Origin of the sequence: Streptomyces sp. NPDC001714, assembly GCF_042892755.1 — a bacterium.
GTDB lineage: Bacteria > Actinomycetota > Actinomycetes > Streptomycetales > Streptomycetaceae > Streptomyces.
Map to the genome: position 1 here is coordinate 1 of NZ_JBIAUL010000007.1, position 115343 is coordinate 115343.

Annotated in this window: 90 protein-coding genes, 1 tRNA gene, 1 rRNA gene and 3 pseudogenes; 58 read left to right on the forward strand and 37 right to left on the reverse strand. The window is 71.8% G+C overall.

Annotated elements, in window-relative coordinates; genetic code table 11:
* The 3 genes from rrf to ACFY0P_RS19415 all read left to right on the forward strand — a co-directional run.
* Positions 1–93, forward strand: a 5S ribosomal RNA gene (rrf, locus tag ACFY0P_RS19405); the annotation flags it as partial.
* A gap of 113 nt (positions 94–206) precedes the next feature.
* Positions 207–869 (forward strand): DegT/DnrJ/EryC1/StrS family aminotransferase, encoded by a 663-nt coding sequence (locus ACFY0P_RS19410; protein WP_388915350.1) that lies wholly within the window; start codon positions 207–209, stop codon positions 867–869.
* Positions 870–945: 76 nt separating this feature from the next.
* Positions 946–1021, forward strand: a tRNA-Thr gene (locus tag ACFY0P_RS19415).
* 72 nt (positions 1022–1093) lie between these two features.
* On the opposite strand, the gene ACFY0P_RS19420 is transcribed toward ACFY0P_RS19415, so the two are convergent.
* The gene (locus tag ACFY0P_RS19420; protein WP_388914175.1) at positions 1094–3847 is read right to left on the reverse strand and encodes a SpoIIE family protein phosphatase; all 2754 of its coding nucleotides are present in this window, start codon (positions 3845–3847) and stop codon (positions 1094–1096) included.
* A 398-nt stretch (positions 3848–4245) separates the two neighbouring features.
* On the opposite strand from ACFY0P_RS19420, the gene ACFY0P_RS19425 reads away from it, so the two are divergent.
* The 9 genes from ACFY0P_RS19425 (at position 4246) to ACFY0P_RS19465 (ending at position 18696) form a co-directional block, all read left to right on the forward strand.
* Positions 4246–9702, forward strand: a complete 5457-nt coding sequence (locus tag ACFY0P_RS19425) for a HAMP domain-containing protein (RefSeq protein WP_388914178.1) — start codon at positions 4246–4248, stop codon at positions 9700–9702.
* 274 nt (positions 9703–9976) lie between these two features.
* Positions 9977–10657: a two-component system response regulator gene (locus tag ACFY0P_RS19430; protein WP_388914181.1), complete on the forward strand. Its 681-nt coding sequence runs from the start codon at positions 9977–9979 to the stop codon at positions 10655–10657.
* Between the two features lie 124 nt (positions 10658–10781).
* The gene (locus tag ACFY0P_RS19435; RefSeq protein WP_388914184.1) at positions 10782–13529 is read left to right on the forward strand and encodes a DNA translocase FtsK; all 2748 of its coding nucleotides are present in this window, start codon (positions 10782–10784) and stop codon (positions 13527–13529) included.
* Positions 13530–13819: 290 nt separating this feature from the next.
* The gene (locus tag ACFY0P_RS19440; protein ID WP_388914187.1) at positions 13820–14662 is read left to right on the forward strand and encodes a RodZ domain-containing protein; all 843 of its coding nucleotides are present in this window, start codon (positions 13820–13822) and stop codon (positions 14660–14662) included.
* Positions 14663–14754: 92 nt separating this feature from the next.
* Positions 14755–16227 (forward strand): 30S ribosomal protein S12 methylthiotransferase RimO, encoded by a 1473-nt coding sequence (rimO, locus tag ACFY0P_RS19445; RefSeq protein ID WP_388914190.1) that lies wholly within the window; start codon positions 14755–14757, stop codon positions 16225–16227.
* Positions 16224–16994, forward strand: a complete 771-nt coding sequence (gene pgsA / locus ACFY0P_RS19450) for a CDP-diacylglycerol--glycerol-3-phosphate 3-phosphatidyltransferase (protein WP_388914193.1) — start codon at positions 16224–16226, stop codon at positions 16992–16994. Before rimO ends, pgsA begins: the two co-directional genes overlap by 4 nt.
* Positions 16991–17536, forward strand: coding sequence for a CinA family protein (locus ACFY0P_RS19455; RefSeq protein WP_388914196.1), 546 nt, complete (start codon positions 16991–16993; stop codon positions 17534–17536). The genes pgsA and ACFY0P_RS19455 overlap by 4 nt, the downstream gene beginning before the upstream one ends.
* Before the next feature lie 109 nt (positions 17537–17645).
* Positions 17646–18020, forward strand: coding sequence for a helix-turn-helix transcriptional regulator (locus ACFY0P_RS19460; RefSeq protein ID WP_351484950.1), 375 nt, complete (start codon positions 17646–17648; stop codon positions 18018–18020).
* A 205-nt stretch (positions 18021–18225) separates the two neighbouring features.
* Entirely contained in the window at positions 18226–18696 is a 471-nt protein-coding gene (locus ACFY0P_RS19465; protein ID WP_388914199.1) for a Dps family protein, read from the forward strand.
* A 327-nt stretch (positions 18697–19023) separates the two neighbouring features.
* Here ACFY0P_RS19465 and ACFY0P_RS19470 read toward each other — a convergent pair whose 3' ends face one another.
* The 3 genes from ACFY0P_RS19470 to ACFY0P_RS19480 are packed head-to-tail and all read right to left on the reverse strand — an operon-like array spanning position 19024 to position 25682.
* Complete coding sequence (locus ACFY0P_RS19470; protein ID WP_388914202.1) at positions 19024–19788, reverse strand: SDR family NAD(P)-dependent oxidoreductase; 765 nt, start codon at positions 19786–19788, stop codon at positions 19024–19026.
* 32 nt (positions 19789–19820) lie between these two features.
* Entirely contained in the window at positions 19821–20663 is an 843-nt protein-coding gene (locus tag ACFY0P_RS19475; protein WP_388914205.1) for an Fpg/Nei family DNA glycosylase, read from the reverse strand.
* 48 nt (positions 20664–20711) lie between these two features.
* Complete coding sequence (locus ACFY0P_RS19480; protein WP_388914208.1) at positions 20712–25682, reverse strand: ATP-dependent helicase; 4971 nt, start codon at positions 25680–25682, stop codon at positions 20712–20714.
* A 569-nt stretch (positions 25683–26251) separates the two neighbouring features.
* Here ACFY0P_RS19480 and ACFY0P_RS19485 point away from each other — a divergent pair.
* From ACFY0P_RS19485 to ACFY0P_RS19495, 3 genes are read left to right on the forward strand one after another with little or no spacing between them, the layout of a single operon-like run.
* Positions 26252–27103, forward strand: coding sequence for an AraC family transcriptional regulator (locus ACFY0P_RS19485; RefSeq protein ID WP_388914211.1), 852 nt, complete (start codon positions 26252–26254; stop codon positions 27101–27103).
* Positions 27104–27113: 10 nt separating this feature from the next.
* On the forward strand, positions 27114–27866 hold the full coding sequence (locus ACFY0P_RS19490; protein WP_388914214.1) for an AzlC family ABC transporter permease: 753 nt from the start codon (positions 27114–27116) through the stop codon (positions 27864–27866).
* On the forward strand, positions 27863–28171 hold the full coding sequence (locus ACFY0P_RS19495; protein ID WP_351484940.1) for an AzlD domain-containing protein: 309 nt from the start codon (positions 27863–27865) through the stop codon (positions 28169–28171). The genes ACFY0P_RS19490 and ACFY0P_RS19495 overlap by 4 nt, the downstream gene beginning before the upstream one ends.
* A gap of 94 nt (positions 28172–28265) precedes the next feature.
* On the opposite strand, the gene ACFY0P_RS19500 is transcribed toward ACFY0P_RS19495, so the two are convergent.
* Positions 28266–29210 (reverse strand): hypothetical protein, encoded by a 945-nt coding sequence (locus tag ACFY0P_RS19500; protein WP_388914218.1) that lies wholly within the window; start codon positions 29208–29210, stop codon positions 28266–28268.
* Positions 29211–29290: 80 nt separating this feature from the next.
* Between ACFY0P_RS19500 and ACFY0P_RS19505 the strand changes: the two genes are divergently transcribed.
* Both ACFY0P_RS19505 and ACFY0P_RS19510 read left to right on the forward strand, forming a co-directional pair.
* Complete coding sequence (locus tag ACFY0P_RS19505) at positions 29291–29485, forward strand: DUF3046 domain-containing protein (protein WP_351715548.1); 195 nt, start codon at positions 29291–29293, stop codon at positions 29483–29485.
* 60 nt (positions 29486–29545) lie between these two features.
* Positions 29546–30817, forward strand: coding sequence for an AI-2E family transporter (locus tag ACFY0P_RS19510; protein ID WP_388914221.1), 1272 nt, complete (start codon positions 29546–29548; stop codon positions 30815–30817).
* 30 nt (positions 30818–30847) lie between these two features.
* Here the strand turns inward: ACFY0P_RS19510 and ACFY0P_RS19515 are convergent, their stop codons facing one another.
* The 4 genes from ACFY0P_RS19515 to ACFY0P_RS19530 all read right to left on the reverse strand — a co-directional run bounded on the left by ACFY0P_RS19515 (position 30848) and on the right by ACFY0P_RS19530 (position 34286).
* On the reverse strand, positions 30848–31651 hold the full coding sequence (locus ACFY0P_RS19515) for a hypothetical protein (RefSeq protein WP_388914223.1): 804 nt from the start codon (positions 31649–31651) through the stop codon (positions 30848–30850).
* Between the two features lie 106 nt (positions 31652–31757).
* Positions 31758–32918 (reverse strand): oxygenase MpaB family protein, encoded by a 1161-nt coding sequence (locus tag ACFY0P_RS19520; RefSeq protein WP_388914225.1) that lies wholly within the window; start codon positions 32916–32918, stop codon positions 31758–31760.
* A 47-nt stretch (positions 32919–32965) separates the two neighbouring features.
* The gene (locus tag ACFY0P_RS19525) at positions 32966–34018 is read right to left on the reverse strand and encodes a polyprenyl synthetase family protein (RefSeq protein ID WP_388914227.1); all 1053 of its coding nucleotides are present in this window, start codon (positions 34016–34018) and stop codon (positions 32966–32968) included.
* The gene (locus ACFY0P_RS19530; RefSeq protein WP_388914229.1) at positions 34011–34286 is read right to left on the reverse strand and encodes a polyprenyl synthetase; all 276 of its coding nucleotides are present in this window, start codon (positions 34284–34286) and stop codon (positions 34011–34013) included. The genes ACFY0P_RS19525 and ACFY0P_RS19530 overlap by 8 nt, the downstream gene beginning before the upstream one ends.
* A 477-nt stretch (positions 34287–34763) precedes the next feature.
* On the opposite strand from ACFY0P_RS19530, the gene recA reads away from it, so the two are divergent.
* The 4 genes from recA (at position 34764) to ACFY0P_RS19550 (ending at position 39916) form a co-directional block, all read left to right on the forward strand.
* A complete protein-coding gene (gene recA / locus ACFY0P_RS19535) occupies positions 34764–35897 on the forward strand; it encodes a recombinase RecA (RefSeq protein ID WP_352364803.1) in 1134 nt (377 codons plus the stop codon).
* A 4-nt stretch (positions 35898–35901) separates the two neighbouring features.
* On the forward strand, positions 35902–36744 hold the full coding sequence (recX, locus tag ACFY0P_RS19540) for a recombination regulator RecX (protein WP_388914231.1): 843 nt from the start codon (positions 35902–35904) through the stop codon (positions 36742–36744).
* A 96-nt stretch (positions 36745–36840) separates the two neighbouring features.
* A complete protein-coding gene (locus ACFY0P_RS19545) occupies positions 36841–39369 on the forward strand; it encodes an ABC transporter permease (protein WP_388914234.1) in 2529 nt (842 codons plus the stop codon).
* A 409-nt stretch (positions 39370–39778) separates the two neighbouring features.
* Positions 39779–39916: a hypothetical protein gene (locus ACFY0P_RS19550; protein WP_388914237.1), complete on the forward strand. Its 138-nt coding sequence runs from the start codon at positions 39779–39781 to the stop codon at positions 39914–39916.
* On the opposite strand, the gene ACFY0P_RS19555 is transcribed toward ACFY0P_RS19550, so the two are convergent.
* From ACFY0P_RS19555 to ACFY0P_RS19590, 8 genes are all read right to left on the reverse strand, one after another.
* Positions 39913–40347, reverse strand: a complete 435-nt coding sequence (locus ACFY0P_RS19555; protein WP_388914240.1) for a rhodanese-like domain-containing protein — start codon at positions 40345–40347, stop codon at positions 39913–39915. The genes ACFY0P_RS19550 and ACFY0P_RS19555 overlap by 4 nt on opposite strands.
* Positions 40344–40892, reverse strand: coding sequence for a cysteine dioxygenase (locus ACFY0P_RS19560; protein ID WP_388914243.1), 549 nt, complete (start codon positions 40890–40892; stop codon positions 40344–40346). Before ACFY0P_RS19560 ends, ACFY0P_RS19555 begins: the two co-directional genes overlap by 4 nt.
* Positions 40893–40964: 72 nt before the next feature.
* Complete coding sequence (locus ACFY0P_RS19565) at positions 40965–41051, reverse strand: putative leader peptide (protein WP_350779852.1); 87 nt, start codon at positions 41049–41051, stop codon at positions 40965–40967.
* Between the two features lie 63 nt (positions 41052–41114).
* Positions 41115–42746: an FAD-dependent monooxygenase gene (locus ACFY0P_RS19570; RefSeq protein ID WP_388915353.1), complete on the reverse strand. Its 1632-nt coding sequence runs from the start codon at positions 42744–42746 to the stop codon at positions 41115–41117.
* A gap of 340 nt (positions 42747–43086) precedes the next feature.
* Positions 43087–43998 (reverse strand): amino acid ABC transporter permease, encoded by a 912-nt coding sequence (locus ACFY0P_RS19575; RefSeq protein WP_388914246.1) that lies wholly within the window; start codon positions 43996–43998, stop codon positions 43087–43089.
* Entirely contained in the window at positions 43995–44660 is a 666-nt protein-coding gene (locus ACFY0P_RS19580) for an amino acid ABC transporter permease (RefSeq protein ID WP_388914249.1), read from the reverse strand. Before ACFY0P_RS19580 ends, ACFY0P_RS19575 begins: the two co-directional genes overlap by 4 nt.
* A gap of 166 nt (positions 44661–44826) precedes the next feature.
* Positions 44827–45663 (reverse strand): glutamate ABC transporter substrate-binding protein, encoded by an 837-nt coding sequence (locus tag ACFY0P_RS19585; RefSeq protein ID WP_388914252.1) that lies wholly within the window; start codon positions 45661–45663, stop codon positions 44827–44829.
* Positions 45664–45782: 119 nt separating this feature from the next.
* Positions 45783–46559, reverse strand: a complete 777-nt coding sequence (locus ACFY0P_RS19590) for an amino acid ABC transporter ATP-binding protein (protein WP_388914255.1) — start codon at positions 46557–46559, stop codon at positions 45783–45785.
* 317 nt (positions 46560–46876) lie between these two features.
* On the opposite strand from ACFY0P_RS19590, the gene ACFY0P_RS19595 reads away from it, so the two are divergent.
* Together ACFY0P_RS19595 and ACFY0P_RS19600 are read left to right on the forward strand one after the other, a co-directional pair.
* Complete coding sequence (locus ACFY0P_RS19595; RefSeq protein WP_388914258.1) at positions 46877–47569, forward strand: response regulator transcription factor; 693 nt, start codon at positions 46877–46879, stop codon at positions 47567–47569.
* A 9-nt stretch (positions 47570–47578) separates the two neighbouring features.
* The gene (locus ACFY0P_RS19600) at positions 47579–48976 is read left to right on the forward strand and encodes an ATP-binding protein (RefSeq protein ID WP_388914261.1); all 1398 of its coding nucleotides are present in this window, start codon (positions 47579–47581) and stop codon (positions 48974–48976) included.
* A 120-nt stretch (positions 48977–49096) separates the two neighbouring features.
* On the opposite strand, the gene ACFY0P_RS19605 is transcribed toward ACFY0P_RS19600, so the two are convergent.
* Positions 49097–50095 carry a TAXI family TRAP transporter solute-binding subunit gene (locus ACFY0P_RS19605; RefSeq protein WP_388914264.1) on the reverse strand — a complete coding sequence of 333 codons (999 nt, stop codon included), beginning with the start codon at positions 50093–50095 and terminating at the stop codon, positions 49097–49099.
* A 94-nt stretch (positions 50096–50189) separates the two neighbouring features.
* Here ACFY0P_RS19605 and ACFY0P_RS19610 point away from each other — a divergent pair, with 94 nt between their 5' ends.
* Positions 50190–50624: a MazG nucleotide pyrophosphohydrolase domain-containing protein gene (locus tag ACFY0P_RS19610; RefSeq protein ID WP_388914267.1), complete on the forward strand. Its 435-nt coding sequence runs from the start codon at positions 50190–50192 to the stop codon at positions 50622–50624.
* 7 nt (positions 50625–50631) lie between these two features.
* Here the strand turns inward: ACFY0P_RS19610 and ACFY0P_RS19615 are convergent, their stop codons facing one another.
* The 3 genes from ACFY0P_RS19615 to ACFY0P_RS19625 form a co-directional block, all read right to left on the reverse strand.
* The gene (locus ACFY0P_RS19615; protein ID WP_388915356.1) at positions 50632–52185 is read right to left on the reverse strand and encodes a hypothetical protein; all 1554 of its coding nucleotides are present in this window, start codon (positions 52183–52185) and stop codon (positions 50632–50634) included.
* 226 nt (positions 52186–52411) lie between these two features.
* Positions 52412–52771 (reverse strand): DUF6204 family protein, encoded by a 360-nt coding sequence (locus tag ACFY0P_RS19620; RefSeq protein ID WP_388914270.1) that lies wholly within the window; start codon positions 52769–52771, stop codon positions 52412–52414.
* Between the two features lie 80 nt (positions 52772–52851).
* Complete coding sequence (locus tag ACFY0P_RS19625) at positions 52852–53403, reverse strand: histidine phosphatase family protein (protein ID WP_388914272.1); 552 nt, start codon at positions 53401–53403, stop codon at positions 52852–52854.
* A gap of 118 nt (positions 53404–53521) precedes the next feature.
* On the opposite strand from ACFY0P_RS19625, the pseudogene ACFY0P_RS19630 reads away from it, so the two are divergent.
* The 3 genes and pseudogenes from ACFY0P_RS19630 to ACFY0P_RS19640 form a co-directional block, all read left to right on the forward strand.
* Positions 53522–53647: pseudogene (locus ACFY0P_RS19630) on the forward strand (4-hydroxy-2-oxovalerate aldolase); the annotation flags it as partial.
* A 30-nt stretch (positions 53648–53677) separates the two neighbouring features.
* Positions 53678–54511 carry an isocitrate lyase/phosphoenolpyruvate mutase family protein gene (locus tag ACFY0P_RS19635; protein WP_388914275.1) on the forward strand — a complete coding sequence of 278 codons (834 nt, stop codon included), beginning with the start codon at positions 53678–53680 and terminating at the stop codon, positions 54509–54511.
* Positions 54512–54718: 207 nt separating this feature from the next.
* Positions 54719–54910, forward strand: a pseudogene (locus tag ACFY0P_RS19640) (TetR family transcriptional regulator); the annotation flags it as partial.
* Between the two features lie 241 nt (positions 54911–55151).
* Here the strand turns inward: ACFY0P_RS19640 and ACFY0P_RS19645 are convergent.
* Positions 55152–56648, reverse strand: coding sequence for a dihydrolipoyl dehydrogenase family protein (locus ACFY0P_RS19645; RefSeq protein WP_388914278.1), 1497 nt, complete (start codon positions 56646–56648; stop codon positions 55152–55154).
* Positions 56649–57013: 365 nt separating this feature from the next.
* On the opposite strand from ACFY0P_RS19645, the gene ACFY0P_RS19650 reads away from it, so the two are divergent.
* On the forward strand, positions 57014–57766 hold the full coding sequence (locus tag ACFY0P_RS19650) for an SDR family NAD(P)-dependent oxidoreductase (protein ID WP_388914281.1): 753 nt from the start codon (positions 57014–57016) through the stop codon (positions 57764–57766).
* An 89-nt stretch (positions 57767–57855) separates the two neighbouring features.
* Here the strand turns inward: ACFY0P_RS19650 and ACFY0P_RS19655 are convergent, their stop codons facing one another.
* Positions 57856–58755 (reverse strand): LysR family transcriptional regulator, encoded by a 900-nt coding sequence (locus ACFY0P_RS19655; protein WP_388914284.1) that lies wholly within the window; start codon positions 58753–58755, stop codon positions 57856–57858.
* Between the two features lie 216 nt (positions 58756–58971).
* On the reverse strand, positions 58972–59109 hold the full coding sequence (locus tag ACFY0P_RS19660) for a hypothetical protein (protein WP_388914287.1): 138 nt from the start codon (positions 59107–59109) through the stop codon (positions 58972–58974).
* Here ACFY0P_RS19660 and ACFY0P_RS19665 point away from each other — a divergent pair.
* Together ACFY0P_RS19665 and ACFY0P_RS19670 are read left to right on the forward strand one after the other, a co-directional pair.
* Positions 59108–59806: an RNA polymerase sigma factor gene (locus ACFY0P_RS19665; protein WP_388914290.1), complete on the forward strand. Its 699-nt coding sequence runs from the start codon at positions 59108–59110 to the stop codon at positions 59804–59806. The genes ACFY0P_RS19660 and ACFY0P_RS19665 overlap by 2 nt on opposite strands.
* Positions 59803–60036: a hypothetical protein gene (locus ACFY0P_RS19670; RefSeq protein WP_388914293.1), complete on the forward strand. Its 234-nt coding sequence runs from the start codon at positions 59803–59805 to the stop codon at positions 60034–60036. The genes ACFY0P_RS19665 and ACFY0P_RS19670 overlap by 4 nt, the downstream gene beginning before the upstream one ends.
* A 35-nt stretch (positions 60037–60071) precedes the next feature.
* Here the strand turns inward: ACFY0P_RS19670 and ACFY0P_RS19675 are convergent, their stop codons facing one another.
* Positions 60072–61208, reverse strand: coding sequence for a lactonase family protein (locus ACFY0P_RS19675; RefSeq protein ID WP_388914296.1), 1137 nt, complete (start codon positions 61206–61208; stop codon positions 60072–60074).
* A 233-nt stretch (positions 61209–61441) separates the two neighbouring features.
* On the opposite strand from ACFY0P_RS19675, the gene ACFY0P_RS19680 reads away from it, so the two are divergent.
* Positions 61442–62959 (forward strand): amidohydrolase, encoded by a 1518-nt coding sequence (locus tag ACFY0P_RS19680; RefSeq protein ID WP_388914299.1) that lies wholly within the window; start codon positions 61442–61444, stop codon positions 62957–62959.
* 108 nt (positions 62960–63067) lie between these two features.
* Here the strand turns inward: ACFY0P_RS19680 and ACFY0P_RS19685 are convergent.
* Positions 63068–64386 (reverse strand): annotated as a pseudogene (locus tag ACFY0P_RS19685) (lysine N(6)-hydroxylase/L-ornithine N(5)-oxygenase family protein).
* A 307-nt stretch (positions 64387–64693) separates the two neighbouring features.
* Between ACFY0P_RS19685 and ACFY0P_RS19690 the strand changes: the two are divergent.
* Together ACFY0P_RS19690 and ACFY0P_RS19695 are read left to right on the forward strand one after the other, a co-directional pair.
* Positions 64694–67774: an NACHT domain-containing protein gene (locus ACFY0P_RS19690; protein ID WP_388914302.1), complete on the forward strand. Its 3081-nt coding sequence runs from the start codon at positions 64694–64696 to the stop codon at positions 67772–67774.
* A gap of 37 nt (positions 67775–67811) precedes the next feature.
* Complete coding sequence (locus tag ACFY0P_RS19695) at positions 67812–69119, forward strand: MFS transporter (protein WP_388914305.1); 1308 nt, start codon at positions 67812–67814, stop codon at positions 69117–69119.
* A gap of 66 nt (positions 69120–69185) precedes the next feature.
* On the opposite strand, the gene ACFY0P_RS19700 is transcribed toward ACFY0P_RS19695, so the two are convergent.
* The 3 genes from ACFY0P_RS19700 to ACFY0P_RS19710 all read right to left on the reverse strand — a co-directional run bounded on the left by ACFY0P_RS19700 (position 69186) and on the right by ACFY0P_RS19710 (position 72087).
* Positions 69186–69884 (reverse strand): histidine phosphatase family protein, encoded by a 699-nt coding sequence (locus ACFY0P_RS19700; RefSeq protein WP_388914307.1) that lies wholly within the window; start codon positions 69882–69884, stop codon positions 69186–69188.
* 425 nt (positions 69885–70309) lie between these two features.
* On the reverse strand, positions 70310–71422 hold the full coding sequence (locus ACFY0P_RS19705; protein ID WP_388914310.1) for a sensor histidine kinase: 1113 nt from the start codon (positions 71420–71422) through the stop codon (positions 70310–70312).
* Positions 71419–72087 (reverse strand): response regulator, encoded by a 669-nt coding sequence (locus ACFY0P_RS19710; RefSeq protein WP_388914313.1) that lies wholly within the window; start codon positions 72085–72087, stop codon positions 71419–71421. The genes ACFY0P_RS19705 and ACFY0P_RS19710 overlap by 4 nt, the downstream gene beginning before the upstream one ends.
* Positions 72088–72352: 265 nt before the next feature.
* On the opposite strand from ACFY0P_RS19710, the gene ACFY0P_RS19715 reads away from it, so the two are divergent.
* From ACFY0P_RS19715 to ACFY0P_RS19730, 4 genes are all read left to right on the forward strand, one after another.
* Positions 72353–73405, forward strand: coding sequence for a serine hydrolase domain-containing protein (locus ACFY0P_RS19715; RefSeq protein ID WP_388914316.1), 1053 nt, complete (start codon positions 72353–72355; stop codon positions 73403–73405).
* A 61-nt stretch (positions 73406–73466) separates the two neighbouring features.
* A complete protein-coding gene (miaB, locus tag ACFY0P_RS19720; protein ID WP_388914319.1) occupies positions 73467–74993 on the forward strand; it encodes a tRNA (N6-isopentenyl adenosine(37)-C2)-methylthiotransferase MiaB in 1527 nt (508 codons plus the stop codon).
* Between the two features lie 46 nt (positions 74994–75039).
* Complete coding sequence (locus ACFY0P_RS19725) at positions 75040–75330, forward strand: hypothetical protein (protein WP_388914322.1); 291 nt, start codon at positions 75040–75042, stop codon at positions 75328–75330.
* A gap of 10 nt (positions 75331–75340) precedes the next feature.
* On the forward strand, positions 75341–76066 hold the full coding sequence (locus tag ACFY0P_RS19730; protein WP_388914325.1) for a class III extradiol dioxygenase subunit B-like domain-containing protein: 726 nt from the start codon (positions 75341–75343) through the stop codon (positions 76064–76066).
* A gap of 110 nt (positions 76067–76176) precedes the next feature.
* On the opposite strand, the gene ACFY0P_RS19735 is transcribed toward ACFY0P_RS19730, so the two are convergent.
* Positions 76177–76464 (reverse strand): antitoxin, encoded by a 288-nt coding sequence (locus tag ACFY0P_RS19735; protein ID WP_388914328.1) that lies wholly within the window; start codon positions 76462–76464, stop codon positions 76177–76179.
* 33 nt (positions 76465–76497) lie between these two features.
* A complete protein-coding gene (locus ACFY0P_RS19740; RefSeq protein ID WP_388914331.1) occupies positions 76498–76806 on the reverse strand; it encodes a hypothetical protein in 309 nt (102 codons plus the stop codon).
* Positions 76807–76989: 183 nt separating this feature from the next.
* Between ACFY0P_RS19740 and miaA the strand changes: the two genes are divergently transcribed.
* The 6 genes from miaA to hflX all read left to right on the forward strand — a co-directional run bounded on the left by miaA (position 76990) and on the right by hflX (position 85388).
* Positions 76990–77928: a tRNA (adenosine(37)-N6)-dimethylallyltransferase MiaA gene (gene miaA, locus ACFY0P_RS19745; RefSeq protein ID WP_388914334.1), complete on the forward strand. Its 939-nt coding sequence runs from the start codon at positions 76990–76992 to the stop codon at positions 77926–77928.
* A 107-nt stretch (positions 77929–78035) separates the two neighbouring features.
* Positions 78036–78542 (forward strand): hypothetical protein, encoded by a 507-nt coding sequence (locus ACFY0P_RS19750; RefSeq protein ID WP_388915359.1) that lies wholly within the window; start codon positions 78036–78038, stop codon positions 78540–78542.
* Positions 78543–78735: 193 nt separating this feature from the next.
* A complete protein-coding gene (dapF, locus tag ACFY0P_RS19755) occupies positions 78736–79599 on the forward strand; it encodes a diaminopimelate epimerase (RefSeq protein ID WP_388914337.1) in 864 nt (287 codons plus the stop codon).
* 295 nt (positions 79600–79894) lie between these two features.
* Complete coding sequence (locus ACFY0P_RS19760; RefSeq protein WP_388914339.1) at positions 79895–82036, forward strand: RelA/SpoT family protein; 2142 nt, start codon at positions 79895–79897, stop codon at positions 82034–82036.
* Positions 82037–82105: 69 nt separating this feature from the next.
* Positions 82106–83686, forward strand: coding sequence for a M1 family aminopeptidase (locus tag ACFY0P_RS19765; RefSeq protein WP_388914342.1), 1581 nt, complete (start codon positions 82106–82108; stop codon positions 83684–83686).
* A gap of 208 nt (positions 83687–83894) precedes the next feature.
* Complete coding sequence (gene hflX / locus ACFY0P_RS19770; protein WP_388914345.1) at positions 83895–85388, forward strand: GTPase HflX; 1494 nt, start codon at positions 83895–83897, stop codon at positions 85386–85388.
* 171 nt (positions 85389–85559) lie between these two features.
* Here hflX and ACFY0P_RS19775 read toward each other — a convergent pair whose 3' ends face one another.
* Positions 85560–86783 (reverse strand): trypsin-like serine peptidase, encoded by a 1224-nt coding sequence (locus ACFY0P_RS19775; RefSeq protein WP_388914348.1) that lies wholly within the window; start codon positions 86781–86783, stop codon positions 85560–85562.
* 526 nt (positions 86784–87309) lie between these two features.
* Here ACFY0P_RS19775 and ACFY0P_RS19780 point away from each other — a divergent pair.
* The 4 genes from ACFY0P_RS19780 to ACFY0P_RS19795 all read left to right on the forward strand — a co-directional run bounded on the left by ACFY0P_RS19780 (position 87310) and on the right by ACFY0P_RS19795 (position 94365).
* Entirely contained in the window at positions 87310–88806 is a 1497-nt protein-coding gene (locus ACFY0P_RS19780) for a diaminobutyrate--2-oxoglutarate transaminase family protein (protein ID WP_388914351.1), read from the forward strand.
* Between the two features lie 349 nt (positions 88807–89155).
* Positions 89156–91213 (forward strand): IucA/IucC family protein, encoded by a 2058-nt coding sequence (locus ACFY0P_RS19785; protein ID WP_388914354.1) that lies wholly within the window; start codon positions 89156–89158, stop codon positions 91211–91213.
* 139 nt (positions 91214–91352) lie between these two features.
* Positions 91353–92186 (forward strand): GNAT family N-acetyltransferase, encoded by an 834-nt coding sequence (locus ACFY0P_RS19790; RefSeq protein ID WP_388914357.1) that lies wholly within the window; start codon positions 91353–91355, stop codon positions 92184–92186.
* Between the two features lie 202 nt (positions 92187–92388).
* Positions 92389–94365 (forward strand): ATP-dependent DNA helicase, encoded by a 1977-nt coding sequence (locus tag ACFY0P_RS19795; RefSeq protein ID WP_388914359.1) that lies wholly within the window; start codon positions 92389–92391, stop codon positions 94363–94365.
* Positions 94366–94508: 143 nt separating this feature from the next.
* Here ACFY0P_RS19795 and lexA read toward each other — a convergent pair whose 3' ends face one another.
* Positions 94509–95288 (reverse strand): transcriptional repressor LexA, encoded by a 780-nt coding sequence (gene lexA / locus ACFY0P_RS19800; protein WP_133028126.1) that lies wholly within the window; start codon positions 95286–95288, stop codon positions 94509–94511.
* Between the two features lie 503 nt (positions 95289–95791).
* Here lexA and nrdR point away from each other — a divergent pair.
* Complete coding sequence (nrdR, locus tag ACFY0P_RS19805) at positions 95792–96343, forward strand: transcriptional regulator NrdR (RefSeq protein WP_388914363.1); 552 nt, start codon at positions 95792–95794, stop codon at positions 96341–96343.
* A gap of 164 nt (positions 96344–96507) precedes the next feature.
* A complete protein-coding gene (locus ACFY0P_RS19810) occupies positions 96508–99402 on the forward strand; it encodes a vitamin B12-dependent ribonucleotide reductase (RefSeq protein ID WP_388914366.1) in 2895 nt (964 codons plus the stop codon).
* 83 nt (positions 99403–99485) lie between these two features.
* Here the strand turns inward: ACFY0P_RS19810 and ACFY0P_RS19815 are convergent, their stop codons facing one another.
* Entirely contained in the window at positions 99486–100019 is a 534-nt protein-coding gene (locus ACFY0P_RS19815; protein WP_388914369.1) for a TerD family protein, read from the reverse strand.
* Positions 100020–100169: 150 nt separating this feature from the next.
* Between ACFY0P_RS19815 and ACFY0P_RS19820 the strand changes: the two genes are divergently transcribed.
* The 3 genes from ACFY0P_RS19820 to ACFY0P_RS19830 all read left to right on the forward strand — a co-directional run bounded on the left by ACFY0P_RS19820 (position 100170) and on the right by ACFY0P_RS19830 (position 102461).
* On the forward strand, positions 100170–100775 hold the full coding sequence (locus ACFY0P_RS19820; RefSeq protein WP_388914372.1) for a YdbC family protein: 606 nt from the start codon (positions 100170–100172) through the stop codon (positions 100773–100775).
* A gap of 86 nt (positions 100776–100861) precedes the next feature.
* On the forward strand, positions 100862–101521 hold the full coding sequence (locus ACFY0P_RS19825) for a histidine phosphatase family protein (RefSeq protein WP_388914374.1): 660 nt from the start codon (positions 100862–100864) through the stop codon (positions 101519–101521).
* Positions 101522–101531: 10 nt separating this feature from the next.
* Positions 101532–102461 carry an ADP-ribosylglycohydrolase family protein gene (locus ACFY0P_RS19830; RefSeq protein WP_388914377.1) on the forward strand — a complete coding sequence of 310 codons (930 nt, stop codon included), beginning with the start codon at positions 101532–101534 and terminating at the stop codon, positions 102459–102461.
* 531 nt (positions 102462–102992) lie between these two features.
* Here ACFY0P_RS19830 and ACFY0P_RS19835 read toward each other — a convergent pair.
* Positions 102993–104540, reverse strand: coding sequence for an MFS transporter (locus tag ACFY0P_RS19835; protein WP_388914380.1), 1548 nt, complete (start codon positions 104538–104540; stop codon positions 102993–102995).
* 187 nt (positions 104541–104727) lie between these two features.
* Here ACFY0P_RS19835 and ACFY0P_RS19840 point away from each other — a divergent pair, with 187 nt between their 5' ends.
* The 3 genes from ACFY0P_RS19840 (at position 104728) to ACFY0P_RS19850 (ending at position 106830) form a co-directional block, all read left to right on the forward strand.
* A complete protein-coding gene (locus ACFY0P_RS19840; RefSeq protein ID WP_388914383.1) occupies positions 104728–105351 on the forward strand; it encodes a TetR/AcrR family transcriptional regulator in 624 nt (207 codons plus the stop codon).
* An 82-nt stretch (positions 105352–105433) separates the two neighbouring features.
* A complete protein-coding gene (locus ACFY0P_RS19845) occupies positions 105434–106135 on the forward strand; it encodes a ribonuclease HII (RefSeq protein WP_388914386.1) in 702 nt (233 codons plus the stop codon).
* 68 nt (positions 106136–106203) lie between these two features.
* The gene (locus ACFY0P_RS19850; protein ID WP_388914390.1) at positions 106204–106830 is read left to right on the forward strand and encodes a hypothetical protein; all 627 of its coding nucleotides are present in this window, start codon (positions 106204–106206) and stop codon (positions 106828–106830) included.
* A 310-nt stretch (positions 106831–107140) separates the two neighbouring features.
* Here ACFY0P_RS19850 and ACFY0P_RS19855 read toward each other — a convergent pair whose 3' ends face one another.
* The gene (locus ACFY0P_RS19855; RefSeq protein WP_388914392.1) at positions 107141–107761 is read right to left on the reverse strand and encodes a hypothetical protein; all 621 of its coding nucleotides are present in this window, start codon (positions 107759–107761) and stop codon (positions 107141–107143) included.
* Between the two features lie 286 nt (positions 107762–108047).
* Complete coding sequence (locus ACFY0P_RS19860) at positions 108048–110213, reverse strand: RecQ family ATP-dependent DNA helicase (RefSeq protein ID WP_388914395.1); 2166 nt, start codon at positions 110211–110213, stop codon at positions 108048–108050.
* Between the two features lie 131 nt (positions 110214–110344).
* Between ACFY0P_RS19860 and ACFY0P_RS19865 the strand changes: the two genes are divergently transcribed.
* The 3 genes from ACFY0P_RS19865 to ACFY0P_RS19875 all read left to right on the forward strand — a co-directional run bounded on the left by ACFY0P_RS19865 (position 110345) and on the right by ACFY0P_RS19875 (position 115342).
* A complete protein-coding gene (locus ACFY0P_RS19865) occupies positions 110345–111925 on the forward strand; it encodes a DUF4192 family protein (RefSeq protein WP_388914397.1) in 1581 nt (526 codons plus the stop codon).
* A 369-nt stretch (positions 111926–112294) separates the two neighbouring features.
* Positions 112295–114406 (forward strand): glycogen debranching N-terminal domain-containing protein, encoded by a 2112-nt coding sequence (locus ACFY0P_RS19870; RefSeq protein ID WP_388914400.1) that lies wholly within the window; start codon positions 112295–112297, stop codon positions 114404–114406.
* A 177-nt stretch (positions 114407–114583) separates the two neighbouring features.
* Positions 114584–115342, forward strand: a complete 759-nt coding sequence (locus ACFY0P_RS19875) for an NUDIX domain-containing protein (protein ID WP_093498678.1) — start codon at positions 114584–114586, stop codon at positions 115340–115342.
* The last annotated feature ends 1 nt before the right edge of the window (position 115343 follow it).

Genomic DNA, 115343 nt, shown 5'->3' on the forward strand with positions numbered 1-115343 from the left:
ACGCCCGGTTACATTCCGAACCCGGAAGCTAAGCCTCACAGCGCCGATGGTACTGCAGGGGGGACCCTGTGGGAGAGTAGGACACCGCCGAACAATCTTTGAAAGGGTTGGATCTGGAACTTCGGTTCCGGGTCCAACCCTTTTTTGGTTTGCGTAACGTGTCGTTCACGTTCCGCGCCGAGCATCGCGGCATGGGTACTGCTGCAATGCTCAGGGCCGCCGGTGTCGGAGTCGGCGACGAGGTCATCGTGCCGGCCTTCGGGAACGTCGAAGTCGCCGAGGCCGTGACACTGGCCGGTGCGCTTCCGGTGTTCGCCGACATAGATCCGCTGACCTACTGCCTAGACGTGACGGCGGTGGAAGCGGCCGTAACTGCCCGTTCCGCAGCGGTGGTTGTCGTCCACCGGTTCGGACGGTGGGCCGACATCCGGCGGTTGCGTGAGCTGGGGCAGCGGCACGGGCTGCTGGTGCTGGAGCAGGGCGAGTCCGAGGCTCCGTACGACGAGATCGCGCAGCGTCGGCAGCGGGCCTCCTATCTCGATGCGAAGCTGCGCGGTGTGCGGACCCCGGACGGCGGTGACGGGCACACCTACCAGCAGTACGTCGTGCGGGTGCCGGGGAACGGCCGGCCCGACCGGGACGCCTTCGCTCGGGCCCTGCGGGGCAAGGGAGTTGACTGCCGGGTGCCGGTGAAGACGCCGGTACACCGGCTGCCGGAATTCCGGCGCTGTGTCTCGCTGCCGGAGACCGAGGTGGCCGCTGACGAGACGCTGGCGCTGCCCGTGGACGCCTCGCTGACGAAGCGGGAGATGCAGCGGATCGTGTCCGCCTGCAATGCCCTCGGCGGACTGCTTCAGCCCGCCTTCTGAACGAGTTTGGGACTCGGGTCCGTTCGGGGTATGATCTATTCCGTTGCCGCCGGGGGAAACCTCGAAAAGGCAACAGGCCCCTATAGCTCAGTCGGCAGAGCGTCTCCATGGTAAGGAGAAGGTCAACGGTTCGATTCCGTTTGGGGGCTCCAGCAGGAAAAGTCCCGCCCGAAAGGGCGGGACTTTTTTGTGTTCCCCTCTGCCGGCCCCCGCCGGCCCCGCTCTCAGTCCTTCTGGAGACCGGGGACCCGCATCGCCAGAATGGCCATGTCGTCGGACGGGGCATCGGACGCGAAGCGCTCCACCGCGCGCATGATGCGTGCGGCGACCGCGCCCGCCGTGAGGCCCGTACAGGTCGTCAGGACGTCCGCGAGGCCGTCGTCGCCGAGCATGCGCGTGCCCTCCCGGCGTTCCGTCACGCCGTCCGTGACGCAGAGGAGGACGTCGCCCGGGTCGAGGGTGACCGTCTGCTCGTACAGCTCCAGGTCCTCGATGACACCGAGGAGGGGCTGCGGCTCGGCGGCCGCCTCCACGGTGCCGTCCTGCCGCAGGCGCAGCGGCAGCGGGTGGCCGGCGCAGACCACCTTCATCTCCGCGCTGCCGTCCTCCTGGAGGCGCATCTCGCCGTACAGGAGGGTCAGGAAGCGGCTGCGGGCCCCCTCGTCCAGGATGGCCGAGTTGAGGCGCTCCAGGACCGCGGGACCGCTGAGGCCCTCCCGGGCGAGCAGGCGCAGTGCGTGCCGGGCGAGGCCGGTCACCGCAGCCGCGTTGGGGCCCGTGCCGCAGACGTCGCCGATGGCGAAGCCGTACGCGTTGTCGGCGATCGGGAAGACGTCGTAGAAGTCGCCGCCGACCTCGTTGCCCTCGCCGGCCGCGCGGTAGATGACCTCGACCTCCATGCCCTCGATGTGCGGGGTGCCCGGAGGCAGGAGGCTGCGCTGGAGGGCCTGGCTGATGGCCGTGCGCTCGGAGTACAGGCGGGCGTTGTCGAGGGCCAGGGCGGCCCGGCGGGACAGGTCCTCGGCCAGTTCCAGGATCTCCTGGCGGAAGTGTTCGTCGGTGGGCTTGCCGAGGGTGAGCATGCCGATGACGCGGTTGCGGGCGACCAGCGGGAGGACCACCGTCTCGCCGCCCACCGCGGAGGCGGTGGCGAGCGTCGGGCCGATGCCGGAGGAGACCTGGCGGGTGGGGCCACCGGTCAGGCCGAGGCTGCGCATCGAGCTGCGCAGGGCGGCCTGGTGGGCGTGCTCGCCGGGGGCGCTCCAGACCCGGGCGCCGGGCGTGGGTACCGGATCCGGCGGGGGCACCTTGGAGAGCAACGACTTGATGCCGTCGATGAGTTCCTCGTCCTCGTGCAGGACGTACGACAGGTACGGCTCGGAGGCCTGGTCGGCGATGGTGTAGACGGCGCACCAGGTGGCGAGCGTCGGGACCGTCATCTGGGCCATCAGGGCGAGGGTCTGGTCGCGGTCCAGGGTGCCGGCGAGCAGGTCGGAGGCCTCGACGAGGAAGCTGAGCGAGCCGCGGCGCAGCCGCTCCAGCTCGCCGAGGCGGGCCGACTCGACGGCCAGGGCGATGCGGTCGGCGGCGAACTGGAGGCGCAGCGCCTCCTCGTTGGAGTATCTGCCCGGTGCCTCGGCCGCGACGCCCAGGGAGCCGGTGAGGCGGCCCTCGACCTTCAGCGGGACCGTGACGACCGAGCGCATGCCGGTGCCTGCCAGGAGGGGGACCGCGCCGGGAACGGCCGCCAGATCGTCGTGTACGGCCGGCATCCGGGCCGAGCCGTAGCGGCCGGGGCCGGCTTCCACCGGCACGCGTGCGAAGCGCTGACGGGCCGACGGGAGCCCGGTGGAGGCGCGGACCTCCAACTCGGTCTCGTCGTCGGTGGCGAGGAGCAGGAACGCGGAGTCGCCGTCGAGCATGTCGCGGGAGCGTTCGACGGTGCGCTGGAGGAGGCCGTCGAGGTCGTCCGGGGCCGGGGAGCCGATGAACACCTCGAAGGGGTCGCTGCTCTGGCCGTCGGAGGCGCCGCCGGCGTCGGAGGCGGGGACGCGCAACGGGGTCTGGAGGACGGCTCGTTCGTGGTCGCGTACGAGGAGGCAGACCGTGGAGGGCTCGCCGCCGGTGTCACGGACTCTCAGGTGCGAGGCGTAGACGGGGGTCACGCGGCCGTCGGCGCCGCGGATGCCGTAGCTGCCCTCCCAGCGGGAGAGCTGGAGGGCCTCGGCGACGCCGGTGCCGGTGCCGGGGGTGTGCGGCCAGGCGGCGAGGTCGGCGAGCGGTTTGCCGGTGACCTCGGCGGCGGTGTGGCCGAAGATCTCCTCGGCGTCCTCGTTCCAGGCCGAGATGGAGCCCTTGCGGTCGATCTGGACGACCGCGACCCGGACCCGGCCGTCGGCGAGGGGCAGCAGGTCGGCGGGGAGGGACGGTCCGGCCGCACGGGTGCCCACCGGGCGTTCGGGGAGATCGAGCTGGAACCAGACATTTTTGTGCGTGGACGTGTATTCGACACCCCAGCGGGTGGCGAGGGCCGCGCAGAGCTGCAGTCCGCGGCCGCCCTCGCGGTCGGGGCTGCCCATGTTGACGGCGGAGCCCTGGAGCGGGACCTCGCGTTCCGGGTAGCGGTCGGCGACTTCGATGCGTACCCCGTCGTCCGTGCGCAGGCACAGGACGTCGGCGTGGGTGCCGGCGTGCACCACGGCGTTGGTCACGAGTTCGCTGGTGAGGACTACCGCGTCGTCGACGATGTCCGCGAAGCCCCAGCCCTGGAGCGTGTCGCGGACGAAGGAGCGGGCGGTCGCGACCGATCGCCCGACGGGCTCGAAGGTGGCGGCCGCGCGCGCGGTGATCACAGAACTCCTCGACCGTGTCTCGACATGCGGGCTTGCCTGGCCGGGCTGGTGCCGCTGGTGCGGCATGCGCTCGCCCGTGGGCCGTGGCTCCGGGTTGTGTCCCCCGGGGATCACTCCGGTGGTCATGGTCTGCGGCCGCCCCTCCGAATGCCCGCTCGTTCTCGTGCCACCGCCCAGGCCGGACGGACCGGTGCGGCTGGACAGCCGCATGCAAGGTTACTTACCTTCGCCGTCCGAGCGGATGCCGGTCGCCAGTGTTTACGCCCCCAGGGTGTGCGGACGATGTGCGAAGCTGCCGAACTGTTATGGCCTGGTTCGGGGAGGGTGAAACACTGGGCAAGCTTGTGATGAAGGTCCGGTCAGCCCGAATGCGTTGCGTGTACGGCGGGCAGCAGCCCCTGGTGTGGCCGGATCTCGTCTGGCAGAAATACGCAGCAGTAACTGGTACGCCGAAGTAAGCGGTACGCCGAGTATGGCGGTGTCCGAGCACAGCAGTAACGGTCGACCCCTGCGGGAGGGACACAGTGGAGTCTGGCGCAGCGGCGCGGAGCACTAAGGCGCGCGCGAAGGGCGGACCGTCCCTGAGCAGGCAGCGGGGCGGTGACGGGACGACCGCGGTGGACACGGCTTCACTGAACCGGTTGCTGGTGGCGCTCGTGGCGATGCGGGAAGGCAACTTCCGCAAGCGGCTCACGGTGTCCGGGGACGGCGTGATGTCGGAGATCGCGGCGGTCTTCAACGAGGTGGCCGACCGCAATCTCCACCTCACGGGTGAGCTGTCGCGGGTACGGCGTGTCGTCGGACGTGAGGGAAAGCTCACGGAGCGGCTGGAGACGGGCGCCTGCGAGGGCTCCTGGGCGGCTGCCATCGACAACTCCAACGCCCTCGTCGACGACCTGGTACGGCCGGTCTCCGAGGTGGGGCGGGTCCTGACGGCGGTGGCCGAGGGCGACCTGTCGCCGCGCATGGAGTTGCGGTCGCCGTCGCCGGACGGGGCCGGACATCCGCTGCGCGGTGAGTTCCTGAAGGTCGGCCGGACCGTCAACAACCTGGTCGACCAGTTGTCGACGTTCACCGACGAGGTCACGCGGGTGGCCAGCGAGGTGGGCACCGAGGGCAAGCTGGGCGGTCAGGCCCGGGTGCGCGGTATGTCCGGTTCGTGGCGGGACCTCACGGACTCGGTGAACACGATGGCGTACCGGTTGACGGCACAGGTGCGGGACATCGCGCTGGTGACGACGGCGGTCGCCAAGGGTGACCTGTCGCGGAAGGTCACGGTCCAGGTCGCCGGCGAGATGCTGGAGCTGAAGGAAACCGTCAACACGATGGTGGACCAGCTGTCGGCGTTCTCCTCCGAGGTGACCCGGGTCGCCCGTGAGGTGGGCACGGACGGCATCCTGGGCGGTCAGGCGCACGTGCCGGGGGTCGCGGGGACGTGGAAGGAGCTCACGGACTCCGTCAACACCATGGCCGGCAACCTGACGGCCCAGGTGCGCGGGATCTCGGAGGTGACCACCGCGGTCGCCAACGGTGACCTGTCACGGAAGGTGACCGTCCCGGCGCGCGGTGAGGTCGCGCAGCTCGCCGAGACGATCAACCAGATGACCGAGACGCTGCGGATCTTCGCGGACGAGGTCACGCGGGTGGCCAACGAGGTCGGCGGCGAGGGGCGGCTCGGCGGGCAGGCGAACGTGCCGGGGGCGGCGGGCACCTGGAAGGACCTGACCGACTCCGTCAACACGGTGTTCCGGAACCTGACCACCCAGGTGCGCGACATCGCCGCCGTGACGACGGCGGTGGCCAACGGTGATCTGTCGCAGAAGGTCACGGTCGACGTGGCCGGCGAGATGCTGGAGCTGAAGAACACCGTCAACGGCATGGTTGATCAACTGTCGTCGTTCGGTGCCGAGGTCACCCGCGTGGCCCGGGAGATCGGTGTCGAGGGTGAGCTGGGCGGCCAGGCACAGGTGCCGGGGGCCGCCGGTACCTGGAAGGATCTGACCGACTCCGTCAACACCGCGTTCCGCAACCTCACCGGCCAGGTCCGCAACATCGCCCAGGTGACGACGGCGGTGGCCAACGGTGATCTGTCGCAGAAGGTCACGGTCGACGTCTCCGGCGAGATGCTGAAGCTGAAGAACACCGTGAACACGATGGTGGACCAGCTCTCCAGCTTCGCCGACCAGGTGACGCGGATGGCCCGGGACGTGGGCACCGAGGGCCGCCTCGGCGGCCAGGCCCGGGTGGACGGCGTCTCGGGCACCTGGAAGGAGCTGACGGATTCCGTCAACTTCATGGCCGGCAACCTGACTTCACAGGTGCGGCAGATCGCCCAGGTGACGACGGCGGTGGCGCGGGGCGACCTGTCCCAGAAGATCGACGTCGACGCGCGCGGCGAGATCCTCGAGCTGAAGAACACGATCAACACGATGGTCGATCAGCTGTCCGCCTTCGCCGACCAGGTCACCAAGGTGGCCCGTGAGGTGGGTACGGAGGGACGGCTGGGCGGTCAGGCGCAGGTGCCCGGCGTGGCCGGTGTGTGGCGGGACCTGACGGATTCCGTGAACGGCATGGCCGGCAACCTGACGGCCCAGGTGCGCAACATCGCCCAGGTCGCCACCGCGGTGGCCCGCGGCGACCTCTCCCAGAAGATCACCGTGGACGCGCGCGGTGAGATCCAGGAGCTGAAGAACACCCTGAACACGATGGTCGACCAGCTGTCGTCGTTCGCCCAGGAGGTCACGCGCGTGGCGCGCGAGGTGGGCACCGAGGGCATCCTGGGCGGCCAGGCCGAGGTGCAGGGGGTCGCGGGCACCTGGAAGGACCTCACCCAGTCCGTGAACTTCATGGCGAACAACCTGACCATCCAGGTGCGCAACATCGCCGAGGTCACGACGGCGGTCGCCAAGGGCGACCTGTCGAAGAAGATCACCGTTGACGCGAAGGGCGAGATCCTCGAGCTCGTCACGACGGTCAACACCATGGTCGACCAGCTGTCGAGTTTCGCGGAGCAGGTGACCCGGGTGGCCCGTGAGGTGGGCACCGAGGGCATCCTGGGCGGCCAGGCGCGGGTTCCGGGTGTCACGGGCATCTGGAAGGACCTCAGCAACAACGTGAACCAGATGGCCAACAACCTGACCATGCAGGTGCGGAACATCTCCCAGGTCTCGGCGGCGGTCGCCAACGGAGACCTGACCCGGCAGGTCACCATCGAGGCGAGCGGCGAGGTGGCCCAGCTCGCCGACACCATCAACCAGATGGTGAAGACGCTGAGTTCGTTCGCCGACCAGGTCACCAAGGTGGCCCGTGAGGTGGGCACGGACGGCATCCTGGGCGGTCAGGCGCACGTGCCGGGTGTGGCGGGTACGTGGAAGGACCTCACCGAGTCGGTGAACCAGATGGCGTCCAACCTGACCGGCCAGGTGCGGAACATCGCGATGGTCACCACGGCCATCGCCAAGGGTGACCTGACCAAGAAGATCGACATCGACGCGCGCGGCGAGATCCTCGAGCTCAAGACGACGATCAACACGATGGTCGATCAGCTGTCGAGTTTCGCGGAGGAGGTCACCCGGGTCGCCCGCGAGGTGGGCACCGAGGGGGCGCTCGGGGGGCAGGCACGCGTGCGTGACGTGGACGGCACCTGGCGGGACCTCACCGAGTCCGTGAACGAGATGGCCGGGAACCTGACCCGGCAGGTGCGTGCCATCGCGCGCGTGGCGACCGCGGTGACCCGCGGCGACCTGAACCTGAAGATCGACGTGGACGCGTCCGGCGAGATCCAGGAACTCCAGGACTACATCAACAAGATGATCGCCAACCTGCGCGACACCACGGTGGCCAACCAGGAGCAGGACTGGCTCAAGGGCAACCTCGCGCGGATCTCCGCGCTGATGCAGGGCCGCCGCGACCTGGAGGACGTGGCCTCCCTGATCATGAGCGAGCTGACGCCGGTGGTGACCGCGCAGCACGGCGCGTTCTTCCTGGCGATGCCGCTGGTCGACGGCAAGGACATGAACGCCGAGAACGAGGACGCGTACGAACTGCGGATGCTCGGGTCGTACGGCTACTCGATGGGCTCCATGCCGACGTCGTTCCGGCCCGGTGAGGCGCTGATCGGGACCGCCGCCCAGGAGAAGCGCACGATCCTGGTGGAGAAGGCGCCCACGGGCTACCTGAAGATCTCCTCCGGGCTCGGTGAGGCTCCGCCGGCGCAGGTGATCGTGCTTCCGGTGCTGTTCGAGGGCAAGGTGCTCGGCGTGATCGAGCTGGCCTCCTTCACGCCGTTCACGCAGATCCAGAAGGACTTCCTCAACCAGATCGCCGAGATGATCGCGACCAGCGTCAACACCATCTCCGTCAACACCAAGACCGAGGTGCTGCTGAAGCAGTCGCAGGAGCTGACCGAGCAGCTCCAGGAGCGGTCGGCCGAGCTGGAGAACCGGCAGAAGGCCCTCCAGGCGTCCAACGCCGAACTGGAGGAGAAGGCCGAGCTGCTGGCCCAGCAGAACCGGGACATCGAGGTGAAGAACACCGAGATCGAGGAGGCCCGGCAGGTGCTGGAGGAGCGTGCCGAGCAACTCGCCGTCTCCATGCGCTACAAGAGCGAGTTCCTCGCCAACATGTCGCACGAGCTGCGCACCCCGCTCAACTCGCTGCTGATCCTGGCCAAGCTGCTCGCCGACAACGCCGAGGGCAATCTGTCGCCGAAGCAGGTGGAGTTCGCCGAGACCATCCACGGCGCGGGATCCGACCTGCTCCAGCTGATCAACGACATCCTGGACCTGTCGAAGGTCGAGGCGGGCAAGATGGACGTCTCCCCGACGCGTATCGCGCTGGTTCAGCTGGTGGACTACGTGGAGGCCACCTTCCGGCCGCTGACCGCGGAGAAGGGCCTCGACCTGTCGGTGCGGGTCTCCCCGGAGCTGCCCGCCACCCTGCACACCGACGAGCAGCGGCTCCTGCAGGTGCTGCGCAACCTGCTGTCCAACGCGGTGAAGTTCACCGACTCCGGCTCGGTGGAGCTGGTGATCCGGCCGGCGAGCGGCGACGTCCCGGTGGGGATCAGGGAGCAGCTCCTGGAGGCCGGTTCGCTCAGCGATCCGGACGCGCCGCTGATCGCGTTCTCGGTGACCGACACCGGTATCGGGATCGCGGCCAGCAAGATGCGGGTGATCTTCGAGGCGTTCAAGCAGGCCGACGGCACGACCAGCCGCAAGTACGGCGGTACGGGCCTCGGGCTGTCGATCTCGCGGGAGATCGCGCAGCTGCTGGGCGGTGAGATCTACGCACAGAGCGAGCCGGGCCGCGGCTCCACGTTCACGCTCTACTTGCCGCTGCACCCCAGCGAGCTGCCGCCGCAGGGCTACCAGCAGTCCGTGCCCCAGCTGGAGGCCGGGGACCTGGTCGCCTCGCAGCACCTCGCGCTGGAGCTGTCCGGCGTGGAGATCGAGACGCCGGCCGAGGTGAAGTCGTACCAGGAGACCCAGAACGGCGCCGCCGCGCTCTTCCGGCGCCGCCGCCGGGGGGCTCCGGTGGCCGAGGCGTGGCCGGTGCTCGCCGAGCAGGAGGCGACGTCCCCGCAGCCGCGCCGGGGCATGCGGTTCGGCGGCGAGAAGGTGCTGATCGTCGACGACGACATCCGCAACGTCTTCGCACTCACCAGCGTCCTGGAGCAGCACGGCCTGTCGGTGCTGTACGCCGAGAACGGCCGGGAGGGCATCGAGGTCCTCGAACAGCACGACGATGTCGCGGTCGTCCTGATGGACATCATGATGCCCGAGATGGATGGCTATGCCACGACCAACGCCATCCGTCGGATGCCGCAGTTCGCCGGGCTGCCTATCATCGCGCTCACCGCGAAGGCCATGAAGGGCGACCGGGAGAAGGCCATCGAGTCGGGCGCCTCCGACTACGTCACCAAGCCGGTCGATCCCGATCACCTGCTGGCGGTGATGGAGCAGTGGATGCGCGCGGAGTGACCGGAACGGTCAGGTGTGATGTGAATGTTGAGGGAACCTTCCGTGTGCACGGGGAGTTGCTGACTCACGGTGGCGGAACCCGTGTAGAAGTGCGGGATTGGGGGAACCTTCTGGTCCCCGGCTGCGTTTCTGCTACGTGCACAGTGACATCGCGGTGACAGGGTGTGGCGACAGGCGGGGTGCGGCTACCATGACCGGCACAAGGACGGGCGGCGAAAGGGAGTCGTCCCCTGGGGCGGCGCCCGGTGCACATCCGGGGCGAGGAGGGCGGGCCATGGTGCAGAAGGCCAAGATCCTCCTGGTCGATGACCGGCCGGAGAATCTGCTGGCGCTGGAGGCCATCCTCTCTGCGCTCGATCAGACACTGGTGCGGGCATCGTCCGGGGAGGAAGCGCTCAAGGCACTGCTCACGGACGACTTCGCGGTCATTCTGCTGGACGTCCAGATGCCGGGCATGGACGGTTTCGAGACCGCGGCGCACATCAAGCGGCGGGAGCGGACCCGGGACATCCCGATCATCTTCCTGACGGCCATCAACCACGGTCCGCACCACACCTTCCGGGGCTACGCCGCGGGCGCGGTCGACTACATCTCCAAGCCCTTCGACCCGTGGGTGCTGCGCGCCAAGGTCTCGGTGTTCGTCGAGCTGTACATGAAGAACTGCCAGCTGCGCGAGCAGGCGGCGCTGCTGCGGCTCCAGTTGGAGGGCGGCGGCAAGGGCGCGGTCGCCGGCAAGGAGTCCGCGGGACTGCTCGCCGAGCTGTCCGCCCGGCTCGCGGCCGTGGAGGAGCAGGCCGAGGCGCTGTCCAAGCAGCTGGACGACGAGTCCGCGGACGCGGCCGCGGTGGCCACGGCGGCCCACCTGGAGCGCAAACTCACCGGCCTGCGCCGGGCGCTCGACGCCCTCGAGCCGGGCACGGGCGGCAGCACCGCACCGCTCCCTGCGCAGAACTGACCGCGACCCCGGACGCAGTTGCCCATGAGCGTGCGTCAGTTCTGCGCCTCGGAAAGGGCGACACGAACGGGTGAAGCTGTGGGCACACGTGTCCCCTGTCGCATCCCCCGGTAACCTCACACCCATGGCCTCACGTCCCTCGGCAGCCAAGAAGCAGCCCGCGAAGAAGGCCGCTCCCTCGAAGGCTCCGGCGAAGAAGGCCGCCGCGAAGAAAGCCCCGGCCAAGAAGGCGCCCGCCAAGAGGACCGCGGCGAAGAAGTCCGCGCCGGCACCCAAGCCGGCGCCCAGCCCCACCGGGGGCGTGTACCGCCTGGTGCGCGCCCTCTGGCTCGGCGTCGCGCACGCCGTCGGTGCGGTCTTCCGCGGCATAGGACAGGGAGCCAAGAACCTGGACCCGGCCCACCGCAAGGACGGCATCGCCCTGCTCCTGCTCGGCATCGCCCTGATCGTCGCCGCCGGCACCTGGGCCGACCTGCGCGGCCCGGTCGGCGACCTGGTCGAGATCCTCGTCACCGGCGCCTTCGGCCGCCTCGACCTGCTGGTGCCGATACTGCTCGCGATGATCGCCGTGCGGTTCATGCGCCATCCCGAGCAGCAGGAGGCCAACGGGCGGATCGTGATCGGCCTGTCGGCACTGGTCATCGGCGTGCTCGGTCAGGTGCACATCGCCTGCGGCTCGCCCGCCCGCAGCGACGGCATGCAGGGCATAAGGGACGCCGGCGGCCTCATCGGCTGGGCGGCGGCGACCCCGCTGACGTACACCATGACCGAGGTCCTGGCCGTACCCCTGCTGGTGCTGCTCACGATCTTCGGGTTGCTCGTGGTCACCGCGACCCCGGTGAACGCCATCCCGCAGCGGCTGCGGACGCTCGGCGCCCGCCTCGGGCTGCTGCACGACCCCGAGCCCGACGACGCGTACCCGGAGTACAGCGAGGACGACGAGCGCTACGACGAGCAGTGGCGCCAGGCACTGCCCGCGCGCCCCCGCAGGCGCTCCGGCGCCCCCCAGGAGTACGACCCCGACAGCGCCGAGCAGGAGGCCCTCGCCAAGCGCCGGGGCCGCCCGCGGCGCTCTGCCGTGCCGCAGCCCGAGCTGGGGCGGCAGATGGACGCCGTGGACGTCGCGGCGGCCGCCGCGGCCGCGCTCGACGGCGCCGTCCTGCACGGCATGCCGCCCTCGCCGCTCGTCGCCGACCTCACTCAGGGCGTCAGCGTCGGCGACCGCGAGGACACCACGCCCACGCCCGTGCCGGCCCCGAGCCCGAGTCCGGTACCGGCCGCCCGCCCCAAGCAGGAGAGGCTCAAGGTCGAGCAGGTCGTCGCGGACCTCACCAAACCGGCCCCCGAGGAGCCCCGCGACCTGCCCCCGCGCGCCGAGCAGCTCCAGCTCTCCGGCGACATCACCTACTCGCTGCCCTCGCTCGACCTCCTCACCCGCGGCGGCCCCGGCAAGGCGCGCAGCGAGGCCAACGACCGGGTGGTCGCCTCGCTCACCAACGTCTTCTCGGAGTTCAAGGTCGACGCGGCCGTCACCGGCTTCACCCGCGGGCCGACGGTCACCCGCTACGAGGTCGAACTCGGCCCCGCCGTGAAGGTCGAGCGGATCACCGCGCTCACCAAGAACATCGCGTACGCCGTGGCCAGCCCGGACGTGCGGATCATCAGCCCGATCCCCGGCAAGTCCGCGGTCGGCATCGAGATCCCCAACACCGACCGCGAGATGGTCAACCTCGGAGACGTGCTGCGGCTCGCCGAGTCCGCCGAGGACGACGACCCGATGCTGGTCGCCTTCGGCAAGGACGTCGAGGGCGGCTACGTCATGCACTCGCTGGCGAAGATGCCGCACATGCTCGTCGCCGGCGCCACCGGCTCCGGCAAGTCGTCCTGCATCAACTGCCTGATCACCTCGGTCATGATGCGGGCGACCCCGGAGGACGTGCGGATGGTCCTCGTCGACCCCAAGCGCGTCGAGCTGACCGCGTACGAGGGCATCCCGCACCTGATCACGCCGATCATCACCAACCCGAAGCGGGCCGCCGAGGCGCTCCAGTGGGTCGTGCGCGAGATGGACCTGCGCTACGACGACCTGGCCGCGTTCGGGTTCCGGCACATCGACGACTTCAACAAGGCGATCCGCGAGGGCAAGGTCAAGCTCCCCGAGGGCAGCGAGCGGGAGCTGCAGCCGTACCCGTACCTGCTGGTGATCGTCGACGAGCTGGCCGACCTGATGATGGTCGCCCCGCGCGACGTCGAGGACGCGATCGTTCGGATCACGCAGCTCGCGCGCGCGGCCGGCATCCACCTGGTGCTCGCCACCCAGCGCCCGTCGGTCGACGTGGTCACCGGTCTCATCAAGGCGAACGTGCCCTCCCGGCTCGCCTTCGCCACCTCCTCGCTCGCCGACAGCCGCGTCATCCTCGACCAGCCCGGTGCCGAGAAACTCATCGGCAAGGGCGACGGCCTCTTCCTGCCGATGGGGGCGAACAAGCCGACCCGTATGCAGGGCGCGTTCGTCACCGAGGAGGAGGTCGCCGTCGTCGTCCAGCACTGCAAGGACCAGATGGCGCCGGTCTTCCGGGACGACGTCACCGTGGGCTCCAAGCAGAAGAAGGAGATCGACGAGGACATCGGCGACGACCTCGACCTGCTCTGCCAGGCCGCTGAACTGGTCGTCTCGACGCAGTTCGGCTCCACGTCGATGCTCCAGCGCAAGCTGCGCGTCGGCTTCGCCAAGGCCGGCCGGCTCATGGACCTCATGGAGTCGCGCGGTGTGGTCGGGCCGAGCGAGGGGTCCAAGGCGCGTGACGTTCTGGTGAAACCCGATGAGCTGGACGGGGTGCTTGCTGTGATCCGCGGGGAGTCCGAGGGGTAGATCTGAAGGGGAGACCTGTCTGAGGGCTACGGGCGCCCGCGGTCCGGGTGGCGTCATCACCGTGATCCACCCGTTAGGGACCGTCGGGCAACCGTTTCCCTTTGACGTACGTCAAGTTGAGCGAGAGGAAAGGTGTGCACCCCATGCTGGGGCGCACACCTGACCCGTCATCGGGATGTCGGGCCATACCGATGGCGTACAAAGTCGTACCGCCCGGTTGCCTCACCCTTTCGCACCCCCCATAGACTGAACCTCCAGCACAGGTGGCTACACGCTCGAAAGGCGCCCCCGTGTCCATCGGCAGCAACTCCCCTGAAGACGAGCGTCCGTTCCCAGACGTGTCCGAGGAAAACCGCCCCTCCGTAGGCCGAGCCCTCAAGCAGGCCCGCATCGCCGCCGGGCTGACCGTCGACGACATCAGCGGGAGCACCCGGGTCCGTATCGCCATCGTGCACGCCATCGAGGCCGACGACTTCGCCCCCTGCGGCGGCGACGTCTACGCCCGCGGGCACATCCGGACCCTGGCCAAGGCCGTCGGTATCGACCCCGAGCCGCTGCTCGCGCAGTTCGCGGCGGAGCACGGTGGTGGGCGGCCCGCGCCGACGCCCGCCGCGCCGCTGTTCGAGGCGGAACGTATCCGCCCCGAGCGGCGCGGACCCAACTGGACGGCGGCCATGGTCGCGGCGATCGTCGTCGTGATCGGTTTCGTCGGCTTCACCGCCTTCAAGGGCGGCAACGGCGACGACGCCAAGCAGTCGGTCGCCGAGGGCCCCGCCCCGACGACCAGCAAGCCGGTCTCGCCGACCCCGAAGGAAAGCAAGCCCGGCAAGACCCCCGAGCCCTCCGACAGTGCGATCGCCGCCGCGCCCCAGGACAAGGTCACCGTCCAGGTCAGCGCGGTCAACGGACGCAGCTGGATCTCGGCCAAGGACCACAACGGCCGGATGCTCTTCGACGGGCTCCTGAAGAAGGGCGAGTCCAAGACCTTCCAGGACAGCTCCAAGATCAACCTGATCCTCGGCGACGCCGGAGCCATCCAGCTCTACGTCAACGGCAAGAAGATCGAGGACCAGTTCCGGCCCGGCGCGGTGGAGCGTCTGACGTACACCAAGGGCGACCCGGAAGTCGGATAATCGTTCGGGTTATGCACGTACACAAGGGGTTGGCCATGATCGGCCAGCCCCTTCGACGTGGGCTGTCAGTCAGACAAAGTAGTCTTGAGCCCATGCCTGAACGCCGTACCGTCGCACTCGTCACTCTCGGCTGCGCCCGTAACGAGGTGGACTCGGAGGAGCTCGCAGGCCGTTTGGAGGCGGACGGCTGGCAGCTCGTCGAGGACGCATCGGACGCGGACGTCGCCGTCGTCAACACCTGTGGATTCGTCGAGGCCGCCAAGAAGGACTCGGTCGACGCCCTCCTGGAGGCCAACGACCTCAAGGGCCACGGCAGAACCCAGGCCGTCGTGGCGGTGGGCTGCATGGCCGAGCGGTACGGCAAGGAACTCGCCGAGGCGCTGCCCGAGGCGGACGGCGTGCTGGGCTTCGACGACTACTCCGACATCTCCGACCGCCTGCAGACCATCCTCAACGGCGGCATCCACGCCTCGCACACCCCGCGCGACCGGCGCAAGCTGCTGCCCATCAGCCCCGCCGAGCGGCAGGACTCGGCCGCCGCGGTAGCGCTCCCGGGGCACGGCCCTGCCGACCTCCCCGATGGCGTCGCGCCCGCCTCCGGCCCGCGTGCGCCCCTGCGCCGCCGCCTGGACGGTGCCCCCGTCGCCTCGGTCAAGCTCGCTTCCGGCTGCGACCGGCGCTGCTCCTTCTGCGCCATCCCGTCCTTCCGCGGCTCCTTCATCTCACGCCGGCCCAGCGACGTGCTGAACGAGACCCGGTGGCTGGCCGAACAGGGCGTGAAGGAGATCATGCTGGTCTCCGAGAACAACACCTCCTACGGCAAGGACCTGGGTGACATCCGTCTCCTGGAGTCCCTGCTGCCTGAGCTCGCCGAGGTGGACGGCGTCGAGCGGGTGCGCGTCAGCTACCTCCAGCCCGCCGAGATGCGCCCCGGCCTGATCGACGTGCTGACCTCCACCCCGAAGGTCGTCCCGTACTTCGACCTGTCCTTCCAGCACTCCGCCCCGGGGGTGCTGCGGGCCATGCGACGCTTCGGCGACACCGACCGCTTCCTGGAGCTCCTCGACACCATCCGGAGCAAGGCTCCGCAGGCGGGTGTCCGCTCCAACTTCATCGTCGGCTTCCCCGGTGAGTCCGAGTCCGACCTCGGCGAGCTGGAGCGCTTCCTGAACGGCGCGCGTCTGGACGCCATCGGTGTCTTCGGGTACTCCGACGAGGAGGGCACCGAGGCGGCCACGTACGAGAACAAGCTCGCCGAGGAGGTCGTCGCCGAGCGCCTCGCGCACATCTCCCGGCTCGCCGAGGAGCTCGTCTCGCAGCGGGCCGAGGAGCGCCTCGGCGAGACCGTGCACGTCCTCGTGGAGTCCGTGGACGACGAGGACGGTGTCCACGGCCGGGCGGCCCACCAGGCGCCCGAGACGGACGGACAGGTACTGCTCACCAGCGGCGCGGGACTGCGCGTCGGCCGTATGGTCGAGGCGAAGGTGGTCGGTACGGAGGGTGTCGACCTGGTGGCCGAGCCGTTGCAGGGCTCGCCCGCATGGAGTGAGGAGGCCGGCAGATGACCGGAGTCCCGGCGTCCGCCGCGGGCGGCTCCTCCGGCGCGCACGGCGCCCCGGGCTCCGCCGCCACCTCCGGTGCCGCCCCGGATTCCGGTTCCCGTGACCCCGGTTCCCACGACTCCGGTCCGCACGGCGGCGAGCGGCCCGCGCGCGGTGGGAAGATCGCCGCTGCCGCCGTCAACCAGGCCAGCCTGTGGAACGTCGCCAATCTGCTGACCATGCTCCGGCTGGTCCTGGTGCCCGGCTTCGTCGCCCTGATGCTGGCCGGCGGCGGATACGACCCGGCGTGGCGCTCGCTCGCCTGGGCCGCCTTCGCCATCGCCATGATCACCGACCTGTTCGACGGGCATCTGGCCCGCACCTACAACCTCGTCACCGACTTCGGGAAGATCGCCGACCCCATCGCCGACAAGGCGATCATGGGGGCGGCGCTGATCTGTCTGTCCGGGCTGGGCGACCTGCCCTGGTGGGTGACGATCGTGATCCTCGCCCGGGAACTCGGCATCACGCTGATGCGTTTCGTGGTCATCCGCTACGGCGTCATCCCGGCCAGCCGCGGCGGCAAGCTCAAGACGCTCACCCAGGGCGTGGCCGTGGGGATGTACGTGCTGGCACTGACGGGGTGGCTGGCGACCCTGAGGTTCTGGGTGATGGCCGCGGCCGTCGTCCTGACCGTCGTCACCGGCCTCGACTATGTGAGACAGGCCATTGTGCTGCGGCGGCAGGGAATCGCCGAGCGCGCAGCAGCGTTGGAGGAGACGGAAGCGTGAATTCCACGGCCGCCGAACTGGTGCGACTACTGACGGTGAGAGGACAGACCCTCGCTGTCGCAGAGTCGCTGACCGGCGGCCTGGTGGCGGCGGAGATCACAACGGTCCCGGGGGCGTCCAAGGCGTTCCGGGGCTCCGTCACCGCCTACGCCACCGAACTGAAGCACGGGCTGCTGGGTGTCGACGCCACCCTGCTGGCCCGGCAGGGAGCCGTGGATCCGCAGGTGGCGGCCCAGATGGCCGCCGGAGTGCGCAAGGCGCTGGGCGCCGACTGGGGCCTCGCGACCACCGGGGTCGCCGGACCGGAACCGCAGGACGGCCGGCCGGTCGGGACGGTCTTCGTGGCCGTGGACGGGCCGTTCGGCCCTGGTTCCGGTTCTGCCGCTGGCGGAAAAGTGGAGGCCCTGCGGTTGAACGGCGACCGCGCGGAAATTCGTAGAGAGAGTGTACGGAGCGTACTCGCACTGCTTCTGAGGGAGCTTGCGAGCGAACAGACCGGGAATGAGCGGGCACAGGATACGGAACAGAACGGGGGGTTTTGATGTTTGCAGCCCTGAGTGAACACGACATCGCTCCCCGCACGGCCGCGGCGCAAGGCGGTACGGTGGGGCGTGAAGGATGCGGCTACGCGGTCCGAGGAGGGAGCCACCGATGATTCTGCTCCGTCGCCTGCTGGGTGACGTGCTGCGTCGGCAGCGCCAGCGCCAGGGCCGTACTCTGCGCGAAGTCTCCTCGTCCGCCCGAGTCTCACTCGGCTATCTCTCCGAGGTGGAGCGGGGGCAGAAGGAGGCTTCCTCCGAGCTGCTCTCCGCCATCTGCGACGCGTTGGACGTACGGATGTCCGAGCTCATGCGAGAAGTGAGCGACGAGCTCGCCCTCGCGGAGCTGGCCCAGTCCGCCCAGGCCACCGAGCCCGTGCCCACGCCGGTTCGCCCGATGCTGGGTACCGTCTCGGTGACCGGCGTGCCACCGGAACGGGTGACCATCAAGGCGCCCGCCGAGGCGGTGGACGTGGTCGCCGCGTGACGCCTGCGCGGATGTAGACCGACGCGGCGCCGATCCGGCGTCGAAGAAGTGCGCGAGGCCCCGGCCGGGGCCCTCCAGGGAAGACCTGGGGAGGTGCGGCCGGGGCTTTCGTGCGTCCGTGCACGGTGTGCGTCCATTTGCCGGTATCCGCCGATCCAGTCATGGTGGAGGGACGTGACAGGGGGCCGACGACCGGAGACAACGCATGTACGTCGTGAAGAGCCCGCTGTCCGACTCGGACCTGAAGACCGTGGCCGAGGCGCTGCAGGCCGCCCTCGTCGACCTGGTGGACCTGGCGCTGATCGCCAAGCAGGTCCACTGGAACGTGGTCGGCCCCCGCTTCCGTACCGTCCACCTCCAGCTCGACGAGGTCGTGGACACGGCCCGGGCCCACTCCGACACGGTCGCGGAGCGGGCGTCGGCGCTGGGCGTCTCACCAGACGGGCGCGCGGCGACCGTGGCAGCCGGCAGCGGCATCGGGCCGATCGCCGGAGGCTGGGTCAAGGACTCGGACGCGGTGGCGGCCCTGGTCGACGCGCTCGCCGCGGTGATCACCCGGATGCGGGAGTGGGTGACGGCGACCGCGGAGGCCGATCCGGTCTCCCAGGACATCTTCATCGGGATCACGGCTGATCTGGAGAAGCATCACTGGATGTTCCAGGCGGAGAACGCGTAGCAGAGGCCGGTGCCGGTCCACGGCCGTTGCATCGATGAGCCCTCGGTGCGCCTCCCCGGTGGGCCGGGCGGCGTTCTAGCGTCCGGCTGGAGGTGACGGCCATGGTGGGGCGGATAGTGCGCTGGGGGGTTGCGCTGGGGTTCGCGGCGGTGTGGTGGTGGGCCGTGCTGCGGATCACCTTCGCCGACGGCGCCGGGGCGCTGGAAGGGACCGTGGCCGCCGGTGGGTGGGGGCTGAGCCTGCTGCCGGTGAACTGCGTGCCGAGGGCCAAGGCGGCCGGGGCCCTGGGGCCGGCGCGCTGGCGGACGGCCTGGCGGCCGCAGGGGGCTACCAGGGCATTGCCACCCCTCCGTTCGGGCGCAGGATCTGGCCCGTCGTGAACGAGGAGGCGTCGGACGCCAGATAGAGCACGGCGTGCGCGACGTCCGCCGCCTCTCCGACCCGGCCCAGCGGCGACATCCGGGCCATCCGGGCCTCCGTCCGCTGCTGCTCCGCGCTGTCGTCGCGGTCGGTCATCGGGGTGCGGGTCCAGCCGGGGGCGACCGCGTTGACGCGGATGCCCTGCCGGCCGACCTCGTTGGCGAGCGTCTTGGTCAGCTGGACCACGGCCGCCTTGGCCGCGCCGTAGCAGAGCAGACCGGGGCCGCCGGTGTCGATCGCCCCGGAAGCCATGGTGATGATGCTGCCCCCGCTCCGCCCGGCCAGCATCAGCCGCGCCGCCTCCTGGCAGGCGTACAGCACGCCCTTGAAGTTGACGCCCAGCACCCGGTCGAGATCCTCGTCCCTGGTCTCCAGGACCGCGCTGCGGTGCATGATCCCGGCGATCGCCGCCATCACGTCCAGTTGCCCGCAGGACCGCACGGCCTCCCCGAGCCGCGCCCGGTCGGTGACGTCGAGGGTGTGGGTGCGGGCGGTGCCGCCCCGGTCCTTGATCAGCGTCGCCGTCTCGTGCAGGCCGTCCGCGTCCCGGTCGGCACAGTGCACGGTCGCGCCCGCCTCCGCGAGCAGCACGGCCGACGCCCGGCCAATGCCGCCGGCGGCGCCGGTGACGAATGCGGTGCGTCCGCTGAGGTCGTACGCCTTGAGGGGCATGAAGGGACGGTACGAGCGTTTCTGACGGGTCGTCAATTGGTCGTACGGGGGCGGGTGCCCTGGGTGCGCCGGGAACCCGGGGCGGGGGCCGGACCGGTCTGGCAGGCGGGGCACCAGTAGGTGGGGCGCTCGCGGGAGCCGTCGCCCTGGTCGGCGAGCCGGACCGGGGTGTGGCAGCGCAGGCAGGGGCGGGGCGCGCGGCCGTAGACGTAGAGGTCGTGGTCGCGCAGGCCGGTGGTCCGGCGGACCACGCGGTCGCGGTTGGCCTCGAGGAGGCGCTGGGCGAGGCCGGGGAGGATCGCGGCGCGGTCGGCGGGGAGCGCGCCGACCGGGAGCCAGGGGGTCGCGCCGATCAGGAAGCAGAGCTCGCTCTTGTAGATGTTGCCGATCCCGGCGAGGTTGCGCTGGTCCAGCAGGGCCTCGCCGAGCGGCCGGGTCGGGTCCGCGAGGAGGTTGCCGAGGGCGCGGTCGGGGTCCCAGTCGGGGCCCAGCAGGTCGGGGCCGAGGTGGCCCACGGCGCGCTCCTCCTCGCCGGTGCGCAGGAGCTCCAGGACCTGGAGGCGGTACCCGACGGCCGTGCGGTCGGCGGAGGAGAGGATCGCCCGGATCTGGTGCGTGGGACCGCCCCTCCAGCGCTCGCCGGTGCCGTAGACCTTCCAGGCGCCCTCCATCCGCAGGTGCGTGTGCAGGGTCAGGTCGCCCTCGAAACGGGTGAGCAGGTGCTTGCCGCGCGCCGTGGTGCCGAGGACCGTACGGCCGCTGAGGTCGACCGTGGCGTACCTGGGCACCCGGAAGTCGCTGCGGGTCAGCACCTGGCCGGCGAGCGCGTCGTGCAGGCGCCTCGCGGCCTGCCAGACCGTGTCACCTTCGGGCATGGGTCAAGGGTGGCACGAGGTGGCGGAAGGTGAGGTGCGCACCGTGCCTCACGCCCGGAGGCGCAGGCCGCGCGGGGTCGCGATGAATCCCGCTCCCTCCAGGAGGGTACCCAGCGGGGAGGTCAGGGCCGAGGCGCCGTTGACGCGCTGTACCGTCACCGTGCCGAGGGTGCCCGCGCGGGCGGCGGCCGCCAGGGCCTCCGCCGCCGTGCGGAGCCGGGTGTCGTCGGTGATGGCCGTGTCCGGGGCGGCGGGCCAGGCCAGCAGGGTCTTGCCGCCGCGCTCCATGTAGAGCGTCAGCTCGCCGTCGACCAGGACCACCAGCGAGCCGGCCTTGCGGCCCGGTTTGTGTCCGGCGCCGGTTGGAGGCTCGGGCCAGCCGAGGGCGGCGCCGTAGGCGTTCGCCGGGTCGGCCGCGGCGAGCACCACGGCTCTGGGGTCGGGGGCGGCGGGGGTGCGGTTGTGGCGGTTGCCGTAGGTGTACGGGTTCGGGTTGTAGGGGTTCGCGGGACTGCCGCCTCGCGGGCCGCCGTAGCCGGGGGCGGCGAAGGGGTCGGCGGGGGCGAGGTCCTTGGGGGAGACGTAGTCGCCCGGGGCGGTGGGCGGCTCGGGCGGCCAGGTGAAGTCGCCGTCCAGGTCGGGCAGGCCGGACGCGTCGAAGGGGCCGAGGGGGTCGAGGGGGTCCGTGGGAGCGCTGTGGCCGCCGTTCGGGCCGGTGAACGCGGCGGCGCCGGTGGCTCCGGTGCCCCCGAAGCCGCCGCCCGGCAGGCCCTCGCCTCGCTCCCGGGCGTTGGACACCGCGCGCAGCCGGTCGACCGCGCCGTCCATCGCGAACTGGGCCGCGCCCAGGCCCTCCACGACGTAACCCCGGCGCGCCTGACCGCTCTCCTCGAACGCCGACAGGATCCGGTACACCGCAGAGAAGCCGCCCTCGACGCCCTCCGCCGCGACCGCCCCCCGGGTCACCACACCGTGCCGGTCGAGGAGAGTGCGGGCCAGCGCATGGGCGCGCACGGTGGTGTCCGGCTCGCGCTGCGGAAGCAGGGACCAGCGCCCGGCCACGGTCGGCGGGCCGGTCCGGGAGGCGGGCCGGGCGGCGGCCGTCAGGGAGCCGTAGCGGCCGCGCGGTACGGCGCGCTTGGCGCGGTGGGCGGTGGAGCCCGCGGTCCGGCCCGAGCCCAGCAGGGAGCGCATCGGGGCCAGCGTGTCGTTGGTGAGCCGCCCGGACCAGGCCAGGTCCCAGACGGCGTCGGCCAGTTGGGGTTCGGTGGCGTCGGGGTGGGTGGTCGCGCGGACCTGGTCGGCGATCTGACGGAAGAACAGGCCGTAGCCCCCGGAGAGGGCGTCGAGGACGGACCGGTGGAGGGCGGTGAGCTCCAGCGGGTGCGGCGGCGGGAGGAGCACGGGGGCCGCGTCCGCCAGATACAGGGAGACCCAGCCGTCCTTGCCGGGCAGGGCGCCCGCGCCGGCCCACACGATCTCGCCGGCCGCGGTGAGTTCGTCGAGCATCGCCGGCGAGTAGTTCGCCACGCGGGACGGCAGGACCAGCTTCTCCAGAGCCGACGCCGGTACGGAAGCACCCTGCAACTGCTCCACGGCGCGCACCAGTCCGTCGACGCCGCGCAGCCCGTGCCCCTTGCCGATGTGCTGCCACTGCGGCAGGAACTGGGCGAGCGCGGCCGGGGCCACCGGCTCCAGCTCGTGCCGGAGCGCGGCCAGCGAACGGCGGCGCAGCCTGCGCAACACCGCCGCGTCGCACCACTCCTGGCCGATGCCCGCCGGATGGAACTCGCCCTGCACCACCCGCCCGCTCCCGGCGAGCCGCTGCAACGCGCCCTCGGTGACCGCCACCCCGAGCCCGAAGCGGGCGGCCGCGGTGGTCGACGTGAACGGGCCGTGGGTGCGCGCGTACCGCGCGAGGAGGTCGCCGAGCGGGTCCTTCACGGGCTCGGTGAAGGCCTCGGGGACGCCGACGGGCAGGGCGGTGCCGAGGGCGTCGCGCAGCCGGCCCGCGTCCTCGACCGCCGCCCAGTGCTCGGCGCCGGCGATCCGGACCTTGATGGCACGCCGGGAGCCCGCCAGCTCCGACGCCCACTGCGGCTCGGCGCCGCGCTCCGCCAACTCGGCGTCCGTGAGCGGCCCGAGCAGCCGCAGGACGTCGGCGACGCCCTCCGGGTCCTTGATCCGGCGGTCCTCGGCCAGCCACTGGAGCTCGCGCTCCAGCTCGGTCAGCACCTCCGCGTCGAGCAGCTCGCGCAGCTCCGCCTGGCCCAGCAGCTCGGCCAGCAGCCGGGAGTCCAGGGAGAGCGCGGCCGCGCGGCGCTCGGCGAGCGGGGAGTCACCCTCGTACAGGAACTGGGCGACGTAGCCGAAGAGGAGGGAGCGGGCGAACGGGGACGGCTCCGGGGTGGTGACCTCGACGAGGCGGACCTTGCGGGATTCGAGGTCGCCCATCAGCTCGACCAGGCCCGGGACGTCGAAGACGTCCTGGAGGCACTCGCGGACCGCCTCCAGGACGATCGGGAACGAGCCGAACTCGCTCGCCACCTGGAGCAGTTGGGCGGCGCGCTGGCGCTGCTGCCACAGCGGCGTGCGCTTGCCGGGGTTGCGGCGCGGCAGCAGGAGCGCGCGGGCGGCGCATTCGCGGAAACGAGAGGCGAACAGGGCCGAGCCGCCGACCTGGTCGGTGACGATCTGGTCGACCTCGCCCTTGTCGAAGGCGACGTCCGCCGCGCCGACCGGCGCCTGCTCGGAGTCGTACTCCGTACCGGCCTTCGTCGGGGACTGGTCGAGCAGGTCGAGGCCCATCAGGTCGGCGTCCGGCAGCCGCAGCACGATGCCGTCGTCGGCGTGCATGACCTGGGCGTCCATGCCGTACCGCTCGGCCAGCCGGGCGCCGAGGGCGAGCGCCCAGGGGGCGTGGACCTGGGCGCCGAAGGGGGAGTGGACGACGACCCGCCAGTCGCCCAGCTCGTCGCGGAAGCGCTCGACCACGATCGTGCGGTCGTCGGGGACGTGGCCGCAGGCCTCGCGCTGTTCGTCCAGGTACGACAGGACGTTGTCCGCCGCCCACGCGTCCAGGCCCGCCGCGAGGAGGCGCAGCCGGGCTTCGTCCTTGGGGAGGGCGCCGACCTCGCGCAGGAACGCGCCGACCGCGCGGCCCAGTTCGAGCGGGCGGCCCAGCTGGTCGCCCTTCCAGAACGGCAGCCGGCCCGGCACCCCGGGAGCGGGGGAGACCAGGACACGGTCGCGCGTGATGTCCTCGATGCGCCAGGAGCTGGTGCCCAGGGTGAAGACATCGCCCACCCGGGACTCGTACACCATCTCCTCGTCCAGCTCGCCGACCCGTCCGCCGCCCTTCTTGGGGTCGGCGCCGGCCAGGAAGACGCCGAAGAGGCCGCGGTCGGGGATCGTGCCGCCGGAGGTGACGGCGAGCCGCTGGGCGCCCGGGCGGCCGGTGACCGTCCCCGCGACCCGGTCCCAGACCACGCGCGGGCGCAGCTCCGCGAACGCGTCCGACGGGTAGCGGCCCGCGAGCATGTCGAGGACCGCGGTGAACGCCGACTCCGGGAGCGAGGCGAAGGGGGCCGCGCGGCGGACGGTGGCGAGCAGGTCGTCGACCTGCCAGGTGTCCAGCGAGGTCATCGCGACCAGCTGCTGGGCCAGTACGTCGAGAGGGTTGGCCGGGACCTTCAGGGACTCGATGGAGCCGGTGCGCATCCGCTCGGTGACCACGGCCGCCTGCACCAGGTCGCCCCGGTACTTGGGGAAGACCACGCCGGTGGAGACCGCGCCGACCTGGTGCCCCGCGCGGCCGACGCGCTGGAGGCCGGAGGCGACCGACGGCGGGGACTCGACCTGGACGACCAGGTCCACCGCGCCCATGTCGATGCCCAGTTCCAGACTGGAGGTGGCCACCACCGCGGGCAGCCGGCCGGCCTTGAGGTCCTCCTCGACCAGGGCGCGCTGCTCCTTGGAGACCGAGCCGTGGTGCGCGCGGGCGAGGACCGGCGGGGCGCCCTGGGCCGCGCCCGAGCCGCCCATCAGCTCGGCCGGTGAGTGGTGCTCGTCCAGGGGCTCCCCGGTCACGCGCTCGTAGGCGATCTCGTTGAGACGGTTGCACAGCCGCTCCGCCAGCCGACGGGAGTTCGCGAACACGATCGTCGAGCGGTGGGCCTGCACCAGGTCGGCGATCCGCTCCTCCACATGCGGCCAGATCGACGGCTTCTCCGCGCCCTCACTGCCGTTGGTGGCCGGGGAGCCGCCCAGCTCTCCCATGTCCTCCACCGGGACGACGACCGAGAGGTCGAACTCCTTGCCGGACTTCGGCTGGACGATCTCCACCTTGCGGCGCGGCGAGAGATAGCGGGCCACCTCGTCGACCGGGCGGACGGTCGCCGAGAGGCCGATCCGGCGGGCCGGTTTCGGCAGCAGCTCGTCCAGCCGCTCCAGGGAGAGCGCGAGGTGCGCGCCGCGCTTGGTGCCGGCGACCGCGTGCACCTCGTCCAGGATCACCGTCTCGATGCCGGTCAGCGCGTCGCGCGTGGCCGACGTCAGCATCAGGAACAGGGACTCCGGGGTGGTGATCAGGATGTCCGGCGGGCGGGTGGACAGGGCGCGGCGCTCGGCGGCCGGGGTGTCGCCGGAGCGGATGCCGACCTTGACCTCAGGCTCGGGCAGGCCGAGACGGACGGATTCCTGGCGGATGCCGGTCAGCGGGCTGCGCAGGTTCCGCTCGACGTCGACCGCGAGGGCCTTGAGCGGTGACACGTACAGCACGCGGCAGCGCTTCTTCGGGTCGGCCGGGGGCGGGGTGGAGGCCAGCTGGTCCAGGGCGGCGAGGAAGGCGGCCAGCGTCTTGCCGGAGCCGGTCGGGGCGACCACCAGCACGTCCGAGCCCGCGCCGATGGCCTGCCACGCGCCCGCCTGGGCCGCGGTGGGCGCGGAAAACGCCCCCGTGAACCAGCCGCGGGTCGCGGGGGAGAAGCCGTCGAGGGCCCGGTGCGCGGATTTCGCCATGCGTCCATCCTGCACCCGGCCACTGACAACCGGGTCTGACCTGCGGAGACGTGGACGGGCCCCGGCTTCGCCTGCGGCCATTGCGTTCCCACCCGCACCACTCGTGACGGTTTCGTCGTCGGGTGCGGGTGGCCCCTGTGGGGCGGGAGCGCCGCCGGCGGCTGCGCGCAGGGGGGCGGACGGGGGCATCGGCTCAGGAGAGCCGGATGGGGGCAGCGACTCAGGAGAGCCCGATGGGGGCAGCGATCAGGAGGGTCGGGCGGGGGCAGCGGTTCAGGGGGCGGGCGGAGGTGGGGGCCGTGTCGGGCGGTCGGTGGGGTGGGGGCCGTGCCGGGCGGTCGGACGGGAAGCGGAAGGGGGCAGCTGCGGAGGGCGGGTGGGTGGGACGCGGGAACGGCGGGACGTGGAGGAAGGCAGCCGGGGGGGGAGCGGGGAGTGGGGCAGTGGCTGAGGGCGGTCGGGTGGGAGGCGGGGAGCGGGGCAGTGGCTGAGGGCGGTCGGGTGGGAGGCGGGGAGCGGGGCAGCGGTTGAGGGCGGGTGGGTGGGGTGGGGCGGTCGACAATGGGTGTATGACGGGATCGGACGAGCGGGCGCGGCACTGGCGGTACGAGGCGTTGCCCGGTGTCGATCTGCTGCGTGCCCGGTACGTCCGCAAGACGTTCGTGCGGCACACCCATGAGAACTTCGTGATCGCCGCCATCGCGGACGGCGTGGAGGTCTTCCACCACCGGGGCTCCGACGTGTCCGCGGGGGCTGGGGCGCTCGCGCTGGTCAACCCGGACACCCCGCACACCGGCCGGGCCGGGGTGCCCGAGGGCTGGCGGTACGGGGCGGTCTACCCGGCGCCGGACCTCGTGGCGGGGATCGCCGCCGAGACCACCGGGATCCGGGGCACCCCCGGCTTCGTCAGTCCCGTGCTCGACGACCCGTACAGCGTCGCCCTCGTCCACCGGGTGCTGCGCGCCGCCGACGAGGGCAACGCGCTCGCCGCCGACACCCTGCTGCGGGTGGTGGTGACCAGGGTGCTCCGGTTGAACGGCGGCCCGTTGCCGCACCGGCCGGTCCGTACCGCCGGCGCCCGGCTCGCCGCACGCGCGCGTGCCGTGCTCGAGGAGCGGATGGCCGAGCCGCCGACCCTGGAGCGGCTCGCCACCGACCTCGGTACCAGCCCGTTCGCCCTGTTGCGGGCGTTCCGCCACGCCTACGGGATGCCCCCGCACACCTGGCTGACCGACGCCCGGGTGCGCCGCGCCCGGCGGCTGCTGGACGCCGGCACGGCTCCCGCCGAGACGGCCGTCGCGGTGGGCTTCACCGACCAGCCCCACCTCAACCGGCACTTCGCCCGGATCGTCGGCGTCCCGCCGGGCGCCTACCAGCGCGAGCGCAAGAACGTACAAGACGCCCGGGACGGCCGGCCGTAGCGTCCCGGGCGTGGCACGACAGACAGCACTCGCAGACATACGCGGCGAAGGCGGACCGAAGCCGGACTCCGCCGTCGTCCGGGACGCCCTCGGGGTCGGGGTCGCCGTGGGCCTCTCCGGGTTCGCCTTCGGGGTGACCTCGGCGGGCAGCGGGCTCGGCCTGCTCCAGACCTGCACGCTCAGCCTCCTGGTGTTCACCGGCGCCTCCCAGTTCGCCCTGGTGGGCGCGCTCGCGGCCGGTGGCAACCCGCTCACCGCGGCGGCCGGCGCCTTCTTCCTGGGGGTGCGCAACGCGTTCTACGGGCTGCGCCTCTCGCAGGTGCTGGCCCTGCCGCGCGCGGTGCGGCCGTTCGCCGCCCAGTGGGTGATCGACGAGACCACCGCGGTCACCCTGGCCCAGCCGACGCGGCGCGCCGCCCGGATCGGCTTCACCGTCACCGGGCTCAGCCTGTACGTGCTGTGGAACCTCACCACCCTGCTCGGCGCGCTCGGCGCCAAGGCTGTCGGGGACACCGGCGCCTGGGGCCTGGACGCGGCCGGACCCGCCGTCTTCCTGGCCCTGCTCGCCCCCATGCTGAAGACCACGACCGACCGCGCGGTCGCCGCCCTCGCGGTGCTGCTGGGACTCGGCCTGCTGCCCGTGCTGCCGGCCGGGGTGCCGGTCCTGGTGGCCGCGCTGGCGGCACCGGTCGCCCTGTTCGTCTCCGGCAGCCGGTCCGGCCGAGACCGTACCCGCGACGAGGCACCCGAGGAGACCCGGTGAACTTCTGGATCGCGATCGGGGCGACCGCCCTCGGCTGCTACGCCGTCAAGCTCGCCGGCCTGCTGGTTCCCGCGGGGGTGCTGGAACGGCCGGTGGTGCGACGGCTGGCCGCCCTGCTGCCCGTGGCCCTGCTCGCCGCCCTCACGGCCCAGCAGACGTTCGCCGACGGGCACGCGCTCGTGCTGGACGCCCGGGCGGCGGGGCTCGGGGCGGCCGCCGTGGCACTGGTGCTGCGCGCGCCCTTCCTGGTCGTCGTCGGCGTCGCCGTGGTGGTCACGGCGGGGCTGCGCGCCGTCACCGGCTGAGACTGCCGTCACCGGCTGAGACTGCCGTCACCCGACTGCCGTCACTCGACTTCCGTCACCCGACTTCCCTCACCCCACGAACACCCGACTTCGCTCACCCCACGAAGCGGCCGTACGCCCTGAGCGTGTGCAGGGCCTCCATCGTCACCATGGGACGGGCTTCCAGGGCGGCGGCCGGTGCCCACCGGTGCCGGCGGATCGGCCAGCCGCCGTCCGCCTCCTGCCCGGCGATGAGGAAGTCGAGCGAGCGGGTCATCTCCTCGTCGGTGAACCACGCGCGCGCGAGCGAGTCCGGAGACTTGGCGAAGTCGTGCGGGAAGTGGTGCTCGCGCGGGGCGTAGCCAGGTGCGACCGGGTACGCGTCGAGGCGCTCCGGGTCCAGCGCGGCCAGGCGCTGCTCGCGCACCAGGCGGCCCAACCGGTCGGCGGCCGCCTCCGCGCGCGAGCGGTCGGGCACCGTGTCCAGGAAGGCGACCGCCGCCTCGATCTCGTAGGGGTGCGACTTCTCCAGGTACTCGATCGCCTGCCAGCAGAAGTCGGTGGCCCGGAACAGCCACGCGTGCCAGACCTCGTTGCGGTGCAGCAGGCCCACCACCGGACCGGTGGCCAGGAGCTCGCTGGGCGGGTCGTCGACGACCGGGACGAACGGTGCCACCGGATAGCCGCGCTGGCTGGGACGGACCGCCGGCAGCGCTCCGTCCGCCGTGGAGACGGACGTCAGATAGCGGCACACGCGCTCCACCCGCTGCCCGCCGCACCGCTCGACGGCGTCCAGGACCCGCAGCGCGTGTCCGGTGTGCAGCGGCTGGCTCACCGGGCCGCGCAGATCGGGCACCAGCCCGTGTCCGTACCCGCCGTCCTCGTTGCGGTACGCGTCCAGCGCGGTCTCCACCGGATCGGGGTCGCCGTTCAGGAAGTGGTAGGAGAAGAGACGCTGCTCCAGCACGCGCGCGGTGAGCCACATGAACTGCTCGGCGCGGAAGAGCGGGGAGTGCGCCGGGGGCGTAGGGGGGAGTGGGGAAGCTCCGGTTTCGGCCATGCGCAAGACCGTAGGACGGAAAGCGGTCTCGGCAAGCGCTCCCGGGCAGGGCCCACTCTCAGGGGCGGGATACTGGTTTCATGCGGTTGACGGTTTTCTGGCAGCGGATGGCGGAACACTTCGGTTCCGGGTACGCCGACACCTTCGCGCGCGATCATGTGATGACGGAGCTCGGCGGGCTGACGGTGCACGAGGCGCTGGACGCCGGCTGGGCGGCCAAGGACGTGTGGCGCGTGGTCTGCACGGTCATGAACGTTCCGGGGGAGAGGCGCTGACCGTGCACGAAGATCGGATACGGGCCACGCGTTGTCAGTGGCGTGGGCGAGACTTGCACCGTGGCAACCACTGACGAGGACGGGCGGACCGCCCAGGACGCATCCCCGGTCGACACGACGCCGCGCGCCGGATCCCCGGCCGCCGGCGCCGCGGCACCGGCCGCCCGCATGCCCCGCTGGCTGCCGCGCGCCATGGTGCTGGCGCTCGCCCTCGTCGCCGCCTTCCAGCTGGGCAGCTGGGCCTTCCACCAGCTCACCGGCCTGCTGATCAACATCCTCATCGCGTTCTTCCTGGCGCTGGCCATCGAGCCCGCCGTGAGCTGGATGGCCTCGCGCGGCATGCGCCGCGGGTTCGCGACCTTCCTGGTCTTCCTCGGCCTGGCGATCGCCGTCGCGGGGTTCATCACCCTGCTCGGCTCGATGCTGGCCGGACAGATCATCAAGATCGTCGAAGACTTCCCCGACTACCTGGACTCGGTCATCAACTGGGTCAACCACACCTTCCACACCGAACTGAAGCGGGTCGACGTCCAGGAGGGCCTGCTGCACTCCGACTGGCTGCGCAAGTACGCGCAAAACAGCGCGGCGGGTGCGCTCGACGTGTCCGGGCAGGTGCTCGGCGGCCTCTTCCAGCTGCTGACGATCACGCTGTTCGCCTTCTACTTCGCCGCCGACGGCCCCCGGCTGCGCCGCACCCTGTGCTCCGTGCTGCCGCCCGCCCGCCAGGCCGAGGTGCTGCGGGCCTGGGAGATCGCCGTCGACAAGACCGGCGGCTATCTGTACTCGCGCGGTGTGATGGCGCTGATCTCCGGGATCGCGCACTACATCCTGCTGGAGGCCCTAGGCGTGCCGTACGCGCCCGTGCTGGGCGTCTGGGTGGGGCTGGTCTCGCAGTTCATCCCCACCATCGGCACCTATCTCGCGGGTGCCCTGCCGATGCTGATCGCGTTCACCGTCAACCCTCTGTACGCGGTGTGGGTGCTGGTGTTCGTCGTGATCTACCAGCAGTTCGAGAACTACATGCTCCAGCCCAAGCTGACCTCCAAGTCGGTCGACATCCACCCGGCGGTCGCCTTCGGCTCGGTCATCGCGGGCACGGCGCTCCTCGGCGCGGTCGGCGCACTGATCGCCATCCCGGCGGTCGCCACGCTCCAGGCGTTCCTGAGCGCCTATGTGAAGCGGTACGACGTCACGGACGACCCCCGGGTGCACGGGCACCGTCGGCGCGGCACGGGCGGCCCCGGACTGCCCACGCGCACGCGGCGCCTGATGCAGCGCCTGATATGGCAGCGGCCGGCCGAGGAGCCGGAGTCCGAGGGGGGCTCGGCCTGACGGCCGCGGCGATCCGCAGGTGAGTCGCGATCAGTAGGTGAGTACGGCCCACACCCCGGCAGCGGCCACGGCCGCCGCGTAGCAGCCCACCGCCGCGGCCACGACCCGCCACCGGGTCTGCTCGCTCCACGCGGTGCGGGACAGCAGCCAGGCCAGGGCCGGCAGGACCAGCACCGCGTGCAGGCTGACCCCGTGCAGCGGTTTGAGCGGGGCCGTCGAGGCGTACGCCGCCTGCTGATGCCCGGTCCGGACGAGCACCACCCCGCGCGCGATCATCGCGGCTCCCGAGGCCAGCGCCACCAGCAGCACCGCGAACCCGGAGCGCACCGCGAGTGCCATGCCCACGGGACCGGCCGGCCGACGCCGGAAGGAGAACACCGCGAAGACGGTGAGCAGCGCCACCAGGACGCCGCCGCCCACCGCGAGCGTCATGGACACCGCCGTGTCGAAGGGCGTCTCCATGTCGAGGTGGGAGGGCACCCGGCGCCACGCCTGCAGGGTGATCCCGCCGACCTCCACCACACAGTCGGCGGCGAACACGAGCAGCAGGACGGTCCGCAGCCGCTCCCCGACCCGCAGGTAGGAGGTGACCCAGGTGACCGCCATCAGCGTCAGCCCGAAGGAGAGCCCGAACGTGACGGGCTTGCGCCAGGAGACCGGCCCGTACCAGGGGCCGCCGTCGACCGCGAACACCACCAGATGCGCCAGACCGGAGAGGACGAGGAGCAGGCCGGTCGCGTGACAGAGCCGCTCGGCCGGATGCGCCCGGGTCAGGACCCCGGTCAGCGGGTTCGCCGGTGGCTTCCGGGGCGGACTCTTCAGGGAGGAGGGCATGCGCCCAGCCTCCCGGCGCCCTTCCGCGCGGTCGTCGTCCGGCCGAAGACACCCGCCGTACGCCTTGAGGAGTAGGGGAGCGGGGGAGAGAAGGACGCGCGGGGGATCAGGAGACCGTGGCGGCCGGCGGGATCCACCGGCGGGTGCGGGGTACGGCGCCGTGGACGCCGTAGTCCTTCTTGAGGTGTTCGGGGATGGCGTAGTGCATGACGCGGCCACGGGTGAGCGAGGACAGTTCGAGGACGGTGGTGAGGTGGCCGAGGCGGTCCAGGGCCCAGGCGCCCAGCGGGGAGCGGTCCTCGATGGTCTCCAGGACGCCGAGGAGATGCGGTACGGCCTTGACGACGGTGTCCCACGGGGTGCGCGGCACCTCCAGCCAGTCGGCGCAGGTGTCGCCGACGAGGTGGCGGATCAGGGCCGAGACGACCGGATCGAAGAAGGTGCCGGGGACGACCTCCTCGTACAGGTCGATGAGCTGCCGGGTCAGGACCGCGCCCTCCTCGGAGGGGCCCATGTGGCGGACCATGTACAGGTCGAGGAAGGCGCGTGCTTCTTCGAGGGTCTTCGGGACGGCCTCCTGGTCGACGCCGAGCATGGCGCCCACCACCCGCCACGCGTAGTAGTACGCCTCCGCGCCCTCCGTGGACAGGTGGATGCCCAGCCGGTGCAGGCTGTCGAGGACCAGCATGGAGAAGAACATCTGCCCGCCGATCATGTCCTCCTGGCAGATCGGCGTGCCGAGCGCCTCGGTGTCCCAGCGGTTCTCGCGCCTGAGGTGGTGCCGGATGGAGGCGTGCAGCAGGCGCACCTTCTGGGCGGCCGGGACGAAGCGGCCACCGGCCTCGAAGGCGTCGGGCCGCATGAGGTAGAAGGTGAACTGACCGGTCTCCGCCATGCGCTTGGACGGGTACCTCAGCCCGTGGGTGGCCGACAGCAGCTTCGCCACGCGCGGGACGACGTAACAGGCGGGCATGGCAGCGAAGGACAGCGCGGTCGAGATGTGCACGTTGTTGTCGATGAAGAACAGCCGGGCCTTCTCCATCTCGCACCAGTCCACCCAGGACGGCGGCACCCGGGTGGCCTCCAGGTACTCCCGCACGACGTCGGGCAGCCCGTCCGGCAGGGGTGCGCCGGCGGTGGAGACGTAGCGCATCAGGGTGTTGAAGGTGCCCACCTCCCCGCGCTCGAAGAGTGCGGCGACCGTGGCGTCGGCGAGTTCGTCACCGGCGTGCCGCAGGGTGTCCAGCGAGGCCTCGGTGTGGATCACGGCAGGGCTCCTTGTCGTCGCGGGTGTCGTCCGGGTCATCCGTGGGGTCAGGACGGGCGGACCGCGGCCGCGTGGGCCAGCGAGGTCAGGGCGCCGGCGGCGGGGGCCGGCACGTTCAGTCCGTGGAGGGCGTCGAGTGCTTCCGCGACCCGTGCGCCGATCATGTGCTCGATCCGGTCGGGTGCCCCGAGCCGGCACATCACCTCGCGGACCGCGTCCAGGCCGTCCGCGTCCAGGTCACGGCTGCCGAGCAGCGCGCCCAGTCGCTCCCGGTCGTCGGCACGGGCGAGGCGCCAGGTCTCCGCGAGCAGGGCGGTGGGCCGGTGACCGCGTACGTCGTCGGCGTTGGCCTTGCCGGTGTGCTCCGGTGTCCCGAACAGGCCGAGCAGATCGTCGCGGAGCTGGAAGGCCTCGCCCAGCGGCAGCCCGTACGCGGAGTACCCCGCGCGCAGCCGCTCGCCGGCCCCGGCCAGGGCGCCGCCGATCAACAGGGGCTGCTCGACGGTGTACTTCGCCGTCTTGTAGCGGATCACCTTCAGCGAGGCCGTGGTGTCCGGCCCGGATCCGGTGCGCAGGATCTCCAGGCACTCGCCCGCGATCAGCTCCCGGGCCAGTACCGACCACAGGGGGCGGGCCCGGGCGAGGTAGGCGGCGGGCAGCCCGCAGGTCGCGAACAGCTGCCCGGCCAGTGACATCAGCAGGTCGCCGACGAGCATCGCCAGCGACCGCGCGGTGTCGTCGGCGCGCGGCCGGTCCCGTACGGCCGCGCGCAGGGCGATGTGCGGGGTGGGGCGCCCGTGCCGCAGCGGGCTGTCGTCGATGAGGTCGTCGTGTACGACAGCGGCGGCGTGGACCAGTTCCATGGAGGCCGCCGCCCGCACCAGCGCGTCGCTGTCCGGCTGGCCAGCCGCACGCCAGCCCCAGTAGCAGAACGCCGCCCGCAGCCGTTTGCCGTCCGCGACCGCCGCCTCCAGCTGCTCGGCCACCGGGTCCAGGAGCGGGTCGACCGCCGCGAACAGGCCGGCCTCCTCGGCGACGAACCGGCGCAGTACCTCGTCCACGCGGTTCTTGAAGGCGCCCGGATCCCACCGGTCAGTCATCGCCGGCTGCCCGCCGGACGAGGGCGTGCCGGGCGAGGATCTCCAGATGGGCCGGGGGCACGGCCGCGTACCGGTCCAGGACCAGGCGTCCCCGCGCGGTGAGGTCGTGCTCGGCCTCCGCCGCCAGCGCGCCGGCGTCCGAGCGGCGCAGCAGCCCCCGTAGCGTCCCGAAGGCGGTGCCCACCGTGCTCACCGCCAGATCGGCCAGCCCCGCCGCCAGCAGCACGGCCTGCTCGTCCAGACCGCGTCGTCCCGTCTCATGTGTCATGCGCTCTCCCACCCACGGCACCCAGGGGCGGCGCCGTCCCGGCCGCCTCTTCGAGCATCGCGGCACGACGGGCGCGGCATGCGGAAACTCACGATCGGGTGAACGCCTCGCCGGGTGGTGCGGATCGCCGCGCCGCGGTCGCGCTTCCGGCTGCCGCCCCCGGCGCGCCGCGCGCTCCCGCTCGCGTGCCGCGTACGCCCGGAGCCCTGGGGGAGCGGCGAGTGAGCGGTGGGTGAGCACCCTGCGGGGAAGTGGCGGGAGTACCGCGTGGTGCGCTTGACACGAAAATCGAACATCCATTCTTATGGAGGCTCCGGCACGGCTCGCGGCGGGGATCCCAGCGGCAGTTCGACACGGTTTGGGCGGAGACGTCCCCGAGTTATCCACAGGTCGAACCGGCGTCGGGGCGCATTGTCAGTGGCAGGCGTTAGCGTCTTTGACGTGAAGCGATCGACTCAAGCAAACCGGGTGGAACCCATGGCAGGAACCGACCGCGAGAAGGCGCTCGACGCCGCGCTCGCACAGATTGAACGGCAATTCGGCAAGGGCGCGGTCATGCGCATGGGCGAGCGGGCCAAGGAGCCCATCGAGGTCATCTCGACCGGCTCGACCGCGCTCGACGTCGCCCTCGGTGTCGGTGGCCTGCCGCGCGGCCGTGTGGTGGAGATCTACGGACCGGAGTCCTCCGGCAAGACCACCCTGACCCTGCACGCCGTGGCCAACGCCCAGAAGGCCGGCGGCCAGGTCGCGTTCGTGGACGCGGAGCACGCCCTCGACCCCGAGTACGCGCAGAAGCTCGGCGTCGACATCGACAACCTGATCCTCTCCCAGCCCGACAACGGCGAGCAGGCTCTGGAGATCGTGGACATGCTGGTCCGCTCCGGTGCCCTCGACCTCATCGTCATCGACTCCGTCGCCGCGCTCGTCCCGCGCGCGGAGATCGAGGGCGAGATGGGTGACAGCCACGTCGGTCTCCAGGCCCGCCTGATGAGCCAGGCGCTGCGGAAGATCACCAGCGCGCTCAACCAGTCCAAGACCACCGCGATCTTCATCAACCAGCTCCGCGAGAAGATCGGCGTGATGTTCGGCTCCCCGGAGACCACGACCGGTGGCCGGGCGCTGAAGTTCTACGCCTCGGTGCGCATCGACATCCGCCGCATCGAGACCCTGAAGGACGGCACTGAGGCGGTCGGCAACCGCACCCGGGTCAAGGTCGTCAAGAACAAGGTCGCGCCGCCCTTCAAGCAGGCCGAGTTCGACATCCTCTACGGCCAGGGCATCAGCCGTGAGGGCGGTCTGATCGACATGGGCGTGGAGCACGGCTTCGTCCGCAAGGCCGGCGCCTGGTACACGTACGAGGGTGACCAGCTCGGCCAGGGCAAGGAGAACGCGCGCAACTTCCTGAAGGACAACCCCGACCTGGCCAACGAGATCGAGAAGAAGATCAAGGAGAAGCTGGGCGTCGGTGTCCGCCCGGAGACGCCCGCCGCCGAGCCGGGCGCGGATGCGGCGGTCACCACCACCGCGGCCACGGACGACGCCGCGAAGACGGTGCCTGCCCCGGCCGCCGCCAAGGTCACCAAGCCCAAGGCCGCCACCGCCAAGAGCTGACGCCGTGACACGACGAACCGACTGGGCCGATCACGAGTACGCGTCCCCCGGTGCCCCACGGGGGAGGGGCACCGGGGGCGACCCGGGCTCCGCCGGGCGCGGTGACGAGGCCTACGGCACGGGCGGAAGCAGCTACGGGGGCGGCGCGTACGGGGGTGACGGCGCGTACGGCGACGGCTTGTACGGCGACGGCACGCACGACGGCCCGGGCGGGCCCCGCGGGCACGGGTCACCCGGCCGTGGCTCGCGGAAGCCCGGGACCCGCCGTCGGCGTGGCTTCGGGGAGCCGTCCGGTGAGGACGGGGGTTCCTCCTCCTTGTCGAGGGCCGAGCAGGGGGAACCTCCAGCGGACCCGGCTGAGCGGGCGCGGGCGATCTGTCTGCGCCTGCTCACCGGGACCCCGCGCACCCGGAAACAGCTCGCCGACGCCCTGCGCAAACGGGAGATCCCGGACGACGTCGTCGAGGAGGTGCTGTCGCGGTTCGAGGAGGTCGGGCTGATCAACGACAGCGCGTTCGCGGACGCCTGGGTGGAGTCCCGGCACCACGGCCGGGGACTGGCCCGGCGCGCACTCGCCCAGGAACTGCGCACCAAGGGCGTCGACTCGGCGCTCATCGACGAGGCCGTCGCCCAACTCGACTCCGAGCAGGAGGAGGAGACGGCCCGCGAACTGGTCGCCCGCAAGCTCCGCTCCACCCGGGGCCTCGACCGCGACAAGCGGATCCGCCGCCTCGCCGGCATGCTCGCCCGCAAGGGCTACTCCGAGGGAATGGCCCTCCGGGTCGTCCGGCGGGCGCTGGAGGAGGAGGGCGAGGACACGGAGTTCCTGGAGGGCGGGGACTTCTGACGGGCCGGCAGCGTCGGAGGGGTGGGGTTAACCCCCGGCCAGGACGCCGGACCACCGTAGTGCCCGGGGACCCCCGCGTGGACGACGGTGTACGCCATGATGCTGCGCTACGCCCTCAAGACCGTCCGCGCCCGCAAGGCCGGTTTCCTGGGCGCCTTCCTCGCCCTGCTCTGTGCGGCCGCCCTGATCTCCGCCTGCGGCACCCTCCTCGACACCGGCCTGCGCGGCACGATCCGCACCGAGCGGTACGCGGCGACCCCTGTCGTGGTCTCCGCCGACCAGTACGTCCGCCAAACCACCGTCAAGCACAAGCACGGCAAGACCAAGGTCAAACACAAGGCGAAACCCATCGCCGAACGGGCCTGGCTGCCGGCCGGGCTGGAGGCCGGGCTCGCCCGTACGCCCGGTGTCGCCCGGGTCGTCCCCGAACTGACCTTCCTCGCCCAGCCGCTGACCCCGGCCGGCACCGGCGGCCCCAGCGCCTACGGGCACGCGTGGGAGTCCGCCGTGCTCACCCCGTACCGGCTGGTCACCGGCACCGCGCCCCGGGCCGCCACCGACCTGGTCGTCGACCGCGACCTCGCCGCACGCGCCCGTCTGCGGCCCGGTGACACCCTCACCGTGCAGTCGACCCGGGCCCCGCGCGCTTACCGGATCACCGGAATCGCCGCCCCTGCCACGGACGTACGCCACCAGACGGCCCTCTTCTTCTCCACCGCCGAGGCCCGCAGGCTGGCCGCGCACCCCGGGCAGGTCACCGCGTTCGGCGTGCTGCCCGCGCACGGCACCGACCCGGAGCGGCTGAAGCAGGCCGTGACGCGGACACTGCGCGGCACCACCGCCCAGGTCTCCACCGGGGACGCCCGTGGCACCGTCGAGTTCCTGGACGCGGCCGCCGCCCGGGTCCGGCTGGTCAGCATGGGCGGCGCCATGGGCGGGACCTCGCTGCTCGTGGCGGTCCTGGTGGTCGTCGGCACCTTCGCGCTCACCGTGCAGCAGCGTCACCGCGAACTCGCCCTGCTGCGCGCCATCGCCGCCACGCCGGGCCAGATCCGCCGGCTGCTCGGCCGCGAGGCCCTGATCATCGGTGCGGTCGCCGGCACGCTCGGCGCACTCCTCGGTCTGCCGCTGGGCGCCTGGCTGCACGCCAGGTTCGTCGCGCTCGGCGCCGTACCCGCCACGCTTCAGCACACCACCGGTGTCGTCCCGCCCTTCGCCGCGCTCGCCGCGACCCTGGCCGGCGCCTGGACGGCCGCCCGTATCGCCTCGCGGCGCATCACCCGCATCCGGCCGACCGAGGCACTGGCCGAGGCCCGCGTCGAGCCCGCCCGGCCCGCCTGGGGCAGGATCGCCGCCGGTCTGCTGCTGCTCGCCGGTGGAGCCGTCCTCGTCGTGCTGCTCACCTCCCTGCGTACCGAACCCGCCTCGACTCCCGTCACCTTCCTCGCCGTCGTGGTCCTCGCCACCTCTGTCGCCCTGCTCGGTCCGCTGCTGGTCAGGGCGGCCGCGCTGCTGCTCGCCGGCCCGCTGCGGCTCACCGGTCACGGTGGCCGGCTCGCCACCGCCAACCTGCGCGGCAACGCCGCCCGGACGGCCTCCGTCGTCACCCCCCTCACCCTGCTCATCGGCATGACCTGCACCGTGCTGTTCGTCCAGGCCACCCTCGACGACGCCGCCCGCGCCCAGGCCCGCGCCGGGGTCACCGCCGACTGGGTCATCGCCGCGCGGGGACCCGGCGTACCGGCCGCCGCGGCACGGCAGTTGCGAGCGGACCACGACACCGTCACCGAAGTGGTCCGCACAACCGTCCGCATCGGACTCGACAAGTACCCGGCCCAGGGCGTCACCCCCGAGGGCCTCGCCCGCACCTGGGACCCCGAGGTCACCGCCGGCTCCCTCGGCCGGCTCACCGACCGCACCGTCGCCGTCAGCGAACTGGCTGCCGATCAGCACCACCTGGAGCCCGGAAGCACCCTGAAACTCACTCTCGGCGACGGCACGCCCGCCACGCTCACCGTCGCCGCCGTCTACGCCCGGGGTCTCGGCTTCGGCGACCTCACCTTCGCCCACGACCTCGTCTCGCACCATGTGGACAACCCGCTCGCCTCCTCCGTCCTCGTCAGCACCGCCCGTACACAAGCACAACTCGCGACTACGCTACGTGAGTTCCCCGGGCTCGAAATTCTTTCGCCGACCGCCGCCGGCTCGCTTCAGGCCGACCGCCGGCAGGACAACGCGGAGGTCAACTTCCTGGCCATGGGGCTGGTGCTTGCCTTCACGGCCATCGCCGTCGTCAACACGCTCGCCATGTCGATCACGGACCGCGTGCGAGAGTTCGCGCTGCTCAGGCTGGCCGGAGCCACCCGCCGTCAGGTGCTGCGGATGCTGCGCACCGAGGTGCTGTCCGTGCTGACGCTCGCCACTGCGCTCGGCAGCGGCATCGCGCTCGCCGTACTGACCGCCTTCAGCGTCGGCATGACGGGCCGCGCCGCGCCGACGGTCACGCCGTTGCTGTACGTGACGGTCGTCGCGACCGCCGCACTGCTCGCGCTGGTGGCGGCGGCCCTTCCAGGGCGGGTGGCGCTGCGGGTGCCGGCGGTGGCGGTGGCGACGGCGAAGGACTAGACGGTGGCGACGGCGAAGGACCAGAGGCTGCGGCGCGCGCACTCTTGGCATGCGTGCCCGGGCGGGTTCGTTCTGTTCGGGGTGGCGGTAGCTTCGGCCGGTCCCGCCACCCGCCGGGATCTCCGTTTGTCGGCAAGGCGCTGCCGGCCAGCGCGAAGGTGGTCGCCGACCAGCCGGGCATGTTCGACGCGGCCAAGGCGAAGACCGTCGCCGTGAGCATGATCAAGGCCCATCCCGGCCTGGACTACGCGTTCGTCGCCAACGAGGAGATGGCCTTCGGCGTGCGCACGGCGTTCGACGAGGCCGGGGCCACGGGAGTGAAGATCGTCACGGTCAACGGCACGGACGAGGGGCGGGCGGCCCTCAAGGGCGGACGGTTCGCCGCACGGTCTCCCACTCGGACGCCGACATGGGCCAGGTGGCGGTGGAGAACACGATCGCTCTGCTGCGCGACGAGAAGGTGGACAAGATCGCCAAGGCGAGGATCCGGTTGGTCACCGAGGACGACGCGGACCTCGCCCCGGTGTACTGCCCCACGGACGACTAGGCCGGTCCGGCGGCTCGGGCCGAAGGGGCGACCGGCAGGCCCGCCGTCCTCCATGCCTGGAAGCCGCCGATCAGGTCCGTTGCCCGGTGCAGGCCCAACTGGTGCAGGGAGGCGGCGGCCAGGCTGGAGGCGTAGCCCTCGTTGCAGATCACGACGACCTGGAGGTCGTGGCCGGTGGCCTCCGGGGTCTTGTGGCTGCCCTGGGGGTCCAGACGCCACTCCAGTTCGTTGCGCTCTATGACGAGCGCACCCGGTATCACCCCGTCCCGCTCGCGCAGCGCCGCGTACCGGATGTCGACGAGCAGGGCCTCGCCGGTGCGCGCCGCGTCGTACGCGTCCTGCGCCCCGATGCGCCGGTAGCCCGCGCGCACCCGTTCCAGCAGCTCGTCGATGCCCACCGGACGTTCCTCCACCGGTTCGGTGCCGCTCACTGCCAGTCCTCCGGGCGCTCGACCTGCTCCAGGCGCAGCACCTGTCCGGCGCGGCTGTAGCGGCGGATCCGCGGCAGCGGCGGGTAGTAGGCGTGGACGGAGACCGCGTGGTGCTCGGTGGACTCGTTGAGCACCTCGTGGACGTGATCCCGGCCGAAGGAGCGGCCCTTCCCGGCCGGCAGCCGGCGCTCGCGGTCGACGCCCTCGGAGAGTTCCAGGGTCTTCCAGCCGTCGGTGGGCAGCCGGGTGGCCAGCGAGTACTCCTTCAGCTCACCCGTGGCGGTGAGGAAGGCGCCGACCGACTCGGCGTGGTCGTGCCAGCCGGTGCCGGAGCCGGGCGGCCAGCCGATCAGCCAGGCCTCGCTGCCTGCGGGGCCGTCGAGCCGTACCCAGGTGCGGCCCTCGGGGTCGAGCGGGAGCGAGGCGATCAGCTCGGCGTCGGCGGCCGTACGCCGGACGAAGTCGAGGAGGTCCGCCTGGGTGGGCGCGGCGGCCGGCGCGGCGGCGGACGGGGAAACGGAGGACGACGAGAGAGAGGCAGACACGTGCACCGATCCTGATGAGGGTTCGCAGAAGCAGGCGCAGACGGCGCCCGGAGAGAGAAGAGGAATGCGAAGTCAGCAGGACGGAAGACACACGCAGCCCGCATAGCGGACCAGGTCCACATGGACCTTCCGCCACAGGCGCACAGTGGTGTCGTTCACGATGCGGAGTACACCATGCCGGTGCGGACCGGTCAACTCACCGTCAGCATGTGGACCGCCCGGTCACCGCGCGGGGGAACCGGCCTCCGCCCCGGCCTTCTGCTCGGCCCGCTCGCTCTTCTCCTGGTCCTTGCCGCCCAGCGTCGCCTCGGCCGCCGCGTACAGGTCGGCGGGGCGGACCCCGTTGAGGGCGGTGACCAGATGGCCGTCGGGGCGCACGAGCAGCACGGAGTGCGCCGGGGCGCCCGGGTAGGCCTCGGCGACCAGCAGCTCGGCGGGGTGCGGCAGCGCGGTCACGGCCGCCGCGAGCCGGGGCATGATCCCGGCAGAGACCCAGTGCTTGCGGTCCCATACGCCGGTACCGGGCGCGATCAGGACGACGAGCAGCGCGCCGCGGCCGAGCCGGGAGCGCAGCTGCACGAAGGTGCCGTCCTCCGCGGTGACCCGGACGTCGGTGACCGGTGTCCCCGGCGGGGTGTCGACCGGGATCTCGTGCTCCAGGTGCCGGGGGGCGAGGGGCGAGTCGGCGTACGCCCCCGGCGCACCGAGCGGGCCGTGCCCCAAATGACCTTCCGTGAGGAGCGCGTCGTGCCCCCGGGACGCGCCGGGGACGAACCCGCGCAGCCCGCCACCGCCGCGCAGCACCGGCAGCACCTGGTCGGCCGCGCGCAGCCGGGCCGCGATCACCGCGCGCCGCTCGGTCTGGTAGCTGTCGAGCAGCGCCTCGTGCGGGCCGTGGTGCCAGGCCGGGGCCAGCTTCCAGGCGAGGTTGTCCACGTCCCGCAGCCCCTCGTCGAGGCCGTGCGTCCCGAGCACGCCGAGCAGGTGCGCGGCGTCCCCGGCGACGAACACCCGGCCCACCCGCCACCGGCGGGCGAGGCGGTGGTGCACGGTGTGGACGCCGGTGTCGAGCAGGTCGTACGGCGGTGTGGTGCCGCCCGTCCAGCCCGCGAGGGTCTCGCGGATCCGGGTCACGAGCAGCTCGGGCGTGACCAGGTCCTTGCCGGGCGGCAACAGCCAGTCCAGGCGCCACACGTCGTCCGGGAGGGGGCGGGCGGTCACCTCCCCGGCCGAGGGCCCGGACGTCCGCCACGGCGGTGTCCGATGGAGCAACGCCTGACCGGGCCACGGAAGTTCCGTGCGCAGCGCGGCGACCGCGTGCCGCTCCACCGCCGTACGGCCCGGGAAGCGGATGTCCAGGAGCTTGCGCACGGTCGAGCGGGGACCGTCGCAGCCCACCAGGTAACTGCCGCGCCACCAGGTGCCCTTGGGGCCCCGGGTATGCGCGGTGACTCCGGAGCGCTCCTGCTCGACGGCGTCCAGACGGCTGTCGGTGGCGACCTTGACCAGCGGTTCGTCGGCGATCGCGGCGCGCAGGGCGTTGGTCAGCACGTGCTGCGCGAGGTGCAGCGGGGACGGCTCGCCGGCGTCGTCGAAGACGACCTCGCGCAGCACCTGCCGGCGCCGCATCGACCGCCAGCCGGTCCAGCGGGCGCCCAGGTCCTCCAGCGGGGTGCCGGACAGGCGCGTCACCAGGGCGGCGGTGTCCTCGCGGAGCACCACCGTGCGTGCCGGGCGCGGCTCGTCCTTGCCCGGGCCCTCGTCCAGGACGACGGACGGCACCTCCTGGCGGGCCAGCGCGAGGGCGAGCGTGAGCCCTACGGGTCCCGCGCCGACGATGATCACCGGGTCCACGGCGCGGCGCCCCCTGCCCGTACGCACGTCCCGACGGACCCGGGGCCTGCCTTCCGGATCATCTCGCAGACGCGGGGCTCGGCACGTCTCACCGGCGCTGTCCGGCACCGTTGCTTCCCTGCGAGCAGACCCGGAAGCCAGGTCCTGGATGAACAAGTGGTTGGAGCAGGGTGCACGATCACAGAACGTATGCAACAGACTGGGCGCCACCCGGTCAAGCGGCGCACCCGGGGACACGTCAGCATGGCGGGCGCGCGGATGCCGTGGCGCACCGGAAAACGGCGGAGGCAGCGCCCGTACGGCCGCTGCCTCCGTGTGTGTCGTTCGGGTTGACCGGGAGTCAGGCGTTGGCTCCGCCCGCCCCGGTCGCGAAGGTGCCGCTGATCTCCACCGCGTTCAGGTCGTCGACGTCCTCGGCGCCCAGCACCGCGCCGGTGCCCCGCTTGCTGCGCCGCAGCCGCTTCTCCAGCCAGGAGGCGAACGTGGTGAGCGCGAGGTTCAGCACGATGAAGATGACCGCGACGACGACGAAGCTGGGGATCACGTTGGCGTAGTTGGCGGCCAGCGTGCCGCGGGCCGTGAGCAGTTCCGTGAACTGCAGCATCACACCACCCAGCGCGGTGTCCTTCACGACCACCACGAGCTGGCTGACGATGGCCGGCAGCATCACGGTGACCGCCTGCGGCAGCAGGATGCTCGCCATCGTCTGCCCCTTGCGCAGCCCGATGGCGTACGCCGCCTCCGTCTGCCCCTTGGGGAGCGCGAGGACGCCGGCCCGTACGACCTCGGCGAGCACCGAGGCGTTGTAGAGCACCAGGCCGGTGACGACCGCGTACAGCGGCCGTTCGTCGCTGCCGACGTCGGTGGAGCGGACGTAGAACTCCTGGGCGAACAGCATCAGCAGCAGCACCGGGATCGATCGGAAGAACTCCACGATCCAGCCCGCCGGGATCCGCACCCAGGCATGGTCGGACATCCGGGCCATGCCGAAGACCGCGCCCAGCGGAAGGGCGATCACCATGGCGAGCGCGGCCGCCTTGAGGGTGTTGCCGAGGCCCGGCAGCAGGTACGTGGTCCACGCGTCGGAGGTGGTGAACGGCTGCCACAGGTCCCACTTCAGCTGGCCCTTGTCGTCCATCTTCTGCCAGACCCACCAGACCGCGAGGGCGAGGAGCAGGAGGAAGACGACGGAGAGGACCACGTTGCGCCGCTTGGCGCGGGGCCCGGGGGCGTCGTACAGGACGGAGCTCATCGCTTCACCGCCAGGCGCTTGGCCAGCCAGCCGAGGAACAGGCCGGTCGGGAGGGTCAGGACCACGAAGCCGAAGGCGAAGACCGCGCCGACGGCCAGCGTCTGGGCCTCGTTCTCGATCATCGTCTTCATCAGGGCCGCGGCCTCGGCGACGCTGATCGCGGCCGCCACGGTGGTGTTCTTGGTCAGCGCGATCAGGACGTTGGCCAGCGGGCCGATCACCGCGCGGAAGGCCTGCGGCAGCACGATCAGCCGCAGGGTCTGCGAGAAGTTCAGCCCGATCGCGCGGGCCGCCTCGGCCTGTCCGACCGGCACGGTGTTGATGCCGGAGCGGATCGCCTCGCAGACGAAGGCCGCGGTGTAGGCGGTCAGGCCGAGCACCGCGAGGCGGAAGCCCTGGACCTTGAAGTCGGTGGCGCCCAGCGTCACGCCGAAGATGTCGGCGAGGCCGAGCGAGGTGAAGATGATGATGACCGTCAGGGGGATGTTCCGGACGATGTTGACGTAGGCGGTGCCGAACCCGCGCATCAGCGGGACCGGGCTGACCCGCATCGCGGCCAGCAGGGTGCCCCAGGCCAGGGAGCCGACGGCGGAGAAGACGGTCAGTTTCACCGTCGTCCAGAACGCCCCTAGGACGTCGTAGCCTTGAAGAAAGTCGAACACGATCTCCCGCGCTTCCGGGTGTGTGGCGTACGTGGGGGCATGGCGCGCCGCCGCCGGGAAGCGGTGGCGGCGGCGCGCGCGAGGAACCGTGCGATGGCCTGCCGGATCCCTGCGTCGGCGGATCCCCGCGACCCGCGCGGGGTGCGGTTCCGCCTTGCGCGAGGCCTTACTTGACGATCACGCCGATCTTCGGGGCGGGCTCGTTCTTGTAGTCGGCCGGGCCGAAGTTCTTGGTGACGGCCTTGTCCCAGGACCCGTCGCTGACCATCTTCTCCAGCGCCTTGTTGATCTTGTCGACGGTCGCGGAGTCGCCCTTCTTGACGCCGATGCCGTAGTTCTCGTTGCTCAGCTTCAGGCCGGCGAGCTTGAACTGGCCCTTGTACTTGTCCTGCGCCGCGAAGCCCGCGAGGATCGAGTCGTCCGTGGTCACCGCGTCGACGGAGCCGCTCTGCAGGCCGGCGATGCACTCCGAGTAGGTGCCGACCTCCTTGAGGTTGGCCTTCGGGGCGATCGTCTTCTGGATGTTCTGCGCCGAGGTCGAACCCGTCACGGAACACAGCTTCTTGCCGTTGAGGTCCGCGCCCTTGGCGATGGTCGAGTCCTGCTTCACCAGCAGGTCCTGGTGGGCCAGCAGGTACGGGCCGGCGAAGTCGACCTTCGCCTTGCGCTCGTCGGTGATCGAGTAGGTGGCGGCGATGAACTTCACGTCGCCGCGCGCGAGGGCGTTCTCCCGGTCGGCGCTCTTGGTCTGCACGAACTCGATCTGGTTCGGCTTGTAACCGAGCTGGCCGGCGACATAGGTGGCCACGTCCACGTCGAAGCCCGAGAAGGAACCGTCGGGCTCCTGGAGGCCGAGGCCGGGCTGGTCGTACTTGATGCCGACCTTGATCTTGCCGCCGCCCGAGGAACCGTTGTCGTCCTTGTCGCCGCTGCCGCACGCCGTGGCGGACAGGGCGAGCGCGAGCACGGCGGCAGAGGCTGCGGTGACCTTGCGGAGCTGCATGATGAACATCCCTCGTTGTGGTGAAGACGGCTTTGAAGACGACTTCGAAGACGGTTTTGAACACGCCGGGGAGACGTCTGGGGAGACGTCTGCGAAAAGGAAGCGGGGCCTGCCGCGCCTCAGTGGTGCAGGATCTTCGACAGGAAGTCCTTGGCCCGGTCGCTGCTCGGGTTGCTGAAGAACTGGTCCGGGGTGGCCTGTTCGACGATCCGGCCGTCGGCCATGAAGACCACCCGGTTCGCGGCCGAGCGCGCGAAGCCCATCTCGTGGGTGACGACGATCATCGTCATGCCGTCCCTGGCCAGCTGCTGCATGACCTCCAGGACCTCGTTGATCATCTCGGGGTCGAGCGCCGAGGTCGGCTCGTCGAAGAGCATGACCTTCGGGTCCATCGCCAGCGCCCGCGCGATGGCGACGCGCTGCTGCTGGCCGCCGGAGAGCTGTGCGGGGTACTTGTCGGCCTGGGTGCCCACGCCGACCCGGTCGAGCAGGGTGCGGGCCTTCTCCTCGGCCTGCTTCCGGTCCGTCTTGCGGACCTTGAGCTGCCCGAGCATCACGTTCTCCAGCACCGTCTTGTGCGCGAAGAGATTGAAGGACTGGAAGACCATGCCGACGTCGGCGCGCAGCCGGGCCAGCTCCTTGCCCTCCTGGGGAAGCGGCCTGCCGTCGATGGTGATCGTTCCGGAGTCGACGGTCTCGAGGCGGTTGACGGTGCGGCACAGAGTGGACTTCCCGGACCCGGAGGGCCCGATCACCACGACGACCTCACCGCGGGCGATCGTCAGGTCGATGTCCTGGAGCACGTGCAACGCGCCGAAGTGCTTGTTGACGCTCTTCAGGACGACCAGTTCGCCGGTCGCGGCCGCGTCTTCCTTGGCCACCGATACTTCGGTCATCGCTTTCGGGCTCCGTCCTCATCGGTTTCGCAGGAATGTAGTGAGAGCGGATGACCAGCGTCATTACATCTGAGGGAGATCTGAGCATCACGATCCGATAGCAATCGGGCACGCGTCGTAGCGCCGGCGGCTGCCCGGGTATCGGCCGCGTAACGGAACCCGCCCGCCACCGGAACCCACTTGACGCCGTCGGCGTCCATCAGCGTGACTGCTCCTCGTGCACGCGCGCGTGCACGTTTTCAACAACGCGCGGGTTTTCCGCAGACAAGCCGGCGACGAACCACGACCGTACGACCGCTGAACCGGAGGGGGCCGGGATGAGACTGCTGCTCGTCGAGGACGACAACCACGTCGCCGCCGCGCTCTCCGCGGTCCTGGCCCGGCACGGGTTCTCCGTCACCCACGCCCGCAGCGGCGAGGAGGCCCTGCGCGCCCTCGTTCCCGAGAGCGACGGCTTCGACGTCGTCCTCCTCGACCTCGGCCTGCCCGACCAGGACGGCTACGAGGTCTGCGGCAAGATCCGCAAGCGCACCAGTACCCCGGTCATCATGGTGACGGCCCGCTCGGACGTCCGCTCCCGCATCCACGGCCTCAACCTCGGCGCCGACGACTACGTGGTGAAGCCGTACGACACCGGGGAGCTGCTCGCCCGGATCCACGCCGTCAGCCGGCGCACCCACCACGAGGACGGCCACGCAGGCGCCGACGGCGACAGCGCGCTGCGGCTCGGCGCCGTCCGCATCGAACTGCCCACCCGCCAGGTCAGCGTGGACGGCAAGGTCGTCCAGCTCACCCGCAAGGAGTTCGACCTGCTGGCGCTGCTCGCCCAGCGGCCCGGTGTGGTCTTCCGCCGGGAGCAGATCATCAGCGAGGTCTGGCGCACCAGCTGGGAGGGGACCGGCCGCACCCTGGAGGTGCATGTCGCCTCCCTGCGCGCCAAGCTGCGCATGCCCGCGCTCATCGAGACCGTACGCGGCGTGGGCTACCGGCTCGTCGCCCCGGCCGCGTAGCGGGGACGGGTGCGCACGCGTCTCCTTCCGCTGCTCATCGTCCTGATGGCGGCCGTGCTGCTCGCCCTCGGCGTTCCGCTCGCCGTCAGCACGGCCTCCGCGCAGCAGCAGAAGGTCGTCGTCGACCGTATCGACGACACCGCGCGGTTCGCGGCCCTGGCCCAGTTCGTGACCGACACGCCCACCTCCGCGCGCCCCATGCGCACGGACGACCGCCTGGAGACCCTGCGCCGCGAACTCGCCAGCTACTACGGCGTCTACGGCATCCGCGCGGGCGTCTTCTACCGGAACGCCTCCTCCATGGCCAACGCGCCCGACGACTGGGTGCTGCCGACGACCGGTGAGGTCCGGGAGGCCTTCGACGAGGCCCTGCTCAGCCGCCGCAGCCACGATCCCGCGCAGGTGTGGCCCTGGCAGCGCAGCCGGCTGGTGGTGGCCTCGCCGGTGATCCGGGACGGTGACGTCGTCGCCGTGGTGGTCACCGACTCGCCCACCGGTCCGATGCGTTCGCGCACCGTGCGCGCCTGGCTGGTCATCGGTGTCGGCGAGTGCGCGGCGATGCTGCTCGCCGTCGGCGCGGCGCTTCGGCTGACCGGCTGGGTGCTGCGGCCGGTACGGGTGCTCGACGCCACCACGCACGCGATCGCCAGCGGCCGGCTCAAGTCCCGGGTCGCGGCGGCCGGCGGTCCGCCGGAACTCAGGCGGCTGGCCCGGGCGTTCAACGAGATGGCGGACAACGTCGAGGACGTGCTGGAGCAGCAGCGGGCCTTCGTCGCCGACGCCTCCCACCAGCTGCGCAACCCCCTCTCCGCGCTGCTGCTGCGCATCGAACTGCTCGCCCTCGAACTTCCCGAGGGCAACGAGGAGATCGCCTCGGTCCGCACCGAGGGCAAGCGCCTCACGCAGGTCCTGGACGACCTGCTCGACCTGGCGCTGGCCGAGCACGCCGAGGCGGACCTGATGCTGACCGACCTCGGGCGGCTGGCCGAGGAGCGGATCGCCGCGTGGGCACCGGCCGCCGCGGCGAAAGGGGTCCGGCTGACCGGGGACTGCGCGCCGACCACCGGGTGGGCCGACCCGATCACGCTGTCCAGCGCGCTGGACGCGGTGATCGACAACGCGGTGAAGTTCACGCCGGAGGGGGGGTTGGTGGAGGTGACCGTGGCCGCCCACGGTGCCGTGTCCACGGTGGTGGTGACCGACTCGGGGCCGGGGCTGACGGACGAGGAGCTCGCGCGCGTGGGGGACCGGTTCTGGCGGAGCGGCCGGCATCAGAACGTGAAGGGGTCGGGGCTGGGATTGTCGATCACGCGTGCGTTGCTGGCGGCGGGTGGGGGTTCGCTGTCGTACGAGCACCATGAGCCGCGGGGGTTGCGGGTGACGGTTTCGGTGCCGCGGAGTCGGTGACGGCTGGGTGGGAGACGGATGGGTGGGTGCGGTGGTGGATCGGGTGCCGGCCGGTGGGGGCCGGTCGCGCAGTTCCCCGCCCCTTTGGGGCGCTTCGGGCCGGGGCGCCGCAAGCTGAGCTCAGGGCTTCACCGAGCGGTAGTACCGTCTCGCCCCCTCCTGCAGGGGCAGCGGGTCCGTGTAGATCGCCGTGCGCAGGTCGACCAGTTGGGCCGAGTGGACGTGGTTGCCGATGTCGTCGCGGCTCTTGATGACCGTACGGGTCACCCATTCGGTGAGGCGCGGGTCGACGTCCTTGCGGGTCATCAGGACGTTGGACACCGCGATCGTGGGCACCGCCGTGCCCTGCTGCACGGACGGGTACGCCGACTCCGGCATGTTGGTCGCCCGGTAGTAGAGCGAGGCCTCGCCCTCGGTGTGCAGCCTGGTGACGAGGTTTCCGCCGATCGGGACGAACGTGAAGCTGAACTTCTTCGCCAGGTCCAGCAGCCCCTTGGTGGGCAGACCGCCCGACCAGAAGAACGCGTCGATCTTGCCGCGCCGCAACTGGTCCGGGCCGGTGTCTATGCCGTCGGACACCGGTGTGATGTCTTTCGCCGGGTCCACCCCGGCGGCCCTGAGCACCCGGGTGGCGATCAGCCGCACCCCGGAGTTGGGCAGCCCGATCGCCACCCGCTTGTGCCGCAGCTGCGTGACGCTGGTGATGCCCGAGTCGCCGGGTACGACGAGCTGGACGTAGTCGTCGTAGAGCCGCGCCACCCCGCGCAGCTGTCCGGCGCCCTTGGCGTCGTTCAGTTCGTACGTCTCCACCGCGTCGGCCGCCGCGATGGTGAAGTCGGCCTGGCCGGTCGCCACCCGTCGCACGTTCTCGTACGACCCGTTGCTCTGCACCAGCTTCACCTTCAGCCCCGGCATGTCCTTGCCCAGCTCGGTGCGCAGCCGTGTGCCGTACTCCTGGTAGACGCCGCGCAGCGTTCCGGTGCTGAAGACGATCGTCCCGGTCGGCGGCTTCTCGCCCAGCGGCAGCAGCCACCACAGCAGCAGGCCGAACGCGACGACGCCGGCGGTCGCGCACTGGAGGGCGCGGCGTCTGCCGATACGGGGGAGCAGCTTGGACATGCGCGCGATCCTGCCAGCCGGTCACCGTCCTGACCAGGGCCGGGGGTACGGCGGCGGACCGGGACTGTCAGTGGCGGCCGCTACAGTCGTTCGCATGACCAGTTCCGTCCCCGGTGCCTCGACCGGTACCTCGCCCGCCCGCCTCGTCCGGGAGTTCCACCATGCCTTCGGCCTGGACGCCCGCACCACGCCGACCGAGGTGTCCCCCGAACTGGCCGCGCACCGGGGGGAACTGCTCGCCGAGGAGGCCGCGGAGGTCGCCGAGGTCGCGGTCGGCGGGCCCCTCGACCGGCTCGCGCACGAGCTGGCGGACGTGGTCTACGTGGCGTACGGCACCGCGCTGGTGCACGGGATCGACCTCGACGCGGTGCTCGCCGAGATCCACCGGTCCAACATGAGCAAGCTCGGGCCCGACGGGCAGGTGGCCCGCCGGGCCGACGGCAAGGTGCTCAAGGGCGAGCACTACCGGGCACCGGACGTCTCGGCGGTGCTGCGCCGCCAGGGCTGGATACCGGGCGGCGCGGCCTGACCCGGGATCAGAGGGTGCCGCCCGCCAGCTTCCACTCGCGGTGCAGGGCGCCCAGCGGGATGCCCCGCTCCAGCACCGGTGTGCCGAAGACCGACAACTGGAGGCGCAGGGTGCCGGAGAGGTCGACACCGCCGTACAGGCTCCAGGAGCCCTGGACGTCCGCGCCCGGGGTCGCGGAGGTGGCGGTGACCGTGCCGGTGGCCTCGCCGCGCAGGTACGGCGCCAGGTCGGCGGTGACGCCCACGCTGCCGTAGAGGCCGACGGAGGCCTCGGCGCCCAGCGTGGTCCTGACGCTTCCCGCGGCGGTCACCGAGGTGCGCACCGGCGTGCTCGTCATGGTCGAGCTGCTGACCGGCGTCCAGCCCTGGGCCGTGCCGAAGGTGCCGCCCGCCTTGAAGCCGCCCTTCAGGTTCTGCTCCACGTCAACCGTGATCTTCCCGTCGCCGCTCACCTGGAGGTAGCAGGTCAGGTCGAGGTTGACGACGACGGGGACCGCGCCGACCTGGAGGACCGGGTCGGCGTGCAGTTTGGCGAACGGGATGCGCAGCGGGGTGGCCGTGGCCCCGGCCCGCCCCTTGACCGTCCAGCCGGAGTCCCAGTCGCCGGAGACGCCGAGGTAGGCGGAGCCGGGTGCGGTGCCGGTGCCCGCACCGCCGTAGGCGAAGTCGACCTGCGGGGCGACCTGGACGAAGCCGGAGACCGAGGCCGCGGCGGACGCCGGCGCACCCTCGGCGGCCGGCACCTCGGTGCTGACGTCCAGGCGGAGGCTGCCGAGCGGCACGGTGGCACCCTCGGGGCCGACGTGCACGTCACCGGACCTGGACCAGGAGACCTTGACGTCGGGCAGCAGCTTGTCGACGTCGAAGGCGGCCGGGTCGACGGGCACGGTGCCCTTCGCGGTGTCGTCGCCGAGCAGGGCGTCGAGGGTGGCGGGCTCGGTCTGCACCTCGGTGCCCGCGTCGGTCTCGCCGAGAACCTTGGTCACCTTGGCCAGCAGTCCGTCCGGGGCGCCGGGCGCGGGGGCGCTGGCGATGACGTCACCGACGGCGGCCTGCTGGGCGGAGGCCGATGCCGACGGCGCCGCCGAGGGGCTGGAGGAGACGGCCGGGGAAGCCGCGTTCCCCTTGCCCGCCGAACCGCCCGCGGAACCGCCCGCGGAACCGCCCGCGGAACCGCCCGCGGAACCGCCCGCGGAACCGCCCGCGGAACCGCCCGCGGAACCGCCCGCGGAACCGCCCACGGAACCGCCGGCCGAGCGGCCCGGCGAATTGCCCTTTGTGGCCGCGGATATGACGGCCCGTCGGGTCCTGCTGTCGTACGAGCTGACGGTGAGCGTGGTGCGGTGCGCCGGCCGGCCCGCACTCGCCGAGCCCGCGGCCGTGGTCGCGGCAGCGGCCGGAGCGGCGGCCACGGCGAGCGTCCGGCCGTCCGCGCGGGCGGCGGCGGTGGAGTCGTCGGAGACCCGGGCGACCTCCCGGGCGTGGCCGTCGGCGGCGGCCTGGTGCCGCGGCGAGGCGCAGCCGGCGGCGAGGAGGAGGGTGGTCACGGCGAAGGCGGGCATGAGGGCATGCCCGAGCCTTGTGCGTCTGCGCAAGGTCAGTCCTGAGGGTGGGGGGTGACGAAGAGGTACCGATCATGGTTACCGCTGAGTAGAACCGGCCGGTAACTCGGTGTGGCCCCGAGCATGCCACGGCCGGGGCACAGGCTCCCCACAATCCGGCCACATCCCGACGTGACCTGAACCACGGCGACTTCAGGCCGCCGTGGCCGTTTCCCCGAGGGCGGAGTCAGTCCTGCTGCCGAGCCGCGGCCCGGCGCTGCCGCTTGCCGAGGGGCGCCTGGGAGAGGTCCTCCGCGCTGGACCTGAGGTTCTTGTAGCCGTAGCCGCGCTCGGTGAGCCACGCCCTGGCCGCCTCCTCGGCGCGCTCGGTGGCCACCAGGATGTCCTCCTCTTCCTCCCCGGTGTCCTGGAAGCGGAAGGTGAAGGCCGGGCGGGCGGTGATGTCGTAACTGAGGTGGCCCTCGGGCGTGAAGGCCGCGCGCAGCACGTCGTGCTCGGCGGCCCGGGAGAGCAGTTCGGCGCGCTGCTCGGAGGTGAGGCCGTCGAAGACACCGCGGACGGTGACGCGGAAGGTGCGGGTGGTCATGGCGCGACCCTAGGCAGGACGGGGCGCACCGCTCCACCGCATTTCCGGCGCCGCGCCGCACATCCCCGGCCGCCGGACGTCTACCCGCCGACCTGGCCGAGCCGCAGGTTCCAGCGCCCGGGCCCGCCCGTGATCTCGGTCGCCGACAGCGGCGGGACGTCCACGCGCCAGAACGCGGCCTCGGGCGCCCCCAGCGCGTGCAGCACCATGGCGCGCACCACCTCCGGCTCCACCACGGCGATCGTCCTGCCGATGGTCAGGCCCGTCCGGTCCAGCCAGCCGGCGACCCGCGCGCACAACTCCCGTACCGATTCACCCCCGTGGGGCGCGGCCTCCGGGTCGGTCAGCCACTGGAGCAGCGCGTCGGGTTCGACGGTGCCGACCTCCTCCAGCGTCCGCCCCCGCCAGCGGCCCGCGTCCAGGCCCGACAGCTCGGGCTCCGCCGAGGCGTCGAGACCCAGCGCGGCCGCCGTCTCCCGGCAGCGCACGCTGGGGGAGCTGACCTCCTCGCCCGCGGCCGGCAGGGACAGCGACACCGCCTCGGGCTTCTCGATCGAGTCGCCGTCGTCGAAGCGGGCCCGCCGCAGCGAGGGGGTGAAAGCCGGGGCTATGAGGATGACTCGGCAGGTCACGAGGGCAGTTCCTCCTTGGTCGTCCTTCGGGTGCCGGCGACGGCGGGTGCCGGACGAGCACGACAGTACGCCGTCCGGCACCCTGCGCCCCGGCACCGGTTGCACCTCCGCGCGCACCGCCCGCCGGCACGGCCTGGACACCCGGGCGATCCTGGTCGAGGTGGGCCGCCGCAAGCTGGTCGCCGGGCAGGAGGACATGATCACCGACATCGCCCTGGACCTCGCCGGAGCCGCTGACGCCTGATTGTCGGTGCCGGCTGACAGAGTGCTCGGCGTGGACACTCAACGCCGAGAACGGGCCGCACGCTTCGTGGAGTTGCACCGAGAGGGCTGCTTCCTGCTCCCCAACGCCTGGGACGCGGGAAGCGCCCGCGTCCTGGAGTCGGCCGGTTTCCCGGCCGTGGCCACCACCAGCGCGGGCATCGCCTTCTCCCTGGGCCGCGCGGACCACGACTACGGCGGTGGCCGGGTCGACCGCGCGACGATGGTGGGCCGGATCCGGGAGATCGCAGCCGAGGTGCGCATCCCGGTCAGCGCCGACCTGGAGGACGGGTTCGGCGAGGCGCCCGGGACCGTGGCCGAGACGATCGCGACGACGCTCGCGGCCGGTGCCGCGGGCGGCAACATCGAGGACTTCACGGGCGACCGCTCCCGGCCGCTGTACGAGCCGGGGCTCGCGGCCGACCGGATCCGCGCCGCGCGCGAGGTGATCGACGCGGCGGGCGAGCCGTTCGTCCTGGTCGGCCGGACCGACGTGCTGCTGACCGGCGGCCCGCTCGACGAGGCGGTCCGGAGGGCCGACGCGTATCTCGCGGCGGGCGCCGACTGCGCGTTCGTGCCGGGCGCGGCCGACGCCGCGACGATCGCCACGCTGGTGCGGGAGATCGACGGCCCGCTGAACGTGGTGATGGGCCTGACCGGCAGTGCCCTGTCCCTGGCGGACCTCCGCGAACTCGGCGTGCGCCGGGTCACCGTGGGCGGCAGCATCGCCCGGGCGATGTACGCGCAACTGCTCGCCGCGGCACGAGAGCTGGCGGAGCGGGGGACCTTCTCCTACGCCGAGAACCAGATCTCGCAGACGGACCTGAACGAGCTCTTCCACAGATGACGAACCCGGCGGCGGGAGGGATCCGGCCCGCCCGTCCGTGTCGGCCGTCCCGTCAGTGGTGGGCAGGCCGGCGGTGTGCGGCCGCCTCCGGCAACCCCGGTAACGGCGCAGTTGGCAGCGCGCCACCAGTTGCTCGGAGACGAGGGTGGGAGACCGGGCGGGTGGAGAGCCTCGGTTCGGCGCCGTGGGCCATGCGGCGCAGCTGACGTCGACACCCTGGTCCGGGACGCCTTTCCCGGCGGGGCCCGGGACGGCCTCGCGACCGCGGTGTGGGCGCTGGTCCACGGCCTGGCGTTCCCGCACCTCGACGGCAAGCTCGACGCGTCCAGCCCGGAGACGGTCGCCGAGCAGGTCGGCACGGCCGTCCGGGCGGTGGTCGGCTCCGGGCGGCCGCGCTGAGCGCTCCGCGAGAGGTGCCGCGATGTGCCTCTGCCATCTGCCATCTGCCGTCTGCCGTCTGCCGTTTTCGTCTGTGGCGCCGTCGTGGCTGGTCGCGCCCACGCGGCGGAGCCGCATATGGATACAGCCCCGCGCCCCTTCGGGGCGCTGCCGAACCGCAGCGCACTTCGCCGGACCCGCTTGGGCGACTGCCCGTTCCGGCGGCGGGCCCTGGGCGGTCGCCTGGTCGGTCGGCGAGGAGTCAGCCGGCGTCCGCCTGTTCCCGCTGCCGTCGGTATGCGGCGACGAGGAAGACCCAGATCTCGCTGACCGTGGGGAACGGTGCGACGGCGTGCCGGAGGCGTTTCAGGGGGACCTCGCCGGCGACCGCGATGGTGGCCGCGTGCAGCAGCTCGCTGACCCCGGACCCGACCATGGTCACCCCGAGCAGCACGTCCCGGTCGACGTCGACGACCAGCCGGGCGTGGCCGGTGTAGCCGTCGGCGTAGAGGTTGGCGCCCTGGGCGGCGTTCAGGTCGAGGTCGACCGTCTCGACGCGGTGCCCGGCGGCGGCCGCCTGCTCGGCGGACAGGCCCACCGCGCCCGCCTCCGGATCGGTGAAGAAGACCTGGGGGACGGCGTGCCGGTCGGCGGTCGTGGCGTGGTCGCCCCAGTCCCCGTCGTCCAGCGGCCGCCCGGCGGCCCGGGCGCCGATGGCGTCACCGGCCGTCCGCGCCTGGTACTTGCCCTGGTGGGTGAGGAGCGCGCGGTGGTTGACGTCACCGAGGCCGTACAGCCATGCCCCCTCGACGCCGTCGACCAGGCAGGTCGTGTCCACGTCCAGCCAGGAACCGGGAGTCAGACCCACGGTCTCCAATCCGATGTCGTCGGTGTTGGGGGTGCGCCCGGTGGCGAACAGGACCTCGTCGGCCTCCAGTGCGCTGCCGCCGTCGAGTGTGAGCGTCACCGGCCCCGCCGGGTCCGGGCGGCGCAGCGCGGTCACCTGGACGCCGATCCGCACGTCCGCGCCGGCCTCGGCCAGCCCCTGGGCGACCAGTTCCCCGGCGAAGGCCTCCATGCGAGGGAGCAGCCGCCGCCGGACGAGCAGCGTGACCTGCGACCCGAGTCCCTGCCACAGCGTCGCCAACTCCACGCCGACCCCGCCGCCGCCGACCACGGCGAGCCGGCCGGGCACGGTGCTGGAGTCGGTGCCGTGCCGGTTCGTCCAGGGCCGGGCCTCCTGGATCCCCGGGATGTCGGGCAGCGCGGGCCGGCTGCCGGTGGCGAGGGCCACCGCGTGCCGGGCGACGAGGGTCTGCCGGGCGCCGTCGTCCCGGCCGACGGTGACCCGGCGCGGCCCGTCGAGCCGGCCCTGGCCGCGGAAGAGGTCGGCGCCGATGGACTTGACCCACAGCGCCTGCCCGCTGTCGTCCCAGTCGGTGACGTAACGGTTGCGGCGGGCGAAGACGGCGGCGTCGTCGAGCCGTCCGGTGACGGCCTGCCGGGCGCCGTCCACGCGGCGGGCGTCGGCGACCGCGAGGACCGGCCGCAGCAGCGCCTTGCTGGGGACGCAGGCCCAGTAGGAGCACTCTCCGCCGACGAGTTCGCGCTCCACGACGGCCACGGAGAGTCCGGCGGCCCGGGCCCGGTCGGCGACGTTCTGCCCGACCGGTCCCGCACCCAGGACGATCACGTCGTACGTGCTGCTTTCCCCGGTTGTGTTCGGTGCCGCGTGCGGTTCTGTGTTCGCTTCGCTCATTGCTGCCTCACATGACGATCGGTGCCGGCCCGAACGGCTTCGGGCCGCCGGGGACCCGGGCCTTGCATGTCGTGCAACCGCGGGACGTGTGCGGTCGGTCGCGGTACGGCCATGCGCCCGGCGAAGAGCTGCCCTAAGCGCCGCCTCTGGCCGCCTCCCCGCCGTGACCGGCGGATACGAGGCGGTGCCGGGTGGGCGGTGCTCCGGACCGGACTCCGGGCGGGGCGCTTATGGGGGGCATCGGATCCGCCGATGAGGACAACGGAATCCCGGGAGCGCCGCTGCCGCTGTGGACTCCCGTCGCCTCACGGACGAGGCGGCGGGACGATGGATTCGCCCCACTTTCCACACTTTAGGGACCCCTCATGAGTTCTGCTGATCTGACCGGACGCGTGGCCCTGCTGACCGGCGCGACCAGCGGTATCGGCGCCGCGACCGCGACGCTGCTCGCCGAGCGCGGCGCGCACGTCCTGGTCGCGGGGCGCGACGCGGACCGCGGTGAGCAGGTGGTCGGCGCCGTCCGGGAGCGCGGCGGCAAGGCGGACTTCCTGGCGGCCGACCTGCGGGACGCCGACGCGGCGCGGCGCCTGGCCCGCGAGGCCACCGCGCTGGGCGGCGGCCGCGTCGACATCCTCGTCAACAACGCCGGCGTCTTCCCGTTCGGGCCGACGGCGCAGACGCCCGCCGACCAGGTGGACACCGTCTACGACCTGAACGTGAAGGCGCCGTTCTACCTGGTGGGCGAGCTCGCCCCGGCCATGGCCGAGCGCGGACAGGGCGCCATTGTCAACGTCAGCACCATGGTCGCCGAGTACGGCGTGGCGGGGATGGCGCTGTACGCGTCGAGCAAGGCCGCGGTCAACCTGCTGACCAAGTCCTGGGCCGCCGAGTTCGGTCCGCAGGGGGTGCGGGTCAACGCCGTGGAGCCCGGTCCCACCCGCACCGAGGGCACGGCCGCCATGGGTGACGACCTGGACGCCCTGGCCGCGCAGGCACCCGCAGGCCGGCCCGGCGAGGCGCGCGAGATCGCCGAGGCGATCGCCTACCTGGTGAGCGATGCGTCGAGCTTCGTCCAGGGCGCGATCCTGCCGGTCGACGGTGGCCGTACGGCCGTCTGACGCACACGGCGGGCGCGGGCGCCGACGAACCTCGCCGGCGCCCGCACCCGCGCGGTGGGCTCTCCGCCCGTGGGCCGGGCGGCCCCGTACTACTCCCGCACCGACCGGTCCAGCGCGGCGATGAACCGGCCCAGGTCCCGGCGCCGGGAGTCGGCCGGCCACACCACCCAGGTGCGCCGCACCAGCGGCCGGCCGACCAGCGGTGACCAGGTCACATGGGCGGGGAGCGGCTGCTGCCAGCCCGCCGGGGCCAGGGCGAAGGCCTGCCCGGAGGCGACCGCGGCCAGTTTCACGTCGGCGATCAGCGCCTGCCCCTCGGGGGCCTCGGGGCCGAGATCCAGACCGTGGCCGCGTAGGACCGCGGTCAGCTCGTCGTACCAGGCGGGACTGCCGGTGCGCGGAAACCCGACCCACTGCAGATTCCCGAGCGCGTCGAGCGGGATGCCGTCGGGCCCGGCCAGCTCGGCGGCCTGCTCGGCGGCGACCAGCACGCCGAGCTTCTCCCGTACGACGAGCAGCGCGTCGAACTCCGGCCCGGACGGCCGTTCCCGCAGAAAGCCGACGTCGAGCTCACCGGCCCGCAGCGCGGCCAGCTGCTCCGCCGTGGACAGGTGCCGGGCCTGCACCCGGGTCTCCGGATGGGCCTCGGCGACTTCCGCCAGCGCCGGGTCGAGCAGTCCGGACGGCAGCTCCAGGGGGATCCCGATGCGCAGCGCCCCGCCACCCGGACCGGCGTACCCCGCCATCACCCGCAGCGCCTGGTCGTGCCGGGCGAGCACCGCCCGTGCCTCGCCCAGCAGCGCGGTCCCGGCCTCGGTGGCCTTCGCCCCGCTGCTCCCGCGCACCAGCAGCCGTACCCCCAGCTGCCGTTCCAGCCCGCTGATCGTCTGGGACAGTGCGGGCTGGCTCACATGCAACCGCCGGGCGGCGGCCGACAGCCCGCCCTCCTCCGCCACCGCCACGAACGCCCGCAACTCCCGCAACTCCATGCCCACATGCCATCACGGCCGCCGACCGGAGTCACGCCGTGGGCGGCCGAAACGCGGGCGGTCCAGCCCCTCCGGAGACAGTGCGCATCTGTGCTCATCCATCCCGCCGCCCCGCTGCCCCGCCGTCCCGCTGCCCCGCCGTCCCGCCGTCCCGCCGTCCCGCCATCGCCCCGGCCGGCAGTGCCCTGTTCGCCGTCGGCGGTGTCATCGGCCTGCTCAACGGCCGGTCGCCGCCGACGGCACGTGGGCGTCTCCGACCACTCCGCCGAGGCGGATGGCCGAGTTCTCCCACACCCTGCCGGTGGAGACACTGCGGCCCCGGCGCGGAGTCGGCGCGTCTACGATGGGGCGCATGGCGGCGGTGGTCGGACACGAACAGGGCGAGCCCGTGCGGACCGCGGCCGTGACGCCTGCCGACGGTGCGCGTGACCTCGATCCCGTCTCGGCCTCCTGGGTGCGGGAACTGTCGTCGACCGGCGCGGCCTACGAAGCGGCATGCGCCCGGCTGCACGGCGATCTGCTGCGGATCGCCAAGCGCGAACTGGCCAGGCGGCGTTCCCGGTACGGTTTCGACGGTCCCGAGGTCGACGACCTCGCCCACCAGGCCGCCGCGGACGCCCTCCTCGCCATCACCCGGAAGATCGATGAGTTCCGGGGCGAGAGCCGCTTCACCACCTGGGCCTACCGGTTCGTCGTCCTCGAGGTGTCGGCGAAGATCGGCCGTCACTTCTGGAGCACCCAGCGGGTGGAACTCGACGGTGAGGACTGGGACCGGCTGCCCGACCGGCTCGGCGCCGGCCCCGCGGAGTCGTCCGAGGCACGCGCCCTGGCCGCCGCCGTGCGCGCGGCGGCGGACGAGGTGCTGACCCGCCATCAGCGCAGGGTCTTCGTGGCGCTGGTCCTGGACGCCGTACCGCTGGACGCGCTGGTCCTGGAACTGGGGAGCAGCCGGAACGCCGTCTACAAGACGATGTTCGACGCCCGGCGCAGGCTGCGCGACCATCTCGTGGCCCACGGCTACCTGGACGTGATCCCCGGGAGGCGGTCATGACGAACCCGGACCGGCTCTCCGTACGGGCGTCGCTGGAGCGGTTCCTGACCACGGACCCGAGGGACGTGGGATGCGAGGAGGCCCTGCGCCTGCTCCACGTGTACGCGGACCTCAGGGCCGCCGGAGACGATCCCGAGCGGCACTGGCCGGGAGTCGCCGCGCACCTGCGGGCCTGCGGTCCCTGCGACGAGGACTACCGGGGGCTGCTCGCCGCCGTCCTGGAGACCTGAAGCGGGCCCCGGGCACGCCGGCGAGCAGCCTGCCGTCAGGAGGCGGCGATGCCCTCACCGCCGACGGCGTCGGGGACGACGACCGAACCCACCCGGGCCAGGGAGCCGTCGCGGTCGACGCGGAACTCGTCGACGCCGCCCTCCTTGCCCGTCTGCACGTACAGGAAGCGGCCGTCCGAGGAGACGTCGGAGTCCACCGTCCCGGCGCCGGTCGGGGTGGTGCCGACGGCCCGGAGCGCGCCGTCCGCGCCGACGCGCAGGCCGGACAGGGTGCCGCTGCCCGCGTTGGAGGCGTAGACGTGCGCGCCGTCGCGGGCGATCCAGCAGGTCGCCGCCTGCCCGGTCGCCACCTCGGAGACCTTGGTCAGCCGCAGGTCCGCACCGACCCGGAACGTGGCGACCGAGTTGGTTCCCGCCTCGGTCACCACCAGACGCCCGCGGGCGTCGAAGGTGAAGCCGAAGGGCACCGCGCCGGGGGTGGCGGTGACCACGGGACGGGCCGCGATGCCGGACCGGCCCACCGGGAAGACGTCTATGGTGTTGGCGCCGGCCTTCGTGGTCACCACCAGCGCGCTGCCGTCCGGAGTGAAGGCGAGCTGTCCGGGCGTGTGGGTGAACTGGGGTGTGGCGGCCGGGTCCAGGCCGAGGGAGCGGTGCCAGGCGGGCACCTCCACCAGCGAGCCGTGCACGTTCCGGAAGCCCTGCACGGAACCGCCGCCCAGCGCGTTGAGCACGTACACCAGGTCGCCGTGGACGGCCATGCCGACCGGGAACTCGCCTCCCGACGACATGATCTGACGACGGATCAGCTTGTCACCGCGCACCGCGAACACCGTGACCGTGTCGCTGCCGGCGTTCACGGCGTAGAGCAGGCCGTGCGCCCTGTCGTACGTCAGCGATCCCTGCGAGGCGAGGTGGTCGACCGCCGAGCCGTCGAGGACTCCGCCCAGCCCGCCGGTCCGGTACACCCCGCTCTGGTGCAGCGTTCCGTCCGCGGTGCGGCCGTAGGCCACCACGGCGTTGCCGTTCACCCCGTCGGTCTGGACGAACACGGCATCGTGGGTACCGCCGGAGTACGCCGACGCGGGACCGGTGCTCAGTGCGAGAGACGCGGCGCCGGCGATGATCACGGCGACCGTCGCGGCGGCCTTCGGCTTCTTACCCATCGTCATTTCCCTTGTGCTCCTGTCGACGTGGCGGCAGCGGCCGCCGGCGGTGAGGTGGGACCCGGTTCGGTCTCACACCGGATCTGCGTCGCCGGCGGCGCGGTCCTTTCCTCGCCCGGCGGTCACGAAAGATCTCCGTAAGAACTCGGCGGGCCCAGGAGCAGCCGGCACCGATCAAGGCCGAGTAAGGTAATCCTAAGTTTGTTTGGTCGTCGGTTTCGAGGGCGGACGGAGGCTCGATGACGGAGGTCGCAGGCACACCGCGCAGGCCGGTGCTGACGCTCGGCCGGGTGCGGTTGGGGGCGGGCGGACCGCTGGTCGGGGTGCGGGTGGCGGACGGCCGGGTCACCCATGTCGTCCCGGCGCAGGACACCGCGGGGTCCGCCGCAGCCGTCGCGGGTGAGCAGGTCGTCGATCTGGACGGGCGCATCCTGTTGCCCGGCCTGTGGGACGCCCATGTCCACCTTGCCGAGTGGGCGAGCGCGCGGCGCCGCCTCGACCTCTCCGGGACCGCCTCCGCGCGGGAGGTGGCCGACCGGGTGCGCGCACACGGACGTACGGCACCCGGCGTGGGAACGGTCCTGTTCGGATACGGCTTCCGGGACGGGCTCTGGCCCGACGCCCCGGACAAGCGGCTCCTCGACGCCGCCCTGCCGGACCGCCCGGTCGCCCTGGTCAGCGCCGATCTGCACGCCGTGTGGCTGAACTCCCCCTGCCTGGCGCTGGTCGGCCGCGGCGACCACCCGACCGGACTGGTCCGGGAGGCGGAGGGGCACGAGGTCCTGTCGGCCCTGCCCGAGGTGCCGGACGGGACGCTGGACGCCTGGGTCGCCGACGCCTGCCGGGCCGCCGCCGCACGCGGGGTCACCGGGGTCGTCGACTTCCAGTACGGCGACACCGTGGGCGCCTGGGAGCGGCGCTCGGCACAGGCTCCGCCGGCCGTACGGGTGTCGGCCGCCGTCTACCCGAGCCACCTGGACGCGGCCGTGGCGCGCGGGCTGCGCACCGGGTCCCGTATCGGCGCGTCCGACGGACTGGTACGGGTCGGCCCGCTCAAGCTCTTCACGGACGGCTCGCTCAACACCCGTACCGCGCTGTGCCGCGATCCCTACCCGGGTCTCGAGGGCACGGACGGCGCGCACGGCATCGAGCAGACGGCACCGGACGAGCTGGTACGGCTCATGCGCCGGGCCGCCGCCCACGGCATCGAACCTGCGGTGCACGCCATCGGCGACCGGGCCAACACCGTGGCCCTGGACGCCTTCGAGGCCGTGCGCTGCCGCGGCCGGATCGAGCACGCGCAGCTGCTCGGCCCCGAGGACCTCCCGCGCTTCGCCGAGTTGGACGTCACGGCCGGGGTGCAGCCCCGGCACGCGACGGACGACCGGGACGTGGCCGACCGGTACTGGGCCGGACGCACCTCACGCGCCTTCGCCTACGCCGGCCTGCTGGCCGCCGGGGCACGGCTGGAGTTCGGCTCGGACGCCCCCGTCTCGCCGCTGGACCCCTGGCTCGCCGTCGCGTCGGCCGTCACCCGTACCGACGACGACCGTCCCGCCTGGCACCCGGAACAGTGCCTGCCGGTCCGGGACGCGCTGGCCGCGGCGGCCCGCGGACGCCGGCTCATCAGGGTCGGGGACCCCGCGGACCTGGTGGTCGTGGACGTGGATCCCCTGACGGCGGCCCCGGACACGCTCCGCGCGATGCCGGTGCACGCCACCATGACGGCCGGACGTTGGACCCACGGGCCGTACTGACCCGGCCGGTCCGAGGCGGCGGTCGGCGGTGCGCGGGGCGCGTTGGGCCCCGTGGCCCGGACGGGACCGTACCGTCCGGGCCACGGGAGTGCGGGGTGGCGGGGCGGGTCAGGCCGCCGTCGCCCGGTCGGCCAGCACGGAGCCGTGGATCTCCTGCGCCCGGACCGCCACGGTCGACAGCAGGGTGCTGGTGAGCCCGTGGGTGTGCTCGGTCCCGCCCTGGAGGTAGATGCCGGCCCCGACCTCCGGCACCGTCTCGACGCGGTGGTCCCGGCCGACCCGGATCGCGTCGCCGTCGTCCTCGAGGCACAGTTTGGCCGCGTCGCCCATGAGCGCGGTCAGGTCCGGGGCGGGTAGCCGGTCGCGAGCACCAGGACGTCGGCGGACAGCGTCTGCTGTTCGCCGGTGGGCAGGAACTCCACGGTGACGTCGAGACCGCCGCCGGTGCCGCCCGCCCCGGGCACGACGTCGCGGACGCGGGAGACGTCGAGGAAGCGCAGCCGCTCCCGGCCCGCCACCTTCTCCCGGTACGTGGTGGCGTACAGCGACTCGATCAGGTCCACGTCGACGACCGAGTAGTTGGTGGAGCGGTGGTAGTCCAGCAGGGACTGCTTGACCGCGGACGGCGCGGAGAAGTAGACGTCGACCGCCTCCGGGTCGAAGATCCGGTTGGCGAACGGGCTGTCGTCCGCGGGCGTGTAGCCGTACTTGGCGAAGACCGAGCAGAACTCGGCGTCCGGGAACGTGCGGTGCAGGTAGTCCACCGTCTCGGCGGCGCTCTGCCCGGCGCCGAGCACGACCGCCCGCCGCACCGGCGCGCCCGTCGCGGCCAGTTGCTCGGCCCGCGGAATCAACTCGCTGGTGTGCCAGACCCGTTCGGCGAGTTCCAGCCCCGGCGGCACATGCGGCTCCAGGCCCATCGCCACGCTGATGTTGCGCGTGCGGTGGGTCACGGTCGTCCCCGGGCGGCCCGTGGCACGGCGGGTGACGTCGAAGAACGTCACCCGCCCGTCGTCGTCGCGCACCGGGTCCACGGCGATCACCTCGCTGCCGTACGACACCGGGTGCGCGACCCGGGCCGCGGCCCACTCGAAGTGCTCGTGGAACTCCATCCGCAGCGGGAAGAAGGTCTTCTGGTTCAGGAAGTCGATGAGTCTGCCCTGTTCGCGCAGGAGGCAGAGGAAGCTGTAGTCGCTGGTCGGGTTGCGCAGGGTGACGAGGTCCTTGAGGAAGGAGACCTGCATCGTGGCGTCTTCGATCAGCATGCCCCGGTGCCAGCCGAACCGCGGCTGCCGTTCCAGGAACAGGGCGTTGAGACGGCCGTCTGCCGCGAGACCCGCGTTGTGCTCCCCAACCGCTACGGAGAGAGCGAGATTTGACGGACCGAAACCGATTCCGATGATGTCGTGGAGGACGTCGGAACCCATGACCGGTGATTGTCGGAAGCGGACGGTCCGGCAGACCCGACCGGCTCCGAACCGAGGACACCGGGCCCTGCCGGCACCGGCGACACGTCCCGAGCACATGCCGGAGGTGACCGCCACCGCGCCCCGGCGTTTCCCGGCGGGCAGGGCTCCGGAACAGTCGGAGGTCGCCGGGACGTCGCTGCGCACGAATGTGCTAACCCGCTGAGCGGGTGACGGCCGGCTTGCCGTGGGCAATTTCCGCATACGGCTCGGTCACATGCCGAGCACGCGCTCCAACAGCTGCATCGTCCCTGAGAGTTGTGGGCCTATGCCGGGCAAGATAGTCGGGCTGATCATCGCTGCGGTACTGCCGCCTGCCGTGGTCGCCGGGTTGTGGCGGGACCTGGTGACGAACCATCCCCTGATCGCGGCAGTTCTCCTCCTGGTCTACGAGGGCGTGCTCGGGTTGGCGGCGTTCGTCTGGGGGATCGCACGGGAGGTGGCGAAACGCTGGCAGCATCGGCTCGTCGAGCGGGTCGATCACGCGCTGTGGCAGCGCCTCTCCCGATTTCCCCGCCGCTACCGGGCCGCGCTGCTGGGCAGCCTGCGGTTCGTCTATCTCAAGGACTTGAAGACGCCGGGCTACTACGCCCCCGAACTGGACGAGGTGTACATCGACCTCAAGCTTGCCCGTCAACTCCCAGAACGGGTCGAGCAGAGTTTCCTCGCCCGCTTTCCCCAGGACGCGACCGCCCGCCTCGGACTGGACGAGTTCCTCGACAGTGATCGCCCCGTGGTCCTGGCGATAGTGGGGGCTCCGGGCAGCGGCAAGACCACCCTTGTCCGGCGGACGGCCCGGCAGATCTGTCAGGCACCCCGAGGCCGCCGCCGCCCGGTCCCCATCCTGCTGTTCCTGCGCGATCACGTGTCCGCGGTGCTCGCCTCCGCAACGGTGACCCTGGCCGATCTGGTGAGGACGACGCTGGAACGCGGGGTGGACGAGCCCACCGGCTGGTTCGAGCAGAGGCTCCGGGACGGCGACTGCGTCGTGCTGCTCGACGGACTGGACGAAGTGGCGAAGGAAGAGGACCGGCTGGTGATGGCCGCCTGGGTGGAGCGTCAGGTCGCCCAGTACCCGGCGAACGATTTCGTCGTCACCTCCCGTCCGCAGGGCTACCTCGCCGCCCCCGTCAACGGGGCGGCTGTCCTCCAAGTACGCAGTCTCACGGACGACCAGGTGACGAAGTTCGTCCGCAGCTGGTATTTCGCGGTCCTACGGCACTTCCCGGAGAGGGAGGAGCCGGATGTCCGGCGCGAGGCGCAGTCGGCGGCAGACGATCTTCTCGCACGCTTGCACAACGCCCCCTCCCTGCTCGACCTGACGATCAACCCACTGCTGCTGACGATGATCGCCAACGTTCATTTCTGTCGAGGCGCGCTGCCCGGCAGCCGGGCCCAGCTGTACGACGAAATCTGTCAGGTCATTCTCTGGCGCAGGCAGGAGTTCAAGCGTATCGGCAGTGAACTTCGCGGCGAACAGAAAGAGATCCTGCTCCGCCGCCTCGCGTTCTCGATGATGGACCTACGTGTACGCGACCTGCCCCGCTCGCTGGTTCTCGCGGAGATCGAACCGATGTTGCGCCGGATGACCACGTCCCAGACCGCAGCGGAATTCCTGGCCGAAGTGGGATCGAGCGGGCTGCTGGTGGAACGTGAAAGCGGTCAGTACTCCTTCGCGCACCACACCTTCCAGGAATATCTTGCCGCCGCGCACCTTCATGACGTGGGAGGCTCCGGGTTGCTCGCCGGAACCGTCGACGACGTGTGGTGGCGTGAGTCCACCCTCCTGTACGTGATCGGATCGGACGCTGACGCCGTCGTCGAGGCGTGCCTCGGCTCAGGCAGCGTCACCGCGCTGTCCCTGGCCTTCGACTGCGCGGAACAGGGCTGTCATCTCGCCCCGGAACTACGTGAACGCCTTGACCGGCTCCTTGCGTCGGCGCTCGGTCCTGGCACCGACCGCGACCGGCTGCGTCTGATGGCCAGTGTGATGGCGACGCGTCAGCTGCGTCAGCTGGTGCGGACCCAGGCGGGCGGCAACATCTGTGTCCGCCCGGTGACGCGCGGCCTCTACCGGCTCTTCCGGCTGGACTGCGACGTCCCGCCCCCTGACCGGCCGGGTGCCGACGGAGCCACGGGTGCAACGCCCACTGATCGGGGAGACGCGGAACGGCCGGTCATGGGCGTGCGGGCCGCGGAGGCGGTCGCCTTCGTCGGCTGGCTCAACGGCATCACGAGCGACAGCCCGGGTTACCGTCTCCCGACAGACCGGGAAGTGCAGGACCCCGCCGTCCTGCGCACCCTCACCTTCGGCCGGCACGGCGCCGCCTCCCGCAGCTTCTGGCTGATGTCGGACCGGGACCCGGAACGACCGCACCTGTGGCCCGTCCCGGGCAGTCCGCACCCTTACGCGATGGATTCGGCCACCCTGAGGCGCCACGTCGGCGAGGACGTGAGGCGCGCACGCACGACCCTCGTCCGCCTGCTTCTGACGCGGGGGCTCGTCTCCCTCCGTGTGCTGTCGCACACCCTTGGCCTTGTCCGTACACCAGGTGTTGCCGCCGACGACGCGCTTGATCACACGCATGACCTCGTCCGGACGCTCCGGCACGCGGTCGCGCTGGATCCCGACGGGCGTGAGCAGCTCACCGCCACGTTCGCCCTGGCTGAGGACCTCGGCGACAGCATCCGCCGCGCGAGGCGGCGCGACCGGGCCGGTGGAATCGCTGCCGCCCTCGAACGCCGGTTGGTATCGGCTCTGGAAGCCCGGGGCGACGGCGCTCAAGCCGACGTCCTTGACCTCGTACTCCCGCCCGGCGTGGTGGCCGGCCGGGAGCTTGCAGGCGATCACGTTTTCGATCGTGCACTGGAGCACGCGATGGGGACCGCCTTGTCGTCCTCGATGACGCATGTACTCCGCGTGGACGCCGACGCGGATTCCTGGTTCACCGAGTTCGCTCGGAAGTTCATTGACGAGACCTGCGTCGAATTCCAGCCTCGAACCGTGCCGTTGAGCGAACTGCCGGCCATGGCTCAGGAGGCCGGCAGTCTCCTCCAGCTCCGTCTCCAAGGGGCCTCGGAGGTGCCGCCGGGCACCTGGGCCCGTGCCGTCCTTCCCTCGTTCGTCGAAGCGACGGCGTCGGCATGGGAAAGCCGCAACGGGATCGCTCCGTATGGCGCAAGCCGCCTGCGCATCGCGGCCCTCTGCCTGGCGGCGGAAGCCGCCGCCCGGGGCGCGGCGCGCGCCCGTCACCTTTTCGTCGACCTCGCGAACGGCGTGACGCTGCTGGAGGAGAGACGTACGGGAGTGCGGACTCCGAACGAAATGATTCTGCTGGGGACTTCATAGCGGGCCGGCAAAGAACAACCCTTCCTCAGGAGGTCGCGTGCCGCACGAAAACGGGCCTGCGCGACGTCATCGAACTCGCGATGGCCGGTATCGTCCGTTGTCGCGCCGCGGTGTTGTCGCTGCCTCCATCGGGCATGCACTTGAATGGTTCGACTGGAACTCATATGTGATCTTCTCTGTTTTCTTCGCGCCGCACTTCTTTCCCTCCGGCCGTTCCGGCGCCGCGCAACTCGATACGTTGATGATCTTCGCGGTCGGGTTCTTGTTCCGCCCTCTCGGCGGGATGGTCCTGGGCGGCTTCGCCGACCGGCACGGGCGCCGCAACGCACTCACCCTGTCCATGCTGCTCATGGCGGGCGGCAGCCTGCTCATCGCCGTGTGCCCGACATACGAGCAAGTCGGTTCGGTGGCACCGGCACTACTGCTTGCGGCGCGCGTGGTTCAGGGTCTGTCGACGGGCGGTGAGATGGCGACGTCCGCGACGTATCTGGCAGAGGTCGCACCACAAGGCCGCCGCGGCTTCTACTCCAGCTTCTCCTATGTCACCGGGACGCTGGGCAGTCTGGCCGCCACGGTCCTCGGCCGGCTGATTCTCGGTCAGGTCGGCGTGACCGGAATGGGGGACTGGGCCTGGCGGCTTCCCTTTGCCTGCGGAACGGTTCTCGGTTTCTACGCCCTGTACTTGCGGCGTTCCCTCGACGAGACCGGCCCCTACCTCATGGGACAGGACCTTCGAGTGCGCCGCCCCACGTGGGAGGTTCTCCGCCGGCACCCTGTCAGCGGGTTGCGCGTGGCCGGGTTCACGGTCGGCGCGACGACCGTCTACTACACGTTCCTCGTCTATCTTCCCGGATACGCGCAGAGCGCCTACGGCATGTCCGCCGCCTCCGCCCTGTGGGTGGCCGTCGTCGCCCAGGCCGCCATGACGGTGACACTTCCGGCCCTGGGAATCCTTTCTGACAGGATCGGCCGCAAGCCGCTCCTGAGCGTCTTCGCCGGCGGCTATGTGGCACTGGTCGTGCCCTTCTTTTCCTGGCTGTCCTCATCGCCGTGGACCCTCTTGGCCATCATGACCACCGGCCTGCTGCTCTTCGGGTGCTATGCGGCTGTCGCGCCCACCGCGATGGCCGAACTCTTCCCCACCCAGGTGCGGTCCGTGGGGCTGGGTATGCCCTATTCCCTCGTCGTCGCGCTTTTCGGCGGTACCGCCCCGTACCTCGTCCAGGCGCTGACCGACCACGGTCACGGCGATTGGTTTCCCTGGTATGTGCTCGTGCTGTGCCTCGTGTCCCTGGCGGTCTACCTGACCACTCCGGAGACCAAGGACGTGAACCTGGACCAGTGACGTGTCCCGTCCCGGCGGGGACGGCCTCAGGGGTGCGCTGTCCCCGAATGCGCTGGTCGGCAGGCCCTAGCCGCAGCCGGTGAGGATCGATTCCGGCGAGGTCCTCGGGCGGTGCCCGCCCTCCAGGTGGGCCGGCGCCGACCGCTCGCCGTCGACGGCCGCGAGCGCCGCGGGCCGTGCGAGGAACCGTCGCCGGGACTCCTGGGGGGAGACGCAGCCGAACTGGACGTCCCAGCAGCCGCCTCGCCGGGTGAGGAAGACCGCGCACAGGGGTGGCACGGCGAGATGCCAGAAAGTTCTCGCCGGGACGGCCAGGGCGTGGACGAGCGCGGCCCGGACGACGGCCGCTTCGGTGACGACCACCGCGTGCCCCGCGTCGGGCGCCACATCGCGCAGCCAGTCCGCCGATCGGCGGCAGAGCTGGCGTACGGACTCCCCTCCGTGGGGCGCGGCATCCGGGTCCGTGCGCCACGCGCTGAAGCCGTCGGGGTCGGTCGCGGCGACTTCACCGACGGTGCGGCCGTACCATCTGCCCACGTCGAGATCGCGCAGCATCGGCTCGGACACCGCCGCCAGGCCGATGGCGTCGGCAGTCTGCGAGCAGCGGATCGAGGGCCCCCGGACGGCCGCCTGGTGAGGAGAGAGCACTGCTCTCGCGGCGCCTGCCAGGCGCAGGCAGCGCTCGCTCAGGGGGGCGTCGCCGAGGAACGGATCCAGAGTGGCGTCACCGCCGGGCGCGCACACGAACGTCAGGTGGATCGACATGGGATCGACCTCCTACTTGGCCCGGCATGGCTTCGGACGGCGTGAGACCCGCACGAAGGCCGCTCGATCGGCCGGGCCGACGACCCGGCCGGCGGGCGGACGGAGCGGCGGACGGAACGCCCGACGCCACGTCGTGCCTCACGTGCTCCACAGTCGGTGCAGGCCCCCCGGCCGCACCATCCGCCAGGTGTCCGGAACCACCCCGCCGACTGGCCGGCATGCCTGCGCGGCCCGGGCTGAGCCCGGCATCGGACATCCGTTGCGCCGCCCGACGGGGCACCGAACCGGACCACGGTCCGGAGGTCTGCGGAGCGCGGTCACCGGCAGGGGTACGGGGGAGGGCGGGAAGCCCACGGGCGCGGGGCGGGGGCGGACCCGCGCTGTGCGGCCGGCGACCCGGCGGGCGGTGGTGCCGGCAGCGGCGTTCAGCGGTTCCGCTCAAGGGGCAGCTCGAGGCGGAGCTCGTAGCCGCCCTGGGCCGTGGGGCCGGACGTGACGGTGCCACCGAGAAGCTCCGCGCGTTGGGCGAGGCCGACCAGGCCGTGGTGGGCGCTCGGCAGGGCGAACGCGGGCCGGGTGGGGGCCGTGTTGGTGACGGTGGCGCGCAGGACGCCGTCCTTGTGCCCGATGCGGACGGTCGCGGCGCCGCCGGGGGCGTGTTTGCGGACGTTGGTCAGCGCTTCCTGGACGGTCCGGTAGACGGCGCGCTGGACCGTGGGCGGAAGCTCCTCGGGCAGGTCGGTCTCCAGCTTCGCCTCGATACCGCTGGCCTCGACCAGGTGCTCCAGGTCGGCGAGCGAAGGCTGCGGGGTGAGCTCCGTGGGCCTGCTGCCGGAGGCCCGCAGCACGCCGACCATGTGCCGCAGTTCTTCGAGGGTCTGCACGCTCAGGCGGCGGATCGTGGCCGCGGCCTGTCTGGTCTCGGCGTCCCGGCCGCCCACCTGGAGCGCTCCGGCCTGTACGGCGATGAGACTGACCTGGTGGGAGACCACGTCGTGCATCTCCCGGGCGAGCTGGGCGCGCTCCTTCGCCAGCACGCTCTGGGCGGTCAGCAGCCGTTCCTGCTCGCGGGCCTCGGAGATGTCGGCGAGCCGCAGCGACAGTTCGCGTCGGGCCTGGACGAGCTGGCCCAGGAACACGGGAGCGGCAGCGGTGGCCAGGGTGTAGCTGAGGTGGAACAGGTTGTTCGTCTGGGACAACTCGGTGGCGTCCAGGGACGACCACGGCCAGGGCAGGAAGTCGATGATCGCGTAGGCCAGCGCGCAGCCGGCCAGCAGGAGGCGGTGGCGGTTGAGGGAGGAGAGCGTGTACAGCGCGGCCATGGGGGCGACCACCGCATCGGTGACCAGGGCGGTGGGGAGCGTGAGGACGAAGGTCGTCAGGGGGAGCCGGTGACGCAGCATCAGGGCAAGGGCGCCGAGCAACGCGCAGGCAGCCGCCGGCTCGTCCTCGACTCCGACGTGAGCCCAGGCGTCCGCCAGCGCGATCCCGACGAAGCCGATGTCGAGGAGGACGGCTGACGACCGTCGGGAGCTCACCGGGCGCCCTCGTCCTGCGACGGAGTGAGCAGGCCCGCGCGCTCGGCGACGAGAGCCGCCTGGACGCGGCTGTTCACCCGCAGTTTGCCGAGCACGTTGGTGACATGGCCCTTGATGGTGCCGGTGCTCAGGTGCAGCCGTTCGCCGATCTCGTTGTTGGCGAGTCCTTCGGCCATGAGGACGAGCACGGCACGTTCGCGCTCGGTGAGCCGGGCGGTGAGACGAACGGCGGTGGGCTCACGAACGCTGTTGTCGAGGTAGCCGCCCACCACCAGGCGAGTGACCTTGGACGACAGCACGGTCCCTCCCTCGGCCAGGGTGCGCACCAGGTGCGGAAGCTGCTCGGGATCGGTGTCCTTGAGCAGGAATCCGGCGGCGCCCGAACGCAGAGCGGTGGCCACGTACTCGTCGGTGTCGAACGTGGTGAGCATGGCGACCACCGGAGCCTGCGGCATGCGGCGGAGGTCGGCCAGAATCGTGAGCCCGTCCACGTCCGGCATCCGGATGTCGAGCAGGACGACGTCGGGTCCCAGCTCCCGCACCGTGCGCACGGCCTGGCCACCGGGTACCGCCGCGACGACCTCGATGTCGTTCGCCGTTTCGAGGATGTGCGTGAAACCCGTGCGGATCAGGGCTTCGTCGTCGACCACCAGTACCCGGATCACGTGCGCTCCGCTCGTCGCAGGTCCTGTCGATGCGTACCCCCGCGGGGACCCTTCTCCCGGTGACCGGCACGCAGAACCCGCCGGTTGGCCGCGCGACCTCAGCCGGTCGGCGGGGCCCCGGTCACCCGCTCACGGCCACGGCGGCAGGCGTGCCACCTCGGCGAACGGCGCGCCAGGCCCGGCCGTGGCGCAGCCGGGACCTCCTCACTCGCCTCACTACGCTGAGCGACGGGAGACCACACGGCCCAGGACAGATCGGGAGACCATGGCCCTCGACCTAGACATCGACCGCATCCGCGAGCTCGTCGGCGAAGGTGTCCGCGACAAGGTCTACCCCGGCGCCGTCTGGGCCGTCGGAGACCGCTCCGGCGGCATGGTGATCGGCGCCCCGGGTGTCCTGGACCCCGACCGGCCCGACGAGCCGATGCGGCACGACACCGTCTTCGACGTCGGCGCCCTCACGGAGATCCTCGCGGTGTGGTCGTCCATCGGATCCCTCGTCGAGGACGGCAAGCTGCACCTCGATGAGCAACTGGGAGACTTCTGGCCCGAGGTGAGCGGCCACCCCCTGGGCCGGGTGACCACACGCCACCTGCTCACCCACACCGCCGGCGTCCCCCTCCGTACCGACCTCATGGACCTGTACGGCGCCGACCCCCGGGGCATCCGCGCCGGCGTCCTCCACGAAGCCGTGCGCCGTCCGCCCGGGGAGGCCGTGGAGTACACCGAGCGCGCCGCTCTCGTCCTCGGCTACCTCGCCGAAGAGCTCTCCGGCCGGCGCCTGGACGTCCTCGCGGCCACCGCCGTGTGGCAGCCCCTCGGCATGACACGCACCAGCTACGGCCCCCTGCCCGGCGAAGCGGCCGCCCGCTGCGCTCCGACCGAACTCGACGACATCACGGGGGCCCGCCTGAAGGGCACCGCCCACTGCGTGTCGGCGCGCCTGCTCGGCGGAGTCTGCGGCATCTCCGGAGTGTTCTCCGTCCTCCCCGACATCGCGGCTTTCCTCCGCCACCTGCTGCAGCCGAGACAGGACGGCGGGCAACCGGGCTTCGGCCCCGTCTGGATCCAGGAGTCGCTGCGGATCCGGACCGGCGCCCCTACGCCTGCCGGCGGACTGTTCTGGCACCCGGACCCGGGAACCGTCCCCGGGGCGGACGACATCTGGGTGCACCACGGCTCCGCGGGAACGAGCGCATGGGTCGCTCCGCAGCAGGGCCGCTGGGCAGTCCTGCTGACCAACAACCTGTACTACTCCGGGGACCCCGGGCCCCTCGGCCCCCTTCGCAACGCCTTCCGCTCGCTCGCCTTCGCCTGACGCTGCGCCCCCGTCGGAAGGGCCGGGGCGGCGGTCTCCGGGGACCGCCTACCCTTGACCCATGACCAGCAGCAGCGACCGGAGCCCGGTAGTGGACGTTCAGGCACCCAAGACCTACGAAGTGCGCACTTACGGGTGCCAGATGAACGTCCATGACTCCGAGCGATTGTCCGGGCTGCTGGAGGAGGCCGGTTACGTGCGCGCCCCGGAGGGGTCGGACGGCGACGCCGATGTCGTTGTCTTCAACACCTGCGCGGTCCGGGAGAACGCCGACAACCGGCTCTACGGCAACCTCGGCCGGCTCGCGCCCAGGAAGGCGTCCCGCCCCGGTATGCAGATCGCGGTCGGCGGCTGCCTGGCGCAGAAGGACCGCGACACCATCGTGCGCAAGGCCCCCTGGGTCGACGTCGTCTTCGGCACGCACAACATCGGCAAGCTGCCGGTCCTGCTGGAGCGCGCCCGGGTCCAGGAAGAGGCCCAGGTGGAGATCGCGGAGTCGCTGGAGGCGTTCCCCTCCACCCTGCCGACCCGCCGTGAGAGCGCCTACGCGGCCTGGGTGTCGATCTCCGTAGGCTGCAACAACACCTGCACCTTCTGCATCGTCCCGGCCCTGCGCGGCAAGGAGAAGGACCGCCGCACCGGCGACATCCTCGCCGAGATCGAGGCCCTGGTCGCCGAAGGCGTCTCCGAGATCACGCTGCTCGGCCAGAACGTCAACGCGTACGGCTCCGACATCGGCGACCGCGAGGCCTTCAGCAAGCTGCTGCGGGCCTGCGGGAGCATCGAGGGCCTGGAGCGGGTCCGGTTCACCTCCCCGCACCCCCGTGACTTCACGGACGACGTGATCGCGGCCATGGCCGAGACCCCGAACGTGATGCCGCAGCTGCACATGCCGCTGCAGTCCGGCTCGGACACCGTCCTGAAGGCGATGCGCCGCTCGTACCGCCAGGAGCGCTACCTCGGGATCATCGAGAAGGTACGGGCCGCGATCCCGCACGCGGCGATCACCACCGACATCATCGTGGGCTTCCCCGGCGAGACCGAGGAGGACTTCGAGCAGACCATGCACGTCGTGCGCGAGGCCCGCTTCACGCAGGCCTTCACCTTCCAGTACTCCAAGCGGCCCGGCACCCCCGCCGCGACGATGGAGAACCAGATCCCCAAGGAAGTGGTCCAGGCGCGCTACGAGCGTCTCGTCGCCCTCCAGGAGGAGATCTCCTGGGACGAGAACAAGAAGCAGGTCGGCCGCACGCTCGAGCTGATGGTCGCCGAGGGCGAGGGCCGCAAGGACGGCGCCACCCACCGCCTCTCCGGCCGCGCCCCCGACAACCGCCTGGTCCACTTCACCAAGCCGGACCAGGACGTCCGCCCCGGCGACGTCGTCACCGTCGAGATCACCTACGCCGCCCCGCACCACCTCCTCGCCGAGGGCCCGGTGCTCGGCGTACGGCGCACCCGCGCCGGCGACGCCTGGGAGAAGCGGAACGCGGCCGAGCCGGCCAAGCCGGCGGGCGTGCTGCTGGGCCTGCCGAAGATCGGCGTGCCGGAGCCGCTGCCGGCGGCGACCGGGGGCTGCGCCGCGCACTGAACACCCGCCATACTCCTCACGTCGATCAGGAGCCGGGGGGCGGAGCATGGCGCGCTGGGTGGTTGTCGTGCAGTTCGGGAACGGGGACTTCTACAAGGTCGAGGAGGTCACCCGCTTCGAGGGCACCCCGGAGCAGGCCCGGGCGACCCTGTACGAGGTCGCCTGCACCCACCGTCCGCGCGCGGGCCTGCGCCAGCAGCGCCGTGAGGTGTTCCGGGTGGGGGACGGGGACGCGTACTACGTCCACATCGACGGCTGGATGTCCACGCACCGGGTGTTCTACCGGCTGGCGGAACTGGCGTGGAGCAGCGGTCCCGCGCCCGTGTACCCGCAGTAGGCTGCCGATCATGCTTGTCGCAGCAGCAGTCTGTCCCTGCCCGCCCGTCATCCTCCCCGAGGTGGCCGCAGGGGCCGCGCCCGAGCTGGACACCGCGCGTGCCGCCTGCGCCGACGCGCTCGGGGTGCTCGCCGCCGCCCGCCCCGACCTCCTGGTGGTGGTGGGGCCCGCCGACCAGCAGGGCCAGGGCGTGTTCCCCCAGGGCAGCCGGGGCACGTTCCGGGGTTTCGGGGTCGAGGTCGACGTACGGCTGGGCGGCGGCCCACCCGGTGGGCCGGTCACGGCCGCCGAACGGGAGCTGCCGCCCTCGCTCGCCGTCGGCGCCTGGCTGCTGGAGCGCACCGGGTGGGCCGACGCCCCCATCGAGGGGCTCGGCGTCGGCGAGCCCCTGGAGACCGAGCGGTGCGTCCGGACCGGCCGGGAGATCGCCGGCCGGGCCGCGCGGGTGGCGATGCTGGTCATGGGCGACGCCAGCGCCTGCCGCACGCTCAAGGCGCCGGGCTACTTCGACGAACGGGCGGCCCCCTTCGACGCCGAGGCGGCCCGGGCGCTCGGCGCGGTCGACCTCGAGGCGATCAAGGCCCTCGACGCCGGCCTCGCGTACCGGCTCAAGGCCGCCGGCCGCGCCCCCTGGCAGGTCCTCGCCGGTGCGGCCGAGGACGCGGGCCTCGCCGGGGCACTCCTCTACGACGACGCACCGTACGGAGTCTGCTACCTGGTGGCGACCTGGTCCTGACGAGCGTCGGCGGCAGCGCGCCCCGGCCCCGAACGCGCGCCGAAACGGCGGACGGCCGGGAGTCGGGTGACTCTCGGCCGTCCGCCGATCTTCTCCGGGACCCGCCCGGCTCAGGAAGCCGGCGGCGGTCCCTCCGGCCGGGTCGGGGTGGTGGGGCCGGGCGCCGTACCGCCCATGGCGTCCGGGTGCACAAACCGGTCCATGGCGCCCTTGGCCCTGCCCGTACCCGTCTGGATCTTGTCGCTGTACTTGCCCTTGGTCTTCTCGTCGACGACCCGCGCGGCCTTGTCGATGCCGTGCTGGAGCTTGTCGACCTTGTCCTCGTGCTGCTGCGCGAAGTGAGAGGCCTTGTCCTTGGCCGGGGCGAGCTTGGCCTTCAAATTGTCCAAAAGACCCATGGTTACCTTCCCTATGGCGTCCCTCGCGGGCCGTTATGTGCGGGCGCCCTCGCCGGCCTCGTTGTCGGCGGCCTCCTTGGCGGACTGCTGCTTGGGGATCTCGGTGCTCTCGGCGGCGGCCGCGGCGCGCTCCGTCTCCGTCCTCGCGTCCGCGCCCCGGTCGTCGTCCTCGCCCGAGCCCTTCGCCACCGCCTCGGTCCCGGCCGCCTCCTCCGCGGCGTTCTCCGGTCCGGGCCCGTCCGGCTCGGCACCGGCCGGCACCTTGGCATCCGGTTCTTCCGGCGTCTTCGGCTCTTCCGACGCCTTCTGCTTCTTCCCAAGGAACCGTGCAAAAACGCCCATATCCACTCCATACGTTACTCGTGCGAGCGAAATCCCGCGTGACCCCGGTGCGTCCGATTGCGTCGGACCGGTCGCGGCCTCTCGGCGGCGATGGCGGGAACCTCGCAACGGGCAACGAAGCCGGACACGCTCCGTCACGTAACTCGTTCGAGACCCGCTTCCGAGGTTTGCGAGACTGGTGCGGTGAGCAGCGCACCCCTCGCCCCCCGTGTCATCGCCGTCGTCGGCCCCACCGCGGCCGGAAAGTCCGACCTCGGCGTCTTCCTGGCCCAACGGCTCGGCGGCGAGGTCGTCAACGCCGACTCCATGCAGCTGTACCGGGGGATGGACATCGGCACCGCCAAGCTGACGCCCGAGGAGCGCGCCGGCGTCCCGCACCACCTGCTCGACATCTGGGACGTGACCGTCACCGCCTCCGTCGCCGAGTACCAGCGGCTCGCCCGCGCCCGCATCGACGTCCTGCTCGCCGAGGGCCGCTGGCCGATCCTGGTCGGCGGCAGCGGGCTGTACGTCCGCGGCGCCGTCGACAACCTGGAGTTCCCCGGCACCGACCCCGAGGTCAGGGCCCGCCTGGAGGACGAGCTCGCCCTGCGCGGCTCCGGCGCTCTCCACGCCCGGCTGTCCGCCGCCGACCCCGAGGCGGGCCGCGCGATCCTGCCCAGCAACGGCCGCCGTATCGTCCGGGCGCTCGAGGTGATCGAGATCACCGGGCGCCCCTTCACCGCCAACCTGCCCGGCCATGACTCGGTCTACGACACCGTCCAGATCGGCGTCGACGTGGCCCGCCCCGAACTCGACGAGCGCATCGCCCTGCGCGTCGACCGGATGTGGGAGGCCGGACTGGTGGCCGAGGTGCGCGCACTGGAGGCGCACGGGCTGCGCGAGGGACGCACGGCGTCGCGCGCCCTCGGCTACCAGCAGGTCCTGGCTGCGCTCGCCGGCGAGTGCACGGAAACGGAAGCGCGGGCCGAGACCGTCCGTGCCACCAAGCGCTTCGCGCGCCGCCAGGATTCATGGTTCAGGCGCGACCCCCGGGTGCACTGGTTGAGTGGGGCCGCGGCGGACCGAGAGGAACTTCCGCGGCTGGCCCTGGCGTTGGTCGAACGACCGGTCACAGCCTGATCACGTCATGGCATCGGGATGCGCCACGGGTCATCGAGGCCTCCGACGCCGTGCCATCATCGAGCTTCGATCGCAAGTGGAGTCCTAGGTTGGGAGGGCGCGTGGCGATGGAGGCCGGCCCTCGCGACACCGCACAAGACACCGAGCATGTCGCCGTCGGGCCCAGTGACGCAGTGGAGGCCGAGGGCCGACTGAGCTCCGACGGTCCGGACGACACGGTGGGCGGCGGCGTCACCGCCGACGGCCCCGAGCCGGAGGAGATGTTCGCGAGCGGCCCCGAGGTCGAGGTGGAGCTCCGTCCGCAGCGCCGCCTGCGCCTGTGGCAGCTGGCTCCCATCGTCGGCCTGGCCGCGGTCGGCTCCCTGATGTTCGCCTTCCCGCTCGCCTTCGACTTCGGCGACAGCGGCGCGGTGATCGCGATGCTGGGCCTGCTGATCTGCTCCTGCGCGGCCGGCTGGGGCATGATGGCGGCGCGGAAGGTCGGCTACACCTGGCCCGGCCTCCCGGCAAGGGGCTCGGGCCGCAAGGCCGACTGGCGCGTGGTGATCGGCTACGTGGTCCTGGTGGCGATCGTGGTCGTCCTGGCGGTGTGGCGCGTAGCGCGCCTGCGCTGACGTTCGCCTGCGCCGACGTACGCCTGCGCTGACGTAAGTCTCCGCCGGAAACGCCCCGCACCGGAGCGCCCCGAAAGAGGCGCTGGGGGTACCCCAGCCGAAGGTGGGGGGAGGAACTGCGCGACGAGCCCCCACCGGGCCCGCACCCGAACCACCTCCGAACCACCCCTTCCCCCTCCCTTACCCTCGAAGAATGAGCATCCCCTTCCTCAAGGGCCACGGCACCGAGAACGACTTCGTGATCGTCCCGGACCCCGACAACGCCCTGGACCTCACCCCGGCCGCCGTGGCCGCCCTCTGCGACCGCCGCGCCGGCATCGGCGCCGACGGCGTGCTGCACGTCGTGCGGTCCGCCGCGCACCCCGAGGCCAAGGGGATGGCCGCCGACGCCGAGTGGTTCATGGACTACCGCAACGGCGACGGCTCGATCGCCGAGATGTGCGGAAACGGCGTCCGCGTCTTCGCCCGCTACCTCCAGCACGCCGGCCACGTGACCGAGGGCGACCTCACCGTCGCCACCCGCGGCGGCACCAAGACCGTGCACATCGCGAAGGACGGGGACGTCACCGTCGGCATGGGCCGCGCCCGCCTCCCCGAGGGCGACGTGACCGTGAGCGTCGGGGAGCGCACCTGGCCCGCGCGGAACGTGAACATGGGCAACCCGCACGCCGTCGCCTTCGTCGAGGACCTCGCCGACGCCGGCGACCTCTACACCCCGCCCCCCTTCAGCCCCCCGTCGGCCTACCCAGAAGGGGTCAACGTCGAGTTCGTCGTCGACCGCGGCCCCCGCCATGTCGCGATGCGCGTGCACGAGCGAGGCTCCGGAGAGACCCGCTCCTGCGGCACCGGCGCCTGCGCGGTCGCCGTGGCCGCCGCCCGCCGCGACGGCGCCGACCCCACGGTCACCGGCGCCCCGGCGACGTACACCGTGGACGTGCCCGGCGGACGGCTCGTCATCACCGAGCGGCCCGACGGCGAGATCGAGATGACCGGCCCCGCAGTGATTGTCGCCACGGGCGAGATCGACGCCGATTGGCTGGAAAACGCCGCCCGCTGAGCTGACCGCACGTCGGGAACCGTGGTCAGGGCGGTCGTCCAACACCTGGATCCACGGCCCGCGTTGCCGCCACTGGCGAGAAACGTCGGCCACCCCCCGAACAGGTGGCGCAAAATCGTAAACCTCGAAATCGTCGCTCGATGGGGTGATCCGTTTCACGCTCGGCGGGAGCCGGTCAATCAGGGGTGATGGGCTCGATAGCATCAAGCACCGGCACGGACGGGGGAACGTCGCCAATCCCTGAGCCTCGTATGCCCTGGGGCCCCGTCCGCCGGTCCACGAGCCGGAGGTGCCCATGAGTGCGGAGGCCACGAACCCTGCGACGCCCGGTCCTGCAGCGCCCGCGGCGGCGGTCCGCAGGAAGGCCCGCCCCCGGATCGACCTGCGTCGGCTCGGCCGGGCCGCGCTGCTCGGCAACGCGGCCCGCGGCAAACTCCCCGACGCCATCGGCCATGTCGCTGAGGCGCACCGCGCCCACTACCCCGACGCCGACCTCGAACCCCTGCGCCGCGCCTACGTCCTGGCCGAGTCCTCGCACCGCGGCCAGATGCGCAAGAGCGGCGAGCCGTACATCACCCATCCCCTCGCGGTCACCCTGATCCTCGCCGAACTCGGCGCCGAGACCACGACCCTGACGGCGTCTCTGCTCCACGACACCGTCGAGGACACCGACGTGACGCTGGAGCAGGTGCGGGAACAGTTCGGCGAGGAGGTCCGTTATCTGGTCGACGGGGTGACGAAACTCGAGAAGGTCGACTACGGGGCCGCCGCCGAGCCCGAGACGTTCCGGAAGATGCTCGTCGCCACCGGCAGCGACGTCCGGGTGATGTCGATCAAGCTCGCCGACCGCCTGCACAACATGCGCACCCTCGGCGTGATGCGCCGCGAGAAACAGGAACGCATCGCGAAGGTCACCCGTGACGTCCTCATCCCGCTCGCCGAACGGCTCGGCGTACAGGCGCTGAAGACCGAGCTGGAGGACCTGGTCTTCGCCATCCTGCACCCCGAGGAGTACGAGCACACCCGGGAGCTGATCGCCGAGAACGCGGCCCTCACCGACGACCCCCTCGCGGGGATCGCCGACGAGGTGCGCGGTGTGCTGCGCGAGGCCGACATCCCGGCCGAAGTCCTCATCCGGCCCCGGCACTTCGTCTCCGTCCACCGCGTCAGCCGCAAACGCGGCGAGCTGCGCGGCGCCGACTTCGGCCGGCTCCTCGTGCTGGTCAACGAGGACGCGGACTGTTACGCAGTCCTCGGCGAACTACACACCTGTATGACCCCGGTGGTCTCGGAGTTCAAGGACTTCATCGCGGTTCCGAAGTTCAACCTGTACCAGTCGCTCCACACGGCGGTCGCCCGAGCCGACGGACAGGTAGCCGAAGTCCTCATCCGCACCCACCAGATGCACAAGGTCGCCGAGGCCGGCGTCGTCGCCCTCGGCAACCCCTACGCCCCGGCCGCCGACGCGCCCGCACCGGAGGCCTCCGACGAAGCGGCCGACGGCGAGCGCGCCGACCCCACCCGCCCCGGCTGGCTCTCCCGCCTCCTCGACTGGCAGAAGGCCGCCCCGGACACCGACACCTTCTGGTCCACCCTGCGCGAGGACCTCGCCCAGGACCGCGAGATCACCGTCTTCCGCCCGGACGGCGGCACCCTCGGCCTCCCCGAGGGCGCCACCTGCGTCGACGCCGCCTACGCCCAGTACGGCGAGGACGCCCACGCCTGCATCGGCGCCCGCGTCAACGGCCGCCTCGCGACCCTCAGCACGGTCCTCACGGACGGCGACACCGTCCAGCTCCTGATGGGTCAGGACCCCGCCTCCGAGCCCTCCCGGGAGTGGCTGGAGCACGCCCACACCCCGGCGGCCCGGATCGCCATCCAGCGCTGGCTCGCAGCCCACCCGGACAGCACCGACGAGCTGCCGGCCCCTGCCTCCAGCCGCCCCGTACCGGACCTCCCGGCCCCTGGTACCGCCCCCAGCGCCGCCCCCCGGACCGCCAGCGCCGTGGCCGCCGACCGCCCCGGCGCGACCGTACGGCTCGCCGGCTGCTGCACCCCCGTACCGCCCGACGAGGTCACCGGCTTCGCGGTACGCGGCGGAGTGATCACCGTGCATCGCGTGGAGTGCGCCTCGGTGGCGCACATGAAGAGCACCGGGCGCCCCGAGGTGGCCGTGAGCTGGGGCGACAGCACCGCCTGCCGGGTCACCCTGGTCGCCGAATCGTTCGGCCGTCCCCATCTGCTCGCCGACCTCACCGAGGCGATGGCCCAGGAGGGCGCCGAGATCGTCTCGGCGACCGTGGAACCCCCCAGCCAGCAGCGCGTCCGGCACACCTACACCGTGGAGCTCCCCGACGCGGCCCACCTGCCCGCCCTGATGCGCGCGATGCGCAACGTGCCCGGCGTGTACGACGTCGGCCGAGCGCAACACCAGTGACCAACTCCTTCGAGTGGATCGGTCGCGCGTCGGCTCCGTGAGTGCGGGGTGTGCTGGTAGCGGTGGTCCATGCCGCTCACCCTCCGCAGCCGCTCGTCGCAGCGTGCCACCCGACCCTTCCGGCACCGGCGGGCCGCCGCCCTGCTCGCCTCCGCCGTCTCCGTCGCCCTGCTGGGCGCGAGCGCCCCGCCGGTCCCGCTGGGCGTCGGCGACCGGCTCTTCCCGTACCTCGGCAACCCGGGGTACGACGTGACGTCGTACGACCTCTCCTTCACCTATCCCGGCAGCAACGACAAGCCGCTGCAGGCCGTCACCACCATCGACGCCTGGACCACCACCGACCTGGACCGCGTCAACCTCGACTTCGCGCACGGCAAGGTCGAGTCCGTCGAGGTCGACGGCCGGCCGGCCGCCTTCGACAGCGCCGGCGAGGATCTGGTCGTCACGCCGGACAAGCCGCTGCGGCGGGGCGACTGGACGCGGATCACGGTGCAGCACACCAGTGACCCGGTGTCCGCCAAGGGCCAGGACGGCGGGTGGGTGCGCACCACCGACGGGCTCGCCATGGCCAACCAGGCCGACGCCGCCCACCTGGTCTTCCCGTGCAACGACCACCCGTCCGACAAGGCGATGTTCACCTTCCACGTCACCGCCCCGAACGGCTATACCGTCGTCGCCAACGGACTGCCCACCGACTCCGCCCGGGTCGGCGGCCGGACCACCTGGACCTACCGCACCCGGCACCCCATGGCCACCGAGCTCGCCCAGGTCTCCATCGGCCGCTCCGCCGTACTGCACCGCAAGGGCCCGCACGGCCTGCCCGTCCGGGACGTCGTCCCGAGCGCCGACGCCAAGAAGCTCGAACCCTGGCTGGCGAAGACCCCGGACCAGATCGCCTGGCTGGAGAGCAAGGTCGGGACGTACCCGTTCGAGACGTACGGCGTGCTCATGGCACAGGCGTCCACCGGTTTCGAGCTGGAGACCCAGACGCTGTCCCTCTTCGAGAAGAACCTGTTCACCGAGTCCGCGTACCCCAAGTGGTACATCGAGTCGGTCATGGTGCACGAGCTGTCCCACCAGTGGTTCGGCGACAGCGTCAGCCCGCGCGTCTGGTCGGACGTCTGGCTGAACGAGGGCCATGCCACCTGGTACGAGGAGCTGTACGCGGAGGAGAAGGGCCACCAGCCCATGATCGACCGCATGAAGGCCGCGTACGGCGCCTCCGACCGCTGGCGCGCCGCCGGTGGACCGCCCGCCCTGCCCAAGGCCCCCGAGCCCGGCCAGAAGATCAGCATCTTCCGCCCGAACATCTACGACGGTGCCGCCCTCGCCCTCTACGCCCTGCGCCAGGAGATCGGCAAGCCCGCCTTCGAGCGCCTGGAGCGGATCTGGGTCCAGCGGCACAGGGACGCCACGGCGACGACCGCCGACTTCGTCCGCCTGGCCTCCGCGGTCGCCAACCGCGACCTCACCGGCTTCTTCGACGCCTGGCTGTACGGCGCGAAGACCCCGCCGATGCCGGGCCACCCGGACTGGAAGCAGGTCCCGGCCCCGAAGAAGCAGGCTCCGAAGAAGCAGGCTCCGAAGAAGCAGGCTCCGAAGAAGCAGGCTCCGAAGAAGCAGGCTCCGAAGAAGCGGGCCGGGAAGTAACGGCGAGGCGGCCCCCGGAATAACACGGTGCCGGGACCGGGCGTACCGTGCGACCATCGTGGGGCCGGCTCGGGCCGGCACCGCCGGCCGCAGGTCGGCTCAGGTCGGCTCAGGTCGGCTCGGTACGGGTCGCGGGGAATCTCTCTGGGTACTCGTACGTTGAAGAACCGAAGGCCGGCTTCGGCATTCCCATCGACGTAAGGACCCAATGACCTCCTCTTCTTCCCCTTCCCAGGACACCAGGCGCCTCGCGCAGGACTACCCCGACGGTCTTCGGGCCGATGCCCTGATGGAAGAGGACGTCGCCTGGAGCCACGAGATCGACGGAGACCGGGACGGCGACCAGTTCGACCGCTCCGAGCGCGCGGCCCTGCGCCGCGTCGTGGGCCTCTCCACCGAGCTCGAGGACGTCACCGAGGTCGAGTACCGACAGCTCCGCCTGGAGCGGGTCGTGCTGGTCGGGGTGTGGACCTCGGGCACCGCGCAGGACGCGGACAACTCCCTCGCGGAGCTGGCCGCCCTCGCCGAGACCGCGGGCGCGCTCGTCCTCGACGGCGTCATCCAGCGCCGCGACAAGCCCGACGCGGCCACCTACATCGGCTCCGGCAAGGCCCTGGAGCTGCGCGACATCGTCGTCGAGACCGGCGCCGACACCGTCATCTGCGACGGTGAGCTCAGCCCGGGCCAGCTGATCCAGCTGGAGGACGTGGTCAAGGTCAAGGTCATCGACCGGACCGCCCTGATCCTGGACATCTTCGCCCAGCACGCCAAGTCCCGGGAGGGCAAGGCGCAGGTCTCGCTCGCGCAGATGCAGTACATGCTGCCGAGGCTGCGAGGCTGGGGTCAGTCGCTGTCCCGCCAGATGGGCGGCGGCAAGGGCGGCGGCCTCGCCACCCGTGGTCCCGGTGAGACCAAGATCGAGACGGACCGGCGGCGGATCCGCGAGAAGATGGCGAAGATGCGCCGGGAGATCGCGGAGATGAAGACCGGCCGCGAGATCAAGCGCCAGGAGCGCCGCCGCAACAAGGTGCCTTCCGTGGCCATCGCCGGCTACACCAACGCCGGCAAGTCCTCCCTGCTCAACCGCCTCACGGGCGCCGGCGTCCTGGTCGAGAACGCCCTGTTCGCGACCCTGGACCCGACGGTCCGCCGCGCGGAGACGCCCAGCGGCCGCCTCTACACCCTGGCGGACACCGTCGGCTTCGTCCGCCACCTGCCCCACCACCTGGTCGAGGCGTTCCGCTCCACCATGGAGGAGGTCGGCGACTCCGACCTGATCCTCCACGTGGTCGACGGCGCGCACCCGGACCCGGAGGAGCAGCTGGCCGCCGTGCGCGAGGTGATCAGGGACGTCGGCGCCACCGACGTACCCGAGATCGTCGTGATCAACAAGGCGGACGCGGCCGACCCGCTGGTCCTCCAGCGGCTGCTGCGCAACGAGAAGCGCTCCCTCGCGGTCTCGGCCCGCACCGGCCAGGGCATCCAGGAACTCCTCGCCCTGATCGACAACGAGCTGCCCCGCCCGGCGGTCGAGATCGAGGCCCTGGTCCCGTACACCCACGGCAAGCTGGTGGCCCGCGCCCACAACGAGGGCGAGGTCCTCTCGGAGGAACACACCGCCGAGGGCACCCTCCTCAAGGTCCGCGTCCACGAGGAACTGGCGGCGGAGCTGGCACCGTACGTCCCGGCTCCGGCAGCGTGACACTTCGTAAGTGAAAGGCCCGCTCCCTTTAGGGGGCGGGCCTTTCACTTACCTGGGGGCGCGGGGCTGTAGTCGATATGCGGCTTCGCCGCGTGGGCGCGATCAACCACGACGGTGAGTCACCCGCCCACGCACCTGGCACACCACGGCGCGAAGGCGACACTCACCCCCTCACTGGTCAGCAAACTCCTTGCTCACGCCCTCATAAACCCCCTTGGCCACATCACCGAACCGCGGCCCGGCCAACCACCCCGAACTCACCGGCCCGATAGACGTGTTGGACACCAACGCCGGCTTGCCGTCGGCGCCCGTCTCCACCCAGCCGCCACCCGACGCCCCACCGGTCATCGTGCACCCGATCCGGTACATCGTCGGCGCCGACGCATCCACCGACAGCCGCCCGGGCTTGTCGGCGCACTGATACAGCAGCGACCCGTCGTACGGCTTCGCCGCCGGATACCCCGTGGCGGTGATGCTCGACACCTTCGGCACCGCGGGCGCGTCGAAGTTCACCGGCAACGCCGAACCGACCGTCTCCTCGAGCGACTTGCCGCCACCGCCCTGCTCGGGCGTCACATGGATCACGGCGTAGTCGTACGACGCACCGTTGCCGCCCGTCTCACCGCCCTGGTCGATCCACTGCTGCGAGGTCTGCGCCCCGTCCCCCCACCAGACGCCGTACGGCGCGACCTCCGAACGGGTCGCCGCCGCCAGCGCCGAACCGGTCAGCCCCTTGTCGTTGTACGACGGCACGAACGCGATGTTGCGGTACCAGCCGCCGTTCTTGCCGGCGTGCACACAGTGCCCCGCCGTCCACACCAGGTTGGACTTGCCCGGGTGCGCCGGGTCCTCGACGACCGTCGCCGAACAGACCATCGTGCCCTCGGGGGAGTCGAAGAAGACCTTTCCGGCCGTGGCGGCGCTCGCGTGGTACGCCGGCCGCACCGCCTTCGCCTGGACCGGCTCCGGCGTCGGGTCGGTCACCCCCTGGTCACCGGAGAGGTCGTTGTCGTCGACGCCCTTGTCCTTGTCGGGGTCGTTGGCGTCCCGCATGCGGTGCGGGTCCCACAGGCCCTTGATGATGGGGTTGATGAAGTCGTCGGCCTCGCGCAGCCAGTCGTCCCTGTCCCAGTTCTTCCAGGCGCCGTGCTTCCACTTGTCGATGTCGATCCCGTGCTCTTTGAGCTTGTTCTTGATGTCGTCCGGGATCTTGATCTTGCCGTCACCAGTGTCGGCCGTGGCGGACGCGGACACCGAACCGCCCGCCTTGTCGTCGCCGGAGCCGCTGCAGGCGGTGGCGGTCAGCGCCAGCGCCGAGGCGAGGGCGACGGCCGCCAGCGCACGCGGCGCGCCCCCTCCACCTCGAAGGGTGAACGACGGCCGGATGGATCGCATGGTGGTGACTCCCCCTGTTGGTAAGGAACTTCAGCGCCACACACTATGCGCTCGCTGTGCGGCGCTCCCGATGGATGGGCAACGGTTTTGCTACGGGCCTCACCAGCGGGGCAACCGCAGTTCGTAAGGGGGATCGACGCGTCGCATGCAGCGGGTGTCGTCGCGAGTGCGTGTCTCCGACCCCAGGTACAGCCGGTGCAACCGGTCGAGCGCATGGCGATCTAGCTCGACACCGAGCCCGGACCGGTGGGGACCCGGACCACTCCGTCCGCCGGGTCTGCGTCCGCCGGTCTGCGTCCACCGGTTCGCCGTCCGGCGGGTCTGCGTCCGTCGGTCTGCGTCCACCGGTTCCCCGTCCGGCGGGTCGAACATCGACCGGGCCCGGAACGGCAAGCTCGCGGCAATGATCTTGAAGTGACCCGTAACCCGCTGGACGGTCCGGGGTTGGTAGCGGTGGGGGTCCGGCTGCCTGTGCCCGGTTCCCGCCGATCAACTCGCCTCTGGACAGCGGGGAGGACAGCGAGCCGTGGCCGTGACGGAGTCGGTGACCGGGGGGACGTTCGGGGGAGCGCGCGCGGCGCAGGAGGGGATCCTGAGGCGTCAGTCGGCGCGTGAGTCGCGGGCACGCACCTACGCGCGCGCCCTGCCCATCGTGCCGGTGCGGGCCCGCGGCCTGACCATCGAGGGCGCCGACGGACGCCGCTACCTGGACTGCCTCTCCGGCGCCGGCACCCTCGCACTCGGTCACAACCACCCGGTCGTGCTGGAAGCGATCCGCAAGGTCCTCGACTCCGGCGCCCCGCTCTCCGTCCTCGATCTGGCGACCCCCGTCAAGGACGCCTTCATCACCGAACTGTTCCGGACCCTGCCGCCCGGCCTCGCCGACCGCGCCCGCGTCCAGTTCTGCGGGCCCGCCGGCACGGACGCCGTCGAGGCCGCCTTCACACTCGTCCGGGCCGCGACCGGCCGCACCGGCATCCTCGCCTTCACCGGCGCCTACCACGGGATGACCACCGGCGCTCTGGCCGCCTCCGGCGGAGCCGGCGACGTCCGTGTCGCCCGGCTGCCCTACCCTCAGGACTACCGCTGCCCGTTCGGCGTCGGCGGCCCCCGCGGCGCCGAACTCGCCGCCCGCTGGACCGAGACCGTCCTCGACGACCCCAAGTCCGGCGTCCCCCTCCCCGCAGGCATGATCCTCGAACCCGTTCAGGGCGAGGGCGGGGTGATTCCCGCGCCGGACGACTGGCTCCGCCGGATGCGCCGGCTCACCGCCGACCGGTCCGTCCCGCTGATCGCCGACGAGATCCAGACCGGCGTGGGCAGGACCGGCGCCTTCTGGGCCGTCGAGCACAGCGGCGTCACCCCCGACGTGATGGTCCTGTCCAAGGCCATCGGCGGCAGCCTCCCCCTCGCCGTCGTCGTCTACCGCGACGACCTCGACGTCTGGGAGCCCGGCGCCCACGCCGGCACCTTCCGGGGCAACCAACTCGCCATGGCCGCCGGCACCGCCACCCTCGCTCACGTCCGCGAGAACGCACTCGCCGAACGAGCAGGCCTGCTCGGCGCCCGGATGCTGTCCCAACTGCGGACGCTCCAGACCGACTTCACGTGCGTGGGAGACGTGCGGGGGCGGGGGTTGATGATCGGGGTGGAGCTGGTGGACCCGGAGGGTGAGGAACCCGAGGGGGAGGCGACGGCTCGAAGGGGCGGCGATGCGGTCGAGGGGGCGCCGGGCACCGCGGTGAGCGGGCGGGGCGGCGAAGCCCGGCCCGGGCCGCGCCCCGCCGCTCCCGGACTGGCCACGGCCGTACAGCGCGCCTGCCTGGAACGGGGCCTGATCGTCGAGCTCGGCGGCCGCCACGCCGGTGTCGTACGACTGCTGCCGCCACTGACCATCACCGACGAACAGGCGGCCGCCGTACTGGACCGCCTCGCCGACGCCGTGGCGGCCGTGGCCCGCGACCCGGCCGCCCACCGTGCCAGGCCCCGAGGACCCGAGGGCCGCAAGGAACCGGACGACTGACCGGCCCACCGGGAGGGCCGCGGCAGGCCGGCGCACCCCACCCGAATCCGCCGACCGAACCGTCCGCGGGGAACTCCCCGCCGGCACCGACCGGATCACCCCGACCGCCCCGACCACCCGCTCGGGAGCCGCCCGCCGAACCGTCGACAGCAGCCCGGCCGACCGGCGCACCCCGGACGAACCAGCCGGCCGTGGCCCCGGAGCGAACCGAGTGCCCCACGCAGCGAACCACCCCACATCGTCCACACCCCTCTCATCAGGACACTCAGCACTCGACTCACCACCCGACCAGCCCGGTTCGCGGACACGACGCCGAACACCGCACCGCCCGAGCCCCGAGGAACCCTCCTTGAACGCCACCCCCGCACCCGACGACAACGGAGACCAAGGCCCACAGGGACGCCCCGTTCCGCTCGCCGAGTCGGTCCCCCAGCAAAGAGGCCGTACCCCCCAGCCCGAGCGGCCGCGCGACGACACGGGAGACCTCCTCGAACACCCCGACCCGCACACCGCCGCCCAGGCCGCCGCCGTGGAGAACCTGCTCCGCTGCTGGGTACGCGAGACGAACCTGCCCGCGCCCGACACCGGCACCCTCCGCATCCCGCTGCCCGCCAGCGGTACCGCGCTGATCACCCCGATCCGCCACTGGTCCCCGACCGGCTGGCACCGCTTCGGCCCACCCCGCCTGACCGGTGCGCCCGACACCGCCCCACCCGTCGACGCGGTCACCCTCGCCGCCCTGTTCACCCGCGAGACGACCACGGGACCAGCGGGCACGGCCGACCGAGCCGATGCGGGCTCGGACCACGCCGAGGACAGCCCAGGCCACGCCGGATCCAGCCCTGGCTACACCAAGGGCACGGCCGCCCACCCCCGCGGCACGGCCGGCCACGCGGTCGGCGGTGCTCCCGGCAGCGCCTGGGCCACTCCCGACAACGCCGACCTCGTGGCCCGGGTCGCCGACTCCCTGCGCCGCACGGCCACCTTCATCGCGGACCGGCGCGCCCGCCCCGCCGACGGCCCCGACCGCTTCCTCGCCGCCGAGCAGGCACTCCTCCTCGGGCACCCGCTGCACCCCACCCCGAAGAGTCGCGACGGCCTGACCGAGTCCGAAGCCCGGCTCTACTCACCGGAGTTGCGCGGCTCCTTCCCCCTGCACTGGATCGCGATCGCCTCCTCCCTGCTCGCCACGGACTCGGCCTGGACCGAGCGAGGCCGTCCCGTCCCCGCGCCGCACCTCATGGAACGCCTGGCCGGCACGGCCCTGCCCCTGCCCGACGGCTGCGCCGCAGCCCTGCCCCTGCACCCCTGGCAGGCCCGCGAGATCGGCCACCGCCCGGAGACCGCCGCCCTCCTCGACGCCGGACTCCTGCGCGACTTGGGCCCGCTCGGCGACCCCTGGCATCCCACCTCCTCCGTACGAACCGTCCACCGCACCGGTGCCCCCGCCATGCTCAAGCTGTCGCTCGGCCTGCGCATCACCAACTCCCGCCGGGACAACCTCCGCAAGGAACTCCACCGGGGCGTCGAGGTGCACCGCCTGCTGCGCACCGGCCTCGCCAAGCAGTGGCAGGCCGCCCACCCGGGCTTCGACATCGTGCGCGACCCCGCCTGGCTGGCCGTCGACGGCCTGGACGGCCGGCCTGCACCAGGGCTCGACGTGGTCATCAGGCACAATCCGTTCACCCCCGCCGACGACGTGTCCTGCGTTGCCGGGCTGGTCACGCCCAGGCCCCTCGATGTCCCGACGGCGGACGGCAGGCCCCGCCCGTACCGCTCCCGGCTGGCCCGGGTGGTCTCCCGGCTCGCCGAACGCACCGGCCGGCCCGTCGGTGCCGTCAGCGCCGAGTGGTTCCTGCGCTACCTGGAGCAGGTCGTCCGTCCGGTGCTCTGGCTCGACAGCGAGGCCGGGATCGCCCTGGAGGCGCACCAGCAGAACACCCTGCTCCTGCTGGACGCCGACGGCTGGCCCGCCGGCGGGCGCTACCGCGACAACCAGGGCTACTACTTCCGCGAGTCCCGCCGGGCCGACCTCGACGCCCGGCTGCCCGGCCTCGGCGAGCACAGCGACACCTTCGTCTCCGACGAGGTCACCGACGAACGCTTCGCCTACTACCTCGGCATCAACAACGTGCTCGGTCTGATCGGGGCGTTCGGCTCCCAGCGGCTCGCCGACGAGCGGCTGCTGCTCGCGGCGTTCCGCCGGTTCCTGACCGACGTGGCCGCCGGACCCGCCCGGCTGCGCAGCTCCCTGCCCGGCCACCTGCTCGACTCACCCGTCCTGCGCTGCAAGGCCAACCTGCTGACCCGGCTGCACGGCCTCGACGAACTCGTGGGCCCGGTCGACACCCAGTCCGTCTACGTCACCATCACCAACCCCCTCCACTCCTCATCCTCATCCTCCTGACCCCACCGTCACCGACTCTCATCCACCGCCCTCCGTTCATCGCCCTCATCCACCGCCCTCCGTTCATCGCCCTCATCCACCGCCTTCCATCCACCGACCGAGGAACATGACCCACCTCGTCTCCTGAGAGGAGCGCACCATGCCTCCCATCGACGCGAGCGCCGACACAGGCGCCGTCCCGGTCCGCCCCGGACCCTCCGGCCACCCCGACCGTTCTGGACCCGCCGAGGACATCAGGGACTGCGAGGACACCCTGGACCTCCGCCTGCCCGACGAACTCCTCGCCCTCATCGCCGGGACCGCGCCTGGCGCCGACGAGCGGGCGCCCAGGCCCATTCACGACCGACTCGGCCCAGTCGACTCACCCGGCCCGTTCAGCCCCCAGCGCCCCCTCGAAGCGCTCGACCTGCTCGACCAGGTCGGCACCTGGGGCCCCACCAAGACCCCCGTCGGCCTCTTCCACCTGCTGCCGGTCCACGTCGAACGCGACCTGCCGATCATCAGCGGCTGGATGAACGACCCCGGCGTGGCCGCGTTCTGGCAGCTGGCGGGCTCACGGGCACAGACGGAGGACCATCTGCGGGCCCAGCTCGCGGGGGACGGCCGCAGCGTGCCGTGCCTGGGCATGCTCGACGGCGCCCCGATGAGCTACTGGGAGATCTATAGAGCCGACCTGGACCCACTCGCCCGCCACTATCCAGCGCGCCCGCACGACACCGGCGTCCATCTCCTCGTCGGCGACGTCGCCGACCGGGGACGGGGACTGGGGTCCGCACTGCTCAGAGCCGTGGCCGATCTCGTACTCGACCATCGCCCCGACTGTGCGCGTGTCGTCGCCGAACCCGACCTTCACAACACCCCCTCCGTGGCCGCCTTCCTCAACGCGGGCTTCCGCTACGCCTCCGAGGTCGACCTGCCTGCCAAACGGGCCGCCCTCATGATCCGGGACCGGTCCCTACGTCATCTGATGTAGCGCTGAGTGATTGCGTGTACACATGTAGTACGAAGCGGCGACCGATCAAGTTCCCGGCTGTCCGAAATAATTCCGGGCGCTTCGCCCTCCGCCCTGGCCGTCCCCCCTTGGCCTGCCGGTCCAGGAGTCCCGGCGTGATCCCACCCCCGGTCCTCGCCTTGATCGCCCGGTTGTCAGTGCCGGGTCGTAGGGTGGTCGCGCTATGACGAAGCCCTCACTCCCTGAACTCCTGCATGCCGCTGTCACAGCTGTCGGCGGTATGGAGCGCCCCGGCCAGGTGACCATGGCCGAATCGGTCGCCGAAGCGATCGACGACGGATCCCATCTGCTGGTCCAGGCCGGCACCGGCACCGGAAAGTCGCTCGGCTACCTGGTGCCCGCCCTCGCGCACGGAGAGCGGGTCGTCGTCGCGACGGCGACCCTCGCCCTGCAGAGACAGCTTGTCGAGCGGGATCTGCCGCGCACCGTCGACGCCCTGCACCCGCTGCTGCGCCGGCGCCCGGAGTTCGCCATGCTCAAGGGCAGGTCGAACTATCTGTGCCTGCACCGGCTCCACGAGGGCATGCCGCAGGACGAGGAGGAGGGCCTCTTCGACCAGTTCGAGGCGGCCGCGCCCACCAGCAAGCTCGGCCAGGACCTGCTGCGCCTGCGCGACTGGGCCGACGAGACCGAGAACGGCGACCGCGACGACCTCACACCGGGTGTCTCCGACAAGGCCTGGGCACAGGTCTCGGTCTCCTCCCGGGAGTGCCTCGGCGCGTCCAAGTGCGCCTACGGCGCCGAGTGCTTCGCCGAGATGGCCCGTGAGCGCGCGAAGCTCGCCGAGGTGGTCGTCACCAATCACGCTCTGCTCGCGATCGACGCCATCGAGGGCGCCCCGGTGCTCCCGCAGCACGAGGTGCTGATCGTGGACGAGGCGCACGAACTGGTCTCCCGGGTCACCGGTGTCGCCACCGGCGAACTCACCCCGGGCCAGGTCAACCGCGCGGTCCGGCGCGCCGCCAAGCTGGTCGACGAGAAGGCCGCAGATCAGCTCCAGACCGCCGCCGAGGGCTTCGAGCGGCTGATGGAGCTGGCGCTGCCCGGCCGCCTGGAGGAGATCCCGGAGGACCTCGGCTACGCCCTGGCTGCGCTCAGGGACGCCGCCCGCACCGTGATCTCCGCGCTCGGTACGACCCGCGACAAGTCGGTGCAGGACGAGGACGCGGTCCGCAAGCAGGCACTGGCCTCCGTGGAGACAGTGCACGACGTGGCGGAGCGGATCGTGGGCGGCTCCGAGTGGGACGTCGTCTGGTACGAACGCCACGACCGCTTCGGCGCCTCCCTCCGGGTCGCGCCGATGTCCGTGTCCGGCCTGCTCAGGGAGAAGCTCTTCGCGGACCGCTCGGTCGTCCTCACCTCGGCGACCCTCAAGCTCGGCGGCGACTTCAACGGCGTCGGCGCATCCCTGGGCCTCGCCCCGGAGGGCACGGAGGGCGAGGACCTCCCGCAGTGGAAGGGCGTAGACGTCGGCTCGCCCTTCGACTATCCGAAGCAGGGCATCCTCTACGTCGCCAAGCATCTGTCGCGCCCCGCACGGGACGGCGACCGCGCCGACATGCTCGACGAACTGACCGAGCTGATCCAGGCCGCCGGCGGCCGCACCCTCGGTCTCTTCTCCTCGATGCGGGCCGCCCAGCAGGCCGCCGAGGAACTACGCGTCCGGATCCCCGAGTTCCCGGTACTCCTGCAGGGCGAGGAGACCCTCGGCGAACTGATCAAGAACTTCGCCGCGGACCCCAGGACCTGCCTCTTCGGTACGCTGTCGCTCTGGCAGGGCGTCGATGTCCCCGGTCCCAGCTGCCAGTTGGTCGTCATGGACAAGATCCCGTTCCCGCGCCCGGACGACCCGCTGATGAGCGCCCGGCAGAAGGCCGTCGAGGACGCCGGTGGCAACGGCTTCATGGCGGTCGCCGCCACCCACGCCGCCCTCCTGATGGCCCAGGGCGCCGGCCGGCTCGTACGCGCGTCGGGGGACCGCGGCGTGGTCGCCGTACTCGACCAGCGGCTGGCCACCGCGCGGTACGGCGGATATCTCAAGTCCTCACTGCCCGACTTCTGGTACACCACGGACCGTAACCAGGTTCGCAAGTCGCTGGCGGCGATCGACGCGGCGGCGCGGCAGGCCGAGGCGGAGTGATCGCGGGTGGGTCGGACCGGCGACCCACCCGCGTTCCGAGACAGGCGGTCGCCGGAGTCCGGACAGAGCAGGACCCCGGAACCGGCGCAGGGGTCCCGGGGCCCGATCGGAGGGCGGGCGGGATGACCCGCCCGCCGCAGGCGTCACACGCGCCGCAGTACCGCGACGACCTTGCCCAAAATGGTCGCGTCGTCGCCGGGGATCGGCTCGTAGGCCGCGTTGTGGGGGAGGAGCCAGACGTGGCCGTCCTCGCGCTTGAAGCGCTTGACGGTGGCCTCGCCGTCGAGCATGGCGGCGACGATGTCGCCGTTCTCGGCGACCGGCTGGCGGCGGACGGTGACCCAGTCGCCGTCGCAGATCGCGGCCTCGATCATGGAATCACCGACGACCTTGAGCACGAACAGCTCGCCGTCACCGACCAGCTGCCGGGGGAGGGGGAAGACGTCCTCGACCGACTCCTCGGCGAGGATCGGCCCACCGGCGGCGATCCGGCCGACCAGCGGGACGTACGACGCGGCGGGCTTGCCGGCGGTGTCCGTCGGCTGCACGGTCACGGCCTGGTCGGAGCCGCGCACCTCGTAGGCGCGCGGGCGGTGCGGGTCGCGGCGCAGGAAGCCCTTGCGTTCCAGTGCCATCAGCTGGTGCGCCACCGAGGAGGTGCTGGACAGGCCGACGGCCTGGCCGATCTCCCGCATCGACGGCGGGTAGCCCCGCCGCTGCACCGAGTCCCGGATCACCTCGATCACCCGGCGCTGCCGGTCGGTGAGGCCCGAGCTGTCCGCCCGGATGCCTGGAGGTCGGCCCGGCAGGGAACGCTTGTGTCCCTCGGGATTCACGGCTTCGTTCATGGCATGCACCGGGTCGAGTCGGCCCTGGGAGCGGTCCTGGGCGGTGATGGTGGCACTGTCTGCGGTCGTGGTCACGTCGGCCCCTCTCGATGGTCTCCCTGCTGGACAACGGTAGTTGCTTTCGAAAGGTTGCGCCAAACACACGTTCGAGTGAAAAAACGCGGTTCACCGTACGCGATCACAGGTCTGGGTGTATTGCTCACGCGGTACCCGGCAGGCAAAAGGGCTCATTGTTGTACTCTTCACCGCCGGGGGACGGCCTTGTGGGTGCGTCCAGTCTGCCATCCGGAGCGCTGCCGACCGGGATGTCCGTCCCTATCTGCGCCGGAGTCGCACGTGACCTCCGTGCGGCGCCCACGGTATCTCCGTATCCGCCGTAGCGGTACGTGTGCGACACGCGCGTCCTGGTGATGTATCTGCCAATCACCACATCTAGTGGTTGGATTGCTACCGCAGCCCACAAGTTGTGGTCCCCGGGGTCTCCGGTCTCTCTGAGATCGCCTATGCTTGGGGCTGCTTCGAGGGGCCCATGTGGCCCAGCGAGGCTATTGAGTCTGCTGTGAGGAGGGTTGGAGATCATGCACTGCCCCTTCTGCAGGCACCCCGACAGCCGTGTGGTCGACAGTCGTACGACCGACGACGGCACGTCGATCCGCAGGCGCCGCCAGTGTCCGGACTGCTCCCGTCGCTTCACGACCGTGGAGACGTGCTCGCTCATGGTGGTCAAGCGGTCCGGAGTCACCGAGCCGTTCAGCCGTACCAAGGTCATCAACGGCGTGCGCAAGGCATGCCAGGGACGGCCTGTCACCGAGGACGCACTCGCCCAGCTCGGCCAGCGGGTCGAGGAGGCGGTGCGGGCCACCGGAAGCGCCGAGCTGACCACCCACGACGTGGGGCTGGCCATACTCGGCCCGTTGCAGGAGCTCGACCTGGTCGCCTACCTGCGATTCGCCTCGGTCTACCGGGCGTTCGACTCGCTCGAGGACTTCGAGACCGCGATCGCGGAGCTCAGGCGGGCGGCCCAGGACCCCGTCGCGGACGACGAAGACGCGGGAGCGGGGGGCCAGGAGGACGATCAAGGGCCAGGCGGGGGCGCGCAGGTGCCCGCACCCGTTCACATCGCCGGCTGACGGACGGACCGGAACCGGGCGGAGGGCCCGGATCCGGTTGTCGGACGGTGATCCAGGACTTGTCGCGGGTGGCAGCTGAGGGCACCCGCGACGCGAAAACAGAACAGTGTGTCACGGGAACATCGTGGCATTTCAGGGCGTTTTAGCCCGTACAGGGAGGCGGCATGACAGAGACGGCGAGCGGTCCGGCACGGAGTTCCCGCGCGAAGGGCACCAAGGCCACCAAGGGACTGCGTATCGAGCGCATCCACACCACCCCCGGCGTGCACCCGTACGACGAGGTGAGCTGGGAGCGCCGTGACGTCGTCATGACCAACTGGCGCGACGGCTCGGTCAACTTCGAGCAGCGTGGCGTCGAGTTCCCCGACTTCTGGTCGGTGAACGCGGTCAACATCGTCACCAGCAAGTACTTCCGCGGTGCCGTCGGCACCCCGCAGCGCGAGACCGGCCTCAAGCAGCTGATCGACCGCATCGTGAAGACGTACCGGAAGGCCGGTGAGGACCACAAGTACTTCGCCTCGCCCGCCGACGCCGAGATCTTCGAGCACGAGCTGGCGTACGCCCTCCTGCACCAGATCTTCAGCTTCAACAGCCCCGTCTGGTTCAACGTGGGTACCCCGCAGCCCCAGCAGGTCTCCGCCTGCTTCATCCTGTCCGTCGACGACTCCATGGAGTCGATCCTCGACTGGTACAAGGAAGAGGGCATGATCTTCAAGGGCGGCTCCGGTGCCGGCCTGAACCTGTCCCGCATCCGCTCCTCCAAGGAGCTCCTCTCCTCCGGTGGCAACGCCTCCGGCCCGGTCTCCTTCATGCGCGGCGCCGACGCCTCCGCCGGCACCATCAAGTCCGGCGGTGCCACCCGCCGCGCCGCCAAGATGGTCATCCTCGACGTCGACCACCCCGACATCGAGGACTTCATCGAGACCAAGGTCAAGGAGGAGGAGAAGATCCGCGCCCTGCGTGACGCGGGCTTCGACATGGACCTGGGCGGCGACGACATCACGTCGGTCCAGTACCAGAACGCCAACAACTCGGTCCGCGTGAACGACGAGTTCATGAAGGCGGTCGAGGCGGGCGGCCAGTTCGGTCTGCGCGCCCGGATGACCGGCGAGGTCATCGAGGAGGTCCAGGCCAAGAGCCTGTTCCGCAAGATGGCCGAGGCCGCCTGGGCCTGCGCCGACCCGGGCATCCAGTACGACGACACCATCAACCACTGGCACACCTGCCCGGAGTCCGGCCGGATCAACGGCTCGAACCCCTGCAGCGAGTACATGCACCTGGACAACACGTCCTGCAACCTCGCCTCGCTGAACCTGATGAAGTTCCTGAAGGACGACGGCAAGGGCAGCCAGTCCTTCGAGGTCGAGCGCTTCGCGAAGGTCGTCGAGCTCGTCATCACCGCGATGGACATCTCCATCTGCTTCGCGGACTTCCCGACCCAGAAGATCGGTGAGAACACCCGCGCGTTCCGTCAGCTCGGCATCGGCTACGCCAACCTCGGCGCCCTGCTGATGGCGACCGGCCACGCCTACGACTCCGACGGCGGCCGCGCCCTCGCCGGTGCCATCACCTCCCTGATGACCGGCACCGCCTACAAGCGCTCCGCCGAACTCGCCGCGGTCGTCGGCCCGTACGACGGCTACGCCCGCAACGCCGACGCCCACAACCGCGTCATGAAGCAGCACGCCGACGCCAACACCGTGGCCGTCCGCATGGACGACCTGGACACCCCGGTCTGGGCCGCCGCCACGGAGGCCTGGCAGGACGTGGTGCGCCTCGGCGAGAAGAACGGTTTCCGTAACTCCCAGGCGTCCGTCCTCGCCCCGACCGGCACCATCGGTCTCGCGATGTCCTGCGACACCACCGGCGTCGAGCCCGACCTCGCCCTGGTCAAGTTCAAGAAGCTGGTCGGCGGCGGCTCGATGCAGATCGTCAACGGCACGGTCCCGCAGGCCCTGCGCCGCCTGGGCTACCAGGAGGAGCAGATCGAGGCGATCGTCGCCCACATCGCCGAGAACGGCAATGTGATCGACGCCCCCGGCCTCAAGCACGAGCACTACGAGGTCTTCGACTGCGCCATGGGCGAGCGTGCCATCTCCCCGATGGGCCACGTCCGCATGATGGCCGCGATCCAGCCGTGGATCTCCGGCGCCATCTCCAAGACGGTCAACATGCCGGAGACGGCGACCGTCGAGGAGGTCGAGGAGATCTACTTCGAGGCCTGGAAGCTCGGCGTCAAGGCGCTCGCGATCTACCGCGACAACTGCAAGGTCGGCCAGCCGCTCTCCGCCAAGACCAAGGAGAAGGAGAAGGCCGAGGTCACCGAGAAGGCCGAGGCGACCATCCGCGAGACGGTCGAGAAGGTCATCGAGTACCGCCCGGTCCGCAAGCGCCTCCCGAAGGGTCGTCCCGGCATCACCACGTCCTTCACCGTCGGCGGTGCCGAGGGCTACATGACGGCCAACTCCTACCCGGACGACGGCCTGGGCGAGGTCTTCCTGAAGATGTCCAAGCAGGGCTCGACCCTCGCGGGCATGATGGACGCCTTCTCCATCGCGGTTTCCGTCGGCCTCCAGTACGGGGTGCCGCTGGAGACGTACGTCTCGAAGTTCACCAACATGCGCTTCGAGCCGGCAGGCATGACGGACGACCCGGACGTGCGGATGGCGCAGTCGATCGTCGACTACATCTTCCGCCGCCTGGCGCTGGACTTCCTGCCGTTCGAGACGCGCTCCGCGCTCGGCATCCACTCCGCCGAGGAGCGTCAGCGGCACCTGGAGACCGGTTCGTACGAGCCGTCCATCGACGATGACGACGTCGACGTCGAAGGTCTGGCCCAGTCCGCGCCGCGGGCCCAGGAGCTGAAGGCCGTGGCCGCCCCGAAGGTCGAGGTGGCCAAGCCCGCCCCGAAGCAGGCGCACACCAGCGCCGAGCTGGTGGAGATGCAGCTGGGCATCCAGGCCGACGCCCCGCTCTGCTTCTCCTGCGGTACGAAGATGCAGCGGGCCGGTTCCTGCTACATCTGCGAGGGCTGCGGCTCGACCAGCGGCTGCAGCTGACGAGTCGATGTGAGGTGAAGTAAGGGGCGCCGGCCATAGCCGGCGCCCCTTACCGTTTGCCTGGCACGGGCGGTGGTCCGCCGTCAGGGGCGGCCGAGTCCGCCCATCTCCCGGCTGAAGACCACCGGGTCGTCCTCGAACCCGTGCAGCCCGGGCCGGAAGCTCCAGTCGCCGGACCCGTCGCGCACGAACTCCGCGACGGTGGCCGCCGTCGCCCCGAGGACCGAGCCGAAGTCGTCCTCGGCCAGCACGTTGTAGCCCTCCCGGACGCGGACCGCCGGGTTCAGGACATTCACGAACGTCCGGTGCGTGGCCCGCTGCTGGATGACGACCCCGACGACCACGCGTGCGTACCGGCTGTCGAGACGGTCCAGTTCGAGCGTCATCACCTCGTCCCAGCCGAAGCCCTTGCCGTCCTGGCTGTCCCGGTTGAGGAAAATCGTGCCGTCGGGCGAACGGCTGTCGAAGTGCACCAGATAGGCCGGAGTTCCGTACGGGTCGGCCGCCGTGAACGTTCCGGCGATGACGTCGAGATCCGTGGGCGGCTGCCCGGAAGGGCTGGGATCCCACTTCACCGCGACCTCGACCTTGCGGATCGCCTTGCTGAAACCGCTCACCACGCGTCCCCTTCCCCCTAGAGGTCACTGCCCCAACTGATGGTTTGCCAAGGCTCTTTGTCCATCGTGCCACGCGCGCGGGGGCGCATGCGCGGGTGATCTCCGCCGGAGCGTGACCGACGCCACGCCTCATGGCCTTACGATGGCGCGGTGCTGGTCAAGTGGATTCGCTGCGCCGTGGTTGACCGCCGGGGCTTCGAGCGGGGGCAGCGGAAATGGGCGGGGCTTCTGGGGGAGCCGGGATTTCGGGGACAGGGCGGGGGCTGGAGTCGGCAGCGGCCGGGAGTGGCGCACATCTTCGCCTTCTGGGAGAGCCGTGCCTTCTACGACTCCTTCATGGCGCGTTCGCACGACCGCCTGGCCGCGTCCCAGTCCGGCACGTACAAGGACCAGCAGGTCAAGCTGTTCGAGTACCGGTTCGACGTGAAGACCGGCTTCGAACCGCGATTCACGGACAGCGACCTGGTCCGGGTGGCCCACTGCCGGGTGCACGAGGAGCGGGTCGAACACTTCACGCTCATGCAGGAGAAGGTCTGGAACCCGGCGATGGCCGGCTCGCCCGGCATGATCCGCGGCATGTTCGCAGAGGCGCCGGAGCACGAGTTCATGATCCTTTCGATGTGGCGGTCGGCCGCCGAGCACGGCAAGTACCGCACCGAACGGGTGGAGCGGCTGGCGTTGCGAGCCCAGACGGAGGCCGACATCGCGGCCCTCACGGGCGACATCGTGGAGCTCGAACCGAGCTGGATCGTTTGAAAATCAAACCCTTAATGTGTGTGACCTACGCTGTATGAGGCCCATCCGGGTGCTCGATTATTCGTCACTCGATCTAGGGTTTTGGCATGGCACGACCACGGCGCATCGTCCTTGTCCGGCACGGCGAGTCAACCGGCAATGTCGACGACTCCGTGTATGAGCGGGAACCCGACCACGCGCTGGCCCTGACCGAGCGGGGCTGGCGACAGGCCGAAGAGACCGGAAAGCGCGTCCGGGAGATCTTCGGCCAGGAGCGCGTCAGCGTGTACGTCTCCCCCTACCGCCGTACGCACGAGACCCTCCGCGCCTTCCACCTCGACCCGGACCTCATACGCGTGCGCGAGGAGCCCCGGCTGCGCGAGCAGGACTGGGGAAACTGGCAGGACCGTGACGACGTGCGGCTGCAGAAGGCGTACCGGGACGCGTACGGACACTTCTTCTTCCGCTTCCCGCAGGGTGAGTCCGGGGCCGACGTGTACGACCGCGTCGGAGGCTTCCTGGAGAGTCTGTTCCGCAGCTTCGAGGCGCCGGACCACCCGCCCAACGTGCTCCTGGTGACCCACGGCCTGGCGATGCGGCTGTTCTGCATGCGCTGGTTCCACTGGACGGTCGCGGAGTTCGAGTCGCTCTCGAACCCGGGGAACGCCGAGATGCGGATGCTCGTTCTCGGGGACGACGGCAAGTACACGCTCAACCAGCCGTTCGACCGCTGGCGGGACCCGGAGCCCTACTGGATGAGCGGCTAGGCTGGCCGCGATGACCTCCTCCTTCGATTCCCCGACCCCGGGGCGCCTGGAGCGCGCCCTGGCCAGCCTGCGCGGACTCTCGGTCGGCGACGCGCTGGGCTCGCAGTTCTTCGTGCCGGCGAACTACCCGCTGCTGAAGCGGCGGGAGCTGCCTCCGGCTCCCTGGCAGTGGACCGACGACACCGAGATGGCGTGCTCCGTCGTCGCCGTCCTGGCCGCCCACCAGCGCATCGACCAGGATGCACTGGCCCACTCCTTCGCCGCCCACCACGACTTCGACCGCGGCTACGGCCCCGCCGTCAACCGCCTGCTGCGCCTCGTCCGCGAGGGCGGCGACTGGCGCGAGCTGGCCGCCGGGCTCTTCGACGGGCGGGGATCCTGGGGCAACGGCGCGGCGATGCGGATCGCACCCCTGGGTGCCTGGTACGCGGACGATCCGGAGCAGGCCACGCACCAGGCCGAGATCTCCGCGTACCCCACGCACCAGCACCGGGAGGCCGTGGTCGGCGCCATGGCCGTGGCGGCCGCGGCGGCGCTGGCAGCCGCGCCCGGGGGCCCGCCGAGCCCCGAGGCGCTCCTCGACGGGGTGGTCTCCCTCGTCCCCAAGAGCGCCGTCGGCCAGGGCCTGCGGCGCGCCCGCGACATGCTCGACTACGCCGACGCGGGCACCGTCGCGGCCGTCCTGGGCTGCGGACGGCGTACGACCGCCCATGACACCGTCCCCTTCGCGCTCTGGTCCGCGGCACGCGCCCTCGGCGACTACGAGACGGCGTTCTGGACGACCGCGCAGGTGGGTGGCGACGTGGACACCACCTGCGCCATCGTGGGCGGCGTGCTCGCGGGCGGCAGGGCGGGCGCGCCGCCTACCGCATGGGCGGAGCGGGCGGAGGCGCTGCCGGAATGGGTGCCGGCGGGGACGGGAACCGGCGTCGCCGGCTGAACGACTGAGCTCCGGCTCGGATGCCGAGACGAAGCGGTTCGACGCCCTTCGCGGCCGGCTCGTGCGGGAAGCCGCGAGGCCGTACCGTCCCGGAGGCATACGACGAGGCGGGGCGCTGCCGTCCAGGGGCGGGGCCGGTGTCCGAGGACCGTCGAGGTGTGCCGTGGCGGAGCCTTGTCGGTCCCGGCCCGACCCCGCCCCGATGATGCGTGGTCCAAGTCGAATCCCGCGGTCCATAAGGAAACTCTCCGTGCCTGGTGGGAACTCTGCGTGACCGTCAGGCGTTTTCCCCGTAGCCGCCCCCCTGGGCGCATGAGCCGGCAGGCAGGCGGGAGGCGTGGTCGCGGGGAGGTGTCGGTCGTGTGGGTCGGGTTGGCTCTTCCGGCGGTGTGCGCCGTGCTGATGACCGCGGCGCTGATGACCGCGGCGCTGACGGCCGCGATGCGGTCGACCGGACCTCTGCCTCTGCCGTCTGTCCCCTGGCGGAGGTCCGGCCGTCCGCGGCTGCGGCTCCGCGCGGACCCGGTGGGGTCAGCCCAACCCCGGGCCCGCCGTGCCGGCGAGGGCTTCGAGGTCGCTCTTGCGGACCTTGATCACCAGCCAGGCGGTGAGCAGCCCGAGCCCGGCCATGGCGGCGGCGGGGACGAACGCGGTCGAGATGCCGTGCGCGAGCACCTCGTGTCCCCACGGCGCGGGCAGCTGATGCGTCTTGGTGAACTCCGCCTTCTGCTCCGGCGAACCGCCTGCGAGGAACTTCGGCAGCTGCTTCTTCGCCTCGTCCTTGCTGGCCGAGCCGAACACCGTGGTCAGGATGGACAGCCCCAGCGAACCGCCCACCTGCTGCATGGCGTTGAGCAGCCCGGAAGCCGCTCCGGCCTCGTGCGGGGCGACGCCGGAGACCGCGGTGACGGTCGCCGTCACGAAGTTCAGCCCCATGCCGAAACCGAAGACCAGCATGGGCCCGAGGACCCCACCGAGATAGGAGCTGTCGGGCTTGATGAACGTCTGCCAGGTGAGCCCGACGACCACGAGCGCCGAACCCGTCATCATGAACGGCTTCGGACCCAGGACGGGCAGGAACCGCTGCGAGAGCCCGGCGCCGACGGCGATGGCCGCCGTCACGGGCAGGAAGGCCAGACCGGCCCTGATCGGGCTGTAGCCCAGCACGTTCTGCACGAACAGCACGATGTAGAAGAACATGCCGAACATCGCGGCGGCCAGGCTGAGCATGATCACGTAGGTGCCGGAGCGGTTGCGGTCGGCGAACATCCTCAGCGGGGTGATGGGCTCCTTCGCCCGGGTCTCGATGAAGACGAAGGCGAGCAGCAGGACCACCGCGGCGGCGAACGACCCGAGTGTCAGACCGTCTCGCCAGCCCTTCTCGGAAGCCCGGATGAAGCCGTAGACCAGGGCGGCCATGCCGAGGGTGGAGGTCAGCGCGCCCGCGATGTCGAACCGTCCGGGGTGCCGTTCGGACTCGTTGATGTACTGCGGCGTGAGGGCGGCGATCAGCAGCCCGATCGGTACGTTGACGAAGAGCACCCAGCGCCAGTCGAGCCAGTCGGTGAGCATGCCGCCGGCCAGCAGACCGATGGCTCCGCCGCCCGCGGAGACCGCGGCGAACACGCCGAACGCCCGGTTCCGCTCCGGACCTTCGGGGAACGTCGTGGTGATCAGCGCCAGCGAGGTCGGCGACGCGATCGCGCCGCCGACACCCTGGAGGGCGCGGGCAGCCAGCAACTGCCAGGGTTCCTGGGCGAGACCGCCGAGGAGCGAGGCGAAGGTGAACAGCAGGATGCCGGTCATGAACACCCGGCGCCGGCCGAGGATGTCGCCGGCCCGCGCGCCGAGGAGCAGCAGGCCGCCGAAGGTGAGGGTGTAGGCGCTGACCACCCACGTGAGGTCCGTGGTACTGAACTTGAGCGCCTCTTGAATGTGCGGGAGCGCGATGTTCACAATCGTCGCATCAAGTACCACCATGAGCTGGCAGGCGGCAATCACGGTGAGCGCGATGCCGGGGCGTCCCTGCCGGCGGGCCGCACCTGGTTTCTGGTCCGGTATCAGTTGAGAGGTTGTCACTATGGATCCCCCACGAAGGTGTTAGTGAACGCCAGCGTTCACTGTCGCGTCAACGGTAGTGAGTCCTCGGTAGAGAACGCAAGCGTTCACTTAATTGCGCGTCGCGCGCCGCGTCCCCCTTTGTCGTCGCGCGCCGCGTCCCCCGCTTCGGAATCCCCGCTTCCCCTCGCTCGCTGGAGAAACTCAGATGGTTACCTCGCGCTGGACCGCCGCAGCTCCGCAGGCGGCCTCCCCTCGTCGGCGCGGTGCGGTCCTCGAACGCGCGATCCTGGACGCCGCCTTGGAGCAGCTCAGCACTGTCGGCTGGAACGCCCTCACCATGGAGGGTGTCGCCGCCGGCGCCCAGACCGGGAAAGCGGCGGTCTACCGCCGCTGGCCCTCCAAGGAGGAACTGGTCGCCGACGCACTGCAGGCCGGCCTGCCATGTCTGGAGGAGGCCCCCGACCTCGGAAACGTGCGCGAGGACCTGTTGGCCCTGTGCCGGCAGACCCGGGACGCGATGTTCTCGCGCCCTGGCTTCGCGTTGCGGTCCGTGATTCACGAGTGCGATCCGCTGCAGGTCGAGCGGTTCCATGGCGTGATCTTCGACGGGGTGGTGGGGCCGACGATCCGGCTGATCGGTGACATCGTCGCCCGTGGCATTGAGCGGGGAGAGGTGCGTGCCGACGCGGTCAACGGCTATGTCCTCGACGCCATTCCGGCGATGATGATGTACCGCAACAAGATTTCCGGAAGCGAATGGAACGACCAGGAGATCGAGGAGATGATCGACCGGTTCATGCTTCCGCTGCTGCTGTCGCGCGGGGCGTGAGCCGCGGCTCCGTCGGCCCCTGGCGCGGTCCGGAAGGCCGGGGTGTCGCTCGGGGATCAGTGCGGCGTACCCTAAGGGCGCCATGCCGTACGAACCGCCTACTCACACCGTCGAGCGCTCCCTTCGCGCCACGACCGGAGCCAAGGTCATTGCCGGTGTCGACGAGGTGGGGCGCGGCGCCTGGGCCGGGCCCGTCACCGTCTGTGCCGCGGTCACCGGTCTTCGCCGACCGCCCGTGGGCCTCACCGACTCCAAGCTGCTGACCGTCAAGCGCCGTACGGAACTTGCCGAGGCGCTGCGGGGGTGGGTCACGGCCTACGCCCTGGGGCACGCCTCGCCGGAGGAGATCGACGACCTCGGGATGACGGCCGCCCTGCGACTCGCGGCGGTCCGTGCCCTGGAGACCTTGCCGGTGCGTCCCGACGCGGTCATCCTCGACGGGAAGCACGACTACCTCGGTACCCCGTGGCGGGTGCGCACGGTCATCAAGGGTGACCGATCGTGTGTGGCGGTGGCCGCCGCCTCGGTGATCGCCAAAGTTCAGCGCGACAAAATGATGGCCGAACTGGGTATCGACCATGCAGACTTCGGATTTGCGGACAATGCCGGGTACCCGTCGCCCGTGCACAAGGCCGCACTGGAGGAGCGGGGCCCCACCCCGTACCACCGGTTGTCGTGGGCGTATCTTGATGCGCTGCCCCAGTGGCGGCACCTCAAGAAGGTCCGCAGCTGGGCGGAGGGAAGCGTTCCGGAGATCGAGGGTCAGCTCGGCTTCGATTTCTGACCTTCCGGTCGCACAGTTGTGCCACCCGGTTCACGTGACCAGCACCAACGTTTGATAAATATCAGCTCATGCCTCTCATTCCCGAGGAGCCTCAGATTCACGAGAGTGCCCAGGGTCCCCGCGCCACTCCGGCCAGTGGCCGTACCGCGCCGACCCCTCGTCCCGTACCCGGCCCCCGCCCCGCGGCTCCGTCGCGTCCCGGTCGTCCCGGCCCTCTGCGGCCCACGCCGCCGGTGCAGCGCACACCGCGTGACGTGGCCGCGCCAGGCCAGTCCGGCCCGGCCGTCCCCGCCGCGGCAGCGGCGGCCCCGCAGATCCAGCTGATCCCGGCCTCGCTCGAGAGCGCTCTCGACGCGGCCGAGGAAGCAGTGGACCTGCTCCTCGAATCGGGTCGTGCCCCCGGCGACGTGCTGGTGATCACCACCGGCGCACAGCATCCGTGGGCCGACCACGAGCTGTCCTTCGGCGAAGCCTCCTACTGGGCCCAGCACGACGCGGGCGACGACGTCTTCTACGCGGACGCCGCCGTCGCCTCCCGTGCCGGGACCCGCCCGGTGGTCGTCGTAGCGGTCAACGGCGGCCCCGACACCGTCGCCGCCACCGCCCTGCCGCTGGCCCTCTCCCGGGCCGGCGCCCTGCTGATCGTCTGCGGCGACCCGCAGCGCATCAACGCGGTGCTGGGCGCAGGCGTCTGAGCTGCCTCCGGCACCTCGGGGACTCCGGAGGTACCGAAGGAGCCACGGTGGTGACTCGCACGGTGGTGCCTTCGGCATGCCCGGACGACGGGCGGGAGCCGCTGCCCGTCGTGGCGCGGTAGTTCGGCGAACGGAGGATCTGGAGCCCGGGGGCCGGGCCGGATCCGTCGGGTGACCGGACGGCGGGAGGGCGGGACGTCCGCTCCGGAGCGGAGCGCGGCGTGACCGCCGAGCACCCCGTACGGCTTCTTCAGGTCGCTGCCGTGCCCGGCGGGGTGTGCCCGCCCGTGCCCCCCTGCGGGGCCGGGGTTCAGCGGGCGGCCGCGCGGCGCAGTACCTCGGAGGCGGCGCCTCCGGTACGCGGCGAAAGGGGCGGGGCCTCTGACAGGGCGAAGGGTTCGGGAGGCGAGTCCGCGTTGGGACGCCGTCCGCCGCGCCCCTCGCCGAGCACCTGCCAGCCGTCGTGGGTCAGCGTGATGTAGGCCCCGCAGCGCAGCCCGTGCAGGGTGCAGGCGTCCCGCAGCCCCCACATCCAGGCACCGTCCTCCTCCGTCCAACGCGCGTCCCCCTCGCGGCAGTAGAGCAGAACGGCGGTCCGCACCGGGGTGCGGCGGCGCAGATCGTGCGGGATGACCCGGCGCAACTGGGCCAGCAGCGCGTTGCGGAACATCCAGCCGTCGGCCGGGGCCGAGCGTCGGTCGAAGGAGGCGCTGGCACACAGCCGTTCCTCCGGATCGAGGACGGCGACGACCGCGGTGCCCGGACGGGGGTGATGCCGGGTGTGCAGACCGCTGACGACCTCGCGCGGGTTGCGCAGCAGCGGTATTCCGGCGTCGGCCCACTCCGCGGGCTCGAGCAGACGACTGGCGGAAGCGGCGGACGCGGACGTCGACAGTGATGCCGCCGAGGACGGAGCGAATCCGAAGGTCACGTTCCTCCCTTCGGCTACGCGCCCACACTGGGGGCGAGATCGGATTCGGGGCCGCGCGCACCGCAGCAAAGCCCAACCGGATCACGGACGAGCCGTGCGGGGAGCGGACCTCAATTCTTGCTGTCGAACTTGGATGCGGCAACGAGCAAATGGGGCCACCGACTGTTATCTGGTGGTGCGTGGCTTATATCCCTACCCGTTGAGGTGCCCGGCGACCCCTGGGACGTTCGAGCGCGGCACGCGCGTACGCCGCACCCGCCGCCGTGTTCGAACGGCGGCGGGCCGGTCAGCCCTGAACGGCGAGGACCAGCGGCAGCACCCCCCGCGCCCCGGACCTGCGGAGCATGCGCGCCGCCACCGCCAGGGTCCAGCCGGTCTCGGTGAAGTCGTCCACCAGCAGGACCGGTCCCTGGACCTCGGCGAGGGCGGTGGCGAGACCGGGCGGCAGGGTCAGCGCACCGTCGAGGGCCTTCAGCCGCTGGGCACTGTTGCTGCGCGGGACCCGGGACGCCTCGCCCGCGTACTCGACGGAACCCAGCAGGGGAAGCCTGCCGACCTCCGCGATGCGCGCGCCCAGGGAGTGAACCAGCCGGGGCCTGGAGCGCGAGGCGACGGTGACGACGCCCACCGGACGCGGCTGCTGCTCGGCCGCACCCGGGGCCCAGCCGCCGGGCCCCTTCGCCCAGTCGGCCAGCACCTCCACCACGGCACGGGCGACATCGTCCGGCACAGGCGCGTCCGGGGCCTGGGAAGCAAGCAGAGGTCGTAGCCGATTCCCCCAGCCGATGTCCGACAACCGTCCCAAGGCCCGGCCCGCCGAAGCCTGTTCACCGGCCGGAATGCGTCCCTTGAGATCGATGCCGATCGCCGGCAGTCCGGTCGGCCACATCCGGCGGGGCTCCACCTCGACGCCAGCGCGCCCCAGGTCGACCCGCGCGGCGTCCAGCGCGGCCGAGGTGGTGTCGGCCGTGAAGCGGGGCCGCGCGCAGTTGTCGCAGCGGCCGCAGGGCTTCGCGCCCTCGTCGTCCAGCTGGCGCTGCAGAAACTCCATCCGGCAGTCCGCCGTGGCCGCGTACTCGCGCATCGCCTGCTGCTCGGCCTCGCGCTGCCTGGCCACCCAGGCGTACCGGTCCGCGTCGTACGTCCACGGCTGCCCGGTCGCGACCCAGCCGCCCTTGACCCGCCTGACCGCGCCGTCCACGTCGAGGACCTTCAGCATGGACTCCAGCCGGGAGCGGCGCAGCTCCACCTGCGGCTCCAGAGCGGGCAGCGACACGGGGCCGCCGGCCCGGGAGAGAACGTCCAGGGTGCGGCGCACCAGGTCCTCCGACGGGAAGGCGAGCGAGGCGAAGTAGTCCCAGATCGCCTCGTCCTCTCTGCCCGGCAGCAGCAGCACCTCGGCGTGCTCGACACCGCGGCCCGCGCGGCCCACCTGCTGGTAGTAGGCGATGGGGGAGGAGGGCGAGCCGAGGTGCACCACGAACCCGAGGTCGGGCTTGTCGAAGCCCATGCCGAGCGCGGAGGTGGCGATCAGCGCCTTTACCCGGTTGCCGAGCAGGTCGTCCTCGGCCTGCTGCCGGTCGGCGTTCTCCGTCTTCCCCGTGTACGAGGCCACGGTGTGCCCGCGCTGCCGAAGGAACGCGGTGACCTCCTCGGCGGCGGCCACGGTGAGCGTGTAGACGATGCCGGACCCCGGCAGTTCGTCCAGGTGATCCGCGAGCCAGGCCATGCGGTGCGCGGCGTCCGGCAGCCGCAGCACGTTCAGGCTGAGGCTCTCCCGGTCCAGCGGGCCGCGCAGCACGAGCGCGTCCGAGGTGCCGCCGGTGCCGAGCTGCTCGGCCACGTCGGCGGTCACGCGCGCGTTGGCCGTGGCGGTGGTCGCCAGCACCGGCACGCCTGGCGGCAGGTCGGCCAGCATGGTGCGCAGCCGCCGGTAGTCAGGCCGGAAGTCGTGGCCCCAGTCGGAGATGCAGTGGGCCTCGTCCACCACGAGCAGTCCGGTCGCCGCGGCCAGCTTGGGCAGGACCTGGTCGCGGAAGTCCGGGTTGTTGAGCCGCTCCGGGGACACGAGGAGGACGTCGACCTCACCGGCCGCGATCTCCGCCTGAATCGACTCCCACTCCTCCGTGTTGGACGAGTTGATGGTGCGCGCGTGAATACCGGCCCGGGCCGCGGACTCCACCTGGTTGCGCATGAGCGCCAGCAGCGGGGAGACGATCACCGTCGGCCCTGCGCCCGAGGCTCGCAGCAGCGAGGTCGCCACGAAGTACACCGCGGACTTGCCCCAGCCCGTGCGCTGGACGACCAGGGCCCGGCGCCGGTCCGCGACCAGCGCCTCGATCGCCCGCCACTGGTCCTCGCGCAGCCGGGCGGCGCCCGTGTCGTCCCCGACGAGACGGGCGAGGACGGCGTCCGCCCGGGCCCGGAGTTCCGCGTTGCTCGTGTGCTCCATGCGTCCCATACAACAGGACGGGACCGACAGCCGGGCGGGCCTGTGGATACCGGAGACGGCTTTGTCGTGTCCCTGATTCGACTTATCCACAGGCCCAACCGGAATCACAAGATCCGCGAGATCGTCTGCGCATGACGAATCACAGCGAAACCACCGGACCCTCCGAAAACGACGACATCGCCCGAGGTGCGGTCCCCCTCGGGCCATCCGCCCACGACACCCAGGTCACCCAGGTCACCCTGCGCACCCCGGCCGAACTGGCCGACGCGCTGCCCTATCTGCTGGGGTACCGCCCCGAGGACAGCATGGTGCTGGTGGCCCTGCACGACCGCGTCGGCCGCGGCCGCTTCGGCGGACGGGCCCGGCTCGGCATCCCCGCGAACAAGGACGACTGGGAGTCGGCCGCGCGCCAGCTCGCACAGGGCCTGGTGACCGGCGGCGAGCGCCGCGGAGCCCGGCCCGAGCAGATGGTCGCCTACGTCTGTCAGGAACCGGCGCGCGGCGAATCGGGCCGGGACGTGATGCACCGCCTCGCGCCGCTCACCCAGCTGCTGCGTATTGAGTGCGGTCGGCTCGACGTGCCCGTCATCGAGGCACTGTGCGTCTCGGACGGCCGCTTCTGGTCGTACTGCTGCCCGACCGAGGAATGCTGTCCGCCCGAGGGCGCCCCCATGGGCCTGCCCGGCACCTCGGTGCTCGCGGCCGCCGCCACCTACGCCGGGATCCAGGTCCGCGGCAGCCTGCGCGAGCTGCGGGCCCGGCTGCTCCCCTGGGAGACCGGCCCCGTGCTGGAGCAGGAGATCGCGCTGGACAGCGCCGGCATGGCACTGGTGCCCCGCATCCTCGACGACGCGTTCCGCGCGGACGTGGCCGAGGAGACCCTCGCCCTGGCCGAGCGGCTCATCGTCAGGTACGCCGCCGCCACCCCCGTGTCCGGCACCCACCAGGCGGATGCCCGCGACGACGCCCTGCTCTCCCACGACGAGGCCGCGACGCTGATTCTCGGACTGCAGGACCGCGTGACCCGCGACCGTGCGGCCGCCTGGATGGAGGGCGACGAGGCGGGACCGGCCCTGCGCCTGTGGCGAGCACTGGCCCGTCGCTGCGTCGGCCCGTACGGCGAACACGCCGCCGCTCCCCTCACGCTGGCGGGCTGGGTCGCGTGGTCGGCCGGTGACGACCTGGAGGCAAGGGAGGCCTTCGCGATGGCTCTGGGCGCGGACCCCGACTACCTCTTCGCCAAGCTGCTTCATCAGGCCTGCAACGAGGGACTGGACCCGGAGTCGATCCGCCGCTGCCTGCGGACGGAACGCACCGAACGCACCGACCGCACCGAACGAACGGAACTCGCGGACCGCACCGAACGAACGGAACTCGGGGACCGCACCGACCGCGTGCCGGCGGACGGCACCGCAGCGGTCGGTGACGCCGGTCCGCCTCACCGCGATGTCGACGATTCGTCAGCCGCTGCTTCCGGCACCCGCCGTGGCCGCCATCCACGCACCGGGGACACCGCCGACGACCGACGGCCGCGGCCGGCCGGAACCCGGCCGCGACAGGTGCGCTCGGGGCACACCCGGCCCGGCGCCGGCAGGCCGGCCGGCACGCGCACACGTGCGGTGGAGAAGGTGGAGCGGAGTGGGACAGGCGGCAGCCGAGCCGATCAGGAGGGCGGCCGATCCGGGCGCGGACGCAACGAGGGGGACGAATGAACGGGGGACCGTCATGGGCGGCAGCCAGCCGGACCTGGGCCGGTGATGTCGGGGGCTGGGGCCGGAGCCTGCTCGCCGGAGGGGCGCGGCACCGTGACCACCCGCCCTCCGGCAGGCGCCGTATCGGCCTGCCGGACCGGGGTGTTCTCAGCCACGGGCGCAGGCCGACCGGTCCGTATGACGCAGCACCGCACGGACATCCGTTCGGCTTCGGCGGGCGGGGGCGTGACCAGGAGGAGTCCGTCTCCGTTCACCTGAGTGGCGGAACGCCTGGACGGGCGGTGCCGCCGTCCGTCCCCGGTCCCCCCGGAGCCCTCCGTCCGACGCCCGGCACATCACAGGCGCACAGCGCACAGAAGAAGCCCTCCCATGCATCAGCCGACTCCGTCCTCCACCGCCACCGACAACCGCCGCCTGCGGGACGGCCCGCCCTGGCCGCCGCCGGCGGAAAGCGGTCAGGGCCACGCGCAGCCACGCGGCCGGGCACCCCGGCCCACCCCCGCCCGACCGGCTCCCCCGGGCACGGGGCGCGTCGGCGGGCTGCCGCCCACGCACACCGCCCTGATCTGCGTCGCGCTGCCCGGCCTCGCCATCTCCACGGAACACGGTCAGTTGACCGGCCAGGGCCTGGAAGGGTTCTACCGCGCGGGCCGGCGGCTGCTCGCGCGCTGCCAGGTCCGTGTCGCAGGCCGCGAACCGCTCGCCGTGCAGGCCCGGATGACGGGGGCGGACTCCGCCCGCTTCGTCGGTACGCTCCGGGTCTCCCCGGCCGCGGGCCCGGATCCGGACGTCGTCGTGGAGCGGATCCGGCACGCCGACGGCACGGAACGCATCACCTTGCGCAACTGCGCACCCCACCCACTGCGCCTGCCTCTGGAGGCGGCCCTCGGCACGGACCTGGCCGACCTGGGCGCCATCGCCTCCGGCATCCCGGGACCCGAACTCCCGGCCAGCGTCCACGACTCCGGCCTCCGCTGGACCACCCCCACCGGCAACGCGTCGGTCACGGCGGACCCGCCACCCGCCGACGCGCTGGCCTCGGCGGGACTGCTGCGCTGGGAGTTCGAACTGCCGCCGGGCGGAACGGCGAGCGTGGAGCTGCGGGTGCGCCCGGACGGCGCGAGTCCCCTGCGCGCCGTCGGACGCGTCGCGACCAGCCCGCTGGCACCGGCCAGAGCCACGGGCGACGATCCGAGGGCCAGGGCCTTGCTCAGGGCGAGCATCGACGACCTCCAGGCGCTGCTGCTCCGCGACCCCGCGCACCCCACCGACAGCTATCTCGCCGCCGGGACGCCCTGGCGCTGTGGTCTGGCCCCGGCCGAGGCACTGGCCGCCGCCCGGATGACCCTGCCCCTCGGCACCCGTCTCGCCGCCGGCACACTGCGCACCCTGGCCCGCACCCAGCTCCGCGGTCCGGGACCGCGGACCGGCATGATCCCCGGCCCACGCCGCGACGCCGGAGCACACCTGCCACCAGGCTGCACGGGGACGGAGGCCACCCTGCTCTTCCCCGTCCTGCTGTCGGAGGCCCGCCGCTGGGGGCTCCCGGAACAGGAGACGCGGGAACTGCTGCCCGCCGCCGAGCGCTGCCTGGCCTGGCTGCGCACCACGGTGGGCGACCGGACCTACCTCTGTGACCCGGAGCTCGGCGGCCCCGCGCGTGGCGAGATTCAGGCCCACGCCCACCGGGCCGCTCTGCTCGGTGCCGACCTCCTCGACGCCTGCGGCCGGCCCGGAAGTGCCGGGCTGCGGCAGTGGGCGGCGGAGCTGCGGAAGGCGTTCCGGGCGGACTTCTGGGTCGAGGACCGGGGCGGCGGCCGTCCCGCGGTGGCCCTGACCCCGGACGGCCGCCCGCTGACCCACCTCGGCTCCACCGCCGTCCACCTTCTCGACACCGGCCTGCTCGGTGCGGGCGAACTCGCCGTCGGCCTGCTCGACAAGGTACAGACCGAGCAGCTCGCCCGGCTGCTCGGCGGACCGGCCATGGACTCGGGGTGGGGGTTGCGCGGCCTGGGAGCCAAGGAGCCGGGACACAGCCCGTTCGGACATCGGTCCGGCGCCGTACGGGTGCAGGAGACGGCTCTCGCCGTCGCCGGGCTGGCCGCCGCGGGTTACGAGAAGGAGGCGGGCGGACTGCTGCACGGTCTGCTGGCGGCGGCCGAGCACTTCGGTCACCGGTTGCCGGAGATGTTCGCCGGAGAGCAGCGCTGCGAGGGGAGTGCTCCCCTTCCGCACCCCGCGGCCTGCCGTCCGGCGGCCACGGCCGCTGCTGCCGGGATCCTGCTCCTCACCACGCTCGTCGGCATCCGCCCCGACGCCCCGGCAGGTACCGTCACCCTCCGCCCGGTCCACAGCGCACCCCTGGGCGAACTCGGCCTGACCGGGCTGCGGGTAGCCGGTGCGCCTTTCTCGGTCCGGGTCAGCCGGCTCGGCCTGGCCATGGTCGAGGAGGCCGCGGACGGCCTGCAGCTAGGGGTGTGAGCTCCTGCCCGGAGAAGGGTGAGCCCTCACGACGCCCCGGCCGCGGCGAAAGGACGACCGAGCCGAGAACGCGTGCCGGAACGAAGCGGAGGGTGCGCACCGGAGCGAAGTGGATCAGCCGTCGGAGTGCGTACCGAAGGGAGTGTTTATCGTCAGGCAGACGACTATGATCACCGCATGCCCTACGACCCGTCAGCCTTTCCGCCGTTCGCCGTCACCGTGGACCTGGTCGTGCTGACCGTGCGCCGACATGCCTTGTGCGCGTTGGCGGTACGCAGAGGCGAGTCGCCGTTCCAGGGGCGCTGGGCGCTGCCGGGCGGCTTCGTGAGGGCCGACGAGGACCTCTCGCAGGCGGCGGCGCGGGAACTCGCGGAGGAGACCGGGTTGCGGGCCCACGACCCCGACGCCCCCGCCCAGGAGGGCGGAGCCCACCTGGAGCAGCTGGCGACCTACGGCGACCCCAAGCGCGATCCCCGGATGCGTGTGGTCAGCGTCGCCCACCTCGCCCTCGCCCCCGACCTCCCCGCACCGCGCGCGGGCGGCGACGCCAGCAACGCGCGCTGGGCGCCGGTGGAGGAACTGCTCGCGCAGGGCGGCTACGGCCGGGACGGCGAGCCCGTCGCGCCACTTGCCTTCGACCACGCCCAGATTCTGTCCGACGGGGTGGAACGGGCTCGGTCCAAGATCGAGTATTCGTCCCTGGCCACCGCGTTCTGCCCGCCCGAGTTCACGGTCGGCGAGTTGCGCCGGGTCTACGAGGCGGTGTGGGGGGTGGCGCTCGACCCGCGCAACTTCCACCGCAAGGTGACGGGAACACCCGGCTTCCTCGTCCCCACCGGCGGTACGACCACCCGCCAGGGCGGCCGTCCGGCCCAGCTTTTCCGGGCCGGCGGGGCCACTCTGCTCAACCCGCCGATGCTCCGTCCCGAGGTGTGAC

Excerpts from the sequence above, each read along its gene's own strand:
- ACFY0P_RS19410 (WP_388915350.1), top strand. The coding sequence starts at position 207 with ATGCTCAGGGCCGCCGGTGTCGGAGTCGGCGACGAGGTCATCGTGCCG.
- ACFY0P_RS19420 (WP_388914175.1), bottom strand. The coding sequence starts at position 3,847 with ATGACCACCGGAGTGATCCCCGGGGGACACAACCCGGAGCCACGGCCC.
- ACFY0P_RS19430 (WP_388914181.1), top strand. The coding sequence starts at position 9,977 with ATGGTGCAGAAGGCCAAGATCCTCCTGGTCGATGACCGGCCGGAGAAT.
- ACFY0P_RS19435 (WP_388914184.1), top strand. The coding sequence starts at position 10,782 with ATGGCCTCACGTCCCTCGGCAGCCAAGAAGCAGCCCGCGAAGAAGGCC.
- rimO (WP_388914190.1), top strand. The coding sequence starts at position 14,755 with ATGCCTGAACGCCGTACCGTCGCACTCGTCACTCTCGGCTGCGCCCGT.
- pgsA (WP_388914193.1), top strand. The coding sequence starts at position 16,224 with ATGACCGGAGTCCCGGCGTCCGCCGCGGGCGGCTCCTCCGGCGCGCAC.
- ACFY0P_RS19460 (WP_351484950.1), top strand. The coding sequence starts at position 17,646 with ATGATTCTGCTCCGTCGCCTGCTGGGTGACGTGCTGCGTCGGCAGCGC.
- ACFY0P_RS19465 (WP_388914199.1), top strand. The coding sequence starts at position 18,226 with ATGTACGTCGTGAAGAGCCCGCTGTCCGACTCGGACCTGAAGACCGTG.
- ACFY0P_RS19470 (WP_388914202.1), bottom strand. The coding sequence starts at position 19,788 with ATGCCCCTCAAGGCGTACGACCTCAGCGGACGCACCGCATTCGTCACC.
- ACFY0P_RS19475 (WP_388914205.1), bottom strand. The coding sequence starts at position 20,663 with ATGCCCGAAGGTGACACGGTCTGGCAGGCCGCGAGGCGCCTGCACGAC.
- ACFY0P_RS19480 (WP_388914208.1), bottom strand. The coding sequence starts at position 25,682 with ATGGCGAAATCCGCGCACCGGGCCCTCGACGGCTTCTCCCCCGCGACC.
- ACFY0P_RS19485 (WP_388914211.1), top strand. The coding sequence starts at position 26,252 with ATGACGGGATCGGACGAGCGGGCGCGGCACTGGCGGTACGAGGCGTTG.
- ACFY0P_RS19500 (WP_388914218.1), bottom strand. The coding sequence starts at position 29,210 with ATGGCCGAAACCGGAGCTTCCCCACTCCCCCCTACGCCCCCGGCGCAC.
- ACFY0P_RS19505 (WP_351715548.1), top strand. The coding sequence starts at position 29,291 with ATGCGGTTGACGGTTTTCTGGCAGCGGATGGCGGAACACTTCGGTTCC.
- ACFY0P_RS19515 (WP_388914223.1), bottom strand. The coding sequence starts at position 31,651 with ATGCCCTCCTCCCTGAAGAGTCCGCCCCGGAAGCCACCGGCGAACCCG.
- ACFY0P_RS19525 (WP_388914227.1), bottom strand. The coding sequence starts at position 34,018 with ATGACTGACCGGTGGGATCCGGGCGCCTTCAAGAACCGCGTGGACGAG.
- ACFY0P_RS19530 (WP_388914229.1), bottom strand. The coding sequence starts at position 34,286 with ATGACACATGAGACGGGACGACGCGGTCTGGACGAGCAGGCCGTGCTG.
- recA (WP_352364803.1), top strand. The coding sequence starts at position 34,764 with ATGGCAGGAACCGACCGCGAGAAGGCGCTCGACGCCGCGCTCGCACAG.
- ACFY0P_RS19545 (WP_388914234.1), top strand. The coding sequence starts at position 36,841 with ATGATGCTGCGCTACGCCCTCAAGACCGTCCGCGCCCGCAAGGCCGGT.
- ACFY0P_RS19550 (WP_388914237.1), top strand. The coding sequence starts at position 39,779 with ATGGGCCAGGTGGCGGTGGAGAACACGATCGCTCTGCTGCGCGACGAG.
- ACFY0P_RS19575 (WP_388914246.1), bottom strand. The coding sequence starts at position 43,998 with ATGAGCTCCGTCCTGTACGACGCCCCCGGGCCCCGCGCCAAGCGGCGC.
- ACFY0P_RS19585 (WP_388914252.1), bottom strand. The coding sequence starts at position 45,663 with ATGCAGCTCCGCAAGGTCACCGCAGCCTCTGCCGCCGTGCTCGCGCTC.
- ACFY0P_RS19590 (WP_388914255.1), bottom strand. The coding sequence starts at position 46,559 with ATGACCGAAGTATCGGTGGCCAAGGAAGACGCGGCCGCGACCGGCGAA.
- ACFY0P_RS19595 (WP_388914258.1), top strand. The coding sequence starts at position 46,877 with ATGAGACTGCTGCTCGTCGAGGACGACAACCACGTCGCCGCCGCGCTC.
- ACFY0P_RS19605 (WP_388914264.1), bottom strand. The coding sequence starts at position 50,095 with ATGTCCAAGCTGCTCCCCCGTATCGGCAGACGCCGCGCCCTCCAGTGC.
- ACFY0P_RS19610 (WP_388914267.1), top strand. The coding sequence starts at position 50,190 with ATGACCAGTTCCGTCCCCGGTGCCTCGACCGGTACCTCGCCCGCCCGC.
- ACFY0P_RS19615 (WP_388915356.1), bottom strand. The coding sequence starts at position 52,185 with ATGCCCGCCTTCGCCGTGACCACCCTCCTCCTCGCCGCCGGCTGCGCC.
- ACFY0P_RS19620 (WP_388914270.1), bottom strand. The coding sequence starts at position 52,771 with ATGACCACCCGCACCTTCCGCGTCACCGTCCGCGGTGTCTTCGACGGC.
- ACFY0P_RS19645 (WP_388914278.1), bottom strand. The coding sequence starts at position 56,648 with ATGAGCGAAGCGAACACAGAACCGCACGCGGCACCGAACACAACCGGG.
- ACFY0P_RS19650 (WP_388914281.1), top strand. The coding sequence starts at position 57,014 with ATGAGTTCTGCTGATCTGACCGGACGCGTGGCCCTGCTGACCGGCGCG.
- ACFY0P_RS19655 (WP_388914284.1), bottom strand. The coding sequence starts at position 58,755 with ATGGAGTTGCGGGAGTTGCGGGCGTTCGTGGCGGTGGCGGAGGAGGGC.
- ACFY0P_RS19665 (WP_388914290.1), top strand. The coding sequence starts at position 59,108 with ATGGCGGCGGTGGTCGGACACGAACAGGGCGAGCCCGTGCGGACCGCG.
- ACFY0P_RS19660 (WP_388914287.1), bottom strand. The coding sequence starts at position 59,109 with ATGCGCCCCATCGTAGACGCGCCGACTCCGCGCCGGGGCCGCAGTGTC.
- ACFY0P_RS19670 (WP_388914293.1), top strand. The coding sequence starts at position 59,803 with ATGACGAACCCGGACCGGCTCTCCGTACGGGCGTCGCTGGAGCGGTTC.
- ACFY0P_RS19675 (WP_388914296.1), bottom strand. The coding sequence starts at position 61,208 with ATGACGATGGGTAAGAAGCCGAAGGCCGCCGCGACGGTCGCCGTGATC.
- ACFY0P_RS19680 (WP_388914299.1), top strand. The coding sequence starts at position 61,442 with ATGACGGAGGTCGCAGGCACACCGCGCAGGCCGGTGCTGACGCTCGGC.
- ACFY0P_RS19690 (WP_388914302.1), top strand. The coding sequence starts at position 64,694 with ATGCCGGGCAAGATAGTCGGGCTGATCATCGCTGCGGTACTGCCGCCT.
- ACFY0P_RS19700 (WP_388914307.1), bottom strand. The coding sequence starts at position 69,884 with ATGTCGATCCACCTGACGTTCGTGTGCGCGCCCGGCGGTGACGCCACT.
- ACFY0P_RS19715 (WP_388914316.1), top strand. The coding sequence starts at position 72,353 with ATGGCCCTCGACCTAGACATCGACCGCATCCGCGAGCTCGTCGGCGAA.
- miaB (WP_388914319.1), top strand. The coding sequence starts at position 73,467 with ATGACCAGCAGCAGCGACCGGAGCCCGGTAGTGGACGTTCAGGCACCC.
- ACFY0P_RS19725 (WP_388914322.1), top strand. The coding sequence starts at position 75,040 with ATGGCGCGCTGGGTGGTTGTCGTGCAGTTCGGGAACGGGGACTTCTAC.
- ACFY0P_RS19730 (WP_388914325.1), top strand. The coding sequence starts at position 75,341 with ATGCTTGTCGCAGCAGCAGTCTGTCCCTGCCCGCCCGTCATCCTCCCC.
- ACFY0P_RS19735 (WP_388914328.1), bottom strand. The coding sequence starts at position 76,464 with ATGGGTCTTTTGGACAATTTGAAGGCCAAGCTCGCCCCGGCCAAGGAC.
- ACFY0P_RS19740 (WP_388914331.1), bottom strand. The coding sequence starts at position 76,806 with ATGGGCGTTTTTGCACGGTTCCTTGGGAAGAAGCAGAAGGCGTCGGAA.
- ACFY0P_RS19750 (WP_388915359.1), top strand. The coding sequence starts at position 78,036 with ATGGAGGCCGGCCCTCGCGACACCGCACAAGACACCGAGCATGTCGCC.
- dapF (WP_388914337.1), top strand. The coding sequence starts at position 78,736 with ATGAGCATCCCCTTCCTCAAGGGCCACGGCACCGAGAACGACTTCGTG.
- ACFY0P_RS19760 (WP_388914339.1), top strand. The coding sequence starts at position 79,895 with ATGAGTGCGGAGGCCACGAACCCTGCGACGCCCGGTCCTGCAGCGCCC.
- ACFY0P_RS19765 (WP_388914342.1), top strand. The coding sequence starts at position 82,106 with ATGCCGCTCACCCTCCGCAGCCGCTCGTCGCAGCGTGCCACCCGACCC.
- hflX (WP_388914345.1), top strand. The coding sequence starts at position 83,895 with ATGACCTCCTCTTCTTCCCCTTCCCAGGACACCAGGCGCCTCGCGCAG.
- ACFY0P_RS19775 (WP_388914348.1), bottom strand. The coding sequence starts at position 86,783 with ATGCGATCCATCCGGCCGTCGTTCACCCTTCGAGGTGGAGGGGGCGCG.
- ACFY0P_RS19790 (WP_388914357.1), top strand. The coding sequence starts at position 91,353 with ATGCCTCCCATCGACGCGAGCGCCGACACAGGCGCCGTCCCGGTCCGC.
- ACFY0P_RS19795 (WP_388914359.1), top strand. The coding sequence starts at position 92,389 with ATGACGAAGCCCTCACTCCCTGAACTCCTGCATGCCGCTGTCACAGCT.
- nrdR (WP_388914363.1), top strand. The coding sequence starts at position 95,792 with ATGCACTGCCCCTTCTGCAGGCACCCCGACAGCCGTGTGGTCGACAGT.
- ACFY0P_RS19810 (WP_388914366.1), top strand. The coding sequence starts at position 96,508 with ATGACAGAGACGGCGAGCGGTCCGGCACGGAGTTCCCGCGCGAAGGGC.
- ACFY0P_RS19825 (WP_388914374.1), top strand. The coding sequence starts at position 100,862 with ATGGCACGACCACGGCGCATCGTCCTTGTCCGGCACGGCGAGTCAACC.
- ACFY0P_RS19830 (WP_388914377.1), top strand. The coding sequence starts at position 101,532 with ATGACCTCCTCCTTCGATTCCCCGACCCCGGGGCGCCTGGAGCGCGCC.
- ACFY0P_RS19840 (WP_388914383.1), top strand. The coding sequence starts at position 104,728 with ATGGTTACCTCGCGCTGGACCGCCGCAGCTCCGCAGGCGGCCTCCCCT.
- ACFY0P_RS19845 (WP_388914386.1), top strand. The coding sequence starts at position 105,434 with ATGCCGTACGAACCGCCTACTCACACCGTCGAGCGCTCCCTTCGCGCC.
- ACFY0P_RS19850 (WP_388914390.1), top strand. The coding sequence starts at position 106,204 with ATGCCTCTCATTCCCGAGGAGCCTCAGATTCACGAGAGTGCCCAGGGT.
- ACFY0P_RS19860 (WP_388914395.1), bottom strand. The coding sequence starts at position 110,213 with ATGGAGCACACGAGCAACGCGGAACTCCGGGCCCGGGCGGACGCCGTC.
- ACFY0P_RS19865 (WP_388914397.1), top strand. The coding sequence starts at position 110,345 with ATGACGAATCACAGCGAAACCACCGGACCCTCCGAAAACGACGACATC.
- ACFY0P_RS19870 (WP_388914400.1), top strand. The coding sequence starts at position 112,295 with ATGCATCAGCCGACTCCGTCCTCCACCGCCACCGACAACCGCCGCCTG.
- ACFY0P_RS19875 (WP_093498678.1), top strand. The coding sequence starts at position 114,584 with ATGCCCTACGACCCGTCAGCCTTTCCGCCGTTCGCCGTCACCGTGGAC.